Genomic DNA, 115343 nt, shown 5'->3' with positions numbered 1-115343 from the left:
CCAGAAGATTGACGAGAAATACCTCCAACTCGCCACAGAGGTCGGCGCCGAGCTCGCCCAGCGTGGCCACACGCTGGTGAGCGGCGGCGCCACCGTCTCGTGCATGGGCGCCATCACCGCCGCCACCCGCGCCTCCGGCGGCCGCACCATCGGCGTGATCCCCCAGGTCCTGGTCGACATCGAGGTCGCCGACACGGGCTCCGACGAGCTGATCGTCACCACCGGCATGCGCGAGCGCAAGGCCGCCATGGACGAGCGCTCCGACGCCTTCCTCGTCCTGCCCGGCGGCATCGGCACGCTGGAGGAGCTCTTCGAGATCTGGACGGCCCGCGTCCTCGGCATCCACGACCGTCCGCTGGTGATCCTCGACCCGTGGGGTCTGTACGCGCCGCTGCGGCAGCTCATCGAGAACATGTACGACGCGGGCTTCACCCGGGCCAACGTCTTCGACGCCATCTCCTGGACCAACACGGTCGAGGAGGCGTTCGCGCACCTGGAGGCCACCAGCACGCCGGTTCGGCCCAGCGTCGAGGAGCTCGGCGAGTCCACCGGCTGACCCGTCCCGGGGAGTCCCAAGACGTAACAGGCGCGGCAAGTGCGGGACTCGTGCGTCGATCGTATGAGTACGATGCCAATGTGCTGGTCGTACTCGCCATTGCCGCGCTCGCCATTCTGGCCTGCGTGGTCCTGGTCTCCCTCGGAAGAGGCGGGGAGCTGACCGAGTTCCCGCCGGATGTGCCGCCTCTCGACCTGCCGGAGCCCGGGCAGCTCACGGCGGTGGACTTCATGGCGCTGCAGCTGCCGGTCAACCTGGTCGGCTATCACACGCAGAGTGTCGACGAGACCCTGCGCAGGGCGGCGACGGCGATCAGCGCCCGTGACACCAGGATCGCCGTGCTCGAACAGCGGGTCTCCGAGCTGCTGTCGAGCCGACTGTATGCCCGCCAGGAGGTCTACGCGGCTCCGGGCGCCGGCCTGCGCACCGACCACGAGCCACCGGCCGCGCCCCGGGACCTCTCCCAGGAGGGGGACTCGGCCGTCGAGGCGGCCGCCCTGGGAGACCGGCACGCCGAGCCGTCCACGGACGAGCCTCAGGACGCGGTGGCGGTGCCCGACCAACCGGACGTCACGGCGGAGCCGGAGGTCGCGGTGGAGTCGGACGCGGTGGCGGAGCCGGACGCGGTGGCGGAGCCGGAGGTCGTGGCGGACGCTGCGGTGAAGCCGGAAGACGACGCCCCGCCATCCGACACGCCGGCCGATCACACGGCCGCGTTCGACGCCTCGGCCGCGGCGACGGAAGACGAGCCGGCCCGCGACGGTGAGTCGGTCCGCGACGGCGAGCCGGTCCTGGCCCAGTCGAGTGACAAGGGGCTGGAGCGCGAGAGTGAGCCGGTGCGGGTGGCACCGGGCGAGGACAGGGACGAGCGCAAGTGACGCAAGTGTCGGAAGTGATCCGCTGTACCTGGCCGGGGATGGCGGACCCGATCTACATCACCTACCACGACGAGGAGTGGGGCCGCCCGGTCCGGGGCGACGACGGTGTCTTCGAGCGGGTCTCCCTGGAAGCCTTCCAGTCGGGCCTGTCGTGGCTGACGATCCTGCGCAAGCGCGAGAACTTCCGCGCCGCCTTCGACCAGTTCTCCATCCCCAAGGTCGCCGCGTACACCGAGCAGGACGTGGCCCGCCTCCTCGGCGACCCCGGCATCGTGCGCAACCGCGCCAAGGTGGAGGCGACCATCGCCAACGCGCGGGCCGCACTCGACCTGCCCGGCGGCCTGTCCGACCTGGTCTGGCAGTACGCCGACGCCGCGTCCCCGGTCCCCAGGGCGATGACCGACGTCCCGGCCATCACCCCGGCCTCCAAGGCCCTGGCCAAGGACCTCAAGAAGCGCGGCTTCAGATTCGTCGGCCCGACCACCGCGTACGCCCTCATGCAGGCCATCGGCCTGGTCAACGACCATATCGAGGGCTGCGTCGCCCGGCAGGCGCAGCCGTAGCGAGGCGGATTCAGCGGCCGTGGAACGTCGGCTGCTCCTTGGCCAGGAAGGCCCGGGTGGCGTCGAGGTGGTCCTGGGTGGCCACGCACTCGTCCTGCAGGTCGGCCTCCACGGCCAGGGTCTCGGGCAGCGAGTGCGTCGCGGCGTAGGCCAGCGCCCGCTTCGTGGCCGCGAACGCCCTGGTGGGCCCCGCCGCCAGCCGTACGGCCAGCTCATGGGCGGTCTTGAGCACGTCGTCGGCGGGCACCACGCGGGTGACCACGCCCAGTTCGAGCGCGCGGGCCGCGCCGAGGGGCTCGCCGAGCAGCAGCAGCTCGGTCGCCCGCCCCAATCCCACCAGGCGGGCCAGCGTCCACGACGCGCCCGAGTCGGGCGCCAGGCCCACCCCGGCGAACGCCATCGCGAACTTGGCCTTGTCCGAGGCCACCCGCAGGTCGCAGGCGAAGGCCAGTGAGGCGCCCGCCCCGGCGGCCACGCCGTTGACCGCCGCCACGACCGGCTTGGCCATCGTGGTGATCAGCTCGACGATGGGGTTGTAGTGCGCGCGGACCGTGTCGGCCAGGCCGCGGCCCGCCTCCAGGTTGCCGGCGTGCTCGCGCAGGTCCTGGCCCGCGCAGAAGGCCCGTCCCGAGCCGGTGAGCAGCACCGCGCGGACCTCGGGGTCGGCGGCGGCGCGGCGTAGCGCGTCGAGCAGGGCCGCCTTCACCTCGGCCGTCAGCGAGTTCATCGCGTCGGGCCGGTCGAGGGTGATGGTGGCGACGGCATCGGTCACGTCATAGCGGATCAAGGCAGCTCCCTGTCGACGAACGCGGCGGCCGCGGGCAGCAGGCGGACCGCCTCCTGCTCGAAGTAGGCCCTGGCCTTCTCGCCCGGCCAGGCGGGTGGCAGCAGCTCCGGGGGGAGGCCAGGATCCCGGAACAGGAAGTTGCGCCATCCGTGCACGAGTCTGCTCCTGGTCGCGAACACCTGATCAGCCGGGGCGCCGCCAGGCAGCGCGCCGACCAGAGTGACAGCCTCCGACAGCCAGTGCTCGTACGCCGCGCCGATGGCGGTCAGATCCCAGGCGCGGGCCACCAGCTCGCGCGGATCGCCCTCGAGCGCCGCGTCGAACCTGTCGGCGTGCACGCCCTCGCCCTCCAGCAGGTTGTCCAGTTCGATCGACGAGCGCGGGCCGATCCACGTCGTCTCCGACAGCGCGGCGTACCCCAGGAAGGTCAGGTCGGCGCGGATCCGTTCCCTGCGCGGACGGTCCTTGACCGGACCGAAGACGATCACGTGCCACCGGCCACGCCAGCTCAAAGTTCCGGCTCGGTAAATTCTCAAGGCGGCCTCGTCCAGGCGTCTGACGCACTTCGGCGTAAGTCCGTAACCGGCGCCCTGGGGCAGCCTGACGGGCTGCAACCAGCCCTGTCGCACCATGCGGGAAACGGCCGTCCGTACGGCCGGGGCGGCGATTTCGAGGGGCTTCATGAGCCGTACGAGCGCGGCCACGGACGCCTGTCCACCGCGCGAGCGCAGGTGGTCTCCATAGAGGTCGAACAGAGCGGCGCGAGCATGCACGAAGTCCAGTTTGGCCGCCTTCGCCAGCATGGACAACGCATTCTGGGAGGAGATCGTTACCCATGAGCGCTCTCGATGCGGGAGAATAGGACATCACAGATGACGTGAATGCGTCGGCCATCCTCAGGGGCGGCCGGAAACCGCGGGCCGCGGGAGCCCAAGGCAGGAAGGGATGCACGCATGGCGGCGATGAAGCCGCGGACCGGCGATGGTCCGCTGGAGGTCACCAAGGAAGGGCGCGGCATTGTCATGCGGGTCCCCCTGGAGGGTGGCGGCCGGCTCGTCGTGGAGATTTCCGCCGACGAGGCGAAGGCGCTCGGCGAAGCGTTGAAGAACGTCGTCGGCTGAGAGCTCCCGAGACACAGGTCGTTCCACGGCCCTGGCGTGCGTCCGCGCCAGGGCCGCTGACGTTTGAGGGGGATTTCCGTGCCCATTGAGACCACGGCATCGGTGGTGGCCGACGTACCGGCCGATGTCGAGCTGCTCGCCGTGCCCTACGCCGCCGAGCTCGCTCCCGCCGTCGAGCTGGATCTGCACGTGCCGACGGCCGCTCTGCTGGCGCACTACGACGCCAAGGGAGAGGCGGGGGAGGTGGTGGAGGTCCCGGTGGCGCGGGCCGACGGGGTCGGCCGGGTGCTCCTGTACGGGGTCGGTGACGGCTCGCCGCGCGCGTTGCGCAAGGCCGCCGCCGCGCTCACCCGCAAGGTCAAGGGCAGGCAGGCGCTGGTCGTGGTGACGCCGGAGGGCGACGTGACGGCCTTCACCGAGGCCGCGCTGCTGGCCGCGTACACCTTCAAGATCGGTGAGCCGGGCAAACCGGCCGTGCGGGCGCTCACGTTCGTCGGCGCCGACGAGGACGCGGTGCGGCGCGGCCAGACCGTCGCGCAGGCGGTGGCGCTGGCCCGCGACCTGACCAACACCCCCGCGTCGGTCAAGAACCCGCTCTGGCTGGCCGAGCGCGCGGCCGAGCAGGACGTGCCGGTACGCGTCTGGGACGAGGAGCAGCTGCAGGCGGACGGCTTCGGCGGCATCCTGGCCGTCGGCCGGGGCTCGGCCAACCCGCCCCGCCTCATCCAGCTCTCCTACACCCCGCCCGAGCCGAGTGACCGGCATGTCGTGCTGGTGGGCAAGGGCATCACGTTCGACTCGGGCGGCCTGTCGCTCAAGCCGAACGAGAACATGAAGACCCAGAAGACCGACATGGCGGGCGGCGCCGTGGTGATCGCCGTCATCTCCGCGCTCGCCCGGCTCGGCGCGCCCGTGCGGGTGACCGGCCTGGTCGCGGCGGCCGAGAACATGCCTTCCGGTACGGCCCAGCGGCCCAGCGACGTCATCAAGCACTACGGCGGCCGCACGGTGGAGGTGCTCAACACCGACGCGGAGGGGCGGCTGGTGCTGGCCGACGCGCTCGCCTACGCCGACGCCGAGCTCGACCCGGACGCGGTGGTGGACATCGCCACGCTCACCGGGGCGATCACCGTCGCGCTCGGCCGCGGCTACGGCGCCGTCTACGCCACCGACGACGACCTCGCCAAGGGGCTGGTCGAGGCGGGGCAGGCCAGTGATGACCGGCTGTGGCGGATGCCGCTGATCGACGACTACGCGCCGGCGCTGGAGTCCTCGATCGCGGACCTGGCCAACGTCGAGAGCGGCTCCACCTACGGGGCCGGGTCGATCACGGCGGCGCTGTTCCTGAGGGAGTTCGCGGGCAAGCGGCCGTGGGCGCACCTGGACATCGCGGGCGTCGGACGCAGCACCGTGAACGAGGGCGTGCTCACCAAGGGCGCGACCGGGTTCGGGGTACGCGTGCTGCTGGAGTGGCTGACGCGCTAGAAGTACGTGCGCCGTGGGTTTGGCTGAGGCGCCAGGAGTACGCGCCGCAGATTTGGCGCTATGAGGCGATCTTGACGGCGGCGAGCAGCCCGTCGCCCAGAGGCATCAGCAGCGAGCGCAGCCGGTCGTCGGACTGCACCAGCTTGCCCAGTTCGCGCAGCGCGACCGTGTCGGGGTCGCGTTGCGCCGGGTCGGCCACGCGGTTGTGCCACAGGACGTTGTCGAAGGCGACGATGCCGCCCACGCGCAGCAGCCTGACGGCCTCGGCCAGGTAGTCGGCGTACTCCTGCTTGGCCCCGTCGGCGAAGACCATGTCGTAGCCGCCGTCGGAGAGCCGGGGCAGCACGTCGAGGGCCCGGCCGGTGATCAGCCGCACCCGCCCGCCGGAGAACCCGGCCTCCGCGAACGCCTGCCTGGCCAGCCGCTGGTGCTCCGGCTCCACGTCGACGCTGGTCAGCGTGCCGTCGGGGCGCATGCCGCGCAGCATCCAAAGACCGGAGACGCCGCAGCCCGTGCCGATCTCGACGACCGACTTGGCGTTGACGGCCGTGGCGAGGAAGCAGAGCGCCGCCCCGCCCCCGGGAAGGATGGGCGTGGCACCCATTTCCAGGCCGCGCAGGCGCGCCGCGTGCAGGATCTCATCCTCATGATGGAACTGCTCCGCATAGGCCAGAGTGGCCTCTACCGGACTGGTCATCGGCCTCCTCCCCCCACTTTCGTGCGATTGGTCACCGATCGCAGCCTAGGGGAGACACGCCGGGACGGGAACTCAAGACGACCGTGAGGCGTTGCAGGTTTAAACGGGCTTTGCCGGTCCGGAAGGCAGGCAGTACGCACGAAGGGACGAAACCAGGCACTATGGCGGTAGCGGTGGTCCCAATGAGAGGAGTTCTGGTGGACGAAAGTGACCACCAGGCCGATACTCCCGTGTCTGACTGGACGCCTCCCACCTGGGAGGAAGTGGTGCGGACTCATTCCGCACGTGTATACCGGCTGGCGTATCGCCTGACGGGCAATGTCCACGATGCCGAAGATCTCACCCAAGAGGTCTTCGTGCGGGTCTTCAGGTCCCTGTCGAGTTACACCCCCGGAACGTTCGAGGGCTGGCTGCACCGGATCACGACGAACCTGTTCCTCGACATGGCGCGGCGCAAGCAGCGCATCCGGTTCGAAGGACTCGCCGACGACGCGGCCGAACGGCTGCGCGGGCGCGAGCCGTCACCGGCGCAGGCGTTCGACGACGCGCACCTTGAGCCGGACATCCAGGCCGCGCTCGACGCGCTCGCACCGGAGTTCCGGGCCGCGATCGTGCTGTGTGACATCGAAGGTCTGTCGTACGAGGAGATCGCGGCCACGCTCGGCGTCAAGCTGGGTACGGTCCGAAGCCGTATTCACCGTGGCCGGGCGCAGTTGCGGGAGGCGCTCGATCACCGGGCCCCCCGTAATTCCCAACTCCCCCCGCCATCATTCCCGTCGGGGACCCGTGGGGAGGAAGTCTGATATGTCGCATCTTGGAGAACGCGTTTCCGCGCTCGTGGACGGTGAGTTGAATCACACCGAACGCGACCGCGCTCTAGCCCATCTGACCTTCTGTGGCGACTGCAGGCGGGAGGTCGAGTCGATGCGGGCGCTGAAGTCGCGCCTGCGCTCGCTCGACGGCCCGGCGATGCCGGCCGATCTCACCATGTCGTTGCTGCGGATGTCCGAGCCCGGTGGCCCGTTGCCCCCCAGGGAGCGGCCTTTCCCTACCCGGACGTTCGGCGGAGTGCCCATCCCTGGGCCGCACAGCATCGCTCCGCTGGACAACCGCCCGCGCAGGGACGCGACTGGTGGCGGTTCGGGCCCTGGCCGCGGGGGTAGGCGGCGCGGCGCGTACGTGGCGGTCGGCGTGGTCTCCGCGGCCGTCGCCCTCGGCACCTTCTTCGCCGTCTCGGGGGTCGGTCAGGGCGCCCAGGCGCCGCCGGTCGAGCTGTTCGAGCAGGCGCGGCACACGCCCACCTCATCGCCGACCGCTAGTCTGCCCACCGCCACGCCCTGATCTCACGCCCACTCTCAGGAATGCCTGGGATACTCGAGTGGCGTAGTCGACGGTGTCAGGGGCATACGATTTGAGTTCGGGAATCTGTCAGGTGTCCACATATGTTGGCTCATTGCCTGACAATTGCTTTACGACTCTCGTATGCCGTTCACGCCAGGATTGCGGTGTCCGAGGCAAGGAGTGGTGAGATCTAGATGACCGACGAGACGCGCCCACCAGAAGGACGCATGCCGTCGGACTTCCCTGAGCCACAGGGGCGGCCGGAGTTCCTGCCGGCCGACGACCAGGCCGAACAGTCTGGATGGCGGTCCGAGACGGCCTCCTTCGAGAGCGGCCGGTGGGGTGACCCGTCGGGCCGTCCCGGAGACACCGCGTCCTACGGCAGCCCCTCCTACCCGGCTCCGGCCTCCTACGCGGCTCCGGCCTCGGGCCAGGCACCGGCCGAGGAACCACCGCCGGCCAACAGCACCCGCACCTACGAGAGCCCGTTCTTCGGCAACTCGGCTGGCCCGCCGCCCTTCGGCGGCGGCGACAAGCGCCCGCCCCCGCCGCCCAACGCGCTCGGCATGGGCGCGGGCTGGGCGCCACCGCCCGGCGGCCTGGCACCGGCACCCGCTCCCAGGCGCGGTCCCGGCACGGGCGTCCTGATCGTCCTGGCCGTGGTCATCGCCCTGGTCGCCTCGGGACTGGGCAGCGTCGGCACCTACCTGCTGACCAGGTCGAGCAGCAGCGGCACCGACCCTTCCTACAGCCTCGGCCCCATCCCGAGCGGCGCCACGAACCGGGCCCCCGACTCCGTCGCCGGCGTGGCCGCCCGCGCCCGCTCCAGCGTGGTCTCGCTGGAGGTCAACGCCAACAGCGCCGAGGGCGTGTCGGGCTCCGGCTTCCTGATCAAGGACGGCTACGTGGTCACCAACAACCACGTGGTCGCCCCGGCCGCCAAGGGCGGCGACATCCAGATCATGTTCAACAACCGCAAGACCACGAAGGGCCGCATCGTCGGCCGTGACCCGGGCTCCGACCTGGCCGTGGTCAAGCCGGAGGAGACGTTCGGCACGCCCGAGATCACCCTCGGCAACTCCGACCAGGTGGTCGTGGGCGACCCGGTCATCGCGATTGGCTCCCCGCTCGGCCTCACCGGCACGGTGACCACCGGCATCGTCAGCTCCCTGAACCGCCCGGTCATCGCGGGCGACGAGAGCGGCACCAGCACGGAGGAGCCCGCCTATATCAGCGCGATCCAGACCGACGCCGCCATCAACCCCGGCAACTCGGGCGGTCCGCTGGTCAACGGCAAGGGCGAGGTCGTGGGCGTCAACTCCGCGATCGCCACCCTGAGCCGCTCGATGAGCAGCCAGGGCGGCAGCATCGGCCTGGGCTTCGCCATCCCGGTCAACCAGGCGCGCCGCGTCGCCGAGGAGATCATCACGACCGGCAAGGCCAAGCGCCCGAAGATCGGCATCGTCCTCGACAAGGACTACAAGGGGCAGGGCGTACGCATCGCCTCGGGCCCGACGGAGGGTCGGCAGCCGGTCGACGCGGGCGGCCCCGCCGCCAAGGCGGGCCTCAAGGCGGGCGACGTGATCATGGAGATCGACGGGCTGATGCTGCAGGACGGCAACGAGCTGATCGCCCTGATCCGCAGCAAGAGTCCCGGATCCAAGATCACCATCAAATACCAGCGCGCCGGCCAAGACCGCACCGCCACCCTGACCGTTACCGCGGACGACGGGCCGACTCCGACGCCGTCCTGATCCCTCCCCAACCGCCGTGCGGGGTGCGCCTCTGCCTGTCCAGGGGGCGCTCCTCCGGCGACGCGGGGCCCTCCTCCTGCGAGGGCGGGTCGGCCGCCGTGACGAGACGGCTTTAAGGCGTTTTCTATCTTTTACGGCAAGCACGGTGAGCCCCAACCGCCGTCCGGGGTTGGGCTCTGTCCAGGGGGACGCTCCTCCGGTGGAGGTGGCCGAGCGCCGTGACGAGACGGTGAGACCGCCCGCGTGGACTTGCTGAACCGAGATGGGGGCTGGCGGCCTGGCCGGGGTCGTTTGGCCTTAGTCTTGAGGAGTCGGGTTGCCCCCGGTTTGGTTGGACTGCGGTAGGAGCAAACGGTGTTCGGACTCGGGTGGATGGAGATCTGCGCGCTGGTCGTCATCGCGCTGCTCGTCTTCGGTCCCGACAAGCTGCCTCAGGCGGCCTCGCAGGCCGGTAAGACGCTGCGCAACCTGCGCCGGATGGCCAACAGCGCGCGCGACGACCTGCGGGCGGGCCTGGGCCCGGAGTTCTCCAACTTCGACCCCAGCGACCTCAACCCCAAGAACTTCGTCCGCAAGCACCTGCTGGAGGACGAGGACGACTGGACGACCAAGCCCCAGCAGTTGGAATCCGTCACCACCTCTTACGATCCTGAGCCGGTCGACGAGCTGGGCTATGGCGAGCTGCCTCCCTACGACGCGGAAGCGACCTGAGCCGCCTCTCCGCGAGGCGGGAGTCGTCTGGAGCCAGGGAGAGCCAAGGAGCCGCCTCCCTGCGGCGTGGAAGCCGCCAGAGTCGAGGAGCCACCTCCTGGCACCGCGCCGCCTGAGCCGAGACTGCCTCCCTACGGCTCAGAAGATGGCTGAGCGGGGAGTTACCTCCAGGTCGCCCGGAAGTCAGCTGGCTGGGAAGTCCACGCGGGCGGTCTCACCGTCTCGTCACGGCGGCCGACCACCTCCACCGGAGGAGCGTTTCCCTGGACAGAGGCCGACCCCGTGCGGCGGGTGGGGCTCACCGTGCTTGCCGTAAAAGAGCCGTAAAAGCGGTAAGGCCGAACGCTAGCCGTTGAGGGCGGCGGAGAGGGTTACTACCGCGCTGACGATGAGGGCCGCCAGCACCACCTTGCGGAAGCGTTCCGGATCGATGCGGCGGAAGACCGCGTTGCCGGCGAACCACCCCAGCTGCACGATCGGCAGGCCCACCACCCCGATCCAGATCGACTGGGTGTTCACCTCACCGGCTACGGCGAATCCGACCAGGCTGAGCACGCTGGTGCCGGCGAACACCACCGAGAGGGTGGCGCGGAACTTGGTGGGGTCATACCCCATGCCCTGGAAGGCGGCGACCATCGGCGGCCCGTTGGTGCCGGTCGAGGTGGAGAGCGCGCCGGAGATGAAGCCGACTCCCACCAGGACGGGAACATTCCCCGGCACCTTCACCCGCCGCCACACCATCACGGTGCAGCCCAGGACGCCGACCCCGATGAGCGCCGTGAGCACCCGCTCAGACGTCACTCCGTACACCCAGAGGCCGAGTGGCATGCCCAGCACAATGCCGGCCATGGCGATCATGGCCACCCTCCACTCGGCGTGGTGGCGCTGACGCACGGCGATCGTGACGGTCATGGCCAGGGCGGACATCGTGGTGGCGACCACTGCTGTGTGCGGGTCGACCGTGAGGGCCAGGAGCGGAGTGGCGACGAGGGCGTACCCGAATCCGGTCACCGCGTGCACTGTTGAAGCGATCAGGATAATCACGGCGGCAGCCAGCAGCGTGGACACCTGCCACACTTTGCCATGATCTACTGAAATGAACCAGTATTCTCGGAAAATTTGCCTCTGGCAGTGAGTGTCGCTGTATATGGAGACTGTCGGGAGTGGGGTAGTTAGGCGGATCCTCGCACTTCGTCAATTGTCAATAGGAGCAAATGAAATGGGTGGTCAGGAGTCTGCGAGCTACATTGTCAGCCCGGCACTCGATGGTGACCAGGCCGTCATCTTCGTTCCCGGTCTGGGAGGCCGGACGAAGTTCGTGGAGCGATGGAACGAGCCGGGCCGGGAACCTGTCATCCGCCGGGCCAGCTGGAGCGAGCCGATGAATGTGCCCTCCGTTGACGAGCGCGGCGCGGTGCTCGCGGCCCTCGTCGCGGACTCCGGTGTCACGGATGTCGTGCTGGTGGGCCACAGCATGGGGGGTCTGGTCTGCCTGGAGGCGGCCAAGCACCTGGAGCGGCAGCTTCGCGGCACGGTCATCATGTGTCAGTACCCGCCGCATCGCACGCCGCTCTCCCCGCTGGCGGAGCTGCCGGACCGGGCATTGGCCGAGGAGCTCGAGGCGCCGCCCCACATCAGGGACACGGCGGCTCTTCCCGAGTACGCACGTCTTTGGCGGTCCGAATACCAGCTGCTCAATCGCTATCTGGAGGCAGATCCGCGCCCGATGCTCAACGCGCCGATAATCGCGGTCGGCGCCACGTCTGATGCGAGCTCCTGGAACACCGAGTGCCTCAATGACTGGAGCCAGTACACGACGGAGTGGCTATCGGTCCACATGATCGACGGCGGCCACCAGATCGTCGAACAACTGCCCCCCGAGACTCTTCACGAATGGGTCAAGAAGGTCCGTGGCTGAATAGCACCCGACCGGGACCTCACTCGGTCAGCCGTTGCAACTCGGCGGCCAGCTCGGCCACCGTCGGGTGGTCGAAGATCACCGCGATGCCGACGTCCACGTCGAAAGCCCTGCGGATCTCCTCCACCAGACCCACCGCGGCGAAGGAGTCGCCGCCCAGCTCGAAGAAGTCCTCGTCGGGGCGGACCGACTCCACGCCGAATTCGGCGCACCACATCTCCATCAGCCGAGCCTCGAGCGACGCCTCGTCCGCTGGCGCTCCACCCGAGACCCGCCCGGGTGAGCCGGGCCGCGCAGGTGCCATGGCCGACGCGCCCGGCTGCTCGGCGTCGGCGACCGTGTCGGCGTTGGCGTGGGCCGGCAGGTTCTCGGTGGAGTGTTTCAGGACCGCGTCTTCCCCCGCCATGGTGATCGCCACTTGTCTGTGGCCGGGCCGACCCAGGAGGCGCAGCAGCATGCCGACCCCGGTCGCGGGCGTGATCCCGTCGTCGGGCGACGACGGGTCCTGCCCGGCATCGGCGCCTCGCTCCTCACGAGAGGTCTCGGGGGCGACCATGGACTCGTCGACGCGGCGCATGGTGAAGCCCCTGACCTCGACGGCGACGTCACCGCCTGCCGTCAGCACGTCGATGTCCGCCACGATCGTGTCCGAACCGCTCGGGCGGCGGCGGATGTGGCTGTACGCGAGGCCCGGTATCGACCGGTGCACCAGGATCGACTGGTACGCGAAGGGTGCGTGCGGAGGCTCATGATCAGGATCCCGCGCCAGTGACACCGCCGCGTCCAGAAGGGTGGGATGCAACGCGTGCTCGTCGAGCTCATGGTCGAACGCTTCGGGAAAGGTGAGTACGGCGAGCTTCGTGCCGACGTCCTCCCCGGAGGTCCAGATCTCCTCTTCCGGCCATCGTGGACCGATGGTGAACAGCCGGTTGTCCGCGTCGTTCACGGGTACCCGGCGCTCGGGCAGCGACGCGCGCAGCCCGTCCAGGTCCACCGTGTCCGCCCTGGCGTCCACCAGCCCGATCTCACCCGTCGTGTGGACGGGTGGGTCAGAGGAGGGGGACGAGCCCGGGGAGAGCGGCGCGGAGCGTACGGTGAATCGCCAGACGTCCTCGTGCGGTTCGAAGCCGACCTGGAGTGACACGGGCTCCGGGGTGGTGATCGGCTTCCGGAAGACCATGTGGCGCAGCTGCGCGGGCCGCCCGTTCGGACGGCCGATCGTCTCGTGGAAGGCACGCAGGACGAAGTCGACCTGGGCCGTGCCCGGTAGTACCGGTACGCCGTCCATACGGTGTTCGTCCAGGATCGGATAGTTGTCGGCCGACAGCGGGGTCGACCACCAGCGCACGTCCGTGCCCGATTCGGCGCGTCTGGCTTGCGGTGGCCGCCCTTGGCGGGCGGCCATACCGACCTCGGCCCAGGACGGCCAGTTGATGGTCATCGAGGCGCAGCCCGGCAAGGGCTGCGGGCGCACCACCGCATCGAGGAAGGCGTTCGCCGCCGCGTAGTCAGCGCCGCCCACCAGGCCCCTGAGCGCCGCGCGGCTGGAGAAGGCCACGAAGAAGTCGAGGTCCGCCCGGTCCCGCAGCACCTCGAGCAGCGCCAACGTACCGTGGACCTTCGGCGCGAGCGTTTCCGACACCTGCTCCCGCGTCCGGAACTGGAGCATGCCCCCTCCCGCCACGCCGGCCAGGTGGAACACCCCGTTGATGGCCCCGAAGGTGTCCGCCGCCTGGTCGATCACCCGCCGCAGCGCGGTCACGTCGGTCACGTCGCACGCCTCGACGCGGCACTCGGCGCCGAGAGCCCGGATCTCGGCGAGCTCGGCGTCGTGCCCGCCCGCCGCATGGCGGCCCAGCAGCAGCAACCGTGGTTGCCGGCCGGTGTCCGCCAGGCCACGCGCCACGGCCAGACCGAGGCCACCGAGTCCGCCGGTGATGACGTAGACACCCCTGTGACGCAGCTCGACCGGGCCGGCACCGTCAAGGACGAACTCCCGCTCGCCGGGGACCCAACGCCGATCCCCCCGCAGGGCGACGATCTCGGATTGCTTCCGGCCGCGCAGCTCCGCGACCAGCCGATCGTCGGTCATGTCGCCCTGGACGTCGACGAGCTTGCACATGGCGCGCGGGTTCTCGAGCATGTAGCTGCGCAGGAGCCCGAGCAGCATGGCCCGCACCGGGTGCACGGTCTCGCCGCCCGTCACGTCCGCGGACAGCTCGGTGACCACCACGACGTCGCGAGCGCGCTTGTCGGGCGCCCGTCGCGCCGCCTCCTGCAGCAGCTCGACGATTCGCTGGAAACCGGTGTCGAGCTGGTCGTCGATGTCGCTCAGATCGGGTTCGGCCAGGTCGCCGAGCTGCGTCGCGTCGATGACGAGCTCCGGGTATCGCTGCGCGTCTCTCAGCTCGTCCAGCAGGCGTACGACGTCCGCCGAGTGCCGGGGACGGATCACGAACTCCGAGCTCCGATCTCCCGAATAGGAGGAACCCTGCCGCACCAGCAACGCGTCATCCCACCCAGCCCGCTTGAGCAGGGCGACCAGCTCGCCGGCTCGTCGCGCATCGCCGGGCAGGAACACCAGGGGGCATGACCGCTCCCAGGCGCCGGTGTCGCCGTGCGCGGCCTCCACCCACGTGGGCAGACGGAACACCGCACGGCCCGCCGGTTCCTCCGCCTCAGGGGTGGGCGCGGGGCCGCTCGGAGACGCCCGCTCGATCCAGTACCGCTCGCGCTGATACGGGTAGCCCGGCAGAGGTACGCGTTCACCTGTCGCAGCCGACGCCGACCAGTTCACCTCAGCGCCAAGGGTCCACAGCCGGGCCAGCGCATGAAGGAACGAGGCACGTTCGGTGGCGCCCTTCGACGGGCCGCTCGGAAGCGTCGGCACCGCCAGGTGCCGCTTGGCGCGCACCTGAGGATGTGCGCGGGCCAGGGTGGTGAGCGTCCGCCCGGGGCCCACCTCCACCAGCACGCGGTCACCGTCGGACAGCACGGCCTCAAGGGCCTGATCGAACAGGACGGGCCGGGTGAGCTGCCGGCACCAGAATTCCACGGTGCTCACCTGCGCCGCCACCAGGCCACCTGTGGACGCGGAGTAGACCTTCCATCGGGGACGACGTAACTCGACGCCGTCGAAGGCCGGCCGGAACTGCTCGCCCATCGCGCGGGCTCGGGCGCTCACCAGCCGTACTGCTTCCGGGAGGGTGAACACCTCGGCGAGCGTGGCGGCCGCGTACTCCCCGATACCGTGGCCGAGCAGCGCGTCGGGCTCGATGCCGAGCGCCAGCCACAGCCGCCCCAGCGCGTACTCGACGCTGAAGAGCGACGTGTCCGCCGGCTCTGCCGACGCCCGCTCCCAGAGCGATCGCTGTGGCAGCCCGCAGGCATCGAAGAGCGCGAAGCACTCGTCGAGTGCCTCGCTGAAGGCTGGTTCGGTGCGATAGAGCTCTGCCGCCATGTGGGCGTGCTGCGCCCCTTCTCCCGGGAACAGGAACACGGTGCTCCGGTCCGCCTGCCCCTCCGGGGTGACGATTCGCCTCCCGTGATCAAGTACGGCAGTGGCCGCGTCGGACATGCTCTCGACCACCACAGCGCCTCGGGCCGGGTGCGGCGTACGTCCCTCTTGCAGCGTGAACGAGACGCCGGCGAGCGGCTCCGCGCTCTCCTTGAAGGCGCGGGCAAGCTGCTCCGGGTAGGCCTCGGCCGCGGACGGCGTGCGTCCTGACCACACGATCAGCTGCGTAGGCTCCGGCGCCGGGTCGGCTACGCGGGTGGGTGCCTCTTCGAGGATCGCGTGCGCGTTCGTGCCGCCGATCCCGAAGGAGCTGACCCCGGCCAGGCGCCGGTGGCCGGCCGATCGAGGCCAGGGCCGCAGCGTGTCGTTGACGAAGAACGGTGAGCCTTCGAGCTCGAGGAACGGGTTCACCTCCGTGAAGTTGACGCTCGCGGGGATCTGCTCATGGCCCAGCGACAGCGCGGCCTTGATCAGCGACGTGATTCCTGACGCGTGACCCAGGTGGCCCACATTTCCCTTGATCGAGCCGATGGGACACCGCCCGGGCGCGAGTTCCGACGTCGCCCGAGCACTGAACGCCTTCCTCAGCGCCGCGATCTCGATGGCGTCACCCAGCCGGGTCGCGGTGGCGTGTGCCTCCACGTACCCGATGTCCTCGGGACCCACGCCGGCCAGCTCCATGGCTCTCAGCACGACCTCCGCCTGCTGATCGGCGCTGGGCGCGGTGAAGCCGACCTTGCTCGCGCCGTCGTTGTTGACCGCCACCGCCCGGATCACCGCGGAGATCCGATCGCCGTCGGCCACGGCGTCGGCGAGCCGTTTGAGCACCACGACGCCGACGCCGCTGCCGAAGATCGTGCCGCTGGCCGCCGCGTCGAAGGGGCGGCAGTGGCCGTCCCGGCTCAGCGGGCCGTCCTGGGCCCACCAGTACCCGTGACCGACGGGGAACTCGACGTCGGCACCGCCGGCCAGAGCGACGTCGCACTCGTGGAGCCGGAGCGCGTTCACGGCCAGATGTACGGCCACGAGCGAGCTCGAACACGCGGTCTGCACGGTCATGCTGGGGCCGTGCAGGTTCAGCTTGTACGAGACCAGCGTGGACGCGCTGTCCGGGTTGTTCCACATGCCGGCCGCCATGCCGGTGGCGCTCCGGAGTGCCTCAAGGTTGCCCACGACGCGGCCGATCCCGTAGCGGTTCGCGGCGACGGACGAGAACACGCCCGCTCTGCCGAGTCTCAAAGCGTCATAGCCGGCGTTCTCGACAGCGGCGTGCGAGGTCTCCAGGTACAGCCGTAGCTGCGGATCGCACACCTCGGCCTCACGCCGGTTCAGGCCGAAGAACCCGGCGTCGAACAGGTCGATGCCCTCAGGCTCCGCCACTGCCCGCACGTAAGCCTGGTCGTCCAGCGCTTCCCGCGACACGCCGCTCGACCGGAGCTCGTCCTCGGACGGGAAGCGCACTGCCTCCTCCCCGGCCACGAGGTTGCGCCAAAGTTGCCGGGTGTCGACCGCTCCCGGGAAACGACCGGCCATACCGATGATCGCGATCGGCTCAACGAGCTTGCCCATATCGTCCGTCCTCCGATTCGCTTGCTGCCGCTCCGTACGGGGAGCGAGCCGTCGCGGGGGTCAGGACACGTCGTCCAGGTTCTCCCGCAGGTAATTGGCAAAGGCGTTCAGGGTGGGATACCGAAAGACCAGCAGGGGAGAGATCTCCGTTCCGAGCTGAACGGAGACCTCCGCCACGAACCGCATGAGGGACATCGAGGTGAAGCCGGCGTCGAAGAAGCCGTCGTCAGGGTCGATCCGGTCGTCGATCCGCTCTCGCCCGAGAGCGGACTGCGCGCTCTCGTGAAGCACCTCCCACAGCGCCGCCGCCCGGTCCTCATCCTGAGCAGCGTCCACGTCCGCCGGTCGGGCCGGCTTCCCCCCGTTGTTCTCCGGCAATGAGTCACGTACCTCGATGCTGGAAGGCACGACCGCGGGGTCCAGATGGTCGTGGAGCACCGCGCGGAGCTCGTCGCCGTCGAGCGCCGTCGGGGAGCTGCGTACGACGGTCAGGCGTACGGAGCCGACTCCGCCGCTGTCTTCGACGAATGTGGCCACCGAGTCGGCGACGCCGGCGACCAGGGCGGCCGCGCCCTCGATCTCGTCCAGCTCCACACGTGTGCCGTTGACCTGGACCTGCCGGTCCGCCCGCCGTACGAAGCACATCGAGCCGTCCGGCAGCCGACGGACGATGTCGCCGGTGTCGTACCAGCGCCGGCCGTCAGAGCCGTTGCGGTCGGGAGTCAGCAGCGGGGTTCCGTCCGTGTAGCCGAGTGCGCAGGCAGCGGCTTCCACGTGCAGCCGGCCCTCCAGACGTTCACCGTCATCGGTGGGAACGATCTTGACAACGGCATGGCCGAGCGCGCGTCCGATGGGAACCGGGTCCTCGCTCGCCACCCCCTTGCCGGGCGGCACCTGGTGCACGCACACGACCTGCGGGGTCTCCGACGCGCCGTAGCAGTTGGCGATGGTGGCACGTGGGGCGAACCGTGCGGCCGACCGCAGCGCCGTCGCCGTGAGCCGGGCCCCCACCGAGCAGACCAGCCGCAGGCTGTCGACGGGCAGCTCCGACGAGCCCGCCATGAGCTGGAGGAGGACCGGCGAGCCCTGGAGCACGGTGATGGCGTGCTTCGAGAGCCAGGCCGCCATCAGCCGGGGATCCGCGGCCGTGCGCCGGTCGGGAATGAACAACGTCGCACCGGTGAGCCAGGGCGCGATCAGCTCCCGCAGGCTCGGGTCGTGGCCGGGTCTGCTGAGAAAGGCGACCCGATCGGATTCGTCCATGGGCAGTTCCTTGAAGAACGCCACGCTGGCGGCCTCGAAGGCCGCTCGTCCGACGACGATTCCCTTGGGCCTGCCCGTCGTGCCGGACGTGAAGAGGACATGACTGACCCCGCCCACGTCCTCTCCATCGAGTCCGTCGAACTGCCGGACACGATCGTTCCCGACGGTGTCCAGCAGTTCCAGACCGGCCGGGGCGTCCGACGGTCCGAAGGTCGCCACGGCGCCGGTGGCCGTCAACGCTCCGCGTACCCGCTCAGCGCCCCAGTCTCCAAGGATCGCCGGGACGGCGCCCGCGCTCCACAGCCCCACGATCCGCGCGACGAACTCCGGGCTCCGGTCCGCCGGCACGCCCACCACGCGGCCCTTCAGGTGGTGAGCCCGGACGACGCCGCTGATGTCCTCGCTGAGTGCGGCCATGTCGCCGAAGGTGATCTCACGATCCTCGTGGACCAGGGCGACCCTGCTCAGATCACGGGGCACCCGTCCGAGAAGTCCCGGCGGGGCGGTGCTGGTCGCGGTGCTGGTCGCTCGGTTGGTCGCGGTGTGGGTCGCGGTGTTGGTCGTTGTCCTGGTCGTGTCACGGACGGGGCCGGTCGGCTCGTCCCCTCGGCTCACGCTGACCTCCCTCGCGGGCCTGATGTCCAGCCCGTCGGATCGATGGTGCGTCACAGCAGCTCATCCCACGCCGAGTGGAAGTACTTGGGGTGAGCGCCGCGTAACTTGCGCCAGTGCTGCCTGCGGCTCTCCGCCGGCGCGGTGTCGCTCTGTCGGTTCGGGCCACCGCCGGCCGCCGCCCACGCGAGGTGCATCAGCGGGAGCACCGCCGAACCACGCCGGGCCTTGCCCAGCTCCGCCCCGGCGCCGGTGACGACTCTCGACAGCCCTGCCGAATAGGCGTACTTGATGGGTTCGTAGATCGCCGCATTGAAGTACACGAACGGGTCCTGCGCTTCGCCGTCGTCGTCTTCGGCATCGAGACGCCCGAAGTCCGTCACGTACAGCCGGTCATGCCACCGGCACATGACTCCGGTGCCGACGAGACGACCCCGTACATGGCACAGCAGGGCCAGCGACGAGGCGTCTCCCAGCGCGGACGAGTACGCCGAGAGGCGTCGCGTGACCGCGTCCACGCTGTACGCCATCCCGTGCTTGGCCCGCACGTTCACGATCATCGGCGCGATGGTCGTGATGGCCTCACGGAGAGGTACGGTCTCGGTCGCGCAGTCCTTGGCGAAGAGCCCCACCTCCCTGCGGACGCTGGTGCGGGTGTTCCGTGGGAGCGTCGCCAGGTAATCCTCGAAGCTCTCGCCGGGGAGCTCCAGCTCGGTCTGCGCGACGCTCGCAAATCGATGCTGATCTCCGTCGCCGATGACCGGAGCCAGGTCCCTCCACGCGGCCGCGTCGAGGAACAAGAAGAAGGTGTACGGGAGCCCGCGCTCGACCGCGACGGCGCAGGCGGCATCCCGGAGTGCGTGCAGGACCACCGTCCTGGTCGAAGTCGGCAGGGTGCGGTCGACGATGAGCCGCGTACTGAATCCCGCACAGGAACCGGCCAGCAGTCCCAGCCGGCCATCGAGCGAACGCGCGGCGTGCAGCAGGTCCTGGAAGTGGAGTTCCGGCCAGTACAGGTAGTCACCACGGCTGGGGAGTGAGTCATAGAGGGGAAGGGCACCGAGAATTCGGGAGTGCCCAGGTTCTCGGGCGATCAGATACGTGACGGGTCCATCGCCGGATTGCTCGAGAGCCGTCAGCCAGGCACGGCTCTGGAACATGTCCTGCGGGTCAGCGACGTCATTCCACGCATACCCGGCAACGTCCTCCAACGAGGGAACACGCTCGACCGTCACGAGCCGCCCTGGCGCTTGTGGCGACATTTCCGGAATTTCCTGCTGCTTCATCGAAACCCGGCGTTCATGCGGTCACCTGGCCCCGTGATGGAGCCATTCGCGCAAGTCTGGCTCCGCGAGCTCGGCTATCCGGCGGTCGTAGTGTGCTCGATCCTCATCGGTGAGGAACTGCTGCCATTGGCCCGACTTGCCACTGCGGAAAAAGCGTTTGTGATCGCGGATGTAGCCCAGCTGCTCGTCGGGTGCGAGTTTGTCCGCGCGATTGCGCATCTGCTGGAACGTGGCGGCCTCGACCAGCTCCGGCCACCTGCTCTCGTCGATCTCGATGTCGAGCCGTTCGGCGAGCCGTCGCATCTGGCCGGCGAGGTCGGCGGAGAGGTCGGCGTAGTGCAGCAGGATGACGTTCGGCTCCGCGCGGCGAACCCATGCGCGGCTCTGCGTCCAGATCAGCGCACGCAGCGAGTCGAGATTGTCGTACGGCGAGTCGTCGTTGTCCACCCAGCGTAACAAGTACTCCCGTTCGTCGAGGAGGTCCCGCTCGTCATGATCGTCGACCTGGACGTCCGCCGCCGCGTTGCCGGGGTGGGCGGCCTGGTGGATCAGTCGGCGAATCACGTCTCGTTTGAGGTTCTTGCCGTGGCTGCGCAGGGAGATGGCGACATCGCGCGGGTCCCGCCCCACCGTGATGTAGGTGACTCGGGGATCGACCGGGATGCCGTCGAGCGGAATGTGGGTTTTGATGAAACGGCGGTGTTGCTGCGCGGCCAGGTTGTCCCAAACTTCCTGTTTCGGACGCACGAGCATGTCGATCCACGGCGAGAGGCTCGACAGTGGCGCGGGCAGTTGGGGCGTCTGAAAGATCAGAAGCGCGCAGATCGTCTGGGTCCAGGTGGTGCCGCATTTTGCCGGCGAATTAATGACAATATCGCCGGGCCGAAATTCGAACGCGTCCCACCGGGAGCTGTCTTCCATTGGTGTGAGGTAACGGACTGGATGCGTCGTCATCAACGTGAGTTTAATCACATCATGGGAGTTAAGGAAGGTATGTGATTGTCTGAGTGCATTCAGTGATAAAAATGCGCGAATTGATGACATTTCCGATCTGACTGCAGGGGAATTCTCCGCATCAAATCCCTGGTAAGACAGGTGCCATTTATCTGGCGGCTCATCCACTGCGCAGGGAGTAAGCGGTCACACCCCTGGGCAGGTCGGCGACGCGTGACAGGGCGCCGGTGCTGATGTTCCAGCCGAGCAGCCTGTCGCCGCTCTCGACGATCACCGTGTCCTGGCCGATCCAGCCGCGTACGGGGCAGCCGCCCTTCCCGCACCTCCTGCCAGGAGAATCGCCCCATGGCAGGAGCAGCGTCCTGACCACCCGTCCCGTGTCGATGTCGGCCACGACGACCACGTCGGCTTCCTTCGCCCGGTCGTGGTGGGCGAACGCGGACCTGGCGACGAGGCCGCCACGCTGCCATCCGTGGTTGCTCAGGTTGCCCATGGGCATGCCGCCCTTGTCGGTGATGTGCTGGACGTTCAGCGCCACCTCTGACCCGCCCTCCTGGATGACCGTCCAGCCGCCTTCGTCGGGCGAGACGATCCTGAGGTCGCGGTAGCCCGCGACACCGGTGAAGCCCTTGTACGGCTGCCGCCGGGCCTTTCCCGTGGCCAGGTCGAGCAGGTAGTTCGCCTTCTCCTGCTCGACGAGGAGGTGCTCGCCGCGCCAGAGCACCACCTCGTTGAACCCCGGCACCGGATAGCGCCTGGTCTGGCCGATCACGAGGTCGACGACCACCACCTCGTCCTTCTGCGGGAAGGCGGCCATCGTCCCGTCGGGGGCGAGCGAGTCGGGCTTCAGCGGCGTCCCGCCGTTGCCGTTGGAGTCCACGGCATCACCCAGCTTCACATCGAGAGGGACACGGCCGCCGGACTTCATCATGTAGATCTGCCCGTCGCCGAACTCGGCCAGCGCCAGGACGGGCCCGGAGACCGCGGTCACGACGGGGATGTCGGCCCACCTCTGCGGCAGCGCGGTCGCCAGCGCGGGCAGCCCCGCCTCACCGCTGGGCGGCGGCGCTTTGTCCATGGGCGGGGCCGGCGGGGTCGTTGGTGTGGGTTTGACGCTGGGATACACGGTGACGCCGCGCTCGAGCGGCTCCGGGGACACGACGATCCCCACCACGACGAGCACGGTGACCGTCGCGGCCGCCGCGGCCACCATCCACTGGCGGCGGCGGGTACGGCTCCGCGTGCCCTGCCGCCACAGCTCGCCCGCGCGGGACGACCCCTCGGGCAGCGTCTCGGCCAGATCGTTGAAGAGCTCCCGCAACCCCTGGTCCGTCATATCAACACCTCTTCCAGCTCGGGAGCGACCTCGCGCAGCCGCTTCAGGGCCGCGTGCGTCTGGCTCTTCACCGTCCCGGACGAGACCCGGAGGATCGCGGCGACCTCCCCGACGGGCAGGTCCTCGTAGAAGCGCAGCACCAGCACCGCCCGCTGCTTCACCGGCAGTCTGGCCAGCGCGCGGGCGAACACCACCTTCAGGTCCGACGCTCCCGAGGTGTCATGATCCGCCTGGTCGGGTGGCTCCCCGTAGGCGAATTCCCGTCGCCTCCGCCACGTGGACGCCACGTCCCTGTACAGGGTGGTGCGTACGTAATTGACCGGGTCGGTATGCACTTTCGACCAGCGGCGCGCCAGCTTGATCAGGGCATCCTGGAGTACGTCCTCGGCCAGATGCCTGTCACCGCTGATGAGGATGGCGGCACGCAGCAGCCGCGGGTGCCAGGCGGCGACGAAGGCCTCGAACGCCTCGGAATCCGTCATATAGACAAGACGCCCCAGAGGGGGTGAACGGTTGGGGCCGCCACGAAATCCGCCGTCGCTGACAAGGGGCCCGCTCTACGGAGCGGGCCCCTATGGCTGTCGGAGGTCAGCGGTTGGGGGACAGGCCCAGCTGGAGGCCCTTCAGGCTGCTGGAGCGCTTGCTCAGGCCGGCGGCGATCGTGCGGAGCTCGGCCGCGGCCGGAGAGTCGGGGTCCGTCAGCACCAGCGGCTTGCCCTCGTCCCCGCCCTCGCGGAGGCGGAGGTCGATGGGGACCTGGCCCAGCAGGGGCACCCGAGTCCCCAGCGTCCGGGTCAAGGCGTCGGCCACCGTCTGGCCGCCGCCCTCGCCGAAGACCGAGATGCGCTCGTCGCAGTGTGGGCACGGCAGCCAGGCCATGTTCTCGATGACGCCGGCGATCTGCTGATGCGTCTGCGCGGCGATCGAGCCCGCCCGCTCGGCCACCTCGGCGGCGGCCATCTGCGGGGTGGTGACGACGAGGAGCTCGGCCGACGGCAGCCGCTGCGCCACCGAGATGGCGATGTCGCCGGTGCCCGGCGGCAGGTCGAGCAGCAGGACGTCGAGGTCGCCCCAGTAGACGTCGGCGAGGAACTGGTGGAGCGCGCGGTCGAGCATCGGCCCGCGCCAGACCACCGCGCTGTTGCCCTCCGGCTTGAACATGCCCACCGAGATGACCTTGATGTCATGCGCCACCGGCGGCATGATCATGTCTTCGACCTTGGTGGGGCGCTCCGAGGCGCCGAGCATGCGCGGAACGCTGTGACCGTAGATGTCGGCGTCGACGATGCCGACCTTGAGGCCACTGGCGGCCATGGAGGCGGCCAGGTTGACGGTGACGGACGACTTGCCGACCCCGCCCTTGCCGCTGGCCACCGCGAAGACACGGGTCAGCGAGCCCGGCTGGTTGAACGGGATCTCCTTCTCGGGGCCCCGATCGCCGCGCAACGTGGTCTGGAGCTTCTTGCGCTGCTCGGTGCTCATCACGTCGAGCTCGATCTCGACGCCCGTGACACCCTCGAGTTTGGTCACCGAAGTGGCGACGTCGCGGCGGATCGTGTCCTTCATCGGACACCCGGCCACGGTGAGGTAGACACCCACGCGAACGACACCGTCGGCACCGATGTCGATGCTCTTGACCATACCGAGATCGGTGATCGGGCGACGGATCTCGGGGTCGATGACGGTGGCGAGAGCGGCCGTCACCTGTTCCTGTGTTGGTGCCATCTAAGTCTCGGCACGAGGGAGTGCCGTCCCTCCTTAGTCGTATATGTGTGACCTGGCGCTGCACGCCGGTGAGGATGCCCCTCCATCGTATGAACCATGGACCCCGTGCGGATAATCCGCGCTGTTTAGGTGTCCGTGCAACGTTCTAAGGTTACTCCGTGACTCTTCTGCGCGACGAGGGCCTCACCACCGACCGCCCCGCCGGCCCCGCCGGCCTCACCGACGAGGAGCTGGCGGTCTGGCGGATGCTGCAGCGGGCTCAGGTGCACATCACCCGCCATCTGGAGGCCGAGCTGCTCGTGGCCCACGGCCTGCCGCTGGCCTCCTACGACGTGCTGACGCAGCTGGCCGAGGCGCCGGACCGGCGGCTGCGGATGAACGACCTGGCCGGCCGGGTGCTGCTTTCCCGCAGCGGCCTGACCAGGCTCATCGACCGGCTCCAGCGTGACGGCCTGGTGGCCCGCGAGGCGTGCGCGAGCGACGCGCGGGGGCTGTTCGCGGTGCTGACGGACCGCGGCGCGGCGCGGCTGACCGAGGCCACCCCCACCTACCTGCGCGGAATCAGGTCGGAGTTTCTCGACCTGCTGGGTCCCGGCGAGATTCGCCTGGTCCGCGAGATGCTCGCCAAACTCCCCATCACCGCCGCTCCTTGACCGCCTCCGCCGGTTTTCTGGGGCTTACTGTCGTTCCCTGAGCTCCTCCGCCAGCCGCTGCAGCTCCGAGCGGAGATAGTCCCGAGTGGCCACCTCGCCGATCGCCAGCCGGAGCCCGGCGATCTCGCGGGTCAGATATTCGACGTCGGCCTGGTTGCGGTCGGCCGCCGCCCGGTCCTGCTCGTACTGGACGCGGTCCCTGTCGTCCTGCCGGTTCTGGGCCAGCAGGATCAGCGGCGCGGCGTACGACGCCTGCAGGGACAGGATGAGCGTGAGGAAGATGAACGGATAGGGGTCGAACCGCAGGTCGGCGGGCGCGAGGATGTTCCAGGTCACCCAGATGGCGACGAACGCCGTCATGTAGACGAGGAACCTGGCCGTACCGAGGAAGCGGGCGATCTGCTCCGACAGGCGGCCGAACGCCTCGGGATCGTAGTGCGGGCGCAGCGAGCGGCGCAGCGCGCGTGGCTGGTCGAGGCGTTCAGTCGTCACGGTGTGCCCTCTCGCGCCAGTCCTCGGGAAGCATGTGGTCGAGTACGTCGTCCACCGTCACCGCGCCGACGAGCCTGCCCAGCTCGTTCACGACCGGCGCCGCCAGCAGGTTGTAGTTCGCCAGGTAGGAGGCGACCTCGTGCACGGTCAGTTCCGGCCTGATCGGGTCGACCGAAGGGTCGAGGGCCGAGCCGAGCAGCGTGGACGGCGGTTCGCGCAGCAGCCGCTGGAAGTGGGCCATCCCCAGGTAGGCGCCCGTCGGCGTCTCGGTGGGCGGCCTGGTCACGTAGACCTGCGCCGCGACGGCGGGCGTCAGATCCTTCTGCCGCATGTGGGCCAGCGCCTCGGCGACCGAGGCGGTGGGCGGCAGGATCACCGGCTCGCTGGTCATCATGCCGCCCGCGGTGTCGTCGGCGTAGGTGAGCAGCCGCCGTACGGGCGCCGCCTCCTGCGGCTCCATCAGCGCGAGCAGCTGGGTGGCCTGCTCGCTGGGCAGGTCGTGCAGGAGGTCGGCGGCGTCGTCGGGGTCCATCGCCTCCAGTACGTCGGCCGCCCGCTCCACCTCCAGTGACCGCAGGATGGCGATCTGGTCGTTGGGGGGCAGCTCCTGCAGGGTGTCGGCGAGGCGGTCGTCGTCGAGGGCGCGGGCGATCTCGATCTTGCGCTTGTCCGGCAGGTCGTGCAGGGCGCTGGCCAGGTCGGCGGCCCGCATCGACTCGAAGGCGGCGATCAGCCCGGCGGCCCCCTGATCCTTCTGCAGGACGCCGAACCCCGACACCTCGCTCCAGCCGACGATCCTCGTTTCGCGCCGCCGCCTGCCCCGGTAGACGGCCACCTTGGTGATCTGCCAGGACGACGGCTTGATCTCCTCCATCGCCACGTCGTAGACGGTGACCGGCTCGCCGTCGAGCTGCACGGTGAGGTCGAGCATCTGGGCGATGACCAGCGTCTCAGTGTCGCGCTGCTCGAATCTGCGCATGTTCAGCCGGCCCGTGAAGACCACCGCGCCCGCTTCGATGCCGCGCACCCTGGTCATGGGCAGGAAGACACGGCGCCGCGGCTGGATCTCGACCACCATGCCGTGCACGCTCGGCGGATTGCCGTCGTGCGGCCCGACCACGACGTCTCTGATGCGGCCGATCTGATCGCCCGCGGGGTCGAAGACCGGAGTTCCCGCCAGGCGGGCCACGAAGATCTTCACGTCAGCAGGCTAACAGTGCCCCTCCATTGCGCTCCGCACGCCTGACGTGTCAGTATCAAACGTATACTACGGTGATTACGGAGTTGGGGTTGATCGTGAAGTACCCAGGGCTCGCGCTGGCTTTCGTGTCCTCGTGCTGTTTCGCGTTCTCGGGCCCGATGGCCAAGTATCTGATCGCCGCCGGGCTGGCCCCGATCGAGGCGGTCTGGGCGCGCATGGCGGGCGCGGGCGTGCTCATGGTGGTCGTATTGGCCCTGGTCAAGCCGCGCGCCCTGCGGATCCCGCGGTCGCGGCTGCCGTTCTTCGCCATGTACGCGATCGTCGCGGTGGCCGCGGTCCAGTCGCTGTATTTCGTGGCCATCACGCGCTTGCCGGTGGGGATCGCGTTGCTGCTGGAGTTCATGGCGCCGGTGATGGTGGTGCTCTGGGTACGTTTCGTCCGCCGGATACGGCTGGCCCGCGCGGCCTTCGTCGGCGCCATAACCGCCGTGGCCGGCCTCGCGATCGTCGTGGAGGCCTGGCAGGGCCTGCGACTCGACGCCCTGGGCCTGCTCCTCGGCCTGCTCGCCGGAGCCTGCTGCGCGGGCTACTTCCTGATGAGCGACAGCTTCGGCGACGACGTCGACCCCCTCGGCCTGATCGGCTGGGGCCTGATCGGGTCGGCCGTGATCCTGGTGCCCTTCGCCCGCCCGTGGAACATCCCGTGGGACGCCTTCACCCGCACCGCCACCCCTTCGGCGGGCGCGCACACGCTGCCGGTGCTCGGGGCGTACCTGTGGATGGTCCTGATCGCCACGGTCGCCGCGTACATCCTGGGCGTGAACGCGGTCCGCCGGCTGTCGGCGGCGGTGGGCGCCACGGTGGCCTCCCTGGAGGTCATCGGCGGCGCGGTGGTCGCGTGGGCGCTGGTGGGGGAGACGCTGGGCGTGTTCCAGATCGTGGGCGGCCTGATCGTCCTCACGGGCGCCCTCCTCGCCCAGACCGCCACCGAACAACGCCCGCAACCCGGCATGAAGCCCAGCCCGGACGATCTCGAACAGCAGCCGGTCCGTGTGGTGTGAGTCTTCTGGTCGGTCAGCGGCGTGTGAGTTTTACCGCGCGTGACCTCTAGCGCCGTGTGAGCTTCTGTGCCGTGCGAGCTTCAGCGGCGGGTGAGCTTCAGTACGGTCGACTCGCGCGCCCAGCGGTCGGTCAGGTGCTCGCTGTCGGGAGCGTTGAGCCGCTCCTTGGCCAGCGCGGCGACGGCCTCGGGCTCCGCCGCCTGGTCCACCACCCGGACCTCGGCCTCGAAGTCGGCCAGCCTGGCGCCGTTGTCCTTGCTGCGCAGGATGACCTGGACGGTGTCGAGCTCCTCGATGCCCGGCAACTGCTGCTCGCCGCCGCCCGTGACGAGGTAGATGGCACCCTCGTGCCAGGCATGCCAGGCCAGGCGCGGGCGGTCGAGAGTGAGCCAGAGGACGCCGGACTTCTTCGCGCCCTCTTCGATGGCCGCGGATATGTCGCTCACGCCTCGACTGTACCGGGGCGGTACGCGCTTCGGCGGCGCCGAGCGAGGCATGACCTTGCGTCCTTGTTCAGGTGATCGCCTTGTTCAGGTGATCGCCAGAGATGCCGAACTTCTTCAGCGTCGCCCGCAGGTCGCACCTCCGCGCCGCCCGCGCGCCGCACCTTCACGCTGGTGAGCGGCCAGTACTTCGGCTGTCGAGAGCGGCCGTACGTCTCGAAGCTCCCATAGCGCAGGCTCGCGGCCACGGCCTTACGCGCCGAGGGCGGCGGTCAGGTCGAGTTCGACGAGTTGACCGGTGAAGCCGAGCTGAGCAACCCCCAGCAGCGTGCTCGCGGTGGTGAAAGCGGGGGCGAGGGGCGATTCGAGCAGGCGCTGCCATACTCCCCCAGGCATGTTGGTGCCCTGGCTCACCACGTAGATGACCGAGCGGACCACCTGCTCGGGACGGGCGTTCACGGCGGCGAGCGCGGTCAGGGCGTTGGCGACGACCTGGTCCACCTGGGCGTCCAGATCCCCTTCGCCGACCAGGGTGCCGGTCACATCCAGCGGACACTGTCCGGCCAGGAACGCCGTCCGCCCGGCCTCGACCACGGTGATGTGGCTGTAGCCGGGAGTTTTGTGCAGTCCGTCGGGGTTCAGGCGGGTGATCGTCATGCGCAGATTGTGGCGGCTCCAGGGGCGGCGGATCATCTGGTTTTTGTGTCAGCGCCTCCCGAAGGTCACAAAGGAAACTTCCGCCTACCGCCCGATCGGGGCAGGATGCCGGTAGCGCGAGCCGCCACCTCGCTCAGGGAGCCCGCGGACCCTAAGGCAGATCCCCACGGACTTAGCGGCAGAACGTCCACAGACCCTCCGGCAGACCGCCCACACACCTAGCGGCAAACCGCCCACGGACCCTCCGGCAGATCGCCCATAGATGTAGCGGCAGACCGCCCACACAACCGCACTCAACTGCGGTAACGTGCGTCGTGTGATGGATCCGTCTCTGTTCCCGCGACGCGCCGAGGCAATGGCACTCGAAGCGCTGGCGGACACGCGAGTCGTCGTTGTGAACGGTGCTCGGCAAGTGGGCAAGAGCACACTGGCGAGCTTGATCGCCGCGCCGCTATCTGGATCTCCTGGAATTGATCTTTATCATCAAGCGCGGCCTGGTCATCGGATCTCACCCGCCGTGCCATCTCCCACCCCCAACTGATCGTCACAAACAGTGCGCTCAGCGGTCGCCTGATCACGCCGAGCCTGGTACGGCAGGAGCCGGTGCCGAGCTCGGAGAGCAGTTTGGGAGTTTTCGAGGGGTCGGGTGTGATCCGTAAGGCATCCGTCTCGAACACCCACGAGCACCTTCGGCCCTTCAGGACGTCATCTACGAATCTAGATGACGTAAAGGCAGGGGTGAGTATCTACGTGAGACACATGCCGCCATGGTGATCTCCGGTCGTCCATGGCCGTTGTCGCTCAGTTTGTCATTTAGGTCTTCGCGCGCGGTCGTCCAACATGGATCGAGCCCGCGCATGCGGTCGACCACCGGACTGACATTGCTGTCGCCATCAGCCCGTCCAGGTCACGTTGAAGATCCAGATCAACTCGGCGGCCTCGTCGACCTTGAAGTACATGATGCCGAAGTCACCGAAGGTCGTCTGTCGATACTCAGGCTGATCCGTGTACAGCATGCGGGCATCCCATGGCTTCTCGACTAGATCCACGGTTCTGGCGAGGAGCGCGTCGAACGCCTTGCTCGGCAACCCTTTCATTTGGGCCAGTGCTGCCACGTGGAGCTCCACGCGATAGTTCACCGACGGTCGGCCCAGCCCGGGAACGCCATGTCCATCGAAACGAACTCATCGGTCCGTCCCTCACGCACAGCCCGTTCGGCCCGGTCGAAATCAGGGTTGGAGACCGCGATCGCATGCAACCGCCAGACATGCAAAAGCTCTTGAAGCTGCTTGAAGCGCCACACCTCGTGGGCTGCGTCCAAGGCGGTGTGATAGTCGCTGAGGAACTGCTCGTGCCACCTCTCCGGCAGGAGACGCAAGATCTCCGCAGGGTCATCCCCGATCTCATGCAGCGGCTCAGCGGTCATGCCCGCAGTCTAGGCGCCTCCTTCTCGGAGTGGGTTGATTTCCCGTCGACCGTAACGGGAGGAGCCTCTTGATGACAGAGTGCGATCGCCTGTTGCGGCCATGCCGCAATAGAAGTCCCTGTACGACCTCACCGGGCACGGCTTCGTGTTCGTCCATCCGCTCCACGCGCATGCCGCCTTTCGAAGGACATGGCGGGCTCCGGAGGGTGCGCGGGCGGAGCCCGCGCCAATAGGGCGTCCGAGCGGAGCGAGGGCCTGCAGGGGTCGGGGCTTGGCCCGACTGGAGGCAACGCCTGCCCCCGAAGCGCGAAGCGCCCACCCGCGAAGTCCTTTGTCGTGGGGCGGGCATCAGACGGTCAAGCCGGTAAGTGGGTAACGGGTGGGAGTGCGAAGAGGCGAGGGGGCTAGCGTGTGCGCATGCGCTCACGTCGATCCGTTCTCGCCGTCCCCGCCAGTAACCCGAGGTTCCTGGAGAAGGCCCAGACCTTGCCGGTCGACGAGGTGTTCCTCGATCTGGAGGATTCCGTCGCTCCCCTGGTCAAGGATGAGGCTCGCAAGAACGTCGTGACCGCGTTGCGGGAGGGCGACTGGACGGGGAAGACGCGGGTCGTACGCGTGAATGATCTGTCGACGCAGTGGACCTACCGTGACGTGATCGAGGTGGTGGAGGGGGCGGGGGACAAGCTCGACTGCTTGATCCTGCCCAAGGTGCAGGACTCGACCGAGGTCGTCTGGCTCGACACGCTGCTCACCCAGATCGAGAAGACGATGGGGCTGGGGGTCGGGCGGATCGGTATCGAGGCGCAGATCGAGAACGCGCGCGGGCTGGTCAATGTGGACGCCATCGCGGGGGCGTCGAAGCGGCTGGAGGCGCTGGTGTTCGGGCCGGCCGACTTCATGGCGTCGGTGAACATGCGCACGATGGTCGTGGGGGAGCAGCCGCCGGGCTACACCGAGGGAGATGCGTACCACTACATCCTGATGCGCCTGCTGATGGCCGCGCGGATGCACGATCTGCAGGTGGTCGACGGGCCGTACCTGCAGATCAGGGACGTCGAGGGGTTCAAGCGGGTGGCCGGGCGGGCCGCGGCGCTGGGGTTCGACGGGAAGTGGGTGCTTCACCCGTCGCAGGTGGAGGCGGCCAATGAGGTGTTCTCGCCGACGCAGCAGGACTATGACCACGCCGAGCTCATCCTGGAGGCGTACGACTACTACACGACCGTGGAGAAGCGCGGCGCGGTCATGCTGGGGGACGAGATGATCGACGAGGCCTCGCGCAAGATGGCGCTCGTCGTGGTGGCCAAGGGGCGGGCTGCCGGGCTGAGCCGTACGAAGACGTTCAGCCCGGAGAGCTAGCGCCGGAAAAGCCGTCAGATCTTGAAGCCGATCGTGGTGAAGAACCAGAACGACGACGTGAGCCAGAGCCCGACCAGCGCGGTGAACGCGAGCCCGCCGACCACGGGCAGCGTCCAGCCTGGCGTGCCCCGCTTCGGCAGGGCCAGCATCTTGGCCGTGAACAACCCGTAGAAGAAGCAGCCGAGCAGCGAGTGCGCGAGCACCCGGGGCACGTCGTACTGCAGCCCCAGGGCGTACAGGCAGTGGAAGGCGACGGGGATGGTCAGAAGGAAGGCCAGCCGGCCCGACCAGCGGTGTACGGTCGGCGGAATGGAGACCCCCAGCTTGCCCCACATCGACAGGGCGGAGACGACCTGGACGGCGGCGAGCACGAGCGCGCCCGTCGTCAGCCACGCCTTCATCGGCAGCGCCGCGGAGAAGCCGGCGGGGCCGACCGCGAAGCCGGTGGGAGCGTGGATGCGCCCGAAGACGCCGAGGGCGATCGCCACCAGTCCGCCGATCAGCAGCGGGACTAACAGGGGGGTGAAGCTGGTCGACCGGTGCGCGGTGACGCTCATTGCATCTCCTGAATGAAGCCGTCGACGTCCTTCGGGTAGAGGGTGGTGTCGTCGTCGAGCGGCACCGGCTCGGTCGGCTGGTAGGCGTTCAGCTGCGGGATCTGCAGCTGTTTCTCGTCCGCGAACGCGGCGCCGACCTGCGTGAAGCCGCCTTGCGGGCGCTTCAGTACGATCCAGCCGGCTCGTAGCTTGGCGCCCCTTACCTGGGCGGTCGCCCGGTAGAGGCCGGAGGGCTTGACGACGGTGTTCGCGGCGAAGGTCCACTTCTTGCCGCCGATCTTCAGCCAGCCGGTGGCCTTGCCACCGCCGAGCGTGCCGCCGACGGCCGCGGCGCCGAAGCCCCGCAGGGTGATCTTTCCGTCCTTCTCGTTGCCCTTGAACCAGGCCTCGGACTTGCCGTCACAGAAGTAGCCGATGGTCTTGCCGTCGCGTGTGGAGATGGCGATCAAGCCGCCGTTGCCCCGCACGTAGCCTCCGTAGTCCGCTTTGTCGATGGTCTTCGGGGCGGCTTCGGCGGTTTCGGTGGGTTCGGGGGTGACGGTGGCGGCGGGTTCCGCCGAAGGTTCAGCCGCGGCGGTGGTCTCGGTCGCGGAGGGTTCGTTGGAGGTGGCGGCAGCCGTTGTGTTCGCCGCCGGTGTCGCGGTGATGCTGGCGACACCCAGCCCGACGGCGAGCGCTGCGCCCGCTGTCAGGGTGATGACAGGTCCCAGCCTTGACATGAACTGCTCCCAGGGTCGAAATGCTTACTCCACCGAGCATCCGCTCAAACTAACGGATCGTCTGTGAACTAATGCTCATCTCCCAGACAGAATGTAGAGATGCAGGAAAATCCTGGACCCCAGCTTCCGTACGGGACGCAGCCGCCCGGCCGGCCGGCCTACCCCTATCAGCCGCCGCCCGTGCCCGCGCGGGAGCCGTGGTTCCGGCCGACGCCCAGGGGCGCGCGGTACGACTACCTGGCCCGAGTCGGTGATCGCGGTGCCTGGCGGGAGATCGTCGGGACGATCCTGGTGGGCGTCGCGTTCTTCGTCATCGGAGCGGTGGTCATAGGCGTCGGCGCGGTGCTGGCGATGATCCTCGGCATCCCCGCGTCGCTGACGCCAGAAGAGCTGTTCGGCGATCCGGTGTTCTCGCTGGTAGTGCTGCTGCTCTCCATCGCGGCCGTGCTCCCGGCGGTGTTCGGTACGGTCGCGCTCATCCAGCGGCGGCGGCCCGGGTCGCTCTCCTCGGTCGCCGGGCGGTTGCGGTGGCCGTGGCTGCTGCGCTGCCTGGGGGTGGCGGTCATAGCCCTGGTGCTGGGGCAGGTCGCCCAGGTCGTCACAATGACGGTGACCAGGGAGCCGGTCACGGACCTGTTCGGCTGGGCCGGGTGGAGCGCGTTCCTTCCCTCGCTGATCGTGATCGTGCTGCTCGTGCCCTTCCAGGCCGCCACCGAGGAGTACATCTTCCGCGGCTGGATCATGCAGGCGTTCGGAGCCCATCTGCGGAGCCCGCTGTGGGGGATTCTGCTGGGTTCGGCGCTGTTCGCGTCCCTGCACGGGTATTCGTGGATCGGGCTCATCGACGTGTTCAGCTTCGGCGCCCTCATGGCGTGGCTGGCGGTACGGACCGGAGGGCTGGAGGCGCCGATCGCCCTGCACGTGACCAACAACATTCTGGCGTTCGGGATCAGCGCGGCCGCCGGGCATCTGGACAAGGCGCTGCAGCAGGGGGACGTGCCGTGGCAGGCGTTGGCGGGGACCGTGGTGCAGTTGGGGGTGTACGCGGTTGGGGTGCTGTACCTGGCCAAAAAACGGTCAGTTAGCGATGTTTCGGGATAAATAGCTAGCTGGTGCCAGGAATCTCGCTAGAGAGGTCTCGCCATTCGGGCTCAGTCGTGTTGCTCTGGATCCAGTGGGTGGGCGAGGATTCCGGAGGTGATCATCTCGGCGAGACAGGGTAACTAGCACTCATGTGCGATATTTCAAGCTGCAGTGACATAAAAAACGAAATAAGCGCATAAACGTGGACAGGCTGCCCTGGAACGATCCGGCATACCTCTCTCTACCGGGTTGTTCGCTCAGTTCGATCAGTACGTACTAGGAGGTGCGACGCGTGGCCTCCGGCCCCAGCGACCCGCCACGGCGACCGCCGGGTGATGACGACCCGCGGCCCGAGGGAGCCGCCGACCCCCATGCCGCCGCCGAGCCCCGGATCCGGCACTCCCCGCCGGGCCCCACCGATGACCGGGCTCGTGGCCTGCCAGTGGCCTCACCGTGGGGGATGCCGCCGTTCTCCTCCCCCGTCCCTGAGGACGAGCCTCCGGACCCGCCGAAGGGGCGCCGGCCGTACAGCTCCCCGACCGCGGAACCCGAGACGGAGCCGCGCCGCCGCCGAGTCGTGAACCATCCCGACAAGCTCGTGGCCGGCGGCCCACCCAGGCCGAAGGCCGAGCCCCGGACCGAGGATGAGCCTCCCGAGGCCGCACCCCGATCCTGGTTCGAGACAGAGGACCAGCCCCCGCACGAAGATCGGCCGCAACACGAGGACCAGCCCCCGCACGAGCCCCCGTACAGCACGCCGGACGACCTGGAAGACCACCCCGAGGACCTCGACGAGCCCGAGGTGCGGCGCGTCGGCCGCCCGCCCGCCGGCCGCCCCACCAGGCCGGACCGCCTCGTCGCGTCGGGCCCGCCGCGCCCCGGCGGCTCCAGCGGCAGGCACCACCGTGGCCCAGCCCCGTCGGCGGTCCGCCGGTCGAGTCCGGTACGTCGGCGCAGCCTGGCCGCGCCGACCGCCATACTCCTGGCGCTGGTGCTGCTCGTGGCAGGCGGCGTGCTCGTGTGGCAGTGGCGCTCCTCCGACAAGCCCGGACTGGCGCTGTCCGAGGGCACCGAACGCTCGGGCGACGAGCTGTTCACGGTGCCGTCGGCCGGTGACGGCTCCGATCAGAAGCTCAACGACATGACCTCCGTGGGCCGGGCCGTGGTGGCCGTCGGCAGCGACACGACGAGTCCGACGCCGCGGCCGCTGTTCCTGTTCTCGCCGGACAGCGGGAAGACGTGGCAGCTCGGCCAGGTCAACGGGTCGACCACGCCGACGGTCCAGCGGGTCGTGGGCGGCGGTGGGCGCTGGCTGGCCAGCGGGGGCGACGGGGTGGGCGCCGAGCGCGGCCTGTGGACGAGTACCGACGGGTTCACCTGGGCGGCCGTGGAGCAGAGCGGTCTGTCCGCGTTCAGGAACGGTGACCTGATCTCCGGGATCGCCAGGACGTCGTCGGGGTTCGTGGCCGTCGGCCGTACGACGCTCGACGGCGGCGGAACGGGACCCGCGGCCTGGCAGTCGCCGGACGGGCGCGCATGGGAGCGCGTCGACACGGGCGGGCTGGGCGTACGCGAGCTCAAGGCGGTCGTGGCCAAGGGGAACACCGTCGTGGCCATCGCCGAGTCCGGCCAGGGCGACGGTTCGAGGGTCGTCCGGTCGAGCGACGGCGGCGCCAGCTACCAGACCACCGGGTTCCAGCTGCCCGAGGCGCGGACCGGGTCGTCGCTGGCCGTACTGCCCAAGCAGTTCGTCCTCGTCCCCACCAGGCAGCGGACGATCACCGGCGACGTGCGCGTCTACTGCTCGCCGACCGGCGCGCAGTGGGCGCAGTGCGGCTCGATCCGCGGGCTGAGCGGTACGAGCCCCGGCATCGACTCGCTGATCAGCTACCCGTCGGGGATCGCCGCGGTCAGCCAGGCGAACCTCGGCAAGTACTCCATCCTGACCAGCGCCGACGGGCGCGGCTGGGCCAAGCGGACCGACCTCGGCAACCTGCCGGGCGCCACGCTGCGCGGCTTCACGATCTCCGACTCGGGCACCCTGTTCGCGGGCGGCGACCAGGCCACGGCGGACGTCGAGAACCAGCTCGTCCTCATGACCGCGCCCCCGCGCGGCGACGCGACGCGCGTACGGCTCGCCGGCGTCGACGGCCTGTCACGGATCGCCCGCCAGACCAACCGCCTGGCCGGTTTCGACGGCCGGTACGTCGCGGTCGGCTCGGCCTCCGGCGACGCCGGCATCTGGACCAGCCTGAACTGGAAGTCCTGGACCTCCATGAGCCTCGGCGGGACGAACCAGCAGACCCTCGACGACGTCACCCACGGCCGCCGCGGCTGGCTGGCCGTCGGCAGCACCCAGGCGGACACGTCGGTCACCGACCCGCTCCTGGTGTCCTCCGAGGACGGCCGCACCTGGAAGAAGGTGACGGCCTCCGGTGACCTGGCCCGTACCCAGGACCATCCGTACCTGGCCCTCCACGTCGTGGCCGCCGGCGAGTCGGGCTATGTGCTCGCCGGCGAGGACCGGAACGCGGCGGGCATTCCGGGCGCCGCGCTCTGGTTCACGCCAGATCTGCGCAGGTTCACCCGGTCGAAGAAGCTGCCGCAGGGGGGCTCCGGTGTGCGCGTGTACGACGTGGCCGCCACGCCATCCGGATATGTCGCCATCGGCGGCTCGGGCAGCGGCGACCGGGAGAGCGCGGTGGTCTGGTTCTCGGAGGACGGCGTCAACTGGAAGTCCCGCGACCGCGTCTCGCCCCCCGAAGCCGGCTCTGCCGGATTGCGGGAGGTGGTGGCGTACCAGGACAAGTTCATCGCCATCGGAACAGCCCAGACACCCGGCTCGCGCCGCGCCTTCGCCGCGGTCTCGGAAGACGACGGTACGACCTGGCGTACGACCTGGCTGCCTGCTGACCAGGCGGCGGCCGTGTACGACCTCGCGGCGGCCGACCAGGGGCTGGTGGCGGTCGGCTGGCACGGCACACCGGGGGAGGGGGACAGCGCGGTCTGGCTGTCTGAGGATGGTTTGTCCTGGAACCGGGTGGACCTGACGAAGGGGCGGCTGGCAGGGGCGGGGATGCAGTGGCTGGCGGCGGTGACGGTGATGGGATCGGAGGTGGTGGCGTTGGGCCGTTCTACGACCTACAACGCCGATCACATGATCCTGTGGACCTCTTCCCTTTCGTCTGACCGCTGAGCCAAAGGGCCTCCGCTTCGCTCCGGGGGCGCCTCCGGCGCACAACGGGCTTCGCGTTGGGCGCTACGCGCGTGGGCGCTCAGACGTTCCCCCAGCCGGGCCAAAGCCCCGGCCCCTGGAGGACCTCGCTACGCTCGGACGCCTTCCCAGCGCGGGCTCCGCCCGCGCCCCGCTTCGCCGGGACGGAAGCCGAATCGCCCGAGCGATCAGGCAGAGGAACGTGATTGCTTCGAGGCTGGGCAGGCGGTTTCGCGAATCGAGTGCCGAACGAGATGAGGGAACGTCGGTCGAGGGCTTCTGATGGCTCCGACCATGTATGGCCGTCACGCGGCTCACCCTGCAACATCTTCTGCGTCAGCCCAGGTCGGCGGTCTGCCCCCATCGCCGCCCAGGTCGTCGACGACCTCGCCCCATTCCGAGTACATCTCCTCAGCTCATCACGAACCACCATTGGCGCCGAATGTGCGCGCGTTGCCTGCCGCATGTCTGGGTTTGCCGACGGTTGCTCCCGTCGGTTCCGGCCGTGACACGGCCATGACACGGCGCGGACGAGGCGGGGACACGGCTGGCCGACAGTGGACGGGGTCGGCCGGTGGGCGAGTTACGGAGCGCGCTGTGAGGCGATCCGGCCGCCCGTCGCGGGATGACGCTGTACGGCCCGGGTGGCCCCGGCACGACGGCGTCGCCCTCATCAAGCAGGGCGAGCGGCACCGCGGCGTCGCCCTCATCAAGCAGGGCGAGACGAACCGGCCGGAGGTGTCGTGCCCGTCCGTCGGACAGGAAGCCACGGCGAAGGTGATCACGAAAAGGAGCAGATGTGGCTGATAGCGGGAAATGGGACCGGCGTTCGCTGTTTCGGGGCGCCGCCGTGCTGGCCGGTGCCGCCGCGGCCGGGCCGCTGCTGGGCGGGGCGGCCACGGCGTTAGCCGGCAGTGGTGACGCGGACGCGCTGTTCAAGGCCGGCAAGTTCGAGCAGGCCGGCCGCGCGTACGAGGAGATCCTCAAGAAGGACCCCAAGAACCTGCACGCGGCCCGCCAGCGCGGCTATGTCGGGCTGCTGGCCAACAAGTTCCCCGACGCCGAGAAATACCTCGAGATGGCCTTCAACCTGGCGCCCGACGACAAGGAGACCAACCATTTCCTGGGCGACTGCTACATCCGGCAGGACAAGTTCGCCCTGTCCGCACCACACTGGCAAGCGGCCGGCGAAGAAAGCTACGCCAAGTGGTTCGCGGCGGTCAGGGGCAAGGCGTATCAGATCCACGGCGAGACCGCGCGGGTGCCCTTCCAGCAGATGGACCCGATGCCGCTGGTGGAGGCCTCGGTCAATGGCGGACCGAAGAAGCGCTTCATGTTCTACACCGGCGCCCCGAATCTGAACATGAGCGCGTCGGTGGCCAAGGAGGCGGGGCTGAGCCCCGTCGCCAGTCAGAAGACCGATTTCGAGGGCCTCCCCATCTGGGCGTACTGGGGGATCCTGGACTCCTTCAAGCTCGGCGGCATCGAACTGCGCAACATCCCCGTGAGCTGGTCGGCGACGGAGTCGGGCGAAGACGTCGGCACTGACAGCGACGGCCTGATCGGCGCGTGGGTCTTCTACCACCTGCTGACCACCTTCGACTACGCGGGCCGGCAACTGATCCTGCGCCGCCGCACCCCCGAAACGGCCGCCAAGGCACGCGCCGACGCCTCACGGGCGGGCGCCGAACCCCTGCCGCTGTGGCTGGCCCGTGAGCAATACCTGCACAGCACGGGCAGCTTCGCGGGCGTCACCGGCTCCCGCGCAGGGGTGGTGGGCGTGAACTTCGGCGGAATCGGCGAGATCACCGCGGGCATGAGCGGGGAAACGGCCGAGCAGTTGGGGATCCGCGTCGACTACGACCGCCAGATCGGGACTTTCGCCCACAGCCACCCGGCCGTCGCCTACCCCTGCTACCCGAAGGAGATCCGCCTCGGCAACGCCGTCGCCAAGGAGGTCTACTGCTACACGAACCCGAACCAGCCGATCAACGTGCCCTGGCCCTATGGGACAGGGTTCGACACGATGGGCTGGTTTGCCCACTGCTTCTGGAAGCCCTACAACATCACCATCGACACCACCGACATGCACCTCTACATCGCCCGCGGCAAAGCCACCTGATCACCGCGACCGTACGGGCGTCACGGGGCTACCCGGAACTGCCGGCTCCTAGGGGCGGGGGTTAGGGCGGACCAGGCGCCCTTGCCCCGTCGCCCGGTGCCTTCGGGCACGGCCGAAGCCCGGACTTCTACCTGAGGTACGGCGTGTGACCGACAAGGGCACCTCACCGGCGGTCTCTGCGAAGAAAAATTCGGCTGCTGCCGTAGAACGGGGCTTGGAGTGACGCTCAGAAGCCCTATGGGCGCCTCTGACGCGGGCGTTGCCGCGCAAGGACAGTCCTCCCCAAGGGAGAGTCGCGGCGGGCTCACCGCGACTCTCTGTCGCCCTTTGAGGCGCTGCTGGATGATCTCGAAAACGGCCTCTGACGTGGGCAAATACGGCCAATGCGGCTAAAATTCAAGGACCCGGTCGCGTGGGCGGCCGGGGTCTGAGGAGGCCGTGAGTGAACCGGGATATTCGTACGGTGGAAGATGTCCTGTCCATGTTGGACCGCCTTTTCGCCGCGGATGCCGACCGATGGACGCCGAACGCCGCCTCCTGGTGGGACGAGTTCTACTCCGACCGCTCCACGCCGGTCCCCTTCTTCGTCGACAAGCCGGACGAGAGCCTGGTGTCCTACCTCGATCGCGGCCTGCTCACCCCGGGACGAGCTCTGGACCTGGGCTGTGGACCAGGGCGCAACGCCGTTCACCTCGCCTCGCTCGGGTTCGAGGTGGACGCCGTCGATCTTTCCCCGGCCGCCGTGACCTGGGGTCAGGAGCGGGCCCGCGAGGCGGGCGTCGAGGTCCGCTTCCACTGTGACGACATCTTCTCCGTCGACCTGCCGCCCGGGCACTATGACCTGGTCTATGACTCCGGCTGCCTCCACCATCTGCCGCCGCATCGCCGGGTGAGTTATCTGAGCCTGCTGGACCGTCTGCTCGCCCCCGGCGGTCATCTTGGCCTCACCTGTTTCGCCGCCGGCGTCATGGGCTCCGAGCTGCCGGACGAGGAGTTCTATCGTCAGGGCCGCCTGAACGGAGGGCTGGCCTACACGCCTGAGGCGCTGCACTGGATCTTCTCGGACTACACCGAGATCGAGCTGCGGCTCATGGAGGAGCAGGCGCCCGACGCGCCCGTCTTCGGCGTTCCCTTCCTGCTGGCCGCCCTGTTCCGGCGGCCGGCAGATAACCCGGCGGCCGGCAGGTAACCCGGCGTTTTTACGGCCAGCCGGCGCCGGGGACCTCGACCTCAATGGAGAGGACTTGACCGGTGCCGGGTGGCACCATTTCGGGCATGCCGCGCCACTCCGCGGCCATGATGAAGAGCGTCGAGCGGTTCTCGCCGCCGAGTTCGCAGGCGAAGGCGCCGCGGTCGAGCTGGACGGTCCGCACCTTCTCGCCGCCTTCGCGGACACGTACGCACTGCCGGTTGGGCACGTCGGCGTACCAGACGGCGTGCTCGGCGTCGACGCAGATCCCGTCGGGGACGCCGTCGCCGAGGTCGGCCCAGACCCGGCCGTTCGCGAGGCTGCCGTCGGGTGCGATGTCGTACCCCATGAGCCTTTTGCCGTACGAGTCGGCGACGATCAGTGTGGAGTTGTCCGGCGTCACGGCCAGCCCGTTGGGGAACGAGATGCCGTCGGCCACGTCACGGGCCAGGCCGTCGGGGCCGACGTGCGTGACCGCCCCAGGAGCGAACTCCCCGCCGCTGAGCATGTCGAAGCCCGCCCGGTCGACGTAGATGTTGCCGCGGCCGTCGATGACGATGTCGTTCCAGCCCCGCCCGATGCCGGTCAGGTCGGCGTGGGTCACCAGCGAACCGTCGGGTTCCATGCGCAGCAGCAGGGCCCGCGCCGAGTCGACGATCACCAGCCGCCCGTCAGGCTGCCAGGCCGTGCACAGGGGTATCGACTCCACGCGGGCCACGACCTCGTGCTTGCCGTCGAGGTCCAGCGCGATCACCTCGTGCGCGGTCCAGTCGGAGAAGTACAGGCGGCCGTCGTGCCAACGCGGCGCCTCGAGCAGCCCGAGGCCGGTGAGCCAGGTACGCAGCTCGGACATCGAAGTCTCCCTTCGCGACGTCTTCGAGCGTGACGCCTATGAGGACGAGAAGTACACATGGAGAGCGTTCACGACCTCCATGTGTCAGGGACGTCGAGGCCGAGCGACCCGGTTCGACATCGTGAGCGGACGAATTCTGGCGAAACAACGATTTGCCCGGCCCGTCAACACGTCGATAGCATCGCGCCAGCGCGAGAGACGCGTGATCGCCGTGTGACGAGGGAGGTTGATGAATATGGCTGCCAACAGCCCTCATCAGCATGCCCTTGTCCGGCCCGCGCGAAGCTAGCGCGGTCCGGGTCGTACGAAAACGACCAGGAGTCACACGTGTCATCTTCCCCTTCACCGACCCACCCCGATCTGACCACTGCCCGCCTCATCCTGCGGGCGTGGACCGACGGCGAGGCCGCCGCCGTCCTGGACGGCACCCGGCGGGCGCACTGGGCCGCGGACTTCCCCGCCGAGGGCGACAGCGTCATCGTCGGCCTCTTCGCCGAGCATCCCGCCTGGCTGGGTGAGTACGGCCACCGGCAGGTCATCGAGCGCGAAAGCGGCCTGGTGGTCGGCTCGATCGGTCTGTTCTGGCCGCCCGGCGACGGCACCCTTGAGCTCGGGTACGGCATCGTGGCCTCCCGGCGTGGCCGCGGCTACGCCCCCGAAGCCACCCGGGCCATGGCGGCGCACGCCCTCACCGCACCGGGCGTGCACACCGTGTTCGCCAATGTGGAGCTGTCGAACCCGCCCTCGATCCGGGTGCTGGAGAAGGCCGGCTTCGAGCGGTGGAGTACTGAGCAGGACACAGCCCGGTATCGCGCCAGGACGGCGGATCTGCCGCAGCGGTAACAAGCGGTGACAGTCTCCACGTCGAGTGTCGAAGCGGGCGCTCGGCGTGGAGAGGGGCTGGAGTTGTTCAGTCGTCAGCGTCACCTCTGATGGCCAGCTTCTTCGCCATCACCAGCTCCCGCAGTCCGTTCGGCAACTCGTCGCCGATCTGATCCGTGTGCTCGAACCCGTTCCGCCGATACAGTGCGATCGCCTTCTCATTGAACGGCGCGACCGCCAGCTCCAGGACCTCCGCCCCCACCTCCACGGCCCACGCCGCCACGGCGCGCATCAGGTGATCGCCGACCCCGTGCCCCCGCGCCTCCGGAGCGACCCACATGGAGATCAGTTCGGTCACACCGTCCCGTTCGCCCGGGATGCCGCTGGCCATCCCCGCCGGCTTGCCGTCGAGCAGGGCGATCAGGTTCCGCGAGCCGGGGATGCTCAGGCGCCCCCGCCAGCGCTCCTCCCGGTCGCCGTCGCCCTGCCAGTCCGCCAGCGGGACCCCGAACGCGTACGGCGCCTCCTCCAGCGCGACGAGCCGAAGCTCTCGCCAGAGGGCCCAGTCATCGGCCGACAGCTCCTGCAATTCGATCATCCGGGCAGCCTGTCGCCCCGAACATCCTGATCGCAACCGCTTTAGGCAGCCCGCTGAAGGTAATTGACACACTCATGGGCATCTATGAAGCTTGTCGTCATACCGGACAGCCGAAAGGGCACCACATGACGGCGACGGCCCCCGACCCCCAGCACACCGACCCCGCCCGCTCCCGCCGGGCCCTGATCGCCGGCTCGGTCGGCAACTTCATCGAATGGTACGAGTTCGGCGTCTACGGCTATTTCGCCACCATCATCGCCGCCAACTTCTTCACCCCCGACGGCGCGAGCGACATGGAAGCGCTGGTCAAGACGTACGCCTCGTTCGCCCTGGCGTTCTTCTTCCGCCCGCTCGGCGCCGCGCTCTTCGGCCGGCTCGGTGACCGGATCGGCCGCAAGCCCCTGCTCATCCTGGTCGTCCTGCTCATGTCGGGCGCCACGACGCTGATCGGCGTACTCCCGACGTACGCCACCATCGGCGCGGCGGCCCCGTGGCTGCTGACGCTCGTCAGGATCGTGCAGGGATTGTCGGCCGGCGGGGAGTTCGGGGGCGCGGTTTCGGTCATGACAGAATTCGCGCCGCGTGGCAGGCGGGGGCTGTACGGGTCGTGGCAGTCGTTCACCGTGGCACTGGGGCTGCTCGGGGGAGCCGGCGCGGCGGCCGTGCTCGCGACCGCGCTGCCGGCGCAGGACCTGGCGGACTGGGGATGGCGGGTGCCGTTCCTGCTGGCTCTCCCGCTCGGTCTCGCGGCGCTCTGGCTGCGGCTGCGGCTTGAGGAGACGCCGTCGTTCGAGCGGGCGCGTACGGCGGGACCGCTCACGAAGCCGAGCGCCGGTGAGGTGACCAAGGCGATCGTGCTGGGGATCGGGCGGCTCATGGGCTGGTCGGCCGCCGGGTACACGTTCCTGGTCGTCATGCCCTCCTACCTCCAGACCACGCTGAACGCGACCTTCCAGCAGGCGCTGGTCGCCACGGTCCTGGCCAACTTGGGGTTCGCGCTGGCGATCATCCCGGCGGGCGTGCTGAGCGACCGGGTCGGCAGGCGGCCGGTCATGCTGGCGGGGGCGATCTCGGTCATCGTGCTCGCCTTCCCCCTGCTGAACCTGCTCCAGGACCCAGGCGCCCCGAGCTGGGCCAAGGGGCTGGCCGTACTGGTGGCCGGGGTGGCGGTCGGCCTGATGGCGGGGCCGGGGCCGGCGATGCTGGCGGAGATGTTCCCGACCACGGTTCGTTACACGGGACTGGGGCTGGCGTACTCGCTGTCGAACGCGGCCTTCTCCGGGTCGGCGGGGCTGATCATCACCGAGCTGATCAAGACGACCAAGGACGTCGACATCCCGGCCTACTACGTCGTGGCGGCCTGCGTCGTCAGCGCCGTGGCGCTGGCCGGCCTGCGCGGGAGCGACCACCGGGAGGAACTGCGCGGCTGACGCGGCAGGGACGGATCGCGCATGAATCCGGGGACGATCCTCGATCGGCTCTTCGTCATGCCCATGGATCGGCTCTGGATACCTGTCCCGGCAGCGCGTCCCAGGACGTCAGCGCCTCCAGCAGGCCGTCCGTGAGCGGCAGCCGTACCAGGTCCTCCCGTGAGCACCAGCGGGCGTCGGCGGCGTCGTCGCCCGCCGCGAGCGTGCCGTCCGTGACGATGGCGCGGTAGTCGCGGATCTCGTACGTCACGCCGCCCGGACCCGGACGGTCCACGGTGCCCACCAGAGGGCCGATCGTGACGTGCAGGCCGGTCTCCTCCAGGACCTCGCGGCGCAGGGCGGCGGCGTCCGTTTCGGTGGCCTCCACCCGGCCGCCCGGGATCGACCACAGGCCCGCGCCCGGCGGATGCCCGCGCTTGATCAGCAGGAGCCGGCCCGAGGCGTCGCCGATGATGGCGCCCACGCAATTTACGCGCACATGGTCAAGATTACGGCTGGACAACAGCATGCGGCCTTGACGGGGCGGTGCCCTAGGACGCAGCGTAAATAGCTGTGAGAGCGGTTCCAACCTGCCCACGGTGTTTTGGTGCGCTTCACGGGCCAAGTGCGTGGTCGAGCGCCTGGCGATGTGACGTGCACGGTGACGTCCTGCCCTACCAGCCACCTTGGCCCCCGTCCGCCGGGGCGGTCGAGACGATGCGCAAGAGCTCGATGGTGCCCGTCTGGCTGCCGTGGCCCTTGCCGCCCGGCTGGCTCGTCACCGGGTTCGCGGAGGCGGGCGACGAGCGTACGGGGGGTCGTGCCAGCGTGGTCGCGCTGTGCGGCCCTTCGCTGACCCAGGGGCCCGCCGACCTGCTGGTCATCGCGGAGGAGCCCGGCGTCGGGCTCGGGGCCGCGTTCGCGGGGCTGGACGGGCCCGATCCCGGTGAGGGGTTCGACTCCGGGCCGCCGAACGCGAAGATCGTGGTGCTCGGGCATCCGACCGCGCTGTGGTGCGTGGGCGCGGGCGCCGACCGGGCCGTCTACGCCGGCGAGGCGATGGGAAACTGGCTGTGGACGATCGCCTGGCCCGCCGAGGCCGGCTGCCTCATCGCGCTGGCCGAGCTGAGCCTGCACGACCTGCGTGACCTCGAGCTCGACCTGCCTTTCGGCGCCTTCTCGCCGAGGTTGGAGTAGTCCGTACGGACGCCTCTCGACCGCGGCTCGGTCAACGCGATTCGCTCTGTCACTCAGACGGACTAGAGTGCGGAGGCGTGACAGCGCGTATCGAGCGAGTGGTGAGCGAGGGTGTCGTCGACGTCGACGGCATCGAGCACAAGGTCGAGAACAACATCTGGATCGTCGGCGACGACGAAGAGGTGATCGTGATCGACCCGGCGCGTGACGCCGACAAGATCCTGGAGAAGGTCGGCGAGCGAGAGGTGCTCGCCGTGATCTGCACCCACGGTCTGCCTGACCACGTCGGCGCGGCCATCGAGGTGGCCAGCAGGGACGAGGCGGTGATCGCCCTCCACCCCAAGGACAAGCCGCTCTGGCGGGAGACCTGGTCGCAGACCTGGCCCGACATCGACATGGAGGACGACGGCATCTTCGAGGTGGCCGACGTCCGGCTCGACGTCATGGAGACGCCCGGTGTCACGCCCGGCGGGGTCTCGCTCTACTGCGAGGCGCTCGGGGTGGTGTTCAGCGGCAAGACGCTGCAGGCCGACGGGCCCGGCAAGATCGGCGGCGAATACCCCGACCTCAACTTCCAGCTCAACGCGATCGGGGCGCGGCTGTTCACGCTGCCCCCCGAGACGCGGGTGCTGGCCGCCCACGGCGACGAGGTGACGGTCGGCGACCTGGAGCCGCACTTCGGCGAGTGGCGCATCAGCGAGCCGGACGACGCGGACGAGGGCCCGCTGACCGACGGCACGAAGGCCGCCGGGATCAGGCTCGACCCGGATGACGACCGGGGTGTATGACCAGCTGCCGCTGGAAGGGATGCCGCGACGGCTCTATTCGTGCACGCCGTCGCGGCTGAACGCCTGGCTCGACTGCCGCCGCCGCTACCGGTTCACCTACCTGGACCGGCCGCAGCCGTCCAAGGGGCCGGGGTGGGCGCACAACAGCGTCGGAGCCAGCGTGCACAACGCGCTGGCGGCCTGGTGGCGCGAGCCCTATGAGCGGCGGACGCCGCTGACGGCGGCCATCCTGCTGAGCAACGGGTGGATCACCGAGGGGTTCAGGGACGCCGACCAGTCGGCGCAGTGGCTCGGGCGCGCCCGCGACCTCGTGTCCGGATATGTCGGCACACTGGATCCGTCGGATGAGCCGGTCGGCGTCGAGCGTACGGTGGCCACCCGCACCAAGGTCATCGCCGTGTCCGGCCGCATCGACCGGCTCGACCGGCGGGGCGACGAGCTGGTCGTGGTCGACTACAAGACCGGGCGGCGGCCCCTCACTCAGGACGACGCGCGGTCCTCGCTCGCGCTGGCCATCTACGCGATCGCGGCCTCCAGGATGATGCGCACGCCGTGCCACTCGGTCGAGCTGCACCACCTGCCGACCGGCGAGATCGTCGAATGGCGCCACACGGACGAGTCCCTCGGCCGTCACCTGGGGCGGGCGGAGGAGGTCGCGGTCGAGGCCGCCACCGCCGACGAGCGCTACCGCGAGGTGATGGGCGCGCCGGGGCCCGTACGCGCCCGCTCCGCTGGAGCGACGGGCGGCCGGGCATCCGGTACGACCGGCGGCCCGGCCCTCGGCACACCCCGAGGCGGCGGCCCTGGCGCGACCGGTCAGGGCGGCCGGGACGGCGGTGAGGCGGCCGCGGGCGTGCCTGCCGTCCGGGAGGCGAGTAACCCCAAGGAGCGGGCGCACGTCGGGCCCCCGGCGGTGTCGCCCGAGCTGGACGCGATGTTCGCCCCCACCCCCGGCCCGGTCTGCGGCTGGTGTGACTTCCGGCGCCACTGCCCCGAAGGCCTGGCCGCCGCCCCCGAGCGCCGCCCCTGGGACGGCCTGGCCGAATAACGCCGACAACCTGGCAGTCGGTCGGTGGTCGCACAGCGCCCCGGCCGGGTGGTCAGGTGACCTTGGTGAGGCATCCGGTTATGGTCGGGTTGTGGGTCGCGTGGGGCGTTTGCCGGTGGCGGTGGCGCTCGGTGCCCTGTTCAACCCGCTGAACTCCTCCATGATCGCCATAGCCCTGGCCCGCATCGAGACGGAGTTCCGCGTCGGCGTCGTCGCCGTCACCTGGCTGGCCGCGGGCTTCTACCTGACCGCCGTCGCCGTGCCGCCCCTGATGGGCGCGCTGGCCGACCGGTTCGGTCCCCGGCGGGTGTTCTGCGGCGGGCTGGTCATGGTGGGCCTGACCGGCGCCCTCGCCGCCTTGGCCCCCTCCTATCCCGTCCTGGTGGTGGCCCGGCTGCTGCAGGCGTTCGGGAGTTGCGCGACGCTCCCGGCCGGGATGGCGATCATCACGGCCACGGCGGAGAAGGGGCGGCCGGCGCCCCGCGTCATCGCGCTGATCTCGATGGTGCTGACGGCCAGCGCCGCCGCCGGGCCGGTGCTGGCGGGGTTCCTGGTCAGCCTGTGGGGCTGGCGGGCGATCTTCCTGGTCAACGTCCCGCTCGCGGCGGTGGCGCTCGTACCGGCGCTGCGCTGGCTGCCCAAGGTGGCCCCCGTACGGCGGCGGCAGGCGTGGCTGCCCAGACCGAAGCCGGCGCTGCTGGCCACCTACGGCGTGTTCGCGATGGTCAACGTGGTGTTCTACCTGGCGTTCCTCATGGTGCCGCTCTGGGCGCAGCGTTCGGCCGGGCTGCCGCCGCACCTCGCGGGGCTGCTGGTCCTGCCCATGGCCGTGTCGGCGGTCCTCATGACGCCGGTGGCGGTGGCGCTGGCCGCGCGCGTGGGGATGCGGGCCGTACTGCTGGTGAGCTCGGGACCGCTGCTGGCGGGCTCGTGCGTCATGTTCTTCGTCGGGCCCGTCGGGGTGGTGCTGGTGACCACGTCGCTGATCGGCCTGGCGTCCGCGTTCAGCCAGTTCGGCCTGAACTCGCTGGTGTTCGTGCACGCCGACCGGAATGAGACCGGCCTGGCCGTGGGCCTCTTCCAGGCCGCGCGGTACATCGGAGCCGCCACCGCCGCCTCGATCACGGGCGTGCTGTACGCCCCCGAGACCATGGCCCCCAGCGGCTGGGTCATGGTCGCGGCCTCGACGCTCATCCTGCTCGCCGGATTTATCATCCCCGTCGAGACATCGGATGAAGAATCTCGCCAAAAGAGCTAAAAACCAGCAATGGTGAGAAATCCCAAGACATAGCTCCGATCTCAACCATTGACGCCAAGCTTCCAGAGCGGTCATATCGGGTGTAACCCCTATGGAAGGCAGGTGCGCATGTCCCAGCCGAAGGAACAGGGCAAGACGCGACCACCCAGGATCCATGAGAAGAAGGTCAGGGCTCGCGGCGAGGAGATGACCTGGCACAAGCCCGACTACCAGGTCGTCGAGGCGTCGATGGAGATGACCGCGTACTTCCTGGCCACCAGGTAACCGGGCCCCGCCATGCGACTGCAGGTGCTCGGCACCGCGGCCGGTGGCGGCGTGCCCCAGTGGAACTGCGCGTGCCCTGGCTGCTCCGGGGCACGCGCTCATCCCGGCCGCCGCAGAAGCCACGCCAGTTTGGCCGTACAACTGGACGACGGGTGTTACGTCGTCAACGCCACGCCCGACATCGCCGAGCAGATCGAGGCCTGCGCGTGGCTGCGGCCGGGGCCCGGGCCGCGCGAGTCGCCGCTGAAGGGCGTGATCCTCACCGACGCCGAGCTCGACCACACGATCGGCCTGCTCAGGCTCAGGGAGGCCGACGAGCTGGAGGTCCGCTGCACCCCGGTGGTGCGGCAGGCGCTACAGCCCGTCGCCGACATCCTCCGCCCGTACGTGCGGATCTCCTGGGCCGGCGCCGACCTCATCCCGATATCGGCGAAGCGACCCCGGTACGCCGACTCCCCGGAGGCTCCGGACTGGGTGTCGGCCCTGCGCCTCATGGGGGGAGCCGTGGTGTACGCGCCCGCCATGGGCGTGTGGCCAGAAGCGCTGGACGAGGCCGAGTGCGTGATCATCGACGGCACGTTCTGGGACGACGAGGAGCCCCGCCGCAGCGGGATCTCGGCGAAGACCGCCACCCAGATGGGCCACCTCCCGATAGAGGCGACCATGGAGCGCCTGTCCCGGTTACCGGGTCGTCGCCTGTACACCCACCTCAACAACACCAACCCCCTCGTGGACCCGGCGGCCGAGCAGCACAAGGTGCTCGCCGAGCTGGGGATCGAGGTGGCCGCCGACGGGATGGTGATCGACCTGTGAACGGCTTCGAGGCCGAGCTGCGTGCCGTACCGGAGAAGCGCTACCACCACCTGCACCCCTTCAACCAGCGCATGCACGCCGGCGAGCTGACCCGTGACGAGCTGCGGGGCTGGATACTCAACCGCTTCCACTACCAGCGGCACATCCCGATCAAGGACGCGTTCATCCTCGCCAAGCTGGCCACGCCCGAGCTGCGCAGGACGTGGCTGCGCCGCATCCAGGACCACGACGGCACCGCGCCGGGCGAGGGCGGCATCGAGCGGTGGCTGCGGCTCGGCGAGGCGGCCGGGCTGGACCGGGCCCTGCTGCTGTCGGGCGAGGGCGTGCTGCCGGGCGTACGGCTGGCCGTCGACGGCTACGTGAACCTGTGCCGCCACGGCTCCGCGCTCGAAGCCGTGGCCGCCTCGTTGACGGAGCTGTTCGCGCCGGACCTGATGCGCACCCGGATCGCCGCCTTCGAGCGGCACTACCCCTGGATCGACCCCGAGGGGCTGCGATACTTCCGCGTACGCGTCTCTCAGGGCCGCCAGGACAGCGGCGAAGCACTGGCCCTGGTCTTGGAGTGGGCGAGGACCCGTACGGACCAGGAGAGGGCCATTGCGGCGCTCGGCTACAAGTGCGACGTGCTGTGGGCGCTGCTCGACGCGGTGGACGGGGCCTACCGATGACCGAGCCGACAACCGGCCAGACGACTGGGCCGGCGGCGGAGCCGGCAACAGCGCCGACGACCGGCCCGACGGCGGCGGCCACCTGGCGCCCGGTGCTGTCCCGCGCGGCCATGCTCCGCCACGATCCGGTACGGCAGGCCGACCTGCTGATCGTGCCCGAGCGGATCGTCGTGCTGAACGAGGAGGCGGCGGCCATCGTCGGCCTCTGCGACGGCCGGCGGACCGTGGCCGACATCGTCGCCGAGCTTCCCGAGGGCGTGGCGGACGACGTGGTGGAGTTCCTCGACCGGGTGCGCGCGGAAGGGTGGGTGCGATGAGCGCTCCTTGGGCCATGCTGGCCGAGCTCACGCACGCGTGCCCGCTGCGCTGCCCGTACTGCTCCAACCCGACCGAGCTGGCGGCCAGATCGAGCGAGCTGAGCACCGGCGAGTGGCAGCGGGTGTTCGCCGAGTCAGCGGCGCTCGGCGTGGTGCACGCCCACCTGTCCGGTGGCGAGCCGCTGCTCAGGCCGGATCTGGCGGCGATCGTGGCGGCGGCCGCGGGGGAGGGCGTCTACACCCAGCTCGTCACCAGCGGCGTCGGGCTCACGGAACGACGGCTCGGCGAACTCGCCGCGGCGGGACTGCGCAGCGTGCAGCTCTCGGTCCAGTCGGCGACGAGCGCGGAGTCGGACCGGATCGCCGGCGTCGCCTCGTTCGCGTGGAAGGAGCGGGCCGCCGACGCCGTGGCGGCGAGCGGGCTGCCGTTCGGGCTCAATGTGGTGCTGCACCGGGAGAATCTCGACGCTGTCGGCGAGATCATCGAGCTCGGGCTGGCGTGGGGCGTGGAGCGCATCGAGCTGGCCAACACCCAGTTCTACGGGTGGGGGCTGCTCAACAGGACCGCGCTGCTGCCCACCAGGGAGCAGCTCGCCCGCGCCGAGGCCATAGTCACGAAATATCGGGAAAAAACGGATGTTGAGCTGATCTGGGTGATCCCCGATTACTTCGACGGCGTGCCGAAACCGTGCATGGGCGGCTGGGGCGCGATCTCGATCACCGTCGCGCCCGACGGCCGGGTGCTGCCCTGCCCGGCGGCCTACGCCCTGCCCCTGGAGCTGCCGAACGTCCGTGACCACTCCATCGGCTGGATCTGGGAGCATTCGCCCGCCTTCAACGCCTACCGGGGCACCGGCTGGATGCGCGAGCCCTGCGTGAGCTGCCCGCGCAAGGAGCTCGACTTCGGCGGCTGCCGCTGCCAGGCGTACGCGCTCACCGGCGAGGCGAGCCGCACCGACCCGGCCTGCCGCCTGTCACCCGACCACCATCTCCTCGACGAGCTGGCGGGCGGCGGCACATGGACCTTCAGACGACCGGCGCCGACAGTCGGCGGCGACACGGAGACCGTCAGGCGGCCAGCGCCTTCGGGTGGCGGCGTGGATCGGTCAGGCCCCTGAGCCCCTTGCCGGTGTCGTAACCCGCGGCGGCGAGCCGCTCGCGGGCGGCCCGCAGCATGTCCCTGGTCGCCGGCATGAACGCGTGGTCGTGCAGCGGCTCGGGCAAGGAGTTCATGGCCAGCCGGAAGGCTCTCAGCCCGGCCGTCACCGTGGCCCGCGGCACCGCCGGCAGCACGCCGTACATCCGCCTGGCCCACTCCGGCAGCGAGTAGTAGCACAGCGCGCCGAACGGGAAATAGGCGGGTTTGCCCGGCGTGAGCGCCCGCAACTCCTGCGGCAGCCTCGGCCACAGCAGGAACCGCACGGTCGCGGCGGCCTCCTCGGTGACGCGCAGCGCGGGACGTACCCGCTTGAAGTAGGCGTCCATCTCCGCGCACGAGCCGGGTACGTCCTCGGGGTGCAGGCCGACGTAGGAGGCGCTCTTCCGCTGTTCCCGCAGGTAGGCGTCGGCCTGGCGCTCGGTGAGCCCCAGCCCGCCGCGCCTGGCCACCTCCAGGTAGGACGAGACCTCCGCGCAGTGCACCCAGAGCAGCAGTTCGGGGTCGTCCACCCGGTGTGTCCGGCCGGTGTCGGGGTCGCTGATGCGCAGGCTCCGGTGGATGCCGCGCACCCGCCGGCCGATCTCGTCGGCCTCGGCCGGACTGCCGAACGTCGTGCGGCCCACGAAGTCGGCGGTGCGCCGCAGGCGGCCGAACGGGTCCTCCTGGAAATTGGAGTTCTGCCAGACGCCGCGCATCGCGAGGGGATGCAGCGCCTGGAGCATCAGGCCGCGCACGCCGCCGACCCACATGGCGCGGTCGAGGTGCACCAGCCAGGTCACGCTGTGCGGCGGCTGGACGACGATCTCTTCGATGCTCGTCATAGTAAGTACATGGTTACAGGCCATTGGATCGAATGTCCAATTGCTGGTGCTCGGCGGCGTTCCAGAACCGGACCAGCGCCGTGGCCGTGGTCTCCGGAGCCTCCACGGCCGGCGAGTGGGCCGCGCCGGGCAGCACCACGCACTCCGCCTCCAGCCGGGCCGCCATCTCCGACTGCAGCTCGGCCGGCCAGCCGTCGTCGCGCTCGCCGTAGAGGACGAGGGTGGGCACCTCGATCTGCCTGAGCTCGTCGGTACGGTCAGGCGCGCCCAGCACCTGCTCGGCCATGCGTGACAGGGCGGTGGGGGAGTTGGCGAGCAGGCGTTTGCGCAGAAAGGCGATGATCTCGTCGGGCACGCCGTTGGCCAGCGCCTCGGGCTCGAACCTGGTGGACCAGAGGTGTTCGAGCCCCAGGAGGGGGAGCTCCTTCATGATCGTCTTGCCGCTGCGCGCCCGCTCGCCCACGATGCCGGACGGCCCCGAGCTCATCAGCGTGAACGAGGCGAACTTCGTCCGGCCGTCGATGACCGCCTCGCGCGCGACCAGGCCGCCGAAGGAGTGCCCGACCAGATGCATCGGCTCGCCGTCGCCGCCGCTGAGCGTCTGGGCCAGCAGGTCGACGTCGGCGCCGAGCGCGGCGAAGGAGTAGGCGGCGGGGTCGTCGGGGCCGGGCGTCTCATACTGCCCGCGCAGGTCGACGGCCACCACCCGGCGGCCCGACTGGGCCAGGGTCTGCAGGATCGCGATGAAGTCTTCCTTGCTGCCGGTCAGCCCGGGGACCAGGAGCGCGGGCCAGCGCTCCACCACACCACTGACCGGAAGCGCCTCAAGGGCGGCGAAAGTGCCCTGGGACGTTTCTATCTTTTGTGGTGCAACGCCAGGAGGCAGGTCGAGGAAGCGCGGCGTACTCACGTGAGGCAACAATACCCAGAGGTCAGCGCCTCGACACCGGCATACTCACTACGCTGGTGCAAAACGGCGCAGGCGCGCACCGCGGGATGCGGTGCGCGCCTGCGTCTGTCAGGTGCCTGCGTCTGCCAGGGGTCTAGCCGACGCGACGACGGTTGCCACCGCCGTTGTTGTTACCGCCGCCACGCGGCTGGCGGCGCTGCTGCTTGCGCTCGGTGGCCGCCGACGGGGCGATGTCGTCGTCGTCCGTGGCCAGGTCGGGTGACTGGAAGATCACCATGAACGGGCTGGCCGGCACGATGCGCTCCGGCTCCTGGCGCGCCGCGGGCTGCGGCGTGGACAGGAAGCTCGTCTCGGCGATCGGTGCACGCTCCATGACCCGTTCCTCCACGACCTGCTCCTCCACAATCCGCTCCACGGTGGGAGCCTGCTCGACGACCTGCCCGCGCTCGGCGGCGGGCTTGCGTGTACGGGCCGGCCTGCGCTCGCTGACCTGAGCCTGCTCAGCGGCCTGCTCAGCGACCGGCTCGCGGGTCGACGCACGGGCCGGCCTGCGGGCCGGCTTCTGCTCGGTGACCGGCTCGCGGTCGGTGAGCGGGGCCTCCGGGGCGTCGGCGAGGGCGTTCTCGATGGCGGCCGTCGCGGCCCCCCTGCGAGTGCGACCGCGCCGCGGCTCGGCGGCCGCCTCGATCTCGTCCGCTGAGATGATGGCGGGTGTCTCCTCCGTCTTTCGGGCGCTCGCCTTGCTGGGGCGACTGGGCACAGGCTCGACCTCCGGCGTCTCGACGGGTGCGGTGCCCTCTTCCGTGGGCAGGCCGCCGCGGGTGCGGCGACGCTGGCGCGGCGTGCGCGCCGGACGCTCCTCCCGCTCGTCACGGCGGCCCTCCCGCTCGTCACGGCGACGGCCGCCGTTGCGCGTGCGGGTCCTGCCGGTCTCGCCGAGGTCCTCGATGCGCTCCGCCGACAGGCCCGCCCGCGAACGGCTGGCGTGCGGCAGGACACCCTTGGTGCCCTCAGGGATGTTGAGCTCGGTGAAGACGTGCGGCGAGGTGGAGTAGGTCTCCTCGGGTTCGGCGAAGTCGAGCCCGAGCATCTGGTTGATCATCTTCCAGCGGGTCATCTCCTCCCACTCCACGAACGTGACCGCGATGCCCGTGCGCCCGGCCCGGCCGGTGCGGCCGGTGCGGTGCACGTACGTCTTGTCCTCGGTGGGGCAGTCGTAGTTGACCACGTGGGTGACGTCGTCGATGTCGATGCCGCGCGCCGCCACGTCGGTGGCGACCAGCACGTCGATCTTGCCGCTGCGGAACGCGCGCAGGGCCTGCTCGCGCTGGCCCTGGCCGAGGTCGCCGTGGACGGCCGCGACCGCGAAGCCGCGGGTCTCAAGCTGCTCCGCGACCATGTCGCAGGCCCGCTTGGTCTCACAGAAGACCATGGTGAGCCCGCGGCCCTCGGCCTGGAGCAGCCGGGCGACGATCTCGATCTTGTCCATCCGGTGGACGCGCCAGACGATCTGGCGTACCTGCGGATGCGGGATGCCCTCGCCGCCCTCGCCGTTCTCGTGCTCGGCCCGCACGTGCGTGGGCCGGTTGAGGTATTTGCGGGACAGCGCGACGATCTCGCCGGGCATGGTCGCCGAGAACAGCATGGTCTGCCGCTCTTCGGGGATCAGCTTGAAGATCCGCTCGATGTCGGGCAGGAAGCCCAGGTCGAGCATCCGGTCGGCCTCGTCGAGCACCAGCGTGGTGATCTGGCTGAGGTCGAGGTGCTTCTGCTTGACCAGGTCGAGCAGGCGGCCGGGGGTGCCGACGATGACGTCGACGCCGGCCTTGAGCGCTTCGACCTGCGGCTCGTACGCCCGGCCGCCATAGACGGTCAGGACCCGCGAGCCGAGCTTGCCGGCCGCGGTGACCAGGTCTTCGCTGACCTGTACGGCCAGCTCGCGGGTGGGCACGACGACCAGCCCGCGTGGCTTCTTACGGTTCTTACGCGGTTTGCCGATGCCCTGGAGCATCGCGATGCCGAACGCGTAGGTCTTTCCCGTGCCTGTGCGTGCCTGACCGATCAGGTCCTGGCCGCTCAGCGCGAGCGGGAGTGCCATCTCTTGGATGGGGAACGGTGTGGTGATGCCCTCGGTCTCGAGGGCATCAGCGATCTCTGGTGTGACTCCGAGGTCTCGGAAAGTCGTCAGCGTGGCCTGCCTCAGTCTCAAATGAAGGCGGGCCTGCCGGGACCGACGGGCGGAAACAAACCCCGTGCTTGGGTCCTCGCGGTAGAGCCAGCCCTCTCGCGTCATCGCGACCGCAGACCCGGGAGCGGGGGGTTAACGGGGAATTCCCCCGAATTAACACAGTGCGGTCGCACTTTCACAGAGCAGTGTACTCGATACCACAACGTTGGCCGAGTTTCCGAATGTTCCCGAAGTACGCTGCCTTCCATGAACGAGTCTCCAGGAGTCGTCGATCTGCTCGGTGTACTGGCCTATGCCGAGCTCAGCGCCTTCGCGCGGATGACGGAGGACGCGGCCTCCCTGGCCCCCTCCTTGGCCGATCAGGCCGCGCTCAGCGAGCTGGCCGTAGCCGAATATGCCCACTTCCGTCTCCTGCACGACCGGCTGACCGAGCTCGGCGCCGATCCGGAGCGGGCGATGTCGCCGTTCGTCGAGGCGCTGGACGCCTGGCACACCCAGACGGCCCCGGCCGACTGGTTGCAGGCGCTGGTCAAGGCGTACGTGGGCGTGGGCATCGCGCTCGACTTCTACAGGGAGGCGGCCAGTCACCTCGAACCGTCGATCGCGAAGCTGGTCGACGAGGTGCTCGTGGACGAGGGCCGCTCGGAGTTCGTGGTGGAGCGGGTCAGGGCCGGGGTCGCGGCCGACCCGGCGCTGAGCGGCCGGCTGGCGCTGTGGGCGCGACGGCTCGTCGGCGAGGCGCTCAGCCAGGGGCAGCAGGTCGCGGCGGCCCGGCCGGAGCTGGCGCTGCTGGTGGTCGGCTCGGCGGCCGAGGACCAGACGCAGATCTCCCGCCTGTTCGCCAAGCTGACCGAGGAGCACGGCAAGCGGATGGCCGCCCTCGGCCTCTGAACCGTCCCGCGCCCCGTGAGCGCGCCGCTCGAGCGAGGGTACGGCGTGTGCCGCCGCACCCCGCTTGAGCCGCTCCTGAGCCGCTGGAGAGTCGCTAGAGGGTGCCGCCGAAGCCCACGGGCCTCGACTCGTCCTCGCCGATCTCGATGAAGCCGATCGACGCGACCGGCACGATCACGCGCCGGCCCTTCGCGTCGGTGATGGAGAAGACGCCGCGATCGGCGGCCAGCGCCTTTCTGATCTCCTCTTCGACCTGCTCGGAGGACAGGTCGGTCTCGACAACGAGTTCGCGGTGTACGGAGCGTACGCCGATCTTGACTTCCATCATGCTCCCTTTCGACGGGGCCGGCTCCCCCCATCGTCGCCGCTGGTGGGCCAGGAAACGCAGATGATCGCGCCCAGCGAACGGGTTTAAGCCGTACGCGGAAAACCGCTGATGCCGCGCCAGGCCAGCCGGGCCATGAGCTGCTCGGCGGCGTCCTTCGGGATGGAGCCCTGCGTGGTCACCCAGTAGCGGGCGCTCACCTCGGCCATGCCGACCAGCCCGACGCCGAGCAGGTGGGCCTCGTCGCTGGTGCAGCCGGTGTCCTCCTGGATCACCGCGCTGACCATCTCGGCGCATTCGCGCAGCGAGCGCTCCACCCGCTGGCGCACCGGCGCCACGTTGCGCAGGTCGGACTCGAAGACGAGCCGGAACGCCTCGCCCTGGGTGGAGACGAAGGAGTAGAACGCGCTGAACGTGGCCTGGACGCGGAGTTTGTTCTCATGGGTGGAGGCCAGCGCCTCGCGGCAGCGGTTGACCATGTCGTCCACGTGCAGGTCGAGCAGCGCGAGGTAGAGCTCCAGCTTGCCGGGGAAGTGCTGGTAGAGGACGGGTTTGCTGACCCCGGCCCGATCGGCGATCTCGTCCATGGCGGCCGCGTGATAGCCGTTCTCCACGAACACTTCCTGCGCGGCGCTGAGCAGCTGCCGGCGGCGGGCTAGTCGGGGCAGCCGAGTGCCCCGGGGCTTGGCGTCCGGGGTTGCGGTCACGCTGGTCTCCATGGGGCTCCGAGTCGGCTGTTCGGACATCCTACGTGCGACTCAACGACTCATCGCGGTAGTCGTCATCAGCGGTAGTCGTCATCATCGAGGTCCACCTCGCGATACTGCTCGGCGGCGTCGGCCGGATCGACCTCCAGCGGGGTCTCGCGGGGGCTCCCGCCCTCCGCGTCGCGCACATCACGGTGCTGCTCGGCGGCGTCGGCCTCGGGGGCCTCGATCGACAGCTCTTCCAGCTCGTCGAAGGGGAGGTCGTCCCCACGTACGTCCATCTCCGACATTGCAGTCCCCTTCTAGGTGCGGACGGAACCAGACTACGCCTGACCGAAAAGGTCGCCGTGTTCCTCGACTCTGGCCAGTACGTCGTGTGTCGTGAACACCAGGTCCTGCGGGTGCTCGCAGCCCTCGACCTCCTTCCACAGCAGCGGTGTCGAGACCGTGGGCCGTGGCCCGGCCCGCAGCGAATAGGGGGCGACGGTGGTCTTGGCCGGGTTGTTCTGGCTCCAGTCGATGAACACCTTGCCGCGGCGGGCCTTCTTGGCCATCACGCTGACCACCTGGTCGCGGTGGGCCTTCTCCAGCACCTGGGCCAGCCTCTTGGCGTACGCGGAGGGCTCCTCGCGGCCGTCCCAGTCCGCGTACAGCTGCATGCCCTTGTTGCCGCTGGTCTTCGGGCGGGCGGTGAGGCCGTCGGCGCGCAGCACCTCGCGCAGGATGAGGGCCACCCGGCAGCACTCGACGATGGTGGCCGGAGCCCCGGGGTCGAGATCGAACACGAGGGTGTCGGGCGGCAGCGCCGCGCCGTCGTCGGACACCCGCCACTGGGGCACGTGCAGCTCCAGGGCCGCCAGGTTGGCGTAGTAGACGAGCGAGGGCAGGCCCTCGATCACGGCGAAGTCGATCTCGTCGCGGTTCTTGGTGCTGCCCGGCACGGGCAGGGTGGCCCGCCTGACCCAGTCCGGGGTGTGGTCGGGGGCGTTCTTCTCGAAGAAGGATTGGCCGGTCACCCCGTTCGGGTAGCGCTTGACGGTGAGCGGCCTGCCCTCCAGGTGCGGCAGGAGCACGGGGGCGACGCGGCTGTAGTAGTCGATCACCTCGGCCTTGGTGAAGCCGACCTCGGGATAGAGCACCTTGTCCAGGTTGGTCAGCACCAGCTGCCGCCCGTCGACCCGCACCGGCACCTTCGCTGGGCTCACAACGTCACCTCCGAAGGGAGCTTGTCCGGGCGCAGCCCGCGCCACACCGGGTGGCGCAGCCGCAGATCGTCGGTCCACATCGTGTAGGCCACCTCCCCGACGAGCTCGGGTCTAACCCAGCGGTTGCGCCACGGGACGACGTTCTGGAAGGGGCTGCGGGGGATCTCCAGCGGGCTCAGGAACGCGTGCAGCTGATCGAGCACGGCCTCGGTGAAGCCGGTGCCGACGTGACCGACGTACGTCAGGCCGTGCTCGGTGAACACGCCCATGATCAGCGAGCCGATCCCGCCCGACCTGCGGCCCTTGCCCGGCTTCCAGCCGCCGATCACGACGTCCCTCGTGCTGAGGTGCTTCACCTTGATCCACGACGGCGAGCGCGTGCCCGGCCGGTACGGCGAGTCGAGCCGCTTGGCGACGACGCCTTCGAGGCCCTGCTCCTGGGTGGCGGCGAGCAGGTCGGAATCTCCCGGGAAGTACGGTGGGGCGCCGATGTCCAGCTCGTCGAGGAGACTGCGCCGGTCGCGGTACGGCAGGTCCAGCAGCGCGGTGCCGTCGAGGTAGAGCAGGTCGAACGGCAGGTACGTGACCGGGTACAGCTCCAGCATCACCTCTTCCGGATCGGTGAGGTGCATGCGGTGCTGCAGCCGTACGAAGCTGGGCCGGCCGCGCGGGTCGAGCGCGACCACCTCGCCATCGATCACCGCATCCTTCACACCGAACCCCGAAATTTCGGGATACCGGCGGGTGTACTCGACCCCGTGCCTTCCCGTCACCCTCAGTTCACGGTCCAGGTGGAGGATGGCGCGGATGCCATCCCACTTGACCTCCAAGCCATACAGCTCGCGATCTTCCGGTAGTTGTCCGGGAACGGCGAGCATTGGTTCGATGGGGTATGGCATTGGTTGCACCATGACGGGTATGTGCCCATAGGGCGAGCCCGCTAGAGCTGAGGAGTGCCCATGCGCAGCATCTGGAAAGGGGCGATCTCCTTCGGCCTCGTCACGATCCCGGTGAAGCTCTACTCGGCGACCGAGCAGAAGGACGTGACCTTCCACCAGGTACACCGCGAGGACGGCGGCAGGATCCGCTACAAGCGCGTGTGCACGATCGACGGCGAAGAGGTCCCCTACTCCGACATCGCCAAGGGCTACGAGCTGGCCACCGGAGAGATCGTGGTGCTGACGGACGAGGACTTCGAGGATCTGCCGCTCAGCACCTCGCGCAGGATCGACGTCCTCCAGTTCACGCCGGCCGACCAGATCGACCCGATCTACTTCGCCAAGTCGTACTACCTGGAACCGGACGGCCAGGGCGACAAGCCGTACGTGCTGCTGCGCAACGCGCTGGAGAGCTCGGGGCAGGTCGCGGTCGTCAAGGTGGCGCTGCGGCAGCGGGAGTCGCTGGCCACGCTCAGGGTGCGTGACGGGGTGTTCGTGCTGGAGACCATGTACTGGCCGGACGAGATCCGCGTGCCCGACTTCGGGTTCCTCGAAGAGGACATCGAGGTGCGGCCCCAGGAGCTCAAGATGGCCGAGTCGCTCATCACCACGATGAAGGCGGACTTCGACGCCACCGAGCACCACGACGCCTACCGCGAGGCGCTGCAGCAGGTGATCGAGGCCAAGGTGGAGGGCAAGGAGGTCATCGCGCCGCCGGCGGGCGAGGAGGAGGCGGGTCCCGCCGTCGACCTCATGGCCGCGCTGCGGGCGAGCGTCGACGCGGCCAAGCGGGAGCGTTCCGGCGAGCCCGCCAAGCCCAAGAGGGCCGTCAAGGCGTCGAAGGACGCGGGGGAGAAGGAGACAGGGGAGAAGGCCGCCCCCAAGCGCAAGGCCCGCAAATCCGCCTGATCGAGCGTTGCCTGCACAATGCAGTTGAGTGCGGCAATTGTTGCCCGGACAAATGCAAAGGCGCCTTCGGCGGCAACCGCCGAAGGCGCCTCGCATTTATCGGAGGGGAAGACCTGGTCGGCGGAATTCCGCTTCACCGCTCCCCCGGAAATGCCATGGGAATGAATTCCCGCCGAGCCCGGACGCGATGGCGTGGCGACTTTTCCGAGTGCCTGCGTCCTTATGGGCAACACAGGCACTCGGCGGTGCGTCCGGAGCTCACCTCAACCGGGTGACCGGTTGCCTGGCTATCTCCTCGACCGGGTCGGCCGTCTCCGAGTTGTTACTGAAGCGCCTCGCGACGAGCGCGCTCCTCTTCCTCACGCTCGAAGTTGAACGAGCGAGCGTTGGCGTCGGCGTCAGAGTCCGTACGCACGGTGTTCTGGTTGTTGTTGTGCAGGTGGATGTGGACCTTGACCCGGCCACTGCGGCCGTGGTGGCGACGGCCCCAGCCGCCCCAGCCACCCCAGCCGCCGCAGCGGCGGCCACAGCCCCAAGAGAAGGCGGAGGCGCTGGTGCTGGCGGAGGCGGTCGTGGCGCTGGCGGAGGTGGCGGTGGTCAGGGCGCCGAGGCTGATGAGGCCACCGGACATACCCGTGCTGATCACAAGCCCTGCGATGACACTCTTGAACTTGGGCATTGAATTCCCCCCTAAAGGATCGGTTGCCCTGTTCCAGATATTTGCCGGAGTGAACGGTAAATATCTTGGATGACATTGAATGCGTCATCCGTGCTGATTTATTTCCGACGTTCCGGCGGATAAACGGCCGTAGATGTGTTTTGCTATACGCTAACTCTCTCATTGCTCTTATTAAGCATTTATGAAATGAAATGAAATGATTTGTCCGTTTTATGGGGGTGGGCGGTCCGCAGCGCGGCCGCCCCCGTTCCGGCTCGCGGCGATGGCGCCGAAAGTGCGGCCCCGCCGAGAAATCTGGTCAAACGCCGCGAATCGCGTACCGATAAATGCCAATAAAGGAGCATTTATCCGAAATGTAGGCTGGGGGCCGACGGCGGTTATCGTTGGACGAAGCGAGGAGGACGCATGGCAGCAGCACCGATCCCGCACTGGCCAGGACGGATGTTCGGGTCGGTGCACGTACGGACGACCCCCGAAGGCGCCCCCGAGAAGGCGGTCTTCGTGCACGGCCTGGCCGGCGCGGCCACCAATTGGACCGACCTGATGGACGAGCTGAAAGACCTCGTCACCGGTTACGCCATCGACCTGCCCGGCGCGGGATTCTCGCCCGAACCCGCGGACGGCGACTACACCATCGCCGCGCACGCCCGCGCGGTGATCGGCCTGCTGGAGGAGACCGGTCCGGCCCACCTGTTCGGCAACTCGATGGGCGGCGCGGTCGCCGTCAGGGTGGCCGCCAGCCGCCCCGACCTGGTGCGCTCGCTCGTCCTCATCTCGCCGGCGCTGCCCGACCTGCTGCCCAGGTACGGCCCGATACGCGTCGCCGCCGCGTCCCTGCCCCGGCTGGGCGAGTGGGTGGCGGACAAGCTCCGGCTGATCCCCGCCGAGCAGCGGATCAAGTCCTCCTTCGCCATGGTCTGGGCGGACGTCGCCGCGGTCCATCCGCTACGGCTGCGCGACGCGATCGAGGAGCAGCGCAGGCGCGACGGGCTGGCCTACGCCGCCGCCGCCATGATCGGCTCGGCCCGGGGCATCGTGGCCGAGTACTTCCGCCGCGGCGAGGCGAACCTGTGGCGTCAGGCCGCCCTCATCGAGGCGCCCACCCTGATCATTCACGGCAGGCACGACCGCCTGGTGCGTCCCGCCATGGCCGCAAAGGCGGCCCGTACCTTCCGGCAGGTCAGGCTGGTACTCCTGCCGCGCGCGGGGCACGTGGCGATGATGGAGACGCCCCGCGTGGTCGCCGCGGAGGCCCGGCGTCTGATCGGTGAGACACGCTTGGGGAATGCCCCACTCGCCAACTAGGTTTCACAGGAGGATGGGATAGGTCCCCCTCGAACGGGAGCGTAGAAAGTGTCGTTGCCACCGCTGGTCGAGCCGGCCGCAGAGCTGACCGTCGACGAAGTGCGCCGTTACTCGCGCCACCTGATCATTCCCGACGTGGGGATGGCCGGGCAGAAGCGGCTGAAGAACGCCAAGGTGCTCTGTGTGGGCGCCGGAGGCCTGGGCTCGCCCGCGCTGATGTATCTCGCGGCGGCGGGCGTGGGCACGCTCGGGGTCATCGACTTCGACGTCGTCGACGAGTCCAACCTGCAGCGCCAGATCATCCACGGCCAGTCCGACGTGGGCCGGCCGAAGGCCGAGAGCGCCGCGGCCACGGTCCGCGAGATCAACCCGCTGGTCGACGTCGTCGTCCACAACACGGCGCTGACCAACGACAACGTGATGGAGATCTTCTCCGGCTACGACCTCATCGTCGACGGCACCGACAACTTCGCCACGCGCTACATGGTGAACGACGCCGCGGTGCTGCTCGGCAAGCCGTACGTCTGGGGCTCGATCTACCGCTTCGACGGCCAGGCCAGCGTGTTCTGGGCCGAGCACGGCCCCTGCTACCGCTGCCTCTACCCCGAGCCCCCGCCTCCCGGCATGGTGCCCTCGTGCGCCGAGGGCGGCGTGCTGGGCGTGCTGTGCGCCTCGATCGGCTCCATCCAGGTCAACGAGGCCATCAAGCTGCTCACCGGCATCGGCGACCCGCTGGTCGGGCGGCTGATGATCTACGACGCCCTGGAGATGAAGTACCGCGACGTCAAGGTCCGCAAGGACCCCGAGTGCGTGCTGTGCGGCAAGAACCCGACGGTCACCCAGCTGCTCGACGACTACGAGGCGTTCTGCGGCGCGATCTCCGACGAGGCCGCCGAGGCCGCGACGGGCTCGACGATCACCGCCCGCGAGCTCAAGGCCATGCAGGACAACGGCGACGACATCTTCCTCGTCGACGTCCGTGAGATCAACGAGTACGAGATCGTCTCCATCCCCGGCGCCACGCTGATCCCCAAGGGCGAGTTCCTCAACGGCTCGGCCCTGGAGAAGCTGCCGCAGGACAAGCGCATCGTGCTCCACTGCAAGTCGGGCGCGCGCTCGGCGGAGGCGCTGGCGATCGTCAAGAACGCCGGATTCTCCGACGCGGTGCACGTCGGCGGCGGGGTGCTCAGCTGGGTCGCGACCGTCGACCCCAGCCTGCCCTCCTACTGATGCCGTTTTCCTGAGTCCATCCACTGGGGTCTGGTTTCTGCGGATGGCGCCCGGTCGCCCGCATTAAGGTCGATGCCGTGGACGACGCTCGCCCCTGGCCCGCTCTCGTGGCGGCCTCCGTGCTGACGATGGTCTGCGCGGTCGCCGCCGGGGTGTCGGCCAGCGCGGCGGGCGCGGAGCTGTCACGCGGCCCGAGCCCGGCCGAGCTCCACTCGGCGGCCAGGCGCGAGGTCGCCGAGCGGTGGCGCACCTGGGCGAGCGGGCGCATCTTCCCCGCCAGCCTGCCCTACTCCGCCGAACAGGGCGGCCGCGAACGTGCCAGCCGGATCGGCATCTCCCCGGCCATCACGTGCGCCGACTCCGTCGACGCCAAAGCCGCCAAGGCCCTGCGCAAGGCGGGCTGCCTGGGAGTGCTGCGCGCCACCTACATCGACGCCCTGCGGGGCGTGCTCGTCACCGTCGGCGTAGTGGCCATGCCCGACGAGCCCCAGGCCGTACGCGCCAAGTCCGCCTTCTCCGCCGCCGGCGCTCCCGTGCCCGGCCTGCGGCCCGTGGCCTTCCGGGACACGGTCTCCGACCGTTTCACCCCTTCCGTACGTCAGGCCGGCTCGGTACGCCAGGCCGGCCCCTACCTCGTGCTGACCACGGCGGGCCAGGTCGACGGCCGGCCGGCGCGCGCGGTCGGTGAGCAGCGGCCGGCCATCTTCGCCTTCGCCGGCGAGATCTCCGAACGGATCCTGGCCGACCTGAGCACGCCGCGGATGCCCGACTGCGCCTCCCAGGAGTGGCGGTGCTGACCCGCGCGGCCGTGCTCATCACGGCGACGCTGCTCTTCAGCGCCGGGTCCGCGCTCGGGCTCTTCAGCACCGGGCCCGCGTTGGGGTTCTTGAGCGCCGGGCCCGCGCTGGCCGATGATGTGCGCGGCGGTCAGCAGCCGGTGATCAGCACGCTGGAGCTGAAAAAGGCGTGGCGGACCAGCAAGGGCGCGGGCGTCACCGTGGCCGTGCTCGACTCGGGCGTCGATCCCGGCCACCGCGACCTGGCCGGTTCCGTGACCGTGGGCAAGGACTTCACCGAGGGCGCCAACCCGCCGGACGTGCCACCGCGTCGCCTGCACGGCACGTACATGGCCTCGCTGATCGCCGGGCACGGCCACGGACGTGGCGGAAGGCTCGGCGTGATCGGCGTGGCTCCGAAGGCACGGCTGCTGTCGGTCCGGGTGATACTGGAGGACGAGGAGCCGGGGTTCAGGGAGTTCAACACCGCCGTGCGCTTCGAGAACGTGGTGGCCAGGGGCATTCGCTACGCCGTCGATCGGGGGGCGCGCGTGATCAACATGTCGATCTCCAAGGATCTGGCGACCGAGGAGGAGCGGGCGGCCGTGCGTTACGCGATCTCCAAGGGCGTCGTGCTGGTGGCCGCCGCGGGCAACGACGGCGCGGGCGCGCCCGATGAGACGGGATTCGCCCCCTTTTCCTATCCGGCCGCCTTTCCCGGTGTCGTCTCCGTGGGCGCGACGGACCGGCGGCTGCGGCGGGCGACGTTCTCCAACTGGAACTCCTCGGTGCTGGTGGCCGCGCCCGGCGTCGACATCATGGGCGCGGGCCCCGATGACGAATACTGGGTCGGGAGGGGCACCTCGCAGGCCACCGCGCTGGTGTCCGGGGTGGCCGCCCTCATCAAGGCCAAATATCCGGCGATGTCGCCGCCGCTGGTCGCGCAGGCCATGACGGCGAGCGCGACCGACCGGCCACCGGGCGGCTACGACACCGGCACCGGCTTCGGCGTGGTCAACGCCGCCAAGGCGCTCACCGAGGCGGCCCGGCTCGCCAAGCACACCGAGACGGCCGCGGGGGCGCAGGCGCAGGACCCCGCCCGGCCGCTCGCCGGCGGATCGGCGGGCCGGATCGAGGTCGTCAACAGGGACCAAGCGCGCGTAAAGGTCTATGGGGCGATCGCCTTGGCGGCCGCCCTCGGCGCGCTCTCCTCCATGTGGGCGATATTCGCCCTGGTCAGACGCGTGCGTCGCGCTCAGAGCGGGCAAGACGCATGATCCGCCCGCTAAGGGGGACGAAATAGACACGAACCGAGCCTGGGAACGAGGCGGTGGTGAAGGCACGTAGGTCCACCTCAGGGTTGCCGCGCGCCGGGGGAGCCACATCGGGACGAAGGAACCCGCTCGGCGCTCCAGTCGGCCGCCGTTCTCGCGTGCGCTCCTGGCCGGCGGCCACCGGCCGCGACAGGGCGGCGGGCAAGGAACGGCTGGAGCAGGCCGTGCTCCAGCAGGGTGTGCGCTTCCGCCGCCTGTTCGTGACGCTGGTCGGCACCATCGTGGTCGCGTCGGCCGTCCTCGTGCTGCTCGGCACGATCGGGCTGCTCGGGGAGACCCGGTCCCGCCCGCTGACCGCCACCGAGCAGAACCAGTACAAACAAGAGGAGATCGCCAGGCGCTGGCAGGCGTGGCCCGCCACCGACGTCTTCCCCGAAGAGGTCAAGTACGTCGGGCTCGACAAGGCCCAGCAATACGCCAGGCGCGTCGGCATCGCACCCGAGACCGAATGCGGCAAGGGCGTCGACCCGTCCGTGGCGGGCGTCCTCGACGACCACGGATGCGTGACCATGCTCCGCGCCACCTATGTGGACCAGACGGCCATGTTCGTCTTCACGGTCGGTGTGGCCGTACTCAAGGACGAGGACTCCAGGATCTCGGCGACCGAGCAGCTCACCCAGGACGACCGGGTCGGCGTGCTGCCCGTGGCCTTCCCCGGCACGGTGACCGAGCGGTTCGGGGCCGACCAGCGCCAGCGTACGGGCTGGGTGGGCGCCGGACCGTACATCGTGTTCTCGACGGCGGGCTACACCGACGGCAGGACCCGGGCGGCCATCCCGCCCGAGGAGATGCTCCACAGCGAGCTGTGGCCGGCGGCCAAGTCGATCGGCAACCAGATCGCCTACTTCCTGGCGGACCCGCCGAAGGTTCCGCCCTGCACTCAGGGGAACGTGTGCTGACCGCCCTACGCGCGCTGACCGCCGCCCTGGTCATGCTGCACGCCCCGGCGGCCGCACCCGTCAGGGAGCAGCAGCAATGGGTGCTCGACGCGCTCAACGTCGAGCAGGCGTGGACGGTCACCAAGGGCAAGGGCGTCACCGTGGCCGTGGTCGACAGCGGCGTCGACGGCAAGGTCAAGGAGCTGCGCGGACGCGTGACCGCCGGCCCCGACATGACCGAGGCCACCGTCCAGCGCCAGGCCAAGCCCGGCAAGCACGGCACCGCGATGGCCGCCCTCATCGCCGGTTCCGGGGCGGATGACGGGCTGATCGGCGTGGCGCCCGAGTCGGGCATCCTCTCCCTGGCCCTGGCCGTCGACGAGGACCCGGGCGCCGGCACCATCGACCCGCAGCAGGAGGAGCAGAGCGCGCTGGAGAGCCCGCTGGCCCGCGCCATCCGCTACGCCGCCAACCACGGCGCCAAGGTCATCAGCATGTCGATCGGCTCCTACGGGCCGCTCAAGTCCGAGCGCGAGGCCGTCTCCTACGCGCTCGGCAAGGGTGTCGTGCTGGTGGCCGCCGTCGGCAACGACGGGCAGACCAAGTACGCCAAGGACAACGGCACCTCGTTCTGGAGCTTCCCCGCGGGCTATTCGGGCGTCATCGGCGTGGCGGCCGTCGACAAGCAGGGCAAGGGCGCGACGTTCAGCAGCGACAACCTGTCCGTCCTCGTCTCCGCGCCGGGGGTGGGCGTACCCGTCGTCAAGCGCAAGGGCGGCTACGAGCTGTCGGAGGGCACCAGCTCGGCCAGCGCGCTCGTGGCCGGGGTGGCCGCGCTGGTCAAGTCGCGCTATCCCGCCATGGCGCCCGAGCAGGTCGCGCAGGCCCTGGCCGCGAGCGCCCGGGGACGGCCCGCCGCCGGTTATGACGACAAGACCGGGTTCGGGGTGGTCGACGCCGGTGCCGCGCTCAACGCGGCCGAACGGCTGGCCGGAGAGCAGCGCGAGGTCGCCGTGCCCGACGACCGGCACTTCGGCGTCGGCGAGGACTCGCCCGGGCCGTCGCGCCCGGGACCCGATCCGTGGCGGCTGTGGCTCTATGGAGGGGGCGTGCTGCTGGCGCTGGTGATGTTCTGCGGGGCCATCATCGTGCTCAATCAGCGTAGCGAGTAAAGATCCGCTATGGTCGCGCGTCATGGGATACGAGCTGCGCGTGGTTCGTGAGGCGCCCCTGGCGTTTTCCGAGCTCGCGAAGGCGATCGCGCCGGCCGGTTTCGGACTGCGCGGGCCGGACGAGATCGTCACCGGACACGCCGGTGACACGCACGTCGTGGGGCACTGGCGCGATCAGGTGATCGGCGAGCCGGGCTCCGACTGGCAGGTGGCGCAGCTCGTCCTGCTGGCGGCCGCCCTCGGCGCCAGGCTCGTCGGCGAGGACGGCGAGAGCTACACACTGCGCGACGGCATCGTGGAGCTGGTCGCCGGTGGTTCGGTGGTCGAGATCGGCAAGTTCCACGAGATGATCGAGGCGGGGCCCAACGCATGGACTCCATGAACCCGTTCGCCGAACGGGTCCTCGAAGTGGTGGAGTCCATCCCGCCGGGCATGGTGATGTCCTACGGCGACATCGCCGAATATCTCGGCGAGGGCGGACCACGCCAGGTCGGGCAGGTCATGTCGACCTGGGGCGGCGGCGTGCCGTGGTGGCGCGTGGTGCACTCCGACGGCACCGGCGCGGCCCCTGACCACGTGCGACGCTGTCTGGAGCACTGGCGCGAAGAGGGCACGGCGCTCCGCGGCGAGCGCGTCGACATGCGCCGGGCACGCTGGGACGGTCGTTCAGCCGATTCTCAGAAACAAGCCTGACCAGCGGATTCGCTCGTTGGGCGAATCCGCCGCACGTGACTCCCCTTACGATGGCTAGAACCAGTGATGGCGGTTCGAAAGGCGGTGCCTTACCGATGGCAACCGGCGTCACAGCCCTGAGTCAGGGCGGCGATCAGATCGCCGATCGCCTGAAGGCTGTCCAGGATCTCTGTGACCGGGGTGAGTCGCTCGACGCGGTCATGCGGGCCGTCGGACCGGGCGGCCGCGACTCGGCGTTCGACACCGAGGTGCTCAGCGGACCGCTGGGCGCGCGCATGGACCTGGCGGTCAAACGCGGCGCGGCGCGCAGGCGTGAGCTCATCACATTGCTGCGCCCCTACCTGGCGGCCGTGGACGCGGGCGTCAAGCGCGACCTGCCGGCCGCGCGGCGACTGATCTGCCACCTCATCGAGCATCGCCCGGACGACGAGCTCGTCGACGGCGACACGCTCACCAAGGTCGTGGCGGCGGCTGCCGAGCCGTCCAAGCGAATCCGCGCGGGTCTGCGCTGGTACGCCGACCTGCCCTTCCGTGACGAGCTCCCCGCCGACCTCTACCGGCTGCGGCGCGCCGACCTGGTGCCCGTGACCCACATCGACGACATCGTGTGGGTCAACGGCAAGCTGCGCGTCACCGGCTTCGCCTACCTGGCGGGCCTGTCCGTGCGCAGCCGCCGGTTCAACTGGGCGACCGTGGTGCTGCGCGGTCCGCGCTGGCTGCCTCCGGTGCGCCTGCGCACCCGCCGGGTGCTGGCCCCCGAGGCCACGCACGGCGCGCGCGAGCCCGGCTGCAACTACGACTGGTCCGGGTTCACCGCCGACCTCAGCCCATGGTCCCTGCGCTGGCGCGGAGCCGTGCGCGGCCTCGTGCACGCCGTACGCAGGCGGATGCGCCACCGGCCCGCCGTCCACGACACCACGACGTGGCGGGCCGAGATCGTCTTCTACAGCCGCGGCGCGCGGGCGACGGGCCTGCTGCGCGGCGCGTCCCCCGGCCGCACCGAGCGTCCCGCCGGTCTCAAGCTGCGGCCGGGCTGGTGGGCCAGGCCGGTGTGGACCTCCGACCGGGCGCTGCAGGTCGTGCTCCAGCCCAACCGCGCCGAGCTCGCCGGCGTCTCCGTCGAGGGCGACCGCCTGGAGCTGAAGATCTTCCTGCCCGGCCGTACGGTGACCAAGGGCCACGCCCGGCTGGGCGGCCACCGCATGGCCGCCGAGTTCACGCCGGTGGCCAACGGCACCGAGGTGCTGGTCAGCCAGGCCGTGTCCGCCCTGTTGCAGGAGAAGGACGGGCGGCGGCTCTGGGTCGAGCCGAAGGGCGATCCCGCCGCGTCCGTCATGCTCGCCGACCTGGTGGAGACCAGGATGCCTTCCGGCGACCGCGAGATCACCGTGCTGGGCGACCGGCGCGACCGCGTGCTCGTCTCCGCCCACCGCATCCGCCCGGTGATCACCTCGGCGGTGTGGGAGGGGCTCACGCTGGTGCTGCGTGGCGACTACCCCGACGCGGCCGGGCCGCGCACGCTGACGTTGCGCCACCGGTCAGGGCTGTCCTACCACGTGCCGATGGAGCGTACGGGAGATCAGTTCTCCGTACGCATCGAGCCCGCGTCGATGGACCGCTTCGGCGAGGTGGTGCCGCTGTCGTCCGGCACCTGGAACATGTCGCTCCGGCATCCGTCCGGGGAGATCGTCCCCGTCCGCATGGACCACGCGGCGCTGCCCGGCCTCGACGAGGAGCCGCGCGCGTCCGATGGGCGGTCCTTCCGGATGCTCTCGACGCGCTTCGACGTGCCGGTGGTGGCCGTGGAAGAGGAGCGACCGGCCGACGAGAAGGGCGTCGCGGGCACCCACGTGCTGCGGCGGGTGTTCTATCCGGCGCAGCGCACCGAGCCGCTGACCGACGCGACCGTCTACGTGGTCAACGACGGCCGCCTCTACGCCGACAGCGTCCGGGCCATCTACGAGGAGCGGGTGCGGCGGGGTGATGACCGCGAGCACATCTGGATCGTCAAGGACGGCGCGTTCACGCCGCCTCCGGGCACGACCTCGGTACGGGCCGGCAGCCGCGAGCACCACGCTGCGCTCGCCCGGTCCCGATTTATCGTGACAAATGCGTTTCTGCCGGTTTGGTTCCGCTCACGCGAGGACCAGGTCGTCCTGCAGACCTGGAACGGCACGCCGGCCAAGCGCATCGGCAACGACCAGCCCCACATGACCCGCGACCCCCGCCCGCCGATCTGGCACCGGCAGGCGGCCGAGGTGCGTGGCTGGGACGTGCTGCTGTCGCAGTCGCCCTGGGCCACGCCGGTGCTGCGGCGCGCGTTCGGCTACCAGGGGGAGATCCTGGAGAGCGGGCTGCCGCGCAACGACGTGCTCACCTCGCCGGACCGCGACTCGCTGGCGGCGGCCGTGCGGGAGCGGCTGGGCCTGGCCGAGGGCAAGCGCGTGGTGCTGTACGCACCGACGTGGCGGGACTATGACCGCAAGAACGCGATGGTGAAGCTCGACCTGGCCAAGGCCCGCGAGGCACTGGGCGCGGACCACGAACTCCTGGTCAGAGCCCACCCCATGCAAGCTATGCCCGCCGTCCCCGACATCGCCCACGACGTCACGACTTATCCCGATATGGCGGATCTGCTGCTCGTGACGGACGTGCTGGTCACGGACTACTCCTCGGTCATGTTCGACTTCGCCGCGACCGGCCGCCCGATCGTCTTCTACGGGTACGACCTGACGAAATACTCCTCGAAGCGTGGCCTCTACATCGACCTCCCGGAGCAGGCGCCGGGACCGGTGCTGTCGACGTCGGCGGAGGTGATCGACGCACTGCGCTCGATCGACTCGGTAGCGGCGGCCCACGCGGACCGCTACGACGCCTTCCGCGCCACCTTCGCCCCAAGGGACGACGGCAAGGCAACGGCCCGAGTCGTGGACCACCTGTTCTCCTAGCCGATCGGCCACTCACCCGTCCGGGGTGGGTGGCCGTCTGCGGTTTGGACATGAAAGGACCCTCTGGAGGATCGCGCAGGCTGTCTCGGCGCTGGAGACCCGAGGACCGCGCATCCCTAGCGCGGCAGGTCGATCTGATACCGGATGAAGCCCCGGTTCACGGCCACCTTGTCGTAAAGACGGCGCGCGGTGGTGTTCGTCTCGTGGGTGTTCCAGTAGACGCGATCGCAACCACGATCCCTGGCCCAGTCGACCACGCTCTCGATCAACGTGCGACCCACACCCAGCCCGCGCACATCCTCAGCCGTGAACAGGTCCTGCAAATAGCAGACGTCGGTATCCGGTGCCGAGGTGCTCGGATGGGTGAGGAAATGCGTGATCCCTATGAGCCTGCCGTCCAGTGTCGCGCCGAGGGCGTGTAGACGCGTGTCCGCCTGGAATTCCTCCCATGCCCTGTCGTACATCAGGTCCGGCTCGACTCGCTGGTAGAAGTCGATGTAGGCGCGGAACAGGCTCTCCCAAGCCGCTCTGTCAGACGGGCGGAGCTTGCGGACACTGATCACGTCGCCTCCTCCTGAGGGCTTCGCACGGTCGGCCGCGGCACGCCACAAGGTAGGGGCAGAGTGGTCTCCTAGGACACGGCCACTCTTCGGCTGAAGCTAAGGACCACTTCAGGGACTCCGGCAACCGGTACACCACCCCGGCGGACGCAACCAGGAGCCGATGCGCCTGACCCATTTGGCGAAACACTGGGCTCTTCGGAGGTCTCCGGCTGCGGGGCGGGGGGTCTGGCCCCGGGCCGAGGGCTGGGGAGCTACTTGCGCAGTTCGACAAGGAGGGACATCGGTGTCTCCTCGATGTTGAACGTCCGGAAGCTCGTGTGGGCGACGATGGCCGCGAACTGCTTCTTGTCGTACGCCCGCCTGGGAAGGACCGAGCGGAGCACGTAGCGGATGATGGCGGCGTTGACCGGGCCGACGTCCATGCGGGCGACGTCCTCGTCGACCGCCTTCTTGGAGACGTCGCGGCGCAGGTCGTTGATGTAGACGGTGCCGCCGGGGCGGAGGACGCGGTGCATCTCGCGTAAGGCGCCGACCGGGTCGGAGAAGTTCTTGAAGGCGGCGCAGCAGACGATGAAGTCGAAGCTCTCGTCGTCGAAGGGCATGGCCGAGACGTTTCCGTGGCGGAAGTCGACCTGGGCGCCTGCCTCGGCGGCCTTCTGGCGGGCGATCTGGACGAAGGAGGTGCTGACGTCGAGACCGGTGACCCGGTAGTTACCGGTTCTGGCCAGTTTGATGGCGAGGTAGCCGGGGCCGGGGGCCACCTCCAGGATGTCGCCGCCGGCCGGGGCGTGTTCCAGCACTGACTGGGCCTGCTCCGTGAACCTCGACCGGTCCTTGCCGGTGCTTTTCGCGTACCAGCGGGCGATCGGGCCTTCCATGCCGATGCCCTTGTAGCCCTTGTCGGTTCTGGTCATGGCCTGTTGTTCCTCTCTGTCAGGCGCTGCCGTTGTGGTAGAAGTCACGATATATCGCATCAATGGCAAGTCAAGATATGTCGCGAAATGGGCGTCGGGTTCCTGCGGCGTGTCGTTGGGTGTGGTGGCATTTCCGCCGATAGCGTGGGCCGATCGCGTGGTAGAGAGGTCAACACGGCACGATCTACCCCTGTGGTCTGGTGGAATCTAGTGTTGTGAGTGCTCAGACCTGGCGGTTGGTGCGGCGTGGGAGCGGGGGACCTGTTGCGGCCCCTGTGCTCGATGAGCACCAGCGTGCCGTGGTTCAGCACCGGAGCGGGCCGCTGCTCGTGCTCGCCGGTCCCGGCACCGGCAAGACCACGACGATCGTCGAGAGTGTGGTCGACCGGATCGAGCGGCGCGGGGTGGATCCCGAACGCGTCCTCATCCTGACATACAGCCGCAAGGCCGCCGGTGAGCTGCGCGAACGGGTCACCGGGCGGCTGCGCCGCACGACCAGGACGCCGCTGGCGCTCACCTTCCACAGCTACGCCTACGCGCTGCTGCGGCGGGAGGCGGTGCTGGCGGGTGAGGCGCCGCCGCGGCTGCTCACCGGGCCCGAGCAACTGCTGGAGATCCGGCGGCTGCTGCACGGCGAGCTGGAGGACGGCGCGCGCGATTGGCCGGTCGCCTTGCGCGAGCCGCTCAAGACGCGCGGGTTCGCGGAGGAGTTGCGCGACTTCCTGTCGCGCGCGGGCGAGCGCGGGCTCGGCGGCCCCCGGCTGCAGGAGCTCGGCCGGCAGTACGGCAGGCCGGACTGGGTGGCGGCCGGTAGCTTCCTTGAGCGGTACGAAGTGCGGTTCGACCTCGATCCCGAGCCGTCGCTCGACTACGCCGAGCTGATCAGGGCGGCGGCGGGCGTGCTCGCCGATCCGGAGGTGCGCCGGAGGGAGCGGGCGGCGCACGACGTGGTCTTCGTGGACGAATACCAGGACACCGACCCGGCGCAGGAGTTCCTGCTGCGGCAGCTGGCCGGTGACGGGCGTGACCTGATCGCGGTGGGCGATCCGGACCAGTCGATCTACGGGTTCCGGGGCGCCGATGTGCGGGGGATCCTGGGGTTCCCGCAGCGGTTCCCGGCCCGTGACGGGCGGGACGCGCCGGTGGTGGCGCTGCGGATGTGCCGCCGGAGCGGGGCCGAGCTGCTGGCGGCGTCCAGGCGGGTGGCCGACCGGCTGCCCGCGGCGCCGATGCCGGATGCCGTACCCGCCGGGCGTCCCCACGGGCATCGGGAGTTGCTGTCGCTGCCCGAGATGGAGGGCGGCGACGTACGCGTGCTGCTGGCCGACAGCACCAGCCAGGAGGCGGCCGTCGTCGCCGACACGCTGCGGAGAGCCCACCTGATCGACGGCGTGCCGTGGCATCGGATGGCGGTGCTGGTTCGGTCGGCGGCCCGTCAGGTGCCGTTGCTGCGGCGCGCGCTGGTCAGCGCGGGCGTGCCGACGATGGTGGCCGGCGACGAGGTGCCGATCGCCCAGGAGCCCGGCGTACGCCCGCTGTTGACGATGCTCAGGATCGCCCTGGACGCGGGCGAGCTCGACGAGGGAGTGGCCGAGGAACTCCTGACCGGGCCTCTCGGCGGCACCGACATGATCGGCGTACGTCGTCTGCGGCGGGCATTGAAGATCGCCGAAAACGAGGCCCTGGCCGCCGAGCCTGAGAGCGAGGCAACGGATGCCGGGTCAGGGAAGGGGGCCCTGGCCGCCGGGCCCGTGAGCGAGCCCGCCGAAGAGGTCGCGAAGGCGCGTACGTCTGGAGAGCTGCTGGTCGCGGCCGTCAAGGACGCACGGGAGCTGACCCGGATCGAGCCCCACGTGGCCCTCCCCGCCGAACGCGTCGCCAAGCTGCTCGCCGCCGCCCGCCAGGCCGTGCGCGACCACGCCGGCGCCGAGGAGGTCCTGTGGGCCGTCTGGCACGAGAGCGGCCTGGCCGAGAGGTGGACCGAGCTCAGCCTGTCGGGCGGCGCCAGAGGGGCGCAGGCCGACCGGGATCTCGACGCCGTGGTCGCCCTGTTCGACCACGCCGCCAGGTTCGTGGACAGGATGCCCAAGGCGGGCCCCGAGGTGTTCCTGGACGATCTGGCCGCGCAGGAGATCCCGGGTGACACGCTGGCCGAGCGGGCGCCCGACGGTGACGCCGTCCGGGTGCTGACCGCCCACCGGTCCAAGGGCTTGGAGTGGGACGTGGTGGTGGTCGCGGGTGTGCAGGAGGGCGTCTGGCCCGATCTGCGGCTGCGCGGCACGCTGCTGGGCGTGGAGGACCTCGTCGAGCTGGTCGAGGGCGGCAAGCCCAACGCGGCGTCGCTGGCCTCCAAGCTACTGGCGGAGGAGCGGCGGCTGTTCTACGTGGCCGTCACCCGCGCCCGGCGCAGGCTGGTCGTCACGGCCGTCGGCGGGGAGGACACCGACGAGCGGCCGTCGAGGTTCCTCAGCGAACTCATGCCGGGCGCCGTCGAGGCCGCCACGGTGGACGACCGGGCGCGGTGGCTGAACATGTCCGCCCTCGTGGCGGACCTCCGCAGCGCAGTGACCGATCCCACTAAATCGGGAAAAATCCGCCAGAAGGCCGCCACCCAGCTCGCCCGCCTGGCCGCGGCCGGCGTCCAGGGCGCACACCCCAACGACTGGTACGCCCTCACCTCCATGACCGACGACCGCCCCCTGAGCTGGCCCGACGACATCGTCAGGATCTCGCCCTCGGCGGTCGAGAGCTTCACCAAGTGCGGCCTAAGATGGCTGCTGGAGACGGCCGTCGGCGCCGCCGGCACCAGCTCGGCCCAGGGCCTCGGCACCGTCATCCACGCGCTGGCCGTGCTCGCCGCCACCGACCTGCCCAGCGAGGACCTGCTCGGCAAGCGCCTGGACGAGATCTGGAACGAGCTGGACTTCGGCGGCGTCTGGTTCAACCGCAAGCAGCGCCAGGTGGCCGAGCAGATGATCACCAAGTTCTGGCGCTGGCATCAGGAGAACCCACGCGAGCTCGTCGCCCTCGAAGAGGCCTTCACCGCCACGGTCTCCGACGGCGTGCAGATCAAGGGCCGCGTGGACCGCGTCGAACGCGACGCCGAGAACCGCGCGGTGATCATCGACCTCAAGACCGGCAGCGCGAAGCCCAAGGCGGGCGAGCTCGACCGCCACCCGCAGCTCGGCGTCTACCAGCTGGCCGCGCTCCTCGGCGCGTTCGCCCGGCACGGCATGACCGAACCGGGCGGCGCCGCGCTGGTCCAGGTCGGCAAGGCGGCGGGCAAGAACGACGCGCTGGAGCAGACGCAGGGCGCGCTGGCCGACGACAAGAACCCCGGCTGGGCCAAGGACCTGGTCGACACCGTGGCGATCGGCATGTCGGGCCCATTCTTCCAGGCCAAGGTCAACGACGGCTGCCGCACCTGCGCGGCCAGGTCCAGCTGCCCCGTCAACGACAACGGGGGACAGGTGTGCTGAACCCGGTCGAGCTGGCCGAGAAGCTCGGCATCCTGCCCCCCACATCCGAACAGTCCCGCGTCATCGAGGCCCCGCTCGAACCCATGGTCGTCATGGCCGGAGCGGGCTCGGGCAAGAGCGAGACCATGGCCGGGCGCGTGGTCTGGCTGGTGGCCAACGGCCTGGTCAAGCCCGAGAACGTGCTCGGCCTGACCTTTACCCGCAAGGCCGCCGCCGAGCTGGCCACCCGCGTCAGAGAACGGCTCAACGGCCTGGCCGAGGCCGGCCTGGTCGAGCCGGGGCTGCTCGACAACGAGCCGACCGTCTCCACCTACCACGCCTACGCCGCCCGCCTGGTCACCGACCACGCCCTGCGCGAGGCCCTCGAACCCACCATGCGCCTGGTCACGCCCGCCGTCTCGTGGCAGCTGGCGTCCAGGGTGGTGGCGATGTACGACGGGCCGATGGACAAGATCGAGCTCGGCCCGCCATCGGTCACGGCCGCCGTCCTGGAGCTGGCCGGCGAGCTGTCTGAGCACCTGCGCACCGCCTCCGACGTGCGGCGGATCGGCGACTGGCTCGATGAGAGGTACGCCGCGCTGACCGGCCGGACCACCGTGGCCCAGCGCAAGCCGATCAACGTCCAGGCCGCGAGGAGACAACTCCTGCCCCTGGTCGAGGCGTACGAGCGGCTCAAGCGCGGCCGGGAGGTCATCGACTACGGCGACCAGATGTCGCTGGCCGCCAGGATCGCCGCCGGCCACCGGGAGGTGGGCGAGATCGAGCGGTCCCGCTTCTCCGTGGTACTGCTCGACGAATACCAGGACACCAGCCACGCCCAGCTCGTACTGCTCCGATCCCTGTACGGCAACGGCCACCCGGTCACCGCGGTGGGCGACCCCTGCCAGTCCATCTACGGCTGGCGCGGCGCCTCGGCGGGCAACCTGCGGCGCTTCGCCCAGGACTTCAGGACGAGCACCGGCGACCTGGCCCCGGTACGCCAGCTCAGCGTCAGCTTCCGCAACGGCGACCGGGTCCTCGACGTTGCCGCCCGCGTCCAGCTGCCGCTGCGCATGGAGGCCCGTGAGGTGCCGGTCCTCGTCCCCGGCGCCAACCGCGTCGACCGGGGGCGCGTCACCTGCGCCTTCCACGAGACGGCCGAGGACGAGGCGAAGTGGATCGCCGACGGCATCCACAAGATCCTCGGCCAGGAGGTCGCGCCCGACGGCCTGCCCTGGGGCGAGAAGGAACGCAAGAAGACGCTCGCCGTACAACCCCAGGATGTGGCGATCCTCGCGCGTAAGCGGTCGCAGTTCCCCGCGCTGCGCAGAGCGCTCGAAGAGCGCGACATCCCGGTCGAGGTGGTCGGTCTCGGCGGGTTGCTGACCGTGCCCGAGGTCAACGACATCGTCGCCACGCTCAGAGTCCTCTACGACCCGACCGCCGGTGACGCCCTGGCCCGGCTGCTGGCCGGACCGCGCTGGCGGGTCGGGCCCGCCGACCTGCGGGTGCTGGGCGAGTACGCCAGAGAGCTGACCCGCGAGGCCCGCGAGACGCGCCGCGAGCAGGACCCGCTGGAGCAGGTGGTCGCCGACCTGGCGGAGGAGCGCGGCAGCCTGGTCGACGCGCTCGACGAGCTGCCCGACAGGGAGGCGTGGCTGGAGGCGTTCTCGCCGCTGGCCAGGACCAGGCTCGTCGCGCTGGCCCAGGAGTTGCGGCAGCTCAGGGCGCACACCGCCCAGCCGCTCCCCGATCTGATCACGGAGGTGGAGCGGCGGCTGGGCCTCGACATCGAGGTGGCGGCCCGGGGCGGCACGGTCAGCGCCTTCGCCGCCAGGGCCGACCTCGACGCGTTCCAGGACGCGGCGGCCAGGTTCGCCGGGGACGCGGAGGATCCGACGCTCGGCGCGTTCCTGGCCTACCTGCAGGCGGCCGAGAGCGAGGAGTTCGGGCTGGAGGCCGGGCGGGTCGGCGAGAGCAACAGCGTCAAGCTGATGACCGTGCACGCCTCCAAGGGCCTGGAGTGGCCGATCGTGGTCGTGCCCGGACTGTCGCAGCTGGTCAGCTCGAAGGGCACGATCGCGACCGGCAGCATGTTCCCCGCGACGCCGGTCATGAACAGCCGCTGGACCGACAACCCACGCAAACTCCCCTACCCGCTCCGGGGCGACGTCGCCGACCTGCCGCGCCTGACCGGGCTCACCAAGGAGGAGCTGGCCGCGTTCGACGAGGGGTGCCGTGACCGCGACCTGATGGAGGAGCGGCGGCTGGCGTACGTGGCCGTCACCCGGGCCCACTACCACCTCATCGCCTCCGGCTACCGCTGGGGGAGCGCCTCCAAGCCGCTGGAGCCGTCGGACTTCCTGCTGGAGATCCGCGACACCAGCGACCGGGTCGCGTTCTGGGCGCCGGAGCTCGCCGCCGGCGCGACCAACCCGCTGCTGGCCGAGCCCGCCGAGGCCGTGTGGCCGGTCACGCCGGAGGGCCTGCGCTACGAGTCGGTGCTGGACGGCGCGCGGCTGGTCGAGGACGCGCTGACGGGCACGCTCGCCCCCGCCGAGGACGAGCCGATGCGCGCCTTCGAGGAGGAACGCGTCCGCGCCTGGGAGCGCGACACCGACCTGCTGCTGCGCGAGCGCGAGCTGCACCGGCGGCGCGGCTCCACCACCGTGGAGCTGCCCTCGAAGCTGACCGTGTCGTCGCTGGTCACACTGGCCGAGGACGCTCGTGAGCTGGCCCGCAGGATCCGCCGTCCCGTCCCGGTCAAGCCCGCGCCGCTGGCCCGCCGCGGCACGTCGTTCCACAAGTGGCTGGAGACGCGCTGGGACCAGCAGCGCCTGCTCGACGACTTCGACCTGGATCTGGTGGACGAGCCGGAAGAGGCCGACGTACGGCTGGCGGAGCTGCAGGAACGCTTCGAGGAGAGCGAATGGGCCGGGCGCCGGCCGTTGGACCTGGAGGTACCGTTCGAGACCATGATCGCCGACCGGCTGGTGCGCGGCCGGATGGACGCGGTCTTCGAGCTGCCCGACGGCCGCTACGAGGTCGTCGACTGGAAGACCGGCGCGCCGCCACGCGGCAAGGCCGCCCGCGCCGCCTCGGTACAGCTGGCCGCCTACCGGCTGGCCTGGTCGCACCTGGCGGGGGTGCCGCTGGAGCGGGTGGGGGCGGCTTTTCACTATGTCCGGATGAACCAGACTGTCCGCCCGGTGAACCTGCTCGATGCTGACGGCCTGGTCGCGCTCATAGAGGCGATTCCGGTCTCCTAGGGCGGTCTATGGGGCCCCTGTCACGACGGGCCGTTTTCTTCCGCTCCCCCGAAGGGGGATCCCTTCCTAAGGACCCCAACCACGACGGGCCGTCATCTTCCGCCCCCCGAAGGGGGTATTCCTCCAAAAGGACACCAGCCACCACGGACCGTCACAGGGATCGAGACCGTCGTGTGACGGGCCTAGTCCCGCAGGTAGTGGAAGCCCGGCTTGGGGTGCATCAGGAAGTCGTGGTGGGAGATGTTCCAGGCATAGGCCCCGGCCATCTCGAACACCACCGTGTCCCCCACCCGCAGCGGGGTCCCGATTTTTCTGGCGAAAACGTCTTTCGGGGTGCACAGCTGGCCGACCACGGTCACCGGCTCATCCCTCAGAGCGGGACCGTCGCCCGTGGGCAGCACGGTGAAGGGCTGGTCATGGCCCTTGGTCACCGGCGTGCGCAGGTGGTGCGTGCCGCCCAGCACGATCGCGTACGCCTCGCCGCGTACCCGCTTCACGTCCACGACCCTGGTGACGTAGTAGCCGCAGTACGCGGTCAGCGCCCGCCCCGGCTCGATCCGCACCCGCTGCCCGGCCCGGCGCAGCGCCGCCAGCCCGGCACCATAGGCTGCCCAGTCGAACCGGGACTCCGGCGCCGCGTAGGAGACGGCCATGCCGCCGCCCAGGTTGACCTCGTCGTACTCGGTGTCCAGCAGCCTCGCGGCCAGCCTAAGGAGCCGCGGCGCGTCCAGACCGCTGGCCAGGTGGCTGTGCAGGCCGCGCAGCCGTACGCGATCGGTGAAGAGCGGCAGGCACTCGCGTACACCCGCCTCGTCCATGCCGAACGGCCCGCTCATCGTCAGCGCCGCGCCCTCGACCGGCAGGTCCGGGTTGAGCCGGAGCAGGACGTCGGCCTCGCGGCCGGTGGCGAGCAGGCGGCGCAGCTCGTTGGGCGACTCGACGTGCAGGCGGTGGCAGGGCAGCCGCAGCTCGGCGTCGGTCTTGCCGGGGCCGCCGAGGGCCAGCGGCTTGCCGGGCTCACCAGGGAAGAGGGCCGACACGTGGGCGTGTTCGCCGCCGGACGACACCTCGAAGCCGTCCACGTACTCGGCCAGCGTCTTGAGCAGCTCGGTGTCGGGATTGGCCTTGACGGCGTAGTACAGCTCGACGCCGGGCAGCGCCTGCCGTACCGCCGAGGCGTGGTCGCGCAGCGCGGGCAGGTCGTAGAGGTAGGTCGGCGCGTCACTGAGCCGCAGGGCGGCTTCGCGGACCCTCGTCGTGATCATGCGAGCGGGTTCGCGATCGGGACGTATCCGGCGGTCCGGTCAGCGGCCCTGGACCAGCGGACCGTCAGGTTCGCCTTGGCCGGGAGCGGCGCGCCGGCCAGCAGATCGGACAGCGGGAGCGGCCGGCCGAGCGCCCCGGCGTGACGGGCGAGCACGTCCCGGGCGATCCGCCACAGCTCGCGCAGCAGCTCATCGTCGTCGCCCGCCAGCGTGGCGGCGATCTCGGTGAGATGGTTGACCAGCAGGCAGTAGACGACGCGGGCCCAGCCGCGCTCGGCGTCATAGCTCAGAGCCTCGGCCACCTTCACGGGTACGTCGTCGAGCGAGTGACGGCCGGCGACCAGCTTGGTGCCCTCCAGGTCGCGGAAGACCGCCTCGACGGGCAGCCCGGAGGGGTCCAGGCCGACGAGGACGTTCTGCAGGTGCGGTTCGAGAATCACCCCGTGCGTGAAGTACAGCTCCAGCACCGGCGGCGCCACCACCGAGACATAGGCCGTCCACCACGCCGGCGGATCGCCCGCCGGTGTCTCGAGCGCGAGGGCCCCGGACAGGACCGGAGTGACCCCGGGGGAGCACACGGCCCACGGGCTGGCCCGGACGATCACGCCGAGCCCTTCGAGCAGGCGGGTGCCGAGCGCTGCGGAGCGGTAGCCCGGCTCGGGCAGCCAGCGGGTGCCCGGATGCGCGGCCGAGACCGCCTCGAACACCGGCGTCAGGCGCGAGGTCAGCTCCACCGCTCCGGCCAGCTCGTACCAGGCGTTCTTGCGTACGCAGTTGGTGATGCGGACGTCGAGGCTGAACTTCAGGCACGACTCCGCCGCGGGCGCGTAGACGGTCCGTACCGACGAGGTCGGTACGGCCACCGGGCCGGGGCCCAGGTCGATCAGCTCACCGCCGAACGCCGGGCGCAGCAGGTCCAGCTGCCACGGGTGGGCGGGCAGCAGCCGGTAGCCGGACGGCGCCTCGCCCAGCAGGTCGAGGGCCGAGGCGTCGCCTTCCTCCGCGAGTACGTCCGCGCGGACGCCGAGCAGCCGTACGGGGAACTCGGCGTGCGCCTCGGGCGAGAACCGCAGCCAGTCGGCGCCACCTCGCGACTTGGGGCTCGGGTGGAACCGATGCCCGTAGACCAGCGCCTGCTCGGAGGCCAGCCACGGATCGGCGGGCACCACAGCCTCGGCCCTGGCCGCCAGGATCGCGGCGACCGCGTCTCGGCTCGCGGCCACCTGTCCGGCGAACTCGCTGTTGACCGCCGACCCGTTGGCTTTGGCTGCCGAGCCATTGGAGTCCGAGCCATTGGAGTCCGGGCCGCCGAAGTGGGGGCCGTCGACGTCCGGGCCGTCGAAGGCCGGCGCCGTGTGCCCGGTCAGGTCTGCCTCTGCCAGCCGTACCAGCTCGTCGGTCGTGAGGGGCCGCCAGGCGCCGCGGTCCAGGCGCTCAGGCCGGCCGTCGAAGCGCAGCGCCGCCCCGCCGTGCGTGCGGACCCGCAGCAGCGTGCCCCCGACCCGCAGCAGCAGGTACGGCGGCGCGGGCCAGACCAGACCGCGCGGCCCGGCCACCTCCCGTACGCAGCACCGCAGCAGGGCGCCCAGCGTCGCCTCCTCCGCCAGCGAGGCCGGTGAAGCCGGTGAAGACAGTGAGGTCGGTGAGGTCGGCGGAACCGCCGGGACCTGGTTGGTCGGCGAGTCGAGGACCAGACCGTGCATTCAAGCTCTCCTCAGATAGTTGGGCCCGCTGGTGCCGTAGAACTTGTTGATGTCCCGCGCCCCGGAGCGTTCCTTGGCCACGAGAGTCCCCGCGGTGATCATCGACTTGCCGGTGAGCCTGGCCGCGTCGAGCGTCCTGGCCCGCAGGAGCCGGGCCATCGGGTCGTCGCCGTACTCGTCCAGCGCCTCGGCCAGCGTGTCGCGCAGCAGGGCGGCGGCCCGGTCGGGCGGCAGGGCCCCGAACACGATGGCCGCCGCCGCCAGGTGCAACGTGATGGTCACGAACACGTCGGCCAGAGCGTGCGGATCGTCCGTGAGCATCCGCTCGTCGGCGAACGCGGGCATCTCGACGCCCGCCGCGGCGAGCCTCGAAGGGGACGCCAGCAGCCCGTCGTTGTCCTTGACCAGCAGCTTCATCCGCCCGTCCTGGAACACCAGCGACAGATTCTGCTGATGGGCCTCCAGCGCCACGCCGTAGCGTACGAACAGCCGTACGTTCCACCGCAGCAGGAGGCGCAGATAGCCGGGCAGCACGTCGCCCACCTCCTGGAGCACACCGGGGGCGTTGAGCGCCGCGACCGGCACCACCCGGCCCTCCGGCAGCCGCCGAACCATCCAGGCGAGATACTCGTGCCCGGCGTGCGCGTAGGTCTGCTCGTCGGCGACCAGCACGTCAGGGTCGGCCAGGCGGCGCAGCAGCAGCTCGGCCCTGGCGCCGTCGTGCAGGGTGCCGGGCTTGATCGACCGCCGGTTCCGGACCCCGAGGGTGCTGGCGGGCAGGGGCAGCTTGAGGTGGGTGCGCTCGTCGAGTTCCACGGTCCGCATCGACAGCGTGGGCCGTACGGTCAGCCACGGCTCGCCGAGCAGCCGCACCCCGTCGATCTTCCGTACCTCGTCGACGGTGAGCGGATGGACCGGAAACAGCACCTCGTCGGCCCGCACCTCGTTGGTCGCGTGCGGGTGGGTCTGAAACGGCGTCCGCACGGTGGTGGAGCCCGGCGCCAGCAGGCGGCGCGGCACGGCCGCCCAGCGCAGCTCGAACGACGGCGCGAACTCGGGCGCGTAAGCGGGCAGCGCGGCGGCGGGCACGCCCAGCCGCGCCCGGGAGGTCGGATAAACCGGATGGTCGACGAACGCCGCCAGCGACTCATAGGACGGCCGCCGGGCGAGCACCTCGGCTCTGTGCACGTCGTGCAGCTCCAGCGCCGCCAGCGCCTGCGCGCACTCCTCGGCGAACGCCGCCACCCCCTGCGCGTCGGCCGGATCGGCCACCTCGGCCAGCGTGCCGAGCACCTCCGCCAGCCCCAGTCGCTCGTCGGGACCGACCACGAAGTCCTGGAACAGCATCCCGGGCACCAGCCGTACGCGGCGCCCGCCGGCCAGCTCCAGCTCCACGCCGTCACGGCTCCTGGCCACCCGCGCCGACAGCCCGCCGTAGTCCTCGCGCAGCAACGCGTCCAGCACCCGCGCGGCCAGGTACGCCTCGCGCGAGCTCATCCCACCGTCCACGGCTGGGCCGCCCGGAAGCCCTCGATGGCCGCGTCCACCCGTGCCCGGTCCGGACCGACCGCCCGGATGACGCCGAGATAGTCGCGGTTCGTATGGGTCTGCTCGACGACATCACCCACCGCCCGAAGCGGCCGGTGCCACAGCCGCACGCCATGGGAGACGACCTCCTCCATCCCCGGCGCCGCCGTGATCGTCCCCGACCGGTCGGCGACCAGGCTGACCGCGCTGCCGTACCTGGACGTATCCGGTACCTCAGGCACCGTCTCACCCAGATGCACCCGCAAGATCCACTCGAACACCGGCACTCCGAGCACGTCGGCCAGCAGGAAGTCGCAGTGGTCGCCGATCACCCGATAGTTCACCTCGACGATGCGCGGCCCGGCCGGGGTGACGATGTATTCGGTGTGGCAGGCGCCGAACCCCACCCCGAGCGCCGCCAACGCGCCCAGAACGTGCTCACGGGCGCCATCGGGCGGCGCCCAGTCCAGCCGCTCCTCGACGAAGTGCGGCAACGGCCCGAGCGTCGTACGGAATCCGCCGAGCACCCGTACCCCCTCGGCGTCCCCGAGGGTCTCCAGGGTGCGCAGCGGTCCCTCCAGGTACTCCTCCACGACCAGCGCCTCGCCGGGCCGCCGCTTCCTGACCGCCGCCACCGCTGCGGCCAGGTCCCGCTCGACCAGCAGCACGTCCTCGCTCGCGACCCCCTCGCGCGGCTTGACGACCAGCGGGTACGGCAGGTCGTCGGGCACGGGGTCGCCGGGCGCCAGCCGTACGGACGAGACCCGCTCGACCCCCGCCTCGGCGAGCCGGCGACGCATCAGGAACTTGTTCTTGGCCGCCAGGCAGGCCCGCCAGTCCTTGCCGGGCAGCCCGAAATAGGCCGCCGCCAGCGCGGTCTCCGCCTGCAGGTGGTCGGAGTTGGAGAAGATCGCGTCCGGCCGGCCGAGCTGCTCGATCGCGTCGATCACCGCCCGCGGATCCCGTACGTCGCACCCGACGGCACCGGGATGCCGCTCCGGCTGGTCAGTGAGAATCGTCACATGACAGCCCAGAGCCTCGGCGGCGGGCAGGAACCCATCGGTCACCGAATGGGTGGGTTTGAGCGCGGTCAGGTAGAGCCGCAACGCGATATACCCCCGGAGAATCAGGTAAGCCTAACCTAACTCGCTGATCCTAGCCGTTGAGAGATCATCCCGGATACAAGACCCCGCATTCGGCGGCGGTCATAGGATGACATGGGATTTGGGAAGGGTGGGGCCCGTGCAGACGAGGGCGGAAGAGCAACTCATCGGACCGCTGCTCCTCGCGCGCGGCACCATCGACAGGTCGTCCGCGCTGCGGGCGAACGCCGCTTGGCTGGAGCGCGCCTGGGCGGATCCGGCGACCAAGGTATTGGTGATCGACGACGGCCGGACGCTGGTCAAGCGCGCCGGCGACGAGGTGCACGCGGTCCTCTACTCACCATCGGAGGCGCCGCCGGGCGAGCGCTACCTGCTGGGGGTCGAGGACGGTACCGCCTACTTCGCGGTCGCCGCGCCGCTGCCCGGCTCGCGGGCCGGCGACGTCAACGGCCGCGTCACGATGCCGATGAGCCTGCGCGAGACGGCCGAGGGAGAGCTGGTCGTCGCGGGCCTGCGCCAGGTGGGCGGCCTGCTGGGCGATCGCGACGCGGGGATGCTGGTCTACGCGGTGGCGCTGGAGGCCTGGCACTCGACGCACGAGTTCTGCCCGCGCTGCGGCAGCCGTACCGACGTGCAGGCGGGCGGCCACATCCGGGTCTGCCCGCGTGACTCCAGCCAGCACTTCCCGCGCGTGGACCCGGCGGTGATCATGCTCATCCGCGATGATGACGACCGCTGCCTGCTGGCCCGCGGCCCGCAGTGGCCGGAGGGGCGGCTGTCGATCCTGGCCGGGTTCGTGGAGCCGGGGGAGTCGCTGGAGCACGCCGTGATCCGCGAGGTGGCCGAGGAGGTGGGTGTCACCGTCGTCGATCCCCGCTACCTCGGCAGCCAGCCGTGGCCGTTCCCGCGCAGCCTGATGCTCGGCTTCTTCGCCCACGCCACCACGACGACCCTCATCCCCGACGCGGAGGAGATCGCCGAGGCCCGCTGGTTCTCCCGCGAGGAACTGGTGGAGTCGCTGCAGTCGGGCGAGGTCCGCCTGCCGCCACCGGTCTCGATCGCCCGCCGCCTCATCGAGACCTGGTACGGCGGACCGCTTTCAGGGGACTGGTAAGCGACGGTCACTTAGCGTAGATTCGAAGACACCTTCGGTAACGAAAGGCTATGCTCATGGCCATGCAAGAGACCCACATCCAGCAGATCCTGGAACTCGAACGGCAGAAGCTGGCCATCCAAATCGCCGCCACGGAGGTGTGGATAGACGACAAGGTCAGGGCCTCGGAGGGCCGCATCATCGAAGCGGTCACGGGTGCCATCACCAACGCGGTGGTGGAGCTCAAGGGCGACATCATGGACTTGCGATCCGAGCTCAAGGCCGACATCCATGAGGTCCGGACCGAGCTCAAGGCCGACATCCATGAGGTCCGAACCGAGCTCAAGACCGAGATTCACGAGGTCCGAACCGAGCTCAAGACCGAGATTCACGACGTCCGAACCGAGCTCAAGGCCGAGATGGTGCGCCTGGAGCACAAGATCGACAACCACCTGAACTAAAGGGGACCTGGGTGAAAATAGCACCCAGGTCCTCATGACCATGCTAACCACTTTGCTCGGGCTCTGGCCACCGCCGGGGCCCGAGCCCCGTTAAAACCTCAGGCCGCCTGAAGAAGCGCCTTCACCTCGCGAGCCGACGGGTTGGTGCGGACCACCCGTCCCGCAGGCGTCTCGATCACCACGGTGGGCACCACTTGGTTGCCGTTGTTGACGCTCATCACGAACTCGGCGGCATCGGGGTTCCGCTCGATGTCGATCTCGTCGAAGCTGATCCCCTCACGGGTGAGCTGCGACTTGAGTCGCTTGCAGGGACCGCACCAGGTGGTGCTGTAGACCGTGAGCGCCATGTGGACATCCCTTCGAGGCGTAATGCAGGCGGTCGGTGCAACAACCTGGACGCCTCAGGTAATCCCCAGCCGATGCGATCCCTAGCCGATGCGATCGGCGATCCACTGCTGCACCCGCTCGGCCACACCCATCTCGCGGTAGAGAGGCGCGCTGTGCGCGACGCCGGGCGCGGTGAAGATCGTCACAGGCACCCCTACCTGGCCGAGCATCTCCTTGAGCAGCTGGCTCTGCGCCGGCGGCACGAACTCGTCCGTGGAGTGCACGGTCAGCACCGGCGCGTCGTTGTGGCTGGCGTGCCAGGCCACCTCCATGCTGGCCCAGACGCGCGAGCACTTGCCCCTGGGCAGGCAGCCGCCGGCCAGCTTGATCGCCGAGGCCCGCAGCTTGCGCTTGTACGGGTCCGTGGAGGTCGCGCCGTCGGCGTACGCGCGCAGTGGCGAGATGATCGGCGAGAGCCCGACCACGCCCTTGAGCCCCCGCTGCCCGTCGCCGTACGTACCGACCGCCGCGGCGATGTGCCCGCCCGCCGAGAAGCCCACCACGACGTAGTTGTTCGGGTCGAACGACCAGCGCTCGGCGTGCTTGCGCGCCAGGGCGATCGAGGCCAGCGCGTCGATCCGCTGCGCGGGCCACGCCGCCTCGCCGGAGAGCCGGTAGTTGATGTTGAAGACCGTGTAGCCGAGATCAGCGTAACTACGGGCGATCTCGGTCATCTGCTTCTTGTCGCCGCTGGACCACCAGCCGCCGTGGATCAGGAAGACGCCGGGTCGCTTGGTGCCGTCCGAGGTCCACCAGACGTCGAGGTCCTGGTGGCGGCGGGAGCCGTACGAGACGGTCTCGGTGGATAAACCGCTGAGCCCGTACGGGTCGGGAGACGTGGTCGACACGGGGCTCGGTGTCGGGTCCTTCGTCGCCTGCGCCGACATCGGTGTCAACGTGACGGCAGCGAGCGCGAGAACGCTCACGAGCACCGCAGTTCGCACGGCCTGCCCTTTCCCCCATGCAGATGGTCGGGCCCCATTGTGGGGGAAGTGACCGGTTCTTTGCATCTCGGCACGATTCGGACGACGGGCGGCATGTTGCCAGAATGGAGCCCTTCACCGCCACTGGCTGGGAGGATTGACAGGTGACCAATGTGGACGATGTCCTGTCCGGCCTCGACCCGGAGCAGCGCGAGGTGGCCGAGGCCGTGCGTGGTCCGGTGTGCGTTCTGGCAGGTGCGGGCACGGGTAAGACCCGGGCGATCACCCACAGGATCGCCCACGCCGTGCGCAGCGGAGTGGTCGACGCATCCAGCGTGCTGGCGGTGACGTTCACCACACGGGCGGCGGGGGAGCTCCGGCAGCGGCTGCGGGCGCTGGGGGCGCCGGGGGTGCAGGCGCGCACGTTCCATGCGGCGGCGCTGCGGCAGCTCACCTACTTCTGGCCGCGGGTCATCGGCGGTGAAGCGCCCTCGGTGATCGAATCCAAGCTGCCGATCCTGATCGAAGCCTGCCGCCAGATCCGGAAAAATCCTGATCGGTCCGAGCTGCGGGACATCGCGGCGGAGGTCGAGTGGGCCAAGGTCACCCAGGTCGGCCCCGAAGACTACGCCGCGGCCGCCGCCAAGTCCTCCAGGACGCCGCCGGTGGCCGCCGAAGAGGTGGCCCGGCTCTACGAGGCGTACGAGCGGATCAGGCGCGAGCGGCACCTGGTCGACTTCGAGACGATCCTGGAGCTGACCGCCGCGGTGATGACCGAGCACCAGGAGGTCGCCGCGCAGATCCGCCAGCAATACCGCTACTTCGTCGTCGACGAGTACCAGGACGTCAACCCCCTGCAGAAGCTCCTGCTCGACACCTGGCTCGGCGGTCGCGACGACCTGTGCGTGGTCGGCGATCCCAACCAGACCATCTACTCCTTCACCGGCGCCTCGCCGCGCTACCTCACGGGCTTCGCCGTCGAACACCCGAAGGCCGCCGTGATCAAGCTGGTCCGCGACTACCGTTCCACCCCCCAGGTGGTGAACCTGGCCAACCTGGTCATCGCCAAGGGCCGCTCCCCGCACCGCCTCGAACTCGTCGCTCAGCGGCCCGACGGCCCCCGGCCGGTCTTCGCCGACTACGACGACGAGCCCGCCGAGGCCGCCGGAGTCGCCAGGGCGATCAGGAAGCTGCTCGACCAGGGCGTACAGTCCCGCGAGATCGCCGTGCTGTTCCGCGTCAACTCCCAGTCGGCGGCCTACGAGGAGGCCCTGTCCAAGGCCGAGATCCCCTACGTCCTGCGCGGCGCCGAGCGCTTCTTCGAACGCCCCGAAGTGCGGCACGCCGTCGTACTGATGCGCGGCGCCGCCAGATCCGCCTCCGAGGAGCCGCTGGCCACGGAGGTCCACCACATCCTGGCGGGCGTCGGCCTGACGCCCACGGCGCCGGGCGGCGGCAAGGCGCGCGAGAAGTGGGAGTCCCTCAAGGCGCTGGCCGACCTGGCCGAGGACATGGCCGCCGAGGGCGCCGACCTCGCCGGCTACGTCGCGGAGCTGGAGCGGCGCGCCTCCGAACAGCACGCCCCGCCCGTGGAGGGCGTCACCCTGGCCTCCCTGCACGCCGCCAAGGGACTGGAGTGGGACGCGGTCTTCCTGGTCGGCGTCACGGACGGGATGCTGCCCATCGTCTACGCGGAGACGCCGGAGCAGATCGAGGAGGAGCGGCGCCTGCTCTATGTGGGGGTGACGCGTGCGCGCGAGCACCTGTCGATCTCCTGGGCCCTGGCCCGTGCGCCCGGCGGCCGCAAGGGGCGCCGCCCGTCCCGCTTCCTCGACGGCCTCACCGGCCGCCCCGCGCGCGCCGCCGGCGTCGGCGCTGGCTCCAGTCTCGGTTCCGGCCGCGGTTCAGGCATCGGTTCAGGTTCGGTTTCACGTGAGCGTCGGTCGGTCGCCGTTACGGTCAGCTGCCGGGTGTGCGCCAAGACGCTGGTGGCGGCCACGGAACAGAAGCTGGGACGGTGCGCCACCTGTCCGGCCGATTACGACGAGGGGCTGCTGGAGCGGCTCAAGGCGTGGCGCGCCGCCACCGCCAAGGAGGCCAAGCTGCCGCCGTACGTGGTGTTCACCGACGTGACGCTGCAGGCCATCGCCGAACGCGCGCCGGTCACCGAGCAGGACCTTCTCTCCATTACGGGCATCGGCCGCGTCAAACTCGACCGCTACGGGGATGCCGTCCTCGCGCTGTGCCGCGCGTGAGCCTTTTTATCCCACCTTTTTTGTACGGCTGGCACGGGAAGGCGCCAACCGCCGCACGTGGCTGAGGACCTTCCAGGGGTACGGTTACCAGCTTCCCTGGCGGACCGACGTTACGTCGCGTCGCTTGGCCGTGACCGTGGGTCCGCTGCCGGGCCGCTTCGTACCTTTCGGCTGCTTGCTGCTTTCGCGTGACGTATCAACTCCCCCGCCCGTTCCCTGGGGGAGATCCGCTGCCGGGGCCTTCCCTTGCCGTGTCAGCCGGTCGCCCCTTCGTGTTGCGGTGCCGTCCCCTGCCCGTTCTCTGGGGGAGATCCGTGGCCTGGGGGCGTTTCTTCTCTTGCCGCGTCGGTGGGTGGCCGCTTCGTCTTGCTTACCGGCTCTGTGCCCGTCGTCTGGGGGTTCGCTGTCCGGTGGGTTGCTCCCCTTCGCGGCGTCAGCCGATTGCTGCTTTCGCGTGGCGTGCCAGCCCCTGCCCGCTCCCTGCCGGAGAGTGGCGTGCCAGGCCCTGCCCGCTCCCTGCCGGAGATCCGTGGCCTGGGCGCGCCTCTCCTCTAGCCACGTCAGCCGGTTGCCCCTTTCGTGTCGCGTACCAGCCCATTGCCCGTTCTCCCGGAGAGATCCGCTTGCCGCAGCAGCCGGTTGCCCTTTCGTGTCGCGTGCCGACCGTTGCTCATCCCCCTCTGAGAGTCGCTGTCCGGCGCGCCTCTACCCTTCCCCGCGTCAGTGGGTTGTCGCGTCGCGTCGCGTCGCCTCGCGTACCGGCCCTTTGCCCCGTTCTCTCGGAGAGACGCTGCTCGCCTCCCCTTGGGAAGCCGCACGGGCATCTTCTCTTCGGAAAGGGGTGCCGGGTTGGTGGAAGGTGTGGGGGCACGCCAGACTTAGGGGCTAATGGTGGTCGGTAGGGGGATTTGTGAACGAGGCGTTGAAGGAATTGCTCGACCTGCTCGACCTGGAGCAGATCGAGCTCGACATCTTCCGCGGGCGTAGCCCGGAGGAGCGTATTCAGCGTGTCTTCGGCGGGCAGGTGGCCGCGCAGGCGCTCGTCGCCGCCGGCCGTACCGTGCCGTCCGACCGGAACGTGCACTCGCTGCACGCCTACTTCATCCGCCCCGGCGACCCGTCGATCCCGATCGTCTACAACGTCGAGCGGTTGCGTGACGGGCGGTCGTTCACCACGCGCAGGGTCCAGGCGGTCCAGCACGGCAAGGCCATTTTCACCATGTCCGCGTCGTTCCACATCTTCGAGGAGGGTGTCGAGCATCAGGCGTCCGTGATGCCGGTCGTACCCGATCCTGCGACGCTTCCGACGTTTCAGGAGCGGATGGCGGAGATCGTCGGCGACAACTCCGAATACAAGGAGTGGCTGTCCCGGCCGCGCCCGGTCGACGCGCGCTATGCCTCGCCCTTGACGTGGGAGGCGCACCGGAACCCCGAGTTGCGCAGCGCCGAGACCAATGTGTGGTTCCGCTACGACGCGGACCTCCCCGACGATCCGCTGCTGCACGTGGTGCTGGCCGCCTACGCGTCCGACTTCACGCTGGTCGATACGATCTTGCTCGCGCATGGTATGGCGTGGGGCGCGTCCGATGTCATGGGGGCCTCGCTGGACCACGCGATGTGGTTTCACCGGCCGTTCAGGGCGGACGACTGGTTGCTCTACGCACATGAGTCCCCCTGGTCCGGGGGAGCGAGGGGGCTTGCGCGGGGTGAGATGTTCACTGCGTCCGGTGACCTCGTCGTCTCCGTCGTCCAGGAGGCGATGATCCGCGTGACAAAGTCACAAAATCGCAGGTAGAAAATATGTTGCCGGGTCTCGGGTTCCCGGTTTAGGGTCATGGTCAAGCGAGTCGGGCGGTCCTGCCCGATGATCCCAGAGTGGAGGTGAGTCCCAGTGATCAACATCAAGATGTCGGCCACGCCGTGGCTCGCCTTCGCATGTCGTGACCTGGTGAGGCTCGCCGATGGGCCGGCCAAGCCGCGGCAGGACAAGTCTGCCCGTCGCCAGGAGCCCTCCGTGTTCGCGCATGCCCGCAATGCCGCGGCCACGCCGAGCGCTCTCGTGTACGTCGCAGCCAGTGAATTGCCGACCCAGCAGATCACCAAGGGTGGACTGCGTGGTCCGCATCCCTGGAGGGATGTGCCGGTCATAACCTGACCGGCAACAAGCCTCCAGGCCGCGGATCCGCAGACGGATCCGCGGCCTCTTTGTTTGTCCGAGACCCCCGATCCACCCACGAGGTGCCCGACCAAGATCAAAAAGATCGATCAGAAGGAGAACGTGATGGGGGCGAAGACGATCATGGACCTGATCGACGAAGCCAAGATCCCCTGTCGTACCGACCCTGACCTGTGGTTCGCAGAGTCGCCGGAGGACGTGGAGTTCGCGAAGGCGCTCTGCGGCGGCTGCCCGATCCAGAAGGCCTGCCTGGCCCGCGCGCTCGAGCGCGAGGAGCCGTGGGGCGTCTGGGGCGGCGAACTGGTCCTCCGGGGAACCGTCGTTCCCCGCAAGCGGCCCCGCGGTCGTCCGCGGAAGCACCCGGTCGCTGCCTGACCCACGATCCCCAGTCCCCTTCGAGCAGAAAGCAGACAGACAGATGAACCCGTTCTCCACGAGGAGCCTCAAGGTGCCGTATCTCTACCATGAACTGGTAAACGACCGAATACAAACCCTCCACCGCGAGGCCGAGGAGCAGCGTCTCGCCGCTCGCATCCGTCGTGTGCAGCGCGCACGCCGCGATGTCGAGAGGGCGAACGAGCGCCTCAGCCGGGCTCTTGGCCAGGAGGTCTGACGCGGGAGATCCTGCCGCCGGCGCAGGATCTCCCGTTGCTGGCCTCTTAGTTGATCCAGCGGTTATTCCAGCAATTGCTGTTCGCCGTTGTTAGTCACGGTTTTTTCCAAGCGGTCGATCTACCCGGTGATCTAGCCAGTTGATTTACCCAGTAGTTCCAAGTGGCTGTTCCACACGGTTGATCCATGCTGTTGTTCCAAGCGGTCGATTCACGCGGTCGATTCACGCGGCGTGAGTGAGCGGCCGGGCGCATCCAGCGCCCGGCCGCTCTTCGTGTTCGAGCTGCGTCAGTGACACTTTGGATGACGTCTCATCGCGTGGTGGAGCGTCGTCCCCAGGTTGAAGACGTATGGCGCCGTTAGGCCCAGGTGATCGCCGCTCGATACCTCTCGCGAATATCATCAAAATTCCATGAGTCCGGGGGACGACGTCCCGCAGAGCGGTGTAGTTTATCGCCCGCTCAGCCCTGTTGTCCCACGTAGGGACGCACAACGAGACCGTTGATCCAGATCCTTCTCCACGTTTAAGCATCGAGAATCTTCGACGCTTTTGTCCCGAGCAGCCTGTCGCCACTCTGGTGAGTTGGTCAAAGCGTCTAAGTTCCTAGACACTTGGATCATGGAAGCTGAGCCGGACCTGGTGTTGCGCTCTGCCAATGCTCAGCCTGCGGTGCCACAGGGCAGCAAACCGGCAAACGCTATCGCGCCTCAGCCACAGAACCTCATCAGCCTTCGGGATGGCACAGCGCGTCCGCTTTCAGGCGGGACGGCATAGCGCGTCCGCTTCGGGACAGCACAGCTATGCGGGGTCGGCAGCTACTGGCCGGGATCGGCTTCGAGGTAGGCCAGGACCGCCATCACGCGGCGATTGTGGTCGTCGGACGGCGGCAGTCCCAGCTTGGCGAAGATGTTGTTGGTGTGTTTGCCGATCGCCTTGTCCGTGACGAACAGGCGGGCGGCTATCGCGGCGTTGGACATGCCCTCGGCCATCATCGAGAGTACTTCGCGCTCCTTCGGGGTGAGCTCGCCGAGAGGCTCGTCCCGCTCCCGGCGGATGAGGAGTTGGGAGATCACCTCGCTGTCCATCGCGGTGCCACCCGCCGCCACTCGGCGCACCGAGTCGACGAACTGCTCCACATCGCCGATCCGGTCCTTCAACAGGTAGCCCACGCCGCCGGAATGGTCGGACAACAGCTCGCGGGCGTAGAGCTGCTCGACATACTGCGAAAGGATCAGAACGGGCAACCCCGGCTGCCTCTTGCGTGCCTCAAGAGCGACGCGCAGCCCCTCGTCGGTCAGCGTGGGCGGCAGTCGAACATCGATCACGGCCACGTCCGGCTGGTGCCGGAGTAGTGCGTCGAGCAGCATCGGCGCGTTGTCTACGGCCTCGACCACCTCGAAGCCGTGCGCTGACAGCAGGCGGACCAGGCCGTCTCTGAGCAGCGCTAGATCTTCGGCGATGACAACGCGCACGGTAACTCCATGGTGACTTGAGTTGGGCCGCCGGGCGGACTGTATACGGCGAGAGTGCCGTCGAAGGCTGACAGGCGGCGCCGGATGCCGTCGAGGCCGGTCCCGGCCGTCGGATCGGCGCCGCCGCGTCCATCATCGCCCACCGCCAGTCGCAGGATGCCTCCTTCGTGGCGCAGTCGTACCCATGCTCTGGTGGCGTGGCTGTGCTTGGTCACGTTGGTCAAGGTTTCGACGGCCGCGAAGTAGACCGCCGACTCCACGGGGGCTTCCGGACGGGCGGGCAGGTCGATGTCGATCTCCACCGGTATCGGGCAGAGCAGCGCGGCGGACTGGATCGCGCCTGCTAGTCCTCGATCGGCGAGCACCGGGGGGTGGATGCCGCGTACCAGGTCGCGCAGGTCGACAAGGGCTTGTCCGGCGGACTCCCACGCCTCCTGCACCAGCGCGCGAACTTGATCCGGATCGCTCGCGCCCTTCACCAGCCCGAGACTCATCCGCACCGAGATCAGCCTGGCCTGCGCGCCGTCGTGCAGGTCACGCTCGATCCGGCGCAGCTCGGCGGCCTGGGCGTCAACGGCCGCCGCCCTGGACTCGGTCAGCTCCCGGACCCGCCGGGCCAAGGAAGGCGCCGGCTGTAGCAGCCGCTCTGCCAGGCGAGCCTGCAGTCCGTTCAGCAGCGGGATCGCCGCCACCGCGATCGCCACGAATGCCACGATCGCCAGCGAAAGAGTGAGCGTTTGCCATCGGCTGTTCTCCAATGGGCGCAGGTTGACGATCACGTCGACGGAGGACAGCAGCGCCCCGATGGAGAGCACGCAGGACGGCCCGACGAAGGCGTGGATGGCCAGCCAGGCCAGGTCGCGCCCGGTCCGGCCCTGACCAATCCGCCGATGCGGCTCGCCGTGCGGTCGATTGACCGTACGGCCGCGAACGGACTCACTTTGCGGGCCGCTTGACCGCGCGGCCGTTAATGGACTCGCCGCGTACGTCGCCCACCGAGAACGCCACCCAGGCGGCCCGGCTCGCCGAGTTCGAGCACTGGACGACGACCCTGGCGCCGGGAGGCGAACTCGACCTTGCCAAGTGATTTCGTGGCCGAGCGCATGGGCCGCCCAGGCGAGCTGGAAGCGAGTCAGGGCGCGGACCGGGACCAGCATGTGGGCAAGCAGAGGAAAGCCGAGCCCGCCCATCGGGATCAACATCACGCACCCTGCCATCAGGACGAGCAGCAGCCAGGCCACCACGCCGGTGACGGCGTTCAGCAGCAGTCCGGCGGCTGGCTCGAGGAGGTGGCGAAGCTTGGTCACGCGAGCATTCTGCCTGCTCGGCACCGCGAAGACGGTAGGTCCAGCCCTACCACGGCGGGGGCGAAATCCCACCTTCGAGGGTGGGCCGAGGCCGATGGAGGAATCCGGATCACACCCTGAAGCTGGAGGCCGAACATCCGAGAACGAAGGGAATCTCATGATCGAAGTGACCGCCCTAACAATGCGGTACGGCGACGCACTCGCGGTCGATGACCTGTCCTTTGCCGTCAAACCGGGCGTGGTGACCGGTTTTCTCGGCCCCAACGGCGCGGGCAAGTCCACGACGATGCGGGTGATACTCGGCCTGGAGGCTCCCGACAGTGGGTCCGCGCTCGTGGGCGGCCGACCGTACGGCTCACTGAAAAAGCCGATGCTGGAGGTCGGTGCGCTTCTCGACGCGGGCGCGGTGCACGGCGGGCGGAGCGCCGCCGCGCATCTGTGGTGTCTTGCCCGCAGCAATGGCATCGGCCGCGGGCGGGTGGGCGAGGTGCTGGAGTTAGTAGGACTGGCCGACGTCGCTGACCGGCGGATTGCCGGCTTCTCGCTAGGCATGCGCCAGCGGCTCGGCATCGCCGCCGCGCTGCTCGGTGATCCAGGCGTGCTGATGTTCGACGAGCCGGTCAACGGGCTGGATCCCGAGGGCATCCGCTGGATCCGGGAGCTGATGCGTCTGCTGGCGGACGAAGGCCGCACCGTTCTGGTCTCCAGCCACCTGATGGGGGAGATGGCGCTCACCGCCGACCACGTCGTGGTCATCGGGCGTGGACGGCTGATCGTCGACACCCCCATGCCCGACCTGGTCGAACGATTCCAGCGCGGTGTGCTGGTCCGCGCGGCCGCCCCGCGGGCGCTGGCCGACGTGCTGCGGGCGAGTGGCGCGAGCGTGAGAGAGGAAGACGGTGGGTTGTCGGTGACCGGCCTGGACGCCGCGCGAATCGGCGAGCTGGCTCTTGGCCGCGGGATCGCGCTGCGTGAGCTGACGCCTCGCAGCGCCTCGCTGGAGGAGGCCTTCATGGAGTTGACCGAGGAAAGCGTGCAGTTCGGCGCGGGGAGGGCCGCCTGATGTTGGACGCCATCGTCGCCGAATGGCTGAAGCTGCGCTCGCTGAGATCCAATCTGTACCTGCTGGCGTTCTCGGCCCTGTCCGTGCTGATCTGTGCGGGAGTGACGTTCATGGTCGTCAGGGGATTCGACACGCAGCTCGGGGACAACAGGTTGCGATTCACGAGCCTCGGCGCCGGGATGGGCAACGGGCTCCCTGTCGCATACTTCGTCATGGGGGCGCTCGGTGCCCTGTCGATCACCTCTGAGCACGCAACAGGCCTGATCCGTACGAGCCTGGTGGCCGTGCCGAGGCGACAGGCCTTCCTCTTCGCCAAGATCCCCGCGCTGGCGGCCGTCACACTGGTCGCCGGCGAAGTGCTGGTGTTCGGTATGCACTTCGTCACTCAGGCCGTGCTGGGAGATCGATCGGGTCAGGTGCTCATCGACGGCCGGACGCTGGGCGCCTCCCTGACAGACCCAGGAGTGGTTGCCGGACTCCTGGTCGCGGGGGCGGCCATGCCGCTGGTCGCGATGGTCGGGCTCGGCCTGGGCACCTTGATCCGCTCCACCGCGGGCTCGCTGGTCGCGCTGATCATGATTCTCTTCGTTCTGCCGATCGTGGTTCAGACCCTGCCGCAACCGACCGGTCCGCAGATCGGCTCCTTCATGATGGCAAATCTGCCCGATCAGATCGTCGCCGGAGAGGAATCGGGCATCCTTTCTCCGATCGCTGCGCTCGCCCTGCTGCTGGCATACCCGGTCGTGGCACTCACCGCAGGTGCGGTCGCGATAGCCGTCAGAGGGCGCGGACTCAGACCGTTGCTCGTGGGAGGGCTGATGGCCGCCCTGCTGGTCTCGGTGACGGCGATTCCGTCCAGTGCCGCGGCCGCCACGCTTCCGTGGAAGGCATGCGAGGGTGATCTCGAATGCGCCGCTGTTCAGGTGCCCGTGGACTGGTCGAAGCCGTCGGGCCGGAAGATCTCCCTCCGAATCGCCCGGTTGCCCGCCACCGGCACGCATCGCAAGATCGGCACAGTGTTCGCGGTCCCGGGCGGGCCAGGCGGTTCGGGCATCGACGATCTGAAGAAGTCCGGTGGCAACTTCACGCAGTTGCGACAGCACTTCGACGTGGTCACTTTCGAGCCTCGCAATACCACCGACCTGGGCGTCATCCCGTTCGACTGCTTCGCCACCGGCCCCTGGATCACTGTGCCCGGCAATCGCACCGAATACGACAGGCTTGCCGCGAAAAACCGGAAATACGCTGAGCAGTGCCGCAAGGCCGATCCTGAATACTTCGACAACCTTGACTCGGGCTCCGTCGCCAGGGACATCGAGGCGATCCGCGACGCGTTGGGCGGAGAGAAACTGAGCCTCCTCGCCACGTCTTATGGCGGGGTCGTCGCCACAACCTATGCCCGGCTTTTCTCTGGCAGCGTCCGCGCGGTCTACATCGACGGCGGCGTGGACCACCTGGCCGACCCTGCCATCCACCTGCGGATCAGATACGAAGCGATCGAAGGCCAGTTCGCCCGACTCAGCGCTTGGTGCGAGTCCAGCGATGCCTGCGCGCTGCGGGGGCGTGACGTCGGCGCCGTCTGGCGTGGCCTCACTGCAGCCGCGGACCGTTCGCCTGTGCCGGTGAAGGGGACGCAAGTCGCCTACAGCGGGTTCGACTTCAAGGTCGCCGCCGCTCCTGACGTGATCAGCCCCGGACCCGCGCCCGACTTCCCCAACTGGCAGCGGTTCGCCAGGGTTGTCGACCAAGCTGTGAAGGGGGACGCTTCTGGCTTCGCAGACTTCGTTGAGCAGGCCACGAAGACCAAGAAGGTCCCCTCATTCAGAGGCATGGACGCGACTCACTGCACGGATGGGACAGGCTTCGACAGCTACGAGGAGTTCCAGCGGATGAAGGCGCTCGGCCAGCAGTTCTCCCCTAACTTCGCTGGAAACGAGCTCTGGCATCCACTCGGCTGCGTCGGCTGGCCGGCCCCGGTCACCAATCCCCCCAAGCCGCTGCCCGCTGACCAGCTACCGCCGTTCCTCGGCGCCGGCACCTGGACCGATCACGCGGACGTGGCCAGCGCCGTGAGCGGAGTGCCTGGCTCGTCCACGGTCCGCTACAACGGCTCTGGCCATGGCCTTTACCTCACTGGCAACCAGTGCACCATCTCCCACGCCAACCGATACCTCACGTTCCTCCGCCTGCCACCAAAGGGGACCGTTTGCGAGCCACCGACCGTCAAGTGATGGCGATGCCACTCCCGGCGCAGATCCACACAACGATCCCCAAATGTCACCGACCAACCAGATGAACCAGGCAAGCCAGCTGAAATAGACCGGACGAACGGGACGAACTAAGCGGGCATTCGCCGTCCAGCGGGAAGTAGCGACGGTTCCTCCTGGGCCGACCAGAGCCGGGCCGACATCCAGGCGATTCCCGCCGCGGCCACTACCAGGCCGATCAGATAGACCGGAAGCGGGACCATGTTCCGCAGCGCTCCGGGGATCATGCCGGTCGCGTAGAGCACGACTGCGAGGCCCGGCAGCGTGCCTGCTCGTAGGGCCGCCGCGCTGAAGGTCAGGACTCCTGCCAGCAGTACGACCGAGGTAGCCAGGAACGCCTGCCCGGTACCTCCGGCCAGCAGTTCGTTCACCTTGGTGCCGCCGAGGAAGGGGAAGACGTAGTGCAAGGTGTATTCGATCGCGTAGGCCCCGGCCAGTCCTGCGGCGTTGAGCAGGTAACCGATCAGGCCGAGAGTGCCGGCTGTACCACGAATGAGCAGGTAGAGGCCCGTGATCGCGAGTAAGCCGGTTAATGCGCCGAATGGGGCGATGGCATGGGTGAGTGTTGTTTCCGGAAGCAGGCCCGCACGGCGGAAGACGTTGATCAGCAGCAGTACGGCGCAGGCGAACCCGGCCGTGGCAGTGGCCCGGTAGAGAGCCGATGAATGCATGGGAAGTCCCTTCCTTGGTAGGTGATAACACCCGTTATCATCCGCGTTATGACCCATTAGGGTGAGAGGGTGCAGAGAGACGTAAGCGCCTCGAAAGAACTCGGCGAATTACGCGGCGACCTGCTGGACGCGGCCGTGCGCGTCCTGCGCGAGCAAGGGGCGCCGCACCTGACGCTCCGCCGCGTGGCCGAGGAGGCGCGGACGTCCACGATGGGCATCTACACGTGCTTCGGTGGGCGGGCGGGGCTGCTGGAGGCGATCTATCGGTACGGTTTCGACGTTCTGCAAGAGGTGCTGCTGCGCTCGCTCGACGGTCAGGCGGAGCCGTTCGAGCGGATCATGGCAGTGGCCTACGGATACCGGGACTTCGCGCTGGCCGATCCGGCGCTCTACGCGCTGATGTTCGAGCGGCCGCTGCCTGACTTCGACCCCTCGCCGGAACTGCGGCAGGACGCGCTCGGCCGGACATTCAGCCTGCTCACTGACGCCATGGCGGGTTCAGAAGAGCCCACCCGGATGGCATACCTGGTGTGGACCACGATCCATGGCGTCGTCAGCATCGAGCTCACCTGCTCGCTGCGCAGTCCGCTACCCGGGTGGTTCCTGGATTCGCGCGAGGAGGGCGCGCGCGTGCTCGCCGATGGAGTAAGCGCCCTGCTCAGAGGCATGCGCCAACCGGGAGAGACTGACCCGCTGCTCGGCAGGTCGTGACCGGTCCGTCGCTCCGCCAGTCGTGAGCGGTCCGTCGCCCCGCCAGTCGTGATCGGTCTGCGGCCCGATCGGTTGTGGCCGGTCCGCCGCTTAACGCGTCGTGATCGGTTCGCTGTCGGATTGGTCGTGGCCGGTCTATCGCCCAATGCGTCGTGATCGGTTCGTCGTCCGGCCAGTTGTGATTGGTCTGCGGCTCGGTAGGTTGTGGCCGGTCTGCCGTCTAACTGGCGGTGGACGGGTATCTGGAGCTACGGCCGGATCGGCCTGGTTGGGGGTTGAGATTGACGAGGCCGCGCTGAAAGCGGACGACTATGTCCGCTGGGAACGTGTCCTGCCCATCCGCCCCGACGGCTCGACCGGCTACGTGTGACGAACCGCTCGCTGTCATGTACGGCGAGCGGCCACGCCTGGGCTCAGCTGACCGGCTACGTGTGGCTGTCTGCTCGCTGTCATGTACGGCGAGCAGTCATATCCGGGCTCAGCTGACCGGCAGCGCTTCGTCGTCGGGGTCGTCGGCGAAGCCTGGGACCCAGCGGATCACCTCGTCGCGAAAGCGGGCCGTGGTGCCCAGTTGACAGAGGACGCCGACGCCCGCCGCGTGCACCCGGTGGATGAGCACGTAGGAGACCGGCAGGTTGAGCTGGCGGACCACGTTGGTGGGGCGCAAGTCGGTGACGCTGGCCGCCTGGGCCTGGAACCATTCGCGGCTGAAGGTGAACTCCTCGACCGCCGTCGGCTCGACGTAGGGGGAGAGGAACGAGCGCAGGGCGTCGCCGTCCACCTCGATCTCGGGGCGGATGAAACCCTCGGCGCGCAGGCCCGCGACCACGCTGTCCATGTCGCCCTGGTTGAAGATGCGGGTCAGCTGGCCGAAGGACCTGGGATAGCCGTCGGGCAGGCGGTTGACGGCGCCGAAGTCGAGCACGCCCAGCTTGCCGTTGTCGAGTATGCGGAAGTTACCGGGGTGCGGGTCGGCGTGCAGCATGCCGACCCGGGCCGGTGAGCAGAACAGGAAGCGGACGAAGAGCAGCCCCGCGTGGTCACGCTGCTCCTTCGTGCCGTTGGCGATGACCTGGGACAGGGGAGTGCCGTCCATCCACTCCGTCACCAGCACCATCTCGTTGGCGGCGACCACATCGGGAACGTAGAAGTCGGGGTCGTCCATGAAACCGAGGGCGAAGGCGTGCTGGGCCTCGGCCTCGCGCAGGTAATCGAGCTCCTCGGCGATGCGCTCGCGCAGCTCGGCCAGCACCGCCTTGATGTCGAGGCCGGGCATTAGTACGCCGAAGAGCTTGCCGAGCCGCGACAGTTGGGCGAAGTCGCCGAGCAGGGCCTTGCCCGCGCCCGGATACTGGATCTTCACCGCCACGTCACGGCCGTCATGCCAGACCGCCCGGTGCACCTGGCCTATCGAGGCGGCGGCGGTCGGCCGGTCGTCGAACGACTCGAAGTAGTCTCGCCAGCCGTCACCGAGCTGCTCGGTGAGCACCTTGTGGACCGTGGCCACGGGCAACGGCGGGGCCGATTCCTGCAGCTTGGTTAGCGTGGCGCGGTAGGGCCCGACGATCTCCTGGGGCAGGGCCGCCTCGAAGATGGACAGTGCCTGCCCGACCTTCATCGCCCCGCCCTTGAGCTCGCCGAGGACCTTGAAGATCTGCTCGGCGGTGCGCTGCTGGATCTCCTGGGCGACGATCTCGGCGGGCTTGCCCCCGATCCGTTTGCCGAGCCCCAGGGCGGCGCGGCCGGCGTAGCCGAGTGGAAGAGTGGCCAGCTTGGCGGAACGCGTTACGGCACGGCGCGGCAGATCGCTCACACTGAAGCGCGGCATCGTGGCTGAGACACCGCTTCCCCCCTTCGAGGTTCCCCGTACTGCGTCAGCCCGTCGCTTGCGACTGACATGACCATTCTGGGCGATACGGATGGTTTCGCATACAACGACATTGCGGATGCCGGGTCCATGACCTGGTTTTCCACTGCCAATCAGGCATGACGTCCAATGTGCCGTTGGTCACAACGGGGTCGCGGCCGTCGATGTAAGCCAGCGCGTGGCCCGTCGCGGCGGCCGCCACCAGCGTGGCCAGGGTCGAGTCGCAGGCGATCTCGCCGGGTGGGTAGCCGCCCAGTCGCGCGGTGACGATGGGCCACGCGGGGTCGGCGTCGCGGCGCGCCAGATCCAGGCAGTGCAGGCAGGCGGTCTCGCCGGGCAGGACCAGCGGTCCCACGGAGCCGTGGCCCTCGAAGGCGGACACGAGCAGATGAGGGATGGACAGGACGGTCAACTCGTTGACGAGTACGCCGTCCAGCGGGGTGACCGGGGCCAGGATCACCAGATCGGGACGGTCAGAGCCATCACCCAGGTGAGGGCCGCCGGCCCGCGCGTCGGTCGACGGCATCGAGGGTGTGCCAGGGATCGCGGAGACGTCCGCCGGCCGGGATGCCGTACGGGAACGCGAAGCTTGGGTAGTTCCTTGGGAAGCCGGGCCTAGGGCAGCCGTCCCTCGGGCTGCTGGGCCTGGAGCCGCTGGGCCTCGGGCGGTTGTGCTTCCGGACGTCGGCCCTGGAGACATCGAGCCTGGAACGGTGGTGCCTCGTGATGCCGGCCCTGGAGTCGCAGTGCCTCGGGACGCCGGCCTTGGAGACATCGAGCCTGGAATGGCGGTGCCTCGGGCGGTAGTGCCTCGGGATGTCGGCCCTGGAGCCGCTCGGCCTCGGGCGGCTGGGCCTGGAGCCATCGGGTGTGGAGCGGTCGGACCCGGAAGCGCCGAGTCCGGAGGCAGGGGGCCGCCCGAGGTGAGGCGGCGGGCGAGTGCCACCGCCCCGTCCTGGCGGCTCATGCCCAGCTCCGACCACGTCAGCCCACCCGGCGTGAGGTCGCGGGGCCGGGTCGGCCCTTCGTCGAAGACGCGGATCGCCCCTACCCCGCACGCCGCCAGCAGCCCCACCACCTGCGCTCCCACCCGCCCGGCCCCGTAGACCCGCACCCGCGCCCGCCGCCGCCGCGCGAACGAGCCACCGGCCAGATCGAGGGCATCCAGGTCCGGAGCCAGGCGATCACGCTCACCGAGAGACAGGCGAAGGGGCGGGACCGCCGCGTCCTCCAGCACCCCTTGCGCGGCGAGCCGGTCCAGCACCGCCCTGCAGTCCGCCTCGGCCAGACCCGCGGCGGCGCCGTCGCGCAGCACCTGGCCCAGGTCGCGGGTGCCGTCGAGTCCGGACACCCACCGGTGGACCGAACCCGTCACCAGGACGGCCCCTAGGGGATGTGCCCCCAGCTGCAAGGTCTGCTCGTCGCGGACGATCCGCCGGAGGGCGGGCTTCACTCGTGGCCTCATGGCGGGCAAGACTGCCACCCCGAACCAAGATCCCGAGCGTCTTACGAGCCGCCTGTGGATAACTCTGTGTCATCAAGGTCCCGCGCGTCTCTTACAGTTGGCCGGCCTGTGGGTAACTCTCCGCCACCGAGATGCCGCGCGCGTTGCGAGCCGCCCGGGCATCCTCTCCGCCACCCGAGATCCCGACGAGCTGCCCCGGCATCCTCTCCGCCACCCGAGATCCCGCATGCCTTACGAGCCGCCCGGAGATACCCTCCGCCACCAAGGCCCAGCGCCTCACGTTGCACCCTCTGTGGATAACTCCCCGCCGTTACGCTCAGCCCATGAACGCCACGAACCCCACAAACCCCATGAACGAACTCCTGGTCGACCGCAGAGACGACGGAACCGTACTGATCACCCTCAACCGCCCCGACAGACGCAACGCCATGACGGACGGCATGACCGACGAGTGGCGCGAGACCATGGCCGCGCTGGCCATCGACCCCGGCGTCCGCTGCGTGATCGTCACAGGCGCCGGCACCGCGTTCTCCTCCGGCGGTGACCTGTCCTGGCTGGGCGAACGCGGGGTGGAGACGGTGCCGAAGCTGCGCGACCGGATGCTCGCCTTCTACCGCACGTGGCTGGCCATCACCGAGCTGGAGGTGCCGACCATCGCCGCCGTCAACGGCCCGGCGGTGGGGGCGGGCCTGTGCGTGGCGCTGGCCTGTGATCTCGTGTACGCCGCCGATGACGCCAAGCTGCTGGCCCCGTTCACGAAGCTCGGGCTGCATCCCGGGATGGCGGCCACGTACCTGCTGCCGAGGAGGGCGGGCGCCCTCGGCAGGGAGCTGCTGCTGACCGGCCGCACGGTCATGGGCCAGGAAGCCGCCGCTAAAGGTCTTATAAATCAATCTTTCCCGAAAAATGACCTTATGTCGGAAGTAGAGGCCATCGCCCAGACCATCGCGCAGAACGCCCCGATGGCCACCAGGCTCACCAAGGTCGCCCTGAACCAGGACCACCAACACCTGGACGCCGCTCTGCGCTGGGAGTCCCTCGCCCAGCCGGTGACCATGGCATCTGCCGACATGATCGAAGGACTGGCCGCGCATCGGGAAAGGCGCATGCCCAAATTCACCGGGTCTTAATCATCTGACCAGCAGAAACAACCTCTCCCCCTCTGTGGAATTTCGCCAGTCTCGGCTAACGTGCATATGTGCCCCCCGAGACAGTCGAGGTCCGTCGCAGTTCTCGTCGCCGGCGTACGGTCTCCGCCTACCGCGACGGCGACAAGACGATCGTGCTCCTGCCCGCCTGGCTGAGCGGCGAAGACGCTGATGAATGGGTGAGCCGGATGCTCGATCGGCTTGCGGCGAAGGAGAATCGGCGAAGACCGACCGACGAGGCCCTCCTGGAGCGGGCCAAAGAGCTGTCGGCGAAATATCTCCACGGCCGGGCCATGCCGGCCAGCGTGCGCTGGGTGGACAACCAGCAGCATCGATGGGGATCATGCACCCCGGAGAACGGCACGATCCGGATCTCGACCCGCCTCAAGGGTCTCCCTGAGTGGGTCATCAACTACGTGATCATCCACGAGCTCGTACATCTGCTCGTCCCCAGCCACGGCGCCAGGTTCTGGGCGCTGGTCGAACAATATCCCAAGGCGGAACGGGCGCGCGGGTTCCTCGAAGGATTCTCCGCCGCCGCCCACACGGCACCGGAGGAGTGTTGACGCGCATCGCCGCGGTCCTCGTACGGCAGAGCATGGCGCAGGCCGCCCCCGAGGGCATTGATCCGGGCGAGTTCCTGGAGGCCATGGCCGAGGACACCTACGAGATGGTCGCCGGCCTCCAACTCGTCACGCCTGTCCTGGTCACCAGCGTTCCGGGGCTTGAGGAGATCGTCTGGCCCGGCACCGAAGTGCTCACGATCGACGAGGACGAGCCGCTCAAGGCCATCATGAGCCGGTTCGACGGTGACCAGGCGGTGGTGATCGGCGCCGACGCGCCCGACCTGCCACCCCTGCTGGTCGGCAAGCTCTTCCGGGAGCTCGGCCGCGCCCAGATCACGCTCTGCCCGGCCGAGGACGGCGGAGCCGTGGCGCTGGCCTGCGGCCTGCCCATGCCCGGATGGGCCGACCCCGACCTCGACGACCCCGACCCGGTGGCTGCCCTGCGCGCCCAGGCGCCCGGCCGCCGCATGGTGGCCACCGGCCCCGGCTGGCACCGCCTGCGCACCCCAGAAGACCTCACCCGGCTCGACCCCGGCCTGGAAGGTTGGGACAACCTCAGGGCACTGCTCAAGACACGCTGAGCTCCGCGAAAGAGGCACGGAGCTCCCCGAAAGGCACGCGGAGCTCCGCGAACTCAAGGCACGCTGAGCTCCGCGAACACCGCCCGGTGGTCGGTGCGCGGCACGGTGTGCACGCTGACCTCCTTAACGCCCACACGCCGGTCCACCAGCACATGGTCGATCGTGATGATCGGCGGCACCCGCTTGTTGGCCGGCCACGTGGGGATCAGCCCCGCTCCGACCTGGTCGGCGGCGTCCTTGTAGCCACGGGACAGCAGCCGCCGCATGGGCGTGTGGTCGAGCGTGGCGTTGAAGTCGCCCGCCAGGACGCGCACGGTGTCACCCGAAGCCGCAGGGAGCCCGTCCAGAGCCTCGATCCACTGCGTCACCTGGGGGCCGAGCGGCGTAAACGGATGTACGTCCACGAACTCCACCGGCTTGCCACCGGGCAGCGAGACCATCGCCGCGGGCATGTTGTGCCCGACCGGCGGCACCACGTTGTAGAGCGGCTTGAGCGGATGTTTGGAGTAGAGCCCGCTGCCGCTCGCCGACCATTCCTCCTGCAGCACTCGGTAGGGCATCAATCCGGACAGCCCGGCCGTGTCGAGCGCCTCGACGCCCTCAGGCGTGAGCTCCTGGGTGCTCAGCACGTCAGGCTCGAACCGGCGTACCAGGTCGAGGATCGCCTGCGGGTCGGCCCTGCCGAACAGCATGTTGATGGTGAGCACCCGGAAGGGCCGGCCCGCCGTGGTGTCGGCCGTACCCAGGGCCCTGGGCAGGACGGCGAAACCGAACGCCGTCGTCGTGAGCAGCGCCACCGCGGTCGCGGCGCGTTTGCGGCCGAGCGCGGCGATCAGCAGCGGGACGATCGAGCCCGCGGCGGCGTACGGCGTGGCGGTCATGAGCTGGGCGCCCAGCGAGCCGCGTTCGAGCCCCGCCACCCTGGTCAGCGCCCAGGCCGCGAACGGTGTCAGGGCCAGCCAGGTCAGCGTGGTGGCGGGGAACTTGCGCCGTTTACGGGCGGGCGTGACGATCGTGCCGCCGACTGGACTCTCGGTGTGCACATATCCCCCTCGCAACGTACGGCCCAGGCGGACTCTAACCAAGTGCGCGTGAGCCCGCTGTCAGCGCCACGCGGCCACGTGCGGCCAACCGCCGCGTCGCCTCGTCGGAGAGCTCCGGGATCTCCTCGATCGGGAACCAGCGCAGGTCGAGAGACTCCTCGCTGATCACCGCCTCGGCGCCCGCGGGGGCCACGGCCGCGTACTCCACGTCGAGATGCCAGCTGTGCGGGGGATGACACCAGACCTGGTGTTTGTCGAGGGCCAGAGGGCCGGGCAACAGCTCCAGACCGGGAATGCCCGACTCCTCCACCGCCTCGCGCAACGCGACGCCCGCGAGGGAGGTGTCGGAGATCTCACAATGTCCGCCCATCGGCAGCCACATGCCCGCCTTCGGGTGCAGCGTCAGCAGCACCCGCGCGCCGTCGTGCGACAGCACCGCGGTCGTCGCCGTGAGATGACCCGGCACGCACTCACGCAGCATCGCGTCGTCGTGCGTGCCCAGGTGATCGAGGAACTCGGCGCGCAGCGACTCCTCGCCGGGCGTCGGCGCGGTCCAGCCGGAGAGCGTGGCCACCGCGTCCTGGCGCAGGCTCAACTCTGGTCGTCCTCGTCGGGCTTGGCCTCCAGCTTGGAGATGTCCCAGGCGGCCTCACCGCGGACGAACGCCTCGGGGTCGTCGAGGTCTTCGGCGTGCGGCAGCAGGTCGGGGTGACCCCACAGGGCGTCGCGCCCGTCGATGCCGCGCGCCTCCTTCAGCGCCCGCCACAGCGCCGCCGCCTCGCGCAACCGCCTGGGCCGCAGCTCCAGCCCGACGAGCGTGCCGAAGGTCAGCTCGGCCGGACCGCCTGTCGCGCGGCGCCGGCGTACGGTCTCGGCCAGCGCGACGGCCGAGGGCAGCTTGCCCTCCGCGGCGTCGTCCACCACGGTCGCCACCCAGCCCTCGACCAGGGCGAGCATCGTCTCCAGGCGGGCCAGCGCGGCCTTCTGCCGCTCGGTCTCCTCGGGCTTGAGCAGCGCGCCGCCGCTCAATGCCTCCTGGATGGCCTCGGGGTTGTTGATGTCGAGCCCGCGGATCTGCTCTTCGAGCGCCGAGGTGTCGACCGTGATGCCCCGGGCGTATTCCTCGACGGCGCCGAGCAGGTTGGCCCGCAGCCACGGCACGTGCTGAAACAACCGGTGGTGCGCGGCCTCGCGCAGCGCCAGATAGAGCCGGATCTCGTCGGCGGGATTGTCGAGGCCCTGGCTGAACGACGAGATGCCGCCGGGCAGCAGCGCGGCCGTGTCGGACAGCGGCAGGCCGATGTCGGTGGTGCCGATCACCTCGCGGGCGAGCGAGCCGAGGGCCTGGCCGATCTGCTGGCCGACCATCATGCCGCCCATCTGCTTGAGCATGCCCATCAGCGGCCCGGCCATCTGCTGGGCCTCCGGAGGCAGGCCCGCGCCGCCGAGCGCACCGCCCATGGTCTCGACCATGCGCGCGGCGATCGGCTCGCAGAGCGTGCGCCACACGGGGACGGTGTTCTCGATCCACTCGGACCGGCTCCACGCCTGCGGGTTGGACACACCGCTGGGCAGCGTCGTCGCCTCGTTGAGCCACAGGTCGGCCAGGCGCAGCGCCTCCACGATCTGGCGGCGCTCGCCTTCCATGACGCTCGGATCGCTCTCGGCGACCACGGCGTGGCGGGCGATGTTCTTGGCCATGTCCCAGTTGACAGGGCCGGAGCCCTGGGGCGCCGACAGCATGTCGGCGAACTGGCGCATCGCCTGAGCCATCTGCTCAGGGTTGCCGAACATGGCGAACGGGTTCTCGTTGGGGTCGTTTTCGCGACCTGGCAGGTCAGTCACCGCTCTACCTCGTGCAGGATGGAGGAGTCCACATCCGCCACGTTAGTCGTCCTACGGCGGATCAGTGCAAAGTGAGGACCTGGTGCCTACCTCGAAACGCCCGCGCCACCCCGTCGTCGCCGTCACCGGTGCCGCCTCAGGCATCGGCCGCGAGCTGCTCGCAAAGCTCGTATCCTCCGCGGATTTCCGCAGGGTGGTGGCCATTGACGAGGAACGCGGTGACGTCCAGGAAGCCACGTGGAGAGTGATCGACGTACGAGATCCGCTCTTGGCGAACCGCATCTCCGACATCGACGTCCTGGTCCACCTGGCCGGTGACTACGCCGTCGACTCCGATCCCGCCGAGCGGCGCGCGTACAATCTGCGAGCTGCGCAAACGGTGCTCACCGCCAGCGCCGCCGCGCGGGTCCGGCGCGTCGTGCTGGTCACGAGCGCGATGGTGTACGGCGCCGCGCCCGAGAACGACGTGCCCCTGCCCGAGGAGTCCCCGGTCGCGGCCGAGCCCGACACGGGGGTCGTGGGCGACTATCTGGAGATCGAGGCGCTCGTGCGCAGATCGTCGCGGAGCCATCCCGGCCTGGAGGTGACCGTGCTGAGGCCCGCCGCCGTGGTCGGCCCCGGCATCGACACGGTCATCACCCGCCATTTCGAGTCGCCGAGGCTGCTCACCATCAAGGGCTGCTCGCCGCGCTGGCAGTTCTGCCACGTCGACGACCTGATCACGGCGCTGGAACTGGCCGCGCGCGGCGTGGTGACCGGTGTGGCCGCCGTCGGCTCCGACGGCTGGCTGGAGCAGGAGCAGGTCGAGGAGCTGTCCGGATTGCGGCGCTTCGAACTGCCGGCCGGCCTCACCTTCGGGACGGCGCAGCGCCTGCACCGGCTGGGCATCACCCCGGCCCCCGCGACGGACCTGCACTACGTCGTCTATCCGTGGGTCGTCGACTGCACGGCGCTGCGCGAGGCCGGCTGGAAGCCCTCCTGGACCAACGAGACCGTGTTCGCGCAGCTCCTGGAGCTGCGCGAGAACCGGACCACTGTGGTCGGCAGGCGGCTGCCGGTCAAGGAGGCCACGCTCACCGCCGCGGGCGCCACGGTGGCGGTCATCGGCACCGCCGCCATCGTCCGTCAGGTGCGCAAGAAGCGCCGTCAATGACTATGTAGGCTCTGTTCGTGGACGTCATCCGGTTGCTCGGGATTCGCGAGACCTCGCTCTCGGTGAACGAGGTGCTGGCCGCTGTGGGGGACCACGCGGCAGGGGGCACCACGCTCTTCGTCGGCACCGTACGCGAGCAGGACCACGGCAAGCCCGTGACCGGGCTCTCCTACTCGGCGCACCCCTCGGCCCTCGACTCGCTGCGGCAGGTGGCGGAGAAGGTGGCCGCCGACTTCCCGGTCACCGCCCTGGCCGCCGTGCACCGGATCGGCGATCTGGAGCTCGGCGACATCGCCGTGATCGTCGCGGTCGCCTGCCCGCACCGGGGCGAGGCTTTCGAGGCATCACGCAGGCTGATCGACGACCTCAAGTCCCAGGTACCTATCTGGAAACACCAAATCTTCGCCGACGGGTCGGCCGAGTGGGTCGGTGCCTGCCAATAAGCTCGTCTTCATGTCGCGACGCGCCTTGACCCTGCTGGTTGCGGGTTTCCTCGTGCTAGCGCTCGGTGTCGCAGGGGCTTTCCTGCCCGTGCCGTACGTCGTACTGAGTCCCGGGCCGACCGAGAACACCATCGGCGAGGTCGACAAGAAGCCCGTGATCACGATCAGCGGGCATCAGACCTTTCCCACGAAGGGCGCGCTGCGCCTGGTCACGGTGGCTTACCAGGGTGGGCCGAGCAGCAGGATCGATCTGCTGAGCGCGCTGCGCGGCTGGGTCGATCCGACGGTCGCGGTCGTTCCCGAGGAGACCATCTTCCCCAAGTCCCGCTCGCCCAAAGAGGTCGAGGAGGAGAACACGGTCGAGATGACCAACTCCCAGGACTTCGCCACCGCGGCCGCGCTGACCGAGCTCAAGATCCCCTTCGGCATGAAGGTCTCGGTCGCGTCCACGCAGAAGGGCAAGCCGGCCGACGGCAAGCTGAAGCCGGGCGACGAGATCGGCGAGGTCGACGGCAAGCCGGTGGTGAACGTCAAGACCGTCAGCGATGCCGTCAAGGCGCACAAGCCGGGCGAAGCCGTGGCCTTCACGGTCACCAGAGGCAAGGACAAGAGCCAGGTCAGCGTGACCACCGTGGCGGACAAGGATGGCCAGGCCGTCGTGGGCGTGATCATGCAGGAGAGCTACAAGTTCCCCTTCAAGGTCGACATCAATGTGGGTGACGTCGGCGGGCCGAGCGCCGGGCTGATGTTCTCGCTCGGCATCCTCGACAAGCTGACCCCCGGCGAGATCACCGGCGGCAAGGACATCGCCGGCACCGGCACCATCCAGGCGTCTGGTGAGGTCGGGCCCATCGGCGGCATCGCCCAGAAGATGGTCGGCGCCCGCAAGTCCGGCGCGACCGTGTTCCTCACCCCGCCGGACAACTGCGCCGAGGCCATGAAGGCCGTCCCTGACGGGCTTCGCCTGGTGAAGGCCGAGACGCTGCACGCCGCGGTCGGGGCGCTTGAGGCACTGCGCACCGGCAAGGGCGATGTGCCCGCTTGCGCTGCTGGATGAAACTTCTGGCGAATGCCATCCGTTAGCCGTACGGCTGGCACAGCGGTGTAGGTTGCCAGACACGGACCGTTTGTTCATCACGACGAGGGGTTGGCCTTGAGCTTCCGGACCCCAGGAGCCGGCGGCAGGGCAATGCGTTTGCCCCGCCGACCGCGACTGCTTCTTCCAGTTGCGATCGCGCTCGTGGCGATTGTGGCGCTATTTTTCCTATTTTCCGGTATTTATACCGATTATTTGTGGTTCGACACGGTCGACCCTGGAGTCGACTACACCTCCGTCTTCTCCGGCGTGCTGCTGACCGAGATCGTGCTGTTCCTGGTCGGAGCGGTGCTCATGGTCGGCATCGCCGGCGGCAACATGCTGCTGGCCTTCCGGATGCGGCCGATGTTCGGCCCGGCCATGTTCGGGGGCGGCAGCGGCGCCGATCGCTATCGGATGGCGCTCGACCCCCACCGCAAGCTGATCTTCATCGTCGGCATGGGCCTGCTCGCGCTCTTCGCGGGCTCGTCGTTCGCCGGGGAATGGAAGACCTGGCTGCAGTTCATCAACGGGGTGCCCTTCGGCACGAAGGATCCCCAGTTCCATATGGACGTGTCGTTCTTCATGTTCGACTATCCGTTCATCCGGATGATCCTCAACTTCCTGTTCACCGCCGTGATCATCTCGATCATCCTGGCGGGGATCACGCACTACCTCTATGGCGGCTTCCGGCTGCAGTCACCCGGCGTGCACGCCTCCCGCGCGGCGCGTGCCCACCTGTCGGTGCTGCTCGGCGTGTTCGTGCTGCTCAAGGCCGTCGCCTACTGGATCGACCGCTTCGGGCTCGTCTTCTCCGACCGCGGCTTCGTCCACGGCGCCTCCTACACGGACGTCAACGCGGTGCTCCCGGCCAAGACCATCCTGGCCATCATCGCGCTGATCTGCGCCGCTCTGTTCTTCGCGGGTGTCATCCGGCCCGGCGGCATGCTGCCCGGCGTCTCCTTCGGCCTGCTCGTGCTCTCGGCCATCCTGATCGGCGGCGTCTACCCGGCGCTGGTCGAGCAGTTCCAGGTCAAGCCCAACCAGCAGCTCAAGGAGTCGGCCTACATCCAGCGCAACATCGACGCCACGCGGGCGTCGTACAACGTGGACAAGACGGAGATCCTGCCCTACACGGCGGAGGCCGACCCGACCAAGGTCCAGACCGGCGGCGACGCCTCGGTGTCCGGCGTCCGGCTGCTCGACCCCGCGCTGGTCTCCGCGACCTATGAGCAGACCCAGCGCATCCGCGGTTTCTACGGCTTCTCCGCCCAGCTCGACGTCGACCGCTATCCCGATGCCACCGGCAAGCAGGTCGACCACGTCGTCGGCGTACGCGAACTGCTCGGAGCGCCCGAGGGCCAGAACAACTGGATCAACAACGCCCTCATCTACACCCACGGCTACGGCATCGTGGCGGCGCCCGGCAACGAGGTCGACCCCGGCGGCCTGCCCGACTACGACGCCAAGGACATGCCGGTCGTCGGCCCGCTGGTCAACTCGACCAAGCTGAAGGAGTCGCGGGTCTACTTCGGGGAGAGCTCGGCGGCCAACGAATACGTCATCGCGGGCGGCAACCCCAACAACCCGCAGGAGCTCGACTACCCGGAAACGGGCGGCACCGAGCAGAAGAACACCACCTACACCGGCAAGAGCGGTGTCCCGGTCGGCTCGTTCCTCAACCGGCTGGTCTACGCGGCCAAGTACGGCGAGAAGAACATCCTGCTCTCGGGTGACGTCAACGACAACTCCAAGATCCTTTACGTGCGCAACCCGCGCGAGCGGGTCGAGAAGGTCGCGCCGTTCCTGACCCTCGACGGCAACCCCTACCCGTCGATCGTCGACGGTCGGATCACCTGGATCATCGACGGTTACACGACCTCCAACGAATACCCGTACGCGCAGAGCGAGAGCCTGGGCGACATGACCCGCGACCGCAACACCGACCGCCGCGTGGTCGCCCAGCAGCCGCAGGACAAGGTCAACTACATCCGCAACTCCGTCAAGGCCACGGTCGACGCCTACGACGGCACGGTCACGCTGTACGCCTGGGACGACAAGGACCCGGTGCTCAAGACCTGGAGCAAGGCCTTCCCCGGCGTCATCCAGCCGGTCACGAAGATGAGCGCCGACCTCAAGGCCCACGTCCGCTACCCGGAAGACCTCTTCAAGGTGCAGCGCTACACCCTGTCGCGCTACCACATCACCAACCCCGCCGCCTTCTACAGCGGCCAGGACTTCTGGAACATCCCGAGCGACCCGTCGCAGGGCGACACCAACACCAAGCAGCCGCCCTACTACGTGACGACCACGATGCCCGACCAGAACCCGGCACCGACGTTCTCGCTGACGACGACGTTCGTCCCGAAGCAGGGGCCCAACCTGGCGGCCTTCATGGCGGTCGACTCGGTGGCCGGCCCCGACTACGGCAAGCTGCGCATCCTGCGCATGCCATCCAACACCCCGATTCCGGGCCCCGGACAGGCACAGAACGCCTTCCAGAGCCGATTCGCCGGCGAACTCAACCTGCTGGGCGTGGGTGCCTCGTCGGTCAGATACGGAAATCTGCTGACTCTGCCCTATGCCGGGGGATTGGTGTACATCGAGCCGGTGTACATCCAGGTCGCCGCCGGTGGGGGGCAGGAGCCGTATCCGATCCTGCAGCGCGTGCTGGTGTCGTTCGGCAGCAAGATCGGCGTCGGCCGCACCCTTGATGAGGCCCTGAAGCAGGTCTTCGGCGGAGAGCAGCAGCAGACGACGCCCAACAACCAGCAGGCCAAACCCAACCAGAACACCACTGCTCTGAAGACGGCGATCGACACCGCGCAGAGCGCCTACAACGACGCCCAGAAGGCGCTGCAGGCCAGCCCGCCCAACTGGGACGAGTACGGCAAGGCGCAGAAGCGGCTGGAGGAGGCGCTGAAGGCGCTGGAGGGGCTGGGCGCGCTGCCGCCCACCGCCACCACGCCGACGCCGTCACCTACGGCTTCTCCGTCGGCGTCACCCACGGTGTCGCCGTCGACCTCCGCCACCCCGTCGCCCACCGCGACACCCACGCCGACGGGCGGTACGTAGGCTCTTCGATTTGCTTCCACCCCGTGCCACCTATAGTCTTTAGACACACACCGACGCGGGGTGGAGCAGTTCGGTAGCTCGCTGGGCTCATAACCCAGAGGTCGCAGGTTCAAATCCTGCCCCCGCTACCAAGAGAAATGCCCTCCGGGAGATCCTCCCGGAGGGCATTTTTTATGCCAATGGGCCAGGAACTGAGTGGCCAGGCTTTTGTTCAATTTCGGGGGCGTTCCTCACGCGTCTTGCGAGCAAGGAATGCGCAGTGTCCGAGCCCTGCCAGACCGCAAAACGTCGACTCGACCGAAACTCCGATCAAGAGCCACTGAGGTCAGGTCTGGACGGGGCCGTCGCCGCCGGGCCCCCAGAGTATGAGGATCAAGTCGTCAAGTCCGCAGAGGAGGAGCCCAGCTTGGGTTCAAGGAGTCGTCGCAACACTGCTGTTCAGCAGTAAGTTTAGATGATCGCTGAAGGCTTCTGCCGGTGTCTTCCACCCGAGAGTTTTTCGGGGCCTGGTGTTGAGCGCGAATGCTACGGC

107 protein-coding genes and 1 tRNA gene (1 of these 108 running past the window's edge) are annotated in these 115343 nt (G+C 69.3%); 61 read left to right on the top strand and 47 right to left on the bottom strand.

Annotated elements, in window-relative coordinates; translation table 11 throughout:
* From LDL49_RS43105 to LDL49_RS43095, 3 genes are all read left to right on the top strand, one after another.
* Positions 1 to 556, top strand: partial view of an LOG family protein gene (locus LDL49_RS43105; RefSeq protein ID WP_225300702.1) — the 3' portion only. Its footprint begins 29 nt before the window's first position; 556 of the gene's 585 nt are visible here — the last part of the coding sequence; its start codon lies off the left edge, out of view; its stop codon occupies positions 554 to 556.
* Between the two features lie 80 nt (positions 557 to 636).
* Positions 637 to 1434 (top strand): hypothetical protein, encoded by a 798-nt coding sequence (locus tag LDL49_RS43100; RefSeq protein ID WP_225300701.1) that lies wholly within the window; start codon positions 637 to 639, stop codon positions 1432 to 1434.
* Positions 1435 to 1439: 5 nt separating this feature from the next.
* A complete protein-coding gene (locus tag LDL49_RS43095; RefSeq protein WP_225300751.1) occupies positions 1440 to 1997 on the top strand; it encodes a DNA-3-methyladenine glycosylase I in 558 nt (185 codons plus the stop codon).
* A 10-nt stretch (positions 1998 to 2007) separates the two neighbouring features.
* Here LDL49_RS43095 and LDL49_RS43090 read toward each other — a convergent pair whose 3' ends face one another.
* Positions 2008 to 2784 carry an enoyl-CoA hydratase-related protein gene (locus tag LDL49_RS43090; protein WP_225300700.1) on the bottom strand — a complete coding sequence of 259 codons (777 nt, stop codon included), beginning with the start codon at positions 2782 to 2784 and terminating at the stop codon, positions 2008 to 2010.
* The gene (locus LDL49_RS43085; protein WP_225300699.1) at positions 2781 to 3587 is read right to left on the bottom strand and encodes a PaaX family transcriptional regulator; all 807 of its coding nucleotides are present in this window, start codon (positions 3585 to 3587) and stop codon (positions 2781 to 2783) included. Before LDL49_RS43085 ends, LDL49_RS43090 begins: the two co-directional genes overlap by 4 nt.
* Before the next feature lie 150 nt (positions 3588 to 3737).
* Here LDL49_RS43085 and LDL49_RS43080 point away from each other — a divergent pair, with 150 nt between their 5' ends.
* Complete coding sequence (locus LDL49_RS43080; protein WP_020545024.1) at positions 3738 to 3905, top strand: DUF3117 domain-containing protein; 168 nt, start codon at positions 3738 to 3740, stop codon at positions 3903 to 3905.
* A 78-nt stretch (positions 3906 to 3983) separates the two neighbouring features.
* A complete protein-coding gene (locus LDL49_RS43075; protein ID WP_225300698.1) occupies positions 3984 to 5390 on the top strand; it encodes a leucyl aminopeptidase in 1407 nt (468 codons plus the stop codon).
* Between the two features lie 58 nt (positions 5391 to 5448).
* On the opposite strand, the gene LDL49_RS43070 is transcribed toward LDL49_RS43075, so the two are convergent.
* Positions 5449 to 6087: an O-methyltransferase gene (locus tag LDL49_RS43070; protein ID WP_225300697.1), complete on the bottom strand. Its 639-nt coding sequence runs from the start codon at positions 6085 to 6087 to the stop codon at positions 5449 to 5451.
* Between the two features lie 182 nt (positions 6088 to 6269).
* Here LDL49_RS43070 and sigE point away from each other — a divergent pair, with 182 nt between their 5' ends.
* The 4 genes from sigE (at position 6270) to LDL49_RS43050 (ending at position 9893) form a co-directional block, all read left to right on the top strand.
* On the top strand, positions 6270 to 6890 hold the full coding sequence (gene sigE, locus LDL49_RS43065; RefSeq protein WP_372451219.1) for an RNA polymerase sigma factor SigE: 621 nt from the start codon (positions 6270 to 6272) through the stop codon (positions 6888 to 6890).
* 1 nt (position 6891) lies between these two features.
* Positions 6892 to 7428 carry an anti-sigma factor family protein gene (locus LDL49_RS43060; protein ID WP_225300696.1) on the top strand — a complete coding sequence of 179 codons (537 nt, stop codon included), beginning with the start codon at positions 6892 to 6894 and terminating at the stop codon, positions 7426 to 7428.
* Between the two features lie 194 nt (positions 7429 to 7622).
* A complete protein-coding gene (locus LDL49_RS43055; protein WP_225300695.1) occupies positions 7623 to 9182 on the top strand; it encodes a S1C family serine protease in 1560 nt (519 codons plus the stop codon).
* 354 nt (positions 9183 to 9536) lie between these two features.
* On the top strand, positions 9537 to 9893 hold the full coding sequence (locus tag LDL49_RS43050; RefSeq protein ID WP_308016262.1) for a sec-independent translocase: 357 nt from the start codon (positions 9537 to 9539) through the stop codon (positions 9891 to 9893).
* Between the two features lie 345 nt (positions 9894 to 10238).
* On the opposite strand, the gene LDL49_RS43045 is transcribed toward LDL49_RS43050, so the two are convergent.
* Entirely contained in the window at positions 10239 to 10961 is a 723-nt protein-coding gene (locus LDL49_RS43045) for a sulfite exporter TauE/SafE family protein (protein WP_225300694.1), read from the bottom strand.
* 151 nt (positions 10962 to 11112) lie between these two features.
* Between LDL49_RS43045 and LDL49_RS43040 the strand changes: the two genes are divergently transcribed.
* A complete protein-coding gene (locus tag LDL49_RS43040) occupies positions 11113 to 11811 on the top strand; it encodes a thioesterase II family protein (protein ID WP_225300693.1) in 699 nt (232 codons plus the stop codon).
* A gap of 19 nt (positions 11812 to 11830) precedes the next feature.
* Here the strand turns inward: LDL49_RS43040 and LDL49_RS43035 are convergent, their stop codons facing one another.
* The 7 genes from LDL49_RS43035 to LDL49_RS43005 all read right to left on the bottom strand — a co-directional run bounded on the left by LDL49_RS43035 (position 11831) and on the right by LDL49_RS43005 (position 24073).
* Positions 11831 to 16897: a type I polyketide synthase gene (locus LDL49_RS43035; RefSeq protein WP_225300692.1), complete on the bottom strand. Its 5067-nt coding sequence runs from the start codon at positions 16895 to 16897 to the stop codon at positions 11831 to 11833.
* A gap of 60 nt (positions 16898 to 16957) precedes the next feature.
* Positions 16958 to 18775, bottom strand: coding sequence for an AMP-binding protein (locus LDL49_RS43030; protein ID WP_225300691.1), 1818 nt, complete (start codon positions 18773 to 18775; stop codon positions 16958 to 16960).
* Between the two features lie 50 nt (positions 18776 to 18825).
* On the bottom strand, positions 18826 to 20034 hold the full coding sequence (locus LDL49_RS43025; protein ID WP_225300690.1) for a peptidogalycan biosysnthesis protein: 1209 nt from the start codon (positions 20032 to 20034) through the stop codon (positions 18826 to 18828).
* A 45-nt stretch (positions 20035 to 20079) separates the two neighbouring features.
* The gene (locus LDL49_RS43020; protein WP_225300689.1) at positions 20080 to 21012 is read right to left on the bottom strand and encodes a sulfotransferase domain-containing protein; all 933 of its coding nucleotides are present in this window, start codon (positions 21010 to 21012) and stop codon (positions 20080 to 20082) included.
* Between the two features lie 160 nt (positions 21013 to 21172).
* The gene (locus tag LDL49_RS43015) at positions 21173 to 22348 is read right to left on the bottom strand and encodes a hypothetical protein (protein ID WP_225300688.1); all 1176 of its coding nucleotides are present in this window, start codon (positions 22346 to 22348) and stop codon (positions 21173 to 21175) included.
* Complete coding sequence (locus tag LDL49_RS43010) at positions 22345 to 22830, bottom strand: SigE family RNA polymerase sigma factor (protein WP_225300687.1); 486 nt, start codon at positions 22828 to 22830, stop codon at positions 22345 to 22347. The genes LDL49_RS43015 and LDL49_RS43010 overlap by 4 nt, the downstream gene beginning before the upstream one ends.
* 106 nt (positions 22831 to 22936) lie before the next feature.
* Positions 22937 to 24073 carry an Mrp/NBP35 family ATP-binding protein gene (locus LDL49_RS43005; RefSeq protein WP_225300686.1) on the bottom strand — a complete coding sequence of 379 codons (1137 nt, stop codon included), beginning with the start codon at positions 24071 to 24073 and terminating at the stop codon, positions 22937 to 22939.
* A gap of 158 nt (positions 24074 to 24231) precedes the next feature.
* Between LDL49_RS43005 and LDL49_RS43000 the strand changes: the two genes are divergently transcribed.
* The gene (locus LDL49_RS43000; RefSeq protein ID WP_225300685.1) at positions 24232 to 24726 is read left to right on the top strand and encodes a MarR family winged helix-turn-helix transcriptional regulator; all 495 of its coding nucleotides are present in this window, start codon (positions 24232 to 24234) and stop codon (positions 24724 to 24726) included.
* A gap of 24 nt (positions 24727 to 24750) precedes the next feature.
* On the opposite strand, the gene LDL49_RS42995 is transcribed toward LDL49_RS43000, so the two are convergent.
* A complete protein-coding gene (locus LDL49_RS42995) occupies positions 24751 to 25218 on the bottom strand; it encodes a DUF1003 domain-containing protein (protein WP_225300684.1) in 468 nt (155 codons plus the stop codon).
* On the bottom strand, positions 25208 to 26419 hold the full coding sequence (locus LDL49_RS42990; RefSeq protein ID WP_225300683.1) for a magnesium transporter MgtE N-terminal domain-containing protein: 1212 nt from the start codon (positions 26417 to 26419) through the stop codon (positions 25208 to 25210). Before LDL49_RS42990 ends, LDL49_RS42995 begins: the two co-directional genes overlap by 11 nt.
* 95 nt (positions 26420 to 26514) lie before the next feature.
* Here LDL49_RS42990 and LDL49_RS42985 point away from each other — a divergent pair, with 95 nt between their 5' ends.
* A complete protein-coding gene (locus tag LDL49_RS42985) occupies positions 26515 to 27480 on the top strand; it encodes an EamA family transporter (RefSeq protein WP_225300749.1) in 966 nt (321 codons plus the stop codon).
* An 80-nt stretch (positions 27481 to 27560) separates the two neighbouring features.
* Here LDL49_RS42985 and LDL49_RS42980 read toward each other — a convergent pair whose 3' ends face one another.
* The 4 genes from LDL49_RS42980 to LDL49_RS42965 all read right to left on the bottom strand — a co-directional run bounded on the left by LDL49_RS42980 (position 27561) and on the right by LDL49_RS42965 (position 30006).
* A complete protein-coding gene (locus LDL49_RS42980; protein ID WP_225300682.1) occupies positions 27561 to 27926 on the bottom strand; it encodes a hypothetical protein in 366 nt (121 codons plus the stop codon).
* A 249-nt stretch (positions 27927 to 28175) separates the two neighbouring features.
* Positions 28176 to 28580, bottom strand: a complete 405-nt coding sequence (locus LDL49_RS42975) for a RidA family protein (protein ID WP_225300681.1) — start codon at positions 28578 to 28580, stop codon at positions 28176 to 28178.
* An 893-nt stretch (positions 28581 to 29473) separates the two neighbouring features.
* Positions 29474 to 29695 carry a hypothetical protein gene (locus LDL49_RS42970; RefSeq protein ID WP_225300680.1) on the bottom strand — a complete coding sequence of 74 codons (222 nt, stop codon included), beginning with the start codon at positions 29693 to 29695 and terminating at the stop codon, positions 29474 to 29476.
* Between the two features lie 20 nt (positions 29696 to 29715).
* The gene (locus LDL49_RS42965; RefSeq protein WP_225300679.1) at positions 29716 to 30006 is read right to left on the bottom strand and encodes a DUF6247 family protein; all 291 of its coding nucleotides are present in this window, start codon (positions 30004 to 30006) and stop codon (positions 29716 to 29718) included.
* A 417-nt stretch (positions 30007 to 30423) separates the two neighbouring features.
* On the opposite strand from LDL49_RS42965, the gene LDL49_RS42960 reads away from it, so the two are divergent.
* Positions 30424 to 31362 (top strand): HpcH/HpaI aldolase/citrate lyase family protein, encoded by a 939-nt coding sequence (locus tag LDL49_RS42960; protein ID WP_225300678.1) that lies wholly within the window; start codon positions 30424 to 30426, stop codon positions 31360 to 31362.
* Between the two features lie 14 nt (positions 31363 to 31376).
* Here LDL49_RS42960 and LDL49_RS42955 read toward each other — a convergent pair whose 3' ends face one another.
* Positions 31377 to 31919 (bottom strand): DUF6529 family protein, encoded by a 543-nt coding sequence (locus tag LDL49_RS42955; RefSeq protein WP_225300677.1) that lies wholly within the window; start codon positions 31917 to 31919, stop codon positions 31377 to 31379.
* Positions 31916 to 32638 (bottom strand): hypothetical protein, encoded by a 723-nt coding sequence (locus LDL49_RS42950; protein WP_225300676.1) that lies wholly within the window; start codon positions 32636 to 32638, stop codon positions 31916 to 31918. The genes LDL49_RS42955 and LDL49_RS42950 overlap by 4 nt, the downstream gene beginning before the upstream one ends.
* A 99-nt stretch (positions 32639 to 32737) precedes the next feature.
* Here LDL49_RS42950 and LDL49_RS42945 point away from each other — a divergent pair, with 99 nt between their 5' ends.
* From LDL49_RS42945 to LDL49_RS42925, 5 genes are all read left to right on the top strand, one after another.
* Positions 32738 to 33739, top strand: coding sequence for a CPBP family intramembrane glutamic endopeptidase (locus LDL49_RS42945; RefSeq protein WP_225300675.1), 1002 nt, complete (start codon positions 32738 to 32740; stop codon positions 33737 to 33739).
* 274 nt (positions 33740 to 34013) lie between these two features.
* Positions 34014 to 36917, top strand: a complete 2904-nt coding sequence (locus tag LDL49_RS42940) for a beta propeller repeat protein (protein WP_225300673.1) — start codon at positions 34014 to 34016, stop codon at positions 36915 to 36917.
* A gap of 615 nt (positions 36918 to 37532) precedes the next feature.
* Positions 37533 to 37742: a hypothetical protein gene (locus LDL49_RS42935; RefSeq protein WP_225300672.1), complete on the top strand. Its 210-nt coding sequence runs from the start codon at positions 37533 to 37535 to the stop codon at positions 37740 to 37742.
* Positions 37735 to 39057, top strand: a complete 1323-nt coding sequence (locus LDL49_RS58760) for an aspartyl protease family protein (protein ID WP_225300670.1) — start codon at positions 37735 to 37737, stop codon at positions 39055 to 39057. Before LDL49_RS42935 ends, LDL49_RS58760 begins: the two co-directional genes overlap by 8 nt.
* 481 nt (positions 39058 to 39538) lie before the next feature.
* Complete coding sequence (locus tag LDL49_RS42925) at positions 39539 to 40246, top strand: class I SAM-dependent methyltransferase (protein ID WP_225300668.1); 708 nt, start codon at positions 39539 to 39541, stop codon at positions 40244 to 40246.
* A 10-nt stretch (positions 40247 to 40256) separates the two neighbouring features.
* Here LDL49_RS42925 and LDL49_RS42920 read toward each other — a convergent pair whose 3' ends face one another.
* On the bottom strand, positions 40257 to 41099 hold the full coding sequence (locus LDL49_RS42920) for an SMP-30/gluconolactonase/LRE family protein (RefSeq protein WP_225300666.1): 843 nt from the start codon (positions 41097 to 41099) through the stop codon (positions 40257 to 40259).
* Between the two features lie 327 nt (positions 41100 to 41426).
* Between LDL49_RS42920 and LDL49_RS42915 the strand changes: the two genes are divergently transcribed.
* Positions 41427 to 41942, top strand: coding sequence for a GNAT family N-acetyltransferase (locus tag LDL49_RS42915; protein ID WP_225300665.1), 516 nt, complete (start codon positions 41427 to 41429; stop codon positions 41940 to 41942).
* A 67-nt stretch (positions 41943 to 42009) separates the two neighbouring features.
* On the opposite strand, the gene LDL49_RS42910 is transcribed toward LDL49_RS42915, so the two are convergent.
* Entirely contained in the window at positions 42010 to 42519 is a 510-nt protein-coding gene (locus tag LDL49_RS42910; protein ID WP_225300663.1) for a GNAT family N-acetyltransferase, read from the bottom strand.
* Positions 42520 to 42644: 125 nt separating this feature from the next.
* Here LDL49_RS42910 and LDL49_RS42905 point away from each other — a divergent pair, with 125 nt between their 5' ends.
* The gene (locus LDL49_RS42905) at positions 42645 to 43949 is read left to right on the top strand and encodes an MFS transporter (protein ID WP_225300662.1); all 1305 of its coding nucleotides are present in this window, start codon (positions 42645 to 42647) and stop codon (positions 43947 to 43949) included.
* Positions 43950 to 44004: 55 nt separating this feature from the next.
* Here the strand turns inward: LDL49_RS42905 and LDL49_RS42900 are convergent, their stop codons facing one another.
* Positions 44005 to 44427: an NUDIX hydrolase gene (locus LDL49_RS42900; RefSeq protein WP_225300659.1), complete on the bottom strand. Its 423-nt coding sequence runs from the start codon at positions 44425 to 44427 to the stop codon at positions 44005 to 44007.
* A 74-nt stretch (positions 44428 to 44501) separates the two neighbouring features.
* Between LDL49_RS42900 and LDL49_RS42895 the strand changes: the two genes are divergently transcribed.
* From LDL49_RS42895 to pqqE, 9 genes are all read left to right on the top strand, one after another.
* Positions 44502 to 45125, top strand: coding sequence for a DUF6758 family protein (locus LDL49_RS42895; protein ID WP_225300657.1), 624 nt, complete (start codon positions 44502 to 44504; stop codon positions 45123 to 45125).
* Positions 45126 to 45202: 77 nt separating this feature from the next.
* On the top strand, positions 45203 to 45913 hold the full coding sequence (locus LDL49_RS42890; protein WP_225300655.1) for an MBL fold metallo-hydrolase: 711 nt from the start codon (positions 45203 to 45205) through the stop codon (positions 45911 to 45913).
* Positions 45894 to 46961, top strand: a complete 1068-nt coding sequence (locus LDL49_RS42885) for a RecB family exonuclease (RefSeq protein ID WP_225300653.1) — start codon at positions 45894 to 45896, stop codon at positions 46959 to 46961. Before LDL49_RS42890 ends, LDL49_RS42885 begins: the two co-directional genes overlap by 20 nt.
* 100 nt (positions 46962 to 47061) lie before the next feature.
* Entirely contained in the window at positions 47062 to 48219 is a 1158-nt protein-coding gene (locus tag LDL49_RS42880; RefSeq protein WP_225300651.1) for an MFS transporter, read from the top strand.
* Positions 48220 to 48327: 108 nt separating this feature from the next.
* A complete protein-coding gene (gene pqqA / locus LDL49_RS42875; protein WP_225300649.1) occupies positions 48328 to 48483 on the top strand; it encodes a pyrroloquinoline quinone precursor peptide PqqA in 156 nt (51 codons plus the stop codon).
* Between the two features lie 12 nt (positions 48484 to 48495).
* On the top strand, positions 48496 to 49296 hold the full coding sequence (pqqB, locus tag LDL49_RS42870; protein ID WP_225300647.1) for a pyrroloquinoline quinone biosynthesis protein PqqB: 801 nt from the start codon (positions 48496 to 48498) through the stop codon (positions 49294 to 49296).
* Positions 49293 to 49964 carry a pyrroloquinoline-quinone synthase PqqC gene (gene pqqC, locus LDL49_RS42865; RefSeq protein WP_225300645.1) on the top strand — a complete coding sequence of 224 codons (672 nt, stop codon included), beginning with the start codon at positions 49293 to 49295 and terminating at the stop codon, positions 49962 to 49964. Before pqqB ends, pqqC begins: the two co-directional genes overlap by 4 nt.
* Positions 49961 to 50281, top strand: coding sequence for a pyrroloquinoline quinone biosynthesis peptide chaperone PqqD (gene pqqD, locus LDL49_RS42860; protein WP_225300643.1), 321 nt, complete (start codon positions 49961 to 49963; stop codon positions 50279 to 50281). Before pqqC ends, pqqD begins: the two co-directional genes overlap by 4 nt.
* A complete protein-coding gene (pqqE, locus tag LDL49_RS42855; RefSeq protein ID WP_225300641.1) occupies positions 50278 to 51399 on the top strand; it encodes a pyrroloquinoline quinone biosynthesis protein PqqE in 1122 nt (373 codons plus the stop codon). The genes pqqD and pqqE overlap by 4 nt, the downstream gene beginning before the upstream one ends.
* On the opposite strand, the gene LDL49_RS42850 is transcribed toward pqqE, so the two are convergent.
* From LDL49_RS42850 to LDL49_RS42840, 3 genes are all read right to left on the bottom strand, one after another.
* Positions 51350 to 52261 carry an oxygenase MpaB family protein gene (locus LDL49_RS42850; RefSeq protein WP_225300639.1) on the bottom strand — a complete coding sequence of 304 codons (912 nt, stop codon included), beginning with the start codon at positions 52259 to 52261 and terminating at the stop codon, positions 51350 to 51352. The two genes, pqqE and LDL49_RS42850, sit on opposite strands and share 50 nt — an antisense overlap.
* A gap of 13 nt (positions 52262 to 52274) precedes the next feature.
* Positions 52275 to 53171 carry an alpha/beta fold hydrolase gene (locus LDL49_RS42845; protein ID WP_225300637.1) on the bottom strand — a complete coding sequence of 299 codons (897 nt, stop codon included), beginning with the start codon at positions 53169 to 53171 and terminating at the stop codon, positions 52275 to 52277.
* Positions 53172 to 53304: 133 nt separating this feature from the next.
* On the bottom strand, positions 53305 to 55269 hold the full coding sequence (locus LDL49_RS42840) for a DEAD/DEAH box helicase (RefSeq protein WP_225300635.1): 1965 nt from the start codon (positions 55267 to 55269) through the stop codon (positions 53305 to 53307).
* Positions 55270 to 55605: 336 nt separating this feature from the next.
* Here LDL49_RS42840 and LDL49_RS42835 point away from each other — a divergent pair, with 336 nt between their 5' ends.
* On the top strand, positions 55606 to 56250 hold the full coding sequence (locus LDL49_RS42835) for a ferritin-like fold-containing protein (RefSeq protein WP_225300633.1): 645 nt from the start codon (positions 55606 to 55608) through the stop codon (positions 56248 to 56250).
* A gap of 94 nt (positions 56251 to 56344) precedes the next feature.
* On the opposite strand, the gene LDL49_RS42830 is transcribed toward LDL49_RS42835, so the two are convergent.
* The 5 genes from LDL49_RS42830 to ligD (LDL49_RS42810) form a co-directional block, all read right to left on the bottom strand.
* A complete protein-coding gene (locus LDL49_RS42830) occupies positions 56345 to 56578 on the bottom strand; it encodes a DUF3107 domain-containing protein (protein WP_225300631.1) in 234 nt (77 codons plus the stop codon).
* 83 nt (positions 56579 to 56661) lie between these two features.
* Positions 56662 to 57282 carry a TetR/AcrR family transcriptional regulator gene (locus tag LDL49_RS42825; RefSeq protein ID WP_225300629.1) on the bottom strand — a complete coding sequence of 207 codons (621 nt, stop codon included), beginning with the start codon at positions 57280 to 57282 and terminating at the stop codon, positions 56662 to 56664.
* A gap of 77 nt (positions 57283 to 57359) precedes the next feature.
* Positions 57360 to 57563: a hypothetical protein gene (locus LDL49_RS42820; RefSeq protein ID WP_225300627.1), complete on the bottom strand. Its 204-nt coding sequence runs from the start codon at positions 57561 to 57563 to the stop codon at positions 57360 to 57362.
* A 42-nt stretch (positions 57564 to 57605) separates the two neighbouring features.
* Entirely contained in the window at positions 57606 to 58487 is an 882-nt protein-coding gene (gene ligD, locus LDL49_RS42815; protein WP_225300625.1) for a non-homologous end-joining DNA ligase, read from the bottom strand.
* Positions 58484 to 59386 carry a non-homologous end-joining DNA ligase gene (gene ligD / locus LDL49_RS42810; RefSeq protein WP_225300623.1) on the bottom strand — a complete coding sequence of 301 codons (903 nt, stop codon included), beginning with the start codon at positions 59384 to 59386 and terminating at the stop codon, positions 58484 to 58486. The genes ligD (LDL49_RS42815) and ligD (LDL49_RS42810) overlap by 4 nt, the downstream gene beginning before the upstream one ends.
* A gap of 60 nt (positions 59387 to 59446) precedes the next feature.
* On the opposite strand from ligD (LDL49_RS42810), the gene ku reads away from it, so the two are divergent.
* Positions 59447 to 60334: a non-homologous end joining protein Ku gene (gene ku / locus LDL49_RS42805; RefSeq protein ID WP_225300621.1), complete on the top strand. Its 888-nt coding sequence runs from the start codon at positions 59447 to 59449 to the stop codon at positions 60332 to 60334.
* A 322-nt stretch (positions 60335 to 60656) separates the two neighbouring features.
* Here ku and LDL49_RS42800 read toward each other — a convergent pair whose 3' ends face one another.
* Entirely contained in the window at positions 60657 to 61013 is a 357-nt protein-coding gene (locus LDL49_RS42800; protein ID WP_225300619.1) for a hypothetical protein, read from the bottom strand.
* Positions 61014 to 61418: 405 nt separating this feature from the next.
* Here LDL49_RS42800 and LDL49_RS42795 point away from each other — a divergent pair, with 405 nt between their 5' ends.
* From LDL49_RS42795 to LDL49_RS42755, 9 genes are all read left to right on the top strand, one after another.
* Complete coding sequence (locus LDL49_RS42795; protein WP_225300616.1) at positions 61419 to 62318, top strand: alpha/beta fold hydrolase; 900 nt, start codon at positions 61419 to 61421, stop codon at positions 62316 to 62318.
* Positions 62319 to 62366: 48 nt separating this feature from the next.
* On the top strand, positions 62367 to 63548 hold the full coding sequence (moeZ, locus tag LDL49_RS42790) for an adenylyltransferase/sulfurtransferase MoeZ (RefSeq protein WP_225300614.1): 1182 nt from the start codon (positions 62367 to 62369) through the stop codon (positions 63546 to 63548).
* Positions 63549 to 63625: 77 nt separating this feature from the next.
* The gene (locus LDL49_RS42785; RefSeq protein WP_225300612.1) at positions 63626 to 64345 is read left to right on the top strand and encodes a hypothetical protein; all 720 of its coding nucleotides are present in this window, start codon (positions 63626 to 63628) and stop codon (positions 64343 to 64345) included.
* On the top strand, positions 64339 to 65601 hold the full coding sequence (locus LDL49_RS42780; protein WP_225300611.1) for a S8 family serine peptidase: 1263 nt from the start codon (positions 64339 to 64341) through the stop codon (positions 65599 to 65601). Before LDL49_RS42785 ends, LDL49_RS42780 begins: the two co-directional genes overlap by 7 nt.
* A gap of 155 nt (positions 65602 to 65756) precedes the next feature.
* A complete protein-coding gene (locus LDL49_RS42775; protein WP_225300610.1) occupies positions 65757 to 66557 on the top strand; it encodes a hypothetical protein in 801 nt (266 codons plus the stop codon).
* Complete coding sequence (locus tag LDL49_RS42770; protein ID WP_225300608.1) at positions 66551 to 67708, top strand: S8 family serine peptidase; 1158 nt, start codon at positions 66551 to 66553, stop codon at positions 67706 to 67708. The genes LDL49_RS42775 and LDL49_RS42770 overlap by 7 nt, the downstream gene beginning before the upstream one ends.
* A gap of 22 nt (positions 67709 to 67730) precedes the next feature.
* Positions 67731 to 68090 (top strand): hypothetical protein, encoded by a 360-nt coding sequence (locus tag LDL49_RS42765; RefSeq protein ID WP_225300606.1) that lies wholly within the window; start codon positions 67731 to 67733, stop codon positions 68088 to 68090.
* Positions 68078 to 68401 carry an MGMT family protein gene (locus tag LDL49_RS42760; RefSeq protein WP_225300603.1) on the top strand — a complete coding sequence of 108 codons (324 nt, stop codon included), beginning with the start codon at positions 68078 to 68080 and terminating at the stop codon, positions 68399 to 68401. The genes LDL49_RS42765 and LDL49_RS42760 overlap by 13 nt, the downstream gene beginning before the upstream one ends.
* 95 nt (positions 68402 to 68496) lie before the next feature.
* Complete coding sequence (locus LDL49_RS42755) at positions 68497 to 71349, top strand: CDP-glycerol glycerophosphotransferase family protein (protein WP_225300601.1); 2853 nt, start codon at positions 68497 to 68499, stop codon at positions 71347 to 71349.
* A gap of 116 nt (positions 71350 to 71465) precedes the next feature.
* Here the strand turns inward: LDL49_RS42755 and LDL49_RS42750 are convergent, their stop codons facing one another.
* Positions 71466 to 71912, bottom strand: a complete 447-nt coding sequence (locus LDL49_RS42750) for a GNAT family N-acetyltransferase (protein ID WP_225300599.1) — start codon at positions 71910 to 71912, stop codon at positions 71466 to 71468.
* Between the two features lie 251 nt (positions 71913 to 72163).
* Positions 72164 to 72826: a class I SAM-dependent methyltransferase gene (locus LDL49_RS42745; protein ID WP_225300598.1), complete on the bottom strand. Its 663-nt coding sequence runs from the start codon at positions 72824 to 72826 to the stop codon at positions 72164 to 72166.
* A 275-nt stretch (positions 72827 to 73101) separates the two neighbouring features.
* On the opposite strand from LDL49_RS42745, the gene LDL49_RS42740 reads away from it, so the two are divergent.
* Together LDL49_RS42740 and LDL49_RS42735 are read left to right on the top strand one after the other, a co-directional pair.
* Positions 73102 to 76305 carry an ATP-dependent helicase gene (locus LDL49_RS42740; RefSeq protein ID WP_372470625.1) on the top strand — a complete coding sequence of 1068 codons (3204 nt, stop codon included), beginning with the start codon at positions 73102 to 73104 and terminating at the stop codon, positions 76303 to 76305.
* The gene (locus LDL49_RS42735; RefSeq protein ID WP_225300594.1) at positions 76299 to 79553 is read left to right on the top strand and encodes an ATP-dependent helicase; all 3255 of its coding nucleotides are present in this window, start codon (positions 76299 to 76301) and stop codon (positions 79551 to 79553) included. The genes LDL49_RS42740 and LDL49_RS42735 overlap by 7 nt, the downstream gene beginning before the upstream one ends.
* 182 nt (positions 79554 to 79735) lie before the next feature.
* Here the strand turns inward: LDL49_RS42735 and LDL49_RS42730 are convergent, their stop codons facing one another.
* From LDL49_RS42730 to LDL49_RS42715, 4 genes are read right to left on the bottom strand one after another with little or no spacing between them, the layout of a single operon-like run.
* A complete protein-coding gene (locus LDL49_RS42730) occupies positions 79736 to 80818 on the bottom strand; it encodes a type III PLP-dependent enzyme domain-containing protein (protein WP_225300592.1) in 1083 nt (360 codons plus the stop codon).
* Positions 80815 to 82521 (bottom strand): IucA/IucC family protein, encoded by a 1707-nt coding sequence (locus LDL49_RS42725; protein WP_225300590.1) that lies wholly within the window; start codon positions 82519 to 82521, stop codon positions 80815 to 80817. Before LDL49_RS42725 ends, LDL49_RS42730 begins: the two co-directional genes overlap by 4 nt.
* On the bottom strand, positions 82522 to 84018 hold the full coding sequence (locus LDL49_RS42720; RefSeq protein ID WP_225300588.1) for an IucA/IucC family protein: 1497 nt from the start codon (positions 84016 to 84018) through the stop codon (positions 82522 to 82524).
* On the bottom strand, positions 84015 to 85154 hold the full coding sequence (locus tag LDL49_RS42715) for an ATP-grasp domain-containing protein (RefSeq protein WP_225300586.1): 1140 nt from the start codon (positions 85152 to 85154) through the stop codon (positions 84015 to 84017). The genes LDL49_RS42720 and LDL49_RS42715 overlap by 4 nt, the downstream gene beginning before the upstream one ends.
* Before the next feature lie 136 nt (positions 85155 to 85290).
* Between LDL49_RS42715 and nudC the strand changes: the two genes are divergently transcribed.
* Both nudC and LDL49_RS42705 read left to right on the top strand, forming a co-directional pair.
* A complete protein-coding gene (gene nudC / locus LDL49_RS42710) occupies positions 85291 to 86265 on the top strand; it encodes an NAD(+) diphosphatase (protein WP_225300584.1) in 975 nt (324 codons plus the stop codon).
* Positions 86266 to 86327: 62 nt separating this feature from the next.
* Positions 86328 to 86705, top strand: coding sequence for a hypothetical protein (locus LDL49_RS42705; RefSeq protein WP_225300582.1), 378 nt, complete (start codon positions 86328 to 86330; stop codon positions 86703 to 86705).
* A 98-nt stretch (positions 86706 to 86803) separates the two neighbouring features.
* Here the strand turns inward: LDL49_RS42705 and LDL49_RS42700 are convergent, their stop codons facing one another.
* Entirely contained in the window at positions 86804 to 87052 is a 249-nt protein-coding gene (locus LDL49_RS42700) for a mycoredoxin (RefSeq protein ID WP_219539322.1), read from the bottom strand.
* An 81-nt stretch (positions 87053 to 87133) separates the two neighbouring features.
* Complete coding sequence (locus LDL49_RS42695; protein WP_225300581.1) at positions 87134 to 88036, bottom strand: alpha/beta hydrolase; 903 nt, start codon at positions 88034 to 88036, stop codon at positions 87134 to 87136.
* Positions 88037 to 88188: 152 nt separating this feature from the next.
* Here LDL49_RS42695 and LDL49_RS42690 point away from each other — a divergent pair, with 152 nt between their 5' ends.
* The 5 genes from LDL49_RS42690 to LDL49_RS42670 all read left to right on the top strand — a co-directional run bounded on the left by LDL49_RS42690 (position 88189) and on the right by LDL49_RS42670 (position 93059).
* Positions 88189 to 90270, top strand: coding sequence for an ATP-dependent DNA helicase UvrD2 (locus tag LDL49_RS42690; RefSeq protein WP_225300748.1), 2082 nt, complete (start codon positions 88189 to 88191; stop codon positions 90268 to 90270).
* Between the two features lie 910 nt (positions 90271 to 91180).
* Complete coding sequence (locus tag LDL49_RS42685) at positions 91181 to 92065, top strand: acyl-CoA thioesterase (RefSeq protein ID WP_225300579.1); 885 nt, start codon at positions 91181 to 91183, stop codon at positions 92063 to 92065.
* Positions 92066 to 92161: 96 nt separating this feature from the next.
* Positions 92162 to 92425, top strand: a complete 264-nt coding sequence (locus LDL49_RS42680; RefSeq protein WP_225300577.1) for a hypothetical protein — start codon at positions 92162 to 92164, stop codon at positions 92423 to 92425.
* A 126-nt stretch (positions 92426 to 92551) separates the two neighbouring features.
* Positions 92552 to 92821, top strand: coding sequence for a WhiB family transcriptional regulator (locus LDL49_RS42675; protein ID WP_195902416.1), 270 nt, complete (start codon positions 92552 to 92554; stop codon positions 92819 to 92821).
* Between the two features lie 43 nt (positions 92822 to 92864).
* Positions 92865 to 93059: a hypothetical protein gene (locus LDL49_RS42670; protein ID WP_225300576.1), complete on the top strand. Its 195-nt coding sequence runs from the start codon at positions 92865 to 92867 to the stop codon at positions 93057 to 93059.
* Between the two features lie 815 nt (positions 93060 to 93874).
* On the opposite strand, the gene LDL49_RS42665 is transcribed toward LDL49_RS42670, so the two are convergent.
* Complete coding sequence (locus tag LDL49_RS42665; RefSeq protein ID WP_225300574.1) at positions 93875 to 94531, bottom strand: response regulator transcription factor; 657 nt, start codon at positions 94529 to 94531, stop codon at positions 93875 to 93877.
* Positions 94504 to 95838 (bottom strand): sensor histidine kinase, encoded by a 1335-nt coding sequence (locus LDL49_RS42660; RefSeq protein WP_225300571.1) that lies wholly within the window; start codon positions 95836 to 95838, stop codon positions 94504 to 94506. The genes LDL49_RS42665 and LDL49_RS42660 overlap by 28 nt, the downstream gene beginning before the upstream one ends.
* 157 nt (positions 95839 to 95995) lie before the next feature.
* Here LDL49_RS42660 and LDL49_RS42655 point away from each other — a divergent pair, with 157 nt between their 5' ends.
* Positions 95996 to 96901 carry an ATP-binding cassette domain-containing protein gene (locus LDL49_RS42655; RefSeq protein WP_225300747.1) on the top strand — a complete coding sequence of 302 codons (906 nt, stop codon included), beginning with the start codon at positions 95996 to 95998 and terminating at the stop codon, positions 96899 to 96901.
* Complete coding sequence (locus LDL49_RS42650; RefSeq protein WP_225300569.1) at positions 96901 to 99132, top strand: alpha/beta fold hydrolase; 2232 nt, start codon at positions 96901 to 96903, stop codon at positions 99130 to 99132. Before LDL49_RS42655 ends, LDL49_RS42650 begins: the two co-directional genes overlap by 1 nt.
* Positions 99133 to 99239: 107 nt before the next feature.
* Here LDL49_RS42650 and LDL49_RS42645 read toward each other — a convergent pair whose 3' ends face one another.
* Positions 99240 to 99839 (bottom strand): hypothetical protein, encoded by a 600-nt coding sequence (locus tag LDL49_RS42645; RefSeq protein WP_225300567.1) that lies wholly within the window; start codon positions 99837 to 99839, stop codon positions 99240 to 99242.
* Positions 99840 to 99908: 69 nt separating this feature from the next.
* Between LDL49_RS42645 and LDL49_RS42640 the strand changes: the two genes are divergently transcribed.
* Positions 99909 to 100550, top strand: coding sequence for a TetR/AcrR family transcriptional regulator (locus LDL49_RS42640; protein ID WP_225300565.1), 642 nt, complete (start codon positions 99909 to 99911; stop codon positions 100548 to 100550).
* A gap of 478 nt (positions 100551 to 101028) precedes the next feature.
* Here LDL49_RS42640 and LDL49_RS42635 read toward each other — a convergent pair whose 3' ends face one another.
* Together LDL49_RS42635 and LDL49_RS42630 are read right to left on the bottom strand one after the other, a co-directional pair.
* Entirely contained in the window at positions 101029 to 102363 is a 1335-nt protein-coding gene (locus tag LDL49_RS42635) for an ABC1 kinase family protein (RefSeq protein ID WP_225300562.1), read from the bottom strand.
* A gap of 61 nt (positions 102364 to 102424) precedes the next feature.
* Positions 102425 to 102943: a hypothetical protein gene (locus LDL49_RS42630; protein ID WP_225300560.1), complete on the bottom strand. Its 519-nt coding sequence runs from the start codon at positions 102941 to 102943 to the stop codon at positions 102425 to 102427.
* Positions 102944 to 103285: 342 nt separating this feature from the next.
* Here LDL49_RS42630 and LDL49_RS42625 point away from each other — a divergent pair, with 342 nt between their 5' ends.
* The 4 genes from LDL49_RS42625 to LDL49_RS42610 all read left to right on the top strand — a co-directional run bounded on the left by LDL49_RS42625 (position 103286) and on the right by LDL49_RS42610 (position 106177).
* Complete coding sequence (locus LDL49_RS42625) at positions 103286 to 103807, top strand: hypothetical protein (RefSeq protein ID WP_225300558.1); 522 nt, start codon at positions 103286 to 103288, stop codon at positions 103805 to 103807.
* A gap of 398 nt (positions 103808 to 104205) precedes the next feature.
* Positions 104206 to 105012: an enoyl-CoA hydratase/isomerase family protein gene (locus tag LDL49_RS42620; RefSeq protein WP_225300556.1), complete on the top strand. Its 807-nt coding sequence runs from the start codon at positions 104206 to 104208 to the stop codon at positions 105010 to 105012.
* A gap of 68 nt (positions 105013 to 105080) precedes the next feature.
* On the top strand, positions 105081 to 105596 hold the full coding sequence (locus LDL49_RS42615) for a M48 metallopeptidase family protein (protein ID WP_225300554.1): 516 nt from the start codon (positions 105081 to 105083) through the stop codon (positions 105594 to 105596).
* Positions 105593 to 106177, top strand: a complete 585-nt coding sequence (locus tag LDL49_RS42610; protein WP_225300551.1) for a DUF2064 domain-containing protein — start codon at positions 105593 to 105595, stop codon at positions 106175 to 106177. Before LDL49_RS42615 ends, LDL49_RS42610 begins: the two co-directional genes overlap by 4 nt.
* A gap of 53 nt (positions 106178 to 106230) precedes the next feature.
* On the opposite strand, the gene LDL49_RS42605 is transcribed toward LDL49_RS42610, so the two are convergent.
* Genes LDL49_RS42605 through LDL49_RS42595 form a run of 3 tightly spaced genes read right to left on the bottom strand, consistent with a single transcriptional unit; the run spans position 106231 to position 109065 of the window.
* Positions 106231 to 107220, bottom strand: a complete 990-nt coding sequence (locus LDL49_RS42605) for an endonuclease/exonuclease/phosphatase family protein (protein ID WP_225300548.1) — start codon at positions 107218 to 107220, stop codon at positions 106231 to 106233.
* A 34-nt stretch (positions 107221 to 107254) separates the two neighbouring features.
* Complete coding sequence (locus tag LDL49_RS42600) at positions 107255 to 107815, bottom strand: NUDIX hydrolase (RefSeq protein WP_225300546.1); 561 nt, start codon at positions 107813 to 107815, stop codon at positions 107255 to 107257.
* Positions 107812 to 109065 carry a zinc-dependent metalloprotease gene (locus LDL49_RS42595; protein WP_225300544.1) on the bottom strand — a complete coding sequence of 418 codons (1254 nt, stop codon included), beginning with the start codon at positions 109063 to 109065 and terminating at the stop codon, positions 107812 to 107814. The genes LDL49_RS42600 and LDL49_RS42595 overlap by 4 nt, the downstream gene beginning before the upstream one ends.
* A gap of 79 nt (positions 109066 to 109144) precedes the next feature.
* On the opposite strand from LDL49_RS42595, the gene LDL49_RS42590 reads away from it, so the two are divergent.
* The 5 genes from LDL49_RS42590 to LDL49_RS42570 all read left to right on the top strand — a co-directional run bounded on the left by LDL49_RS42590 (position 109145) and on the right by LDL49_RS42570 (position 114942).
* A complete protein-coding gene (locus LDL49_RS42590; RefSeq protein ID WP_225300746.1) occupies positions 109145 to 110218 on the top strand; it encodes an NAD-dependent epimerase/dehydratase family protein in 1074 nt (357 codons plus the stop codon).
* Between the two features lie 17 nt (positions 110219 to 110235).
* Complete coding sequence (locus LDL49_RS42585) at positions 110236 to 110661, top strand: molybdenum cofactor biosynthesis protein MoaE (RefSeq protein WP_225300541.1); 426 nt, start codon at positions 110236 to 110238, stop codon at positions 110659 to 110661.
* Between the two features lie 10 nt (positions 110662 to 110671).
* Complete coding sequence (locus tag LDL49_RS42580; protein ID WP_225300539.1) at positions 110672 to 111718, top strand: YlbL family protein; 1047 nt, start codon at positions 110672 to 110674, stop codon at positions 111716 to 111718.
* A 132-nt stretch (positions 111719 to 111850) separates the two neighbouring features.
* Entirely contained in the window at positions 111851 to 114811 is a 2961-nt protein-coding gene (locus LDL49_RS42575) for a UPF0182 family membrane protein (protein ID WP_225300537.1), read from the top strand.
* 54 nt (positions 114812 to 114865) lie between these two features.
* Positions 114866 to 114942, top strand: a tRNA-Met gene (locus LDL49_RS42570).
* Positions 114943 to 115343: the final 401 nt, after the last annotated feature.

The organism is Nonomuraea aurantiaca (genome assembly GCF_020215705.1).
GTDB lineage: Bacteria > Actinomycetota > Actinomycetes > Streptosporangiales > Streptosporangiaceae > Nonomuraea > Nonomuraea aurantiaca.
Note: the sequence above shows the minus strand (reverse complement) of the source record. Positions and strands in the feature narration are given on the sequence as shown.

Coding starts and splice junctions, on each gene's coding strand:
- LDL49_RS43070 (WP_225300697.1), bottom strand. CDS start 6,087: ATGACCAGTCCGGTAGAGGCCACTCTGGCCTATGCGGAGCAGTTCCAT.
- LDL49_RS42655 (WP_225300747.1), top strand. CDS start 95,996: ATGATCGAAGTGACCGCCCTAACAATGCGGTACGGCGACGCACTCGCG.
- LDL49_RS42575 (WP_225300537.1), top strand. CDS start 111,851: ATGCGTTTGCCCCGCCGACCGCGACTGCTTCTTCCAGTTGCGATCGCG.
- LDL49_RS42650 (WP_225300569.1), top strand. CDS start 96,901: ATGTTGGACGCCATCGTCGCCGAATGGCTGAAGCTGCGCTCGCTGAGA.
- LDL49_RS43020 (WP_225300689.1), bottom strand. CDS start 21,012: ATGACGACGCATCCAGTCCGTTACCTCACACCAATGGAAGACAGCTCC.
- LDL49_RS42965 (WP_225300679.1), bottom strand. CDS start 30,006: ATGACCGCTGAGCCGCTGCATGAGATCGGGGATGACCCTGCGGAGATC.
- pqqB (WP_225300647.1), top strand. CDS start 48,496: ATGCGACTGCAGGTGCTCGGCACCGCGGCCGGTGGCGGCGTGCCCCAG.
- LDL49_RS42850 (WP_225300639.1), bottom strand. CDS start 52,261: ATGACGAGCATCGAAGAGATCGTCGTCCAGCCGCCGCACAGCGTGACC.
- LDL49_RS43015 (WP_225300688.1), bottom strand. CDS start 22,348: ATGACGGACCAGGGGTTGCGGGAGCTCTTCAACGATCTGGCCGAGACG.
- LDL49_RS43040 (WP_225300693.1), top strand. CDS start 11,113: ATGGGTGGTCAGGAGTCTGCGAGCTACATTGTCAGCCCGGCACTCGAT.
- LDL49_RS43010 (WP_225300687.1), bottom strand. CDS start 22,830: ATGACGGATTCCGAGGCGTTCGAGGCCTTCGTCGCCGCCTGGCACCCG.
- LDL49_RS43085 (WP_225300699.1), bottom strand. CDS start 3,587: ATGCTGGCGAAGGCGGCCAAACTGGACTTCGTGCATGCTCGCGCCGCT.
- LDL49_RS42730 (WP_225300592.1), bottom strand. CDS start 80,818: ATGATCACGACGAGGGTCCGCGAAGCCGCCCTGCGGCTCAGTGACGCG.
- LDL49_RS43025 (WP_225300690.1), bottom strand. CDS start 20,034: ATGTCGCCACAAGCGCCAGGGCGGCTCGTGACGGTCGAGCGTGTTCCC.
- LDL49_RS42580 (WP_225300539.1), top strand. CDS start 110,672: ATGTCGCGACGCGCCTTGACCCTGCTGGTTGCGGGTTTCCTCGTGCTA.
- LDL49_RS42700 (WP_219539322.1), bottom strand. CDS start 87,052: ATGGCGCTCACGGTCTACAGCACCACCTGGTGCGGTCCCTGCAAGCGA.
- LDL49_RS42925 (WP_225300668.1), top strand. CDS start 39,539: ATGTTGGACCGCCTTTTCGCCGCGGATGCCGACCGATGGACGCCGAAC.
- LDL49_RS42630 (WP_225300560.1), bottom strand. CDS start 102,943: ATGCCGTCGACCGACGCGCGGGCCGGCGGCCCTCACCTGGGTGATGGC.
- pqqE (WP_225300641.1), top strand. CDS start 50,278: ATGAGCGCTCCTTGGGCCATGCTGGCCGAGCTCACGCACGCGTGCCCG.
- pqqD (WP_225300643.1), top strand. CDS start 49,961: ATGACCGAGCCGACAACCGGCCAGACGACTGGGCCGGCGGCGGAGCCG.
- LDL49_RS42975 (WP_225300681.1), bottom strand. CDS start 28,580: ATGACGATCACCCGCCTGAACCCCGACGGACTGCACAAAACTCCCGGC.
- LDL49_RS42885 (WP_225300653.1), top strand. CDS start 45,894: ATGACGACCGGGGTGTATGACCAGCTGCCGCTGGAAGGGATGCCGCGA.
- pqqA (WP_225300649.1), top strand. CDS start 48,328: ATGTCCCAGCCGAAGGAACAGGGCAAGACGCGACCACCCAGGATCCAT.
- LDL49_RS42755 (WP_225300601.1), top strand. CDS start 68,497: ATGGCAACCGGCGTCACAGCCCTGAGTCAGGGCGGCGATCAGATCGCC.
- LDL49_RS42800 (WP_225300619.1), bottom strand. CDS start 61,013: ATGCCCAAGTTCAAGAGTGTCATCGCAGGGCTTGTGATCAGCACGGGT.
- LDL49_RS42910 (WP_225300663.1), bottom strand. CDS start 42,519: ATGATCGAATTGCAGGAGCTGTCGGCCGATGACTGGGCCCTCTGGCGA.
- LDL49_RS42960 (WP_225300678.1), top strand. CDS start 30,424: ATGCGCTCACGTCGATCCGTTCTCGCCGTCCCCGCCAGTAACCCGAGG.
- LDL49_RS42760 (WP_225300603.1), top strand. CDS start 68,078: ATGGACTCCATGAACCCGTTCGCCGAACGGGTCCTCGAAGTGGTGGAG.
- LDL49_RS42945 (WP_225300675.1), top strand. CDS start 32,738: ATGCAGGAAAATCCTGGACCCCAGCTTCCGTACGGGACGCAGCCGCCC.
- LDL49_RS43060 (WP_225300696.1), top strand. CDS start 6,892: ATGTCGCATCTTGGAGAACGCGTTTCCGCGCTCGTGGACGGTGAGTTG.
- LDL49_RS42670 (WP_225300576.1), top strand. CDS start 92,865: ATGAACCCGTTCTCCACGAGGAGCCTCAAGGTGCCGTATCTCTACCAT.
- LDL49_RS43005 (WP_225300686.1), bottom strand. CDS start 24,073: ATGGCACCAACACAGGAACAGGTGACGGCCGCTCTCGCCACCGTCATC.
- LDL49_RS42955 (WP_225300677.1), bottom strand. CDS start 31,919: ATGAGCGTCACCGCGCACCGGTCGACCAGCTTCACCCCCCTGTTAGTC.
- LDL49_RS43055 (WP_225300695.1), top strand. CDS start 7,623: ATGACCGACGAGACGCGCCCACCAGAAGGACGCATGCCGTCGGACTTC.
- LDL49_RS42675 (WP_195902416.1), top strand. CDS start 92,552: ATGGGGGCGAAGACGATCATGGACCTGATCGACGAAGCCAAGATCCCC.
- LDL49_RS42620 (WP_225300556.1), top strand. CDS start 104,206: ATGAACGCCACGAACCCCACAAACCCCATGAACGAACTCCTGGTCGAC.
- LDL49_RS42645 (WP_225300567.1), bottom strand. CDS start 99,839: ATGCATTCATCGGCTCTCTACCGGGCCACTGCCACGGCCGGGTTCGCC.
- LDL49_RS42725 (WP_225300590.1), bottom strand. CDS start 82,521: ATGCACGGTCTGGTCCTCGACTCGCCGACCAACCAGGTCCCGGCGGTT.
- LDL49_RS42920 (WP_225300666.1), bottom strand. CDS start 41,099: ATGTCCGAGCTGCGTACCTGGCTCACCGGCCTCGGGCTGCTCGAGGCG.
- LDL49_RS42720 (WP_225300588.1), bottom strand. CDS start 84,018: ATGAGCTCGCGCGAGGCGTACCTGGCCGCGCGGGTGCTGGACGCGTTG.
- LDL49_RS42950 (WP_225300676.1), bottom strand. CDS start 32,638: ATGTCAAGGCTGGGACCTGTCATCACCCTGACAGCGGGCGCAGCGCTC.
- LDL49_RS42765 (WP_225300606.1), top strand. CDS start 67,731: ATGGGATACGAGCTGCGCGTGGTTCGTGAGGCGCCCCTGGCGTTTTCC.
- ligD (WP_225300623.1), bottom strand. CDS start 59,386: ATGCCATACCCCATCGAACCAATGCTCGCCGTTCCCGGACAACTACCG.
- sigE (WP_372451219.1), top strand. CDS start 6,270: ATGAGAGGAGTTCTGGTGGACGAAAGTGACCACCAGGCCGATACTCCC.
- LDL49_RS43080 (WP_020545024.1), top strand. CDS start 3,738: ATGGCGGCGATGAAGCCGCGGACCGGCGATGGTCCGCTGGAGGTCACC.
- LDL49_RS42835 (WP_225300633.1), top strand. CDS start 55,606: ATGAACGAGTCTCCAGGAGTCGTCGATCTGCTCGGTGTACTGGCCTAT.
- LDL49_RS42840 (WP_225300635.1), bottom strand. CDS start 55,269: ATGGCACTCCCGCTCGCGCTGAGCGGCCAGGACCTGATCGGTCAGGCA.
- ku (WP_225300621.1), top strand. CDS start 59,447: ATGCGCAGCATCTGGAAAGGGGCGATCTCCTTCGGCCTCGTCACGATC.
- LDL49_RS42705 (WP_225300582.1), top strand. CDS start 86,328: ATGCAAGAGACCCACATCCAGCAGATCCTGGAACTCGAACGGCAGAAG.
- LDL49_RS42820 (WP_225300627.1), bottom strand. CDS start 57,563: ATGGACGTACGTGGGGACGACCTCCCCTTCGACGAGCTGGAAGAGCTG.
- LDL49_RS42905 (WP_225300662.1), top strand. CDS start 42,645: ATGACGGCGACGGCCCCCGACCCCCAGCACACCGACCCCGCCCGCTCC.
- LDL49_RS42795 (WP_225300616.1), top strand. CDS start 61,419: ATGGCAGCAGCACCGATCCCGCACTGGCCAGGACGGATGTTCGGGTCG.
- LDL49_RS43035 (WP_225300692.1), bottom strand. CDS start 16,897: ATGGGCAAGCTCGTTGAGCCGATCGCGATCATCGGTATGGCCGGTCGT.
- LDL49_RS42745 (WP_225300598.1), bottom strand. CDS start 72,826: ATGACCAGAACCGACAAGGGCTACAAGGGCATCGGCATGGAAGGCCCG.
- LDL49_RS42830 (WP_225300631.1), bottom strand. CDS start 56,578: ATGATGGAAGTCAAGATCGGCGTACGCTCCGTACACCGCGAACTCGTT.